114 protein-coding genes and 2 tRNA genes (2 of these 116 running past the window's edge) are annotated in these 114,177 nt (G+C 52.9%); 68 read left to right on the top strand and 48 right to left on the bottom strand.

What is annotated here, in order from left to right:
• From Q4606_RS12185 to Q4606_RS12145, 9 genes are all read left to right on the top strand, one after another.
• A protein-coding gene (locus Q4606_RS12185; RefSeq protein ID WP_303607677.1) for a DUF3488 and DUF4129 domain-containing transglutaminase family protein crosses the window boundary here: on the top strand, window positions 1-388 show its 3' portion. The gene continues 1,712 nt to the left of window position 1, outside the view; 388 of the gene's 2,100 nt are visible here — the last part of the coding sequence; its start codon lies off the left edge, out of view; it ends in the stop codon at window positions 386-388.
• A complete protein-coding gene (gene holB / locus Q4606_RS12180) occupies window positions 385-1,419 on the top strand; it encodes a DNA polymerase III subunit delta' (protein ID WP_303607676.1) in 1,035 nt (344 codons plus the stop codon). Before Q4606_RS12185 ends, holB begins: the two co-directional genes overlap by 4 nt.
• Before the next feature lie 118 nt (window positions 1,420-1,537).
• The gene (locus tag Q4606_RS12175; protein ID WP_303596057.1) at window positions 1,538-1,888 is read left to right on the top strand and encodes a PilZ domain-containing protein; all 351 of its coding nucleotides are present in this window, start codon (window positions 1,538-1,540) and stop codon (window positions 1,886-1,888) included.
• 14 nt (window positions 1,889-1,902) lie between these two features.
• On the top strand, window positions 1,903-2,817 hold the full coding sequence (locus tag Q4606_RS12170; RefSeq protein ID WP_303596056.1) for an alpha/beta fold hydrolase: 915 nt from the start codon (window positions 1,903-1,905) through the stop codon (window positions 2,815-2,817).
• Window positions 2,810-3,724, top strand: coding sequence for a DUF4892 domain-containing protein (locus Q4606_RS12165; RefSeq protein WP_303607770.1), 915 nt, complete (start codon window positions 2,810-2,812; stop codon window positions 3,722-3,724). Before Q4606_RS12170 ends, Q4606_RS12165 begins: the two co-directional genes overlap by 8 nt.
• Before the next feature lie 46 nt (window positions 3,725-3,770).
• On the top strand, window positions 3,771-4,871 hold the full coding sequence (locus Q4606_RS12160) for a patatin-like phospholipase family protein (protein WP_303596201.1): 1,101 nt from the start codon (window positions 3,771-3,773) through the stop codon (window positions 4,869-4,871).
• Window positions 4,872-4,965: 94 nt separating this feature from the next.
• Window positions 4,966-5,868: a 50S ribosomal protein L3 N(5)-glutamine methyltransferase gene (gene prmB, locus Q4606_RS12155; RefSeq protein WP_303596054.1), complete on the top strand. Its 903-nt coding sequence runs from the start codon at window positions 4,966-4,968 to the stop codon at window positions 5,866-5,868.
• A gap of 36 nt (window positions 5,869-5,904) precedes the next feature.
• Window positions 5,905-6,999, top strand: coding sequence for a chorismate synthase (gene aroC / locus Q4606_RS12150; RefSeq protein ID WP_303607675.1), 1,095 nt, complete (start codon window positions 5,905-5,907; stop codon window positions 6,997-6,999).
• A gap of 97 nt (window positions 7,000-7,096) precedes the next feature.
• Window positions 7,097-8,368, top strand: coding sequence for an MFS transporter (locus Q4606_RS12145; RefSeq protein WP_303596052.1), 1,272 nt, complete (start codon window positions 7,097-7,099; stop codon window positions 8,366-8,368).
• Here the strand turns inward: Q4606_RS12145 and Q4606_RS12140 are convergent.
• Entirely contained in the window at window positions 8,341-9,243 is a 903-nt protein-coding gene (locus Q4606_RS12140) for a LysR family transcriptional regulator (protein WP_303607674.1), read from the bottom strand. The genes Q4606_RS12145 and Q4606_RS12140 overlap by 28 nt on opposite strands.
• Before the next feature lie 156 nt (window positions 9,244-9,399).
• Here Q4606_RS12140 and leuC point away from each other — a divergent pair, with 156 nt between their 5' ends.
• The 20 genes from leuC (at window position 9,400) to cobA (ending at window position 34,382) form a co-directional block, all read left to right on the top strand.
• Window positions 9,400-10,818, top strand: coding sequence for a 3-isopropylmalate dehydratase large subunit (gene leuC, locus Q4606_RS12135; protein ID WP_303596050.1), 1,419 nt, complete (start codon window positions 9,400-9,402; stop codon window positions 10,816-10,818).
• A 21-nt stretch (window positions 10,819-10,839) separates the two neighbouring features.
• On the top strand, window positions 10,840-11,487 hold the full coding sequence (gene leuD / locus Q4606_RS12130; protein ID WP_303596049.1) for a 3-isopropylmalate dehydratase small subunit: 648 nt from the start codon (window positions 10,840-10,842) through the stop codon (window positions 11,485-11,487).
• Window positions 11,488-11,572: 85 nt separating this feature from the next.
• Window positions 11,573-12,646 (top strand): 3-isopropylmalate dehydrogenase, encoded by a 1,074-nt coding sequence (gene leuB, locus Q4606_RS12125; RefSeq protein WP_303596048.1) that lies wholly within the window; start codon window positions 11,573-11,575, stop codon window positions 12,644-12,646.
• 109 nt (window positions 12,647-12,755) lie between these two features.
• Entirely contained in the window at window positions 12,756-13,871 is a 1,116-nt protein-coding gene (gene asd, locus Q4606_RS12120; RefSeq protein ID WP_303596047.1) for an aspartate-semialdehyde dehydrogenase, read from the top strand.
• Window positions 13,872-14,186: 315 nt separating this feature from the next.
• Window positions 14,187-17,333, top strand: a complete 3,147-nt coding sequence (locus Q4606_RS12115; protein WP_303607673.1) for a FimV/HubP family polar landmark protein — start codon at window positions 14,187-14,189, stop codon at window positions 17,331-17,333.
• Window positions 17,334-17,439: 106 nt separating this feature from the next.
• Window positions 17,440-18,351: a tRNA pseudouridine(38-40) synthase TruA gene (gene truA, locus Q4606_RS12110; protein WP_303607769.1), complete on the top strand. Its 912-nt coding sequence runs from the start codon at window positions 17,440-17,442 to the stop codon at window positions 18,349-18,351.
• The gene (locus Q4606_RS12105) at window positions 18,348-18,977 is read left to right on the top strand and encodes a phosphoribosylanthranilate isomerase (protein WP_303596045.1); all 630 of its coding nucleotides are present in this window, start codon (window positions 18,348-18,350) and stop codon (window positions 18,975-18,977) included. The genes truA and Q4606_RS12105 overlap by 4 nt, the downstream gene beginning before the upstream one ends.
• Window positions 18,978-18,981: 4 nt before the next feature.
• Window positions 18,982-20,178: a tryptophan synthase subunit beta gene (gene trpB / locus Q4606_RS12100; RefSeq protein ID WP_303596199.1), complete on the top strand. Its 1,197-nt coding sequence runs from the start codon at window positions 18,982-18,984 to the stop codon at window positions 20,176-20,178.
• 19 nt (window positions 20,179-20,197) lie between these two features.
• Entirely contained in the window at window positions 20,198-21,010 is an 813-nt protein-coding gene (trpA, locus tag Q4606_RS12095; RefSeq protein WP_303596044.1) for a tryptophan synthase subunit alpha, read from the top strand.
• A 45-nt stretch (window positions 21,011-21,055) separates the two neighbouring features.
• Window positions 21,056-21,982 (top strand): acetyl-CoA carboxylase, carboxyltransferase subunit beta, encoded by a 927-nt coding sequence (gene accD, locus Q4606_RS12090; RefSeq protein ID WP_303607672.1) that lies wholly within the window; start codon window positions 21,056-21,058, stop codon window positions 21,980-21,982.
• Window positions 21,963-23,297 (top strand): bifunctional tetrahydrofolate synthase/dihydrofolate synthase, encoded by a 1,335-nt coding sequence (gene folC, locus Q4606_RS12085; protein ID WP_303607671.1) that lies wholly within the window; start codon window positions 21,963-21,965, stop codon window positions 23,295-23,297. The genes accD and folC overlap by 20 nt, the downstream gene beginning before the upstream one ends.
• 112 nt (window positions 23,298-23,409) lie before the next feature.
• Window positions 23,410-24,099, top strand: a complete 690-nt coding sequence (locus tag Q4606_RS12080) for an SPOR domain-containing protein (RefSeq protein ID WP_303596041.1) — start codon at window positions 23,410-23,412, stop codon at window positions 24,097-24,099.
• Window positions 24,100-24,190: 91 nt separating this feature from the next.
• Window positions 24,191-24,727 (top strand): CvpA family protein, encoded by a 537-nt coding sequence (locus tag Q4606_RS12075; RefSeq protein WP_303596040.1) that lies wholly within the window; start codon window positions 24,191-24,193, stop codon window positions 24,725-24,727.
• A gap of 34 nt (window positions 24,728-24,761) precedes the next feature.
• On the top strand, window positions 24,762-26,288 hold the full coding sequence (gene purF, locus Q4606_RS12070) for an amidophosphoribosyltransferase (protein WP_303596039.1): 1,527 nt from the start codon (window positions 24,762-24,764) through the stop codon (window positions 26,286-26,288).
• A gap of 26 nt (window positions 26,289-26,314) precedes the next feature.
• Window positions 26,315-27,550 carry an O-succinylhomoserine sulfhydrylase gene (locus Q4606_RS12065; RefSeq protein WP_303596038.1) on the top strand — a complete coding sequence of 412 codons (1,236 nt, stop codon included), beginning with the start codon at window positions 26,315-26,317 and terminating at the stop codon, window positions 27,548-27,550.
• 13 nt (window positions 27,551-27,563) lie between these two features.
• On the top strand, window positions 27,564-30,140 hold the full coding sequence (locus Q4606_RS12060; RefSeq protein ID WP_303607670.1) for a DNA translocase FtsK: 2,577 nt from the start codon (window positions 27,564-27,566) through the stop codon (window positions 30,138-30,140).
• Window positions 30,141-30,152: 12 nt separating this feature from the next.
• Window positions 30,153-30,812 carry an outer membrane lipoprotein chaperone LolA gene (lolA, locus tag Q4606_RS12055; protein ID WP_303607669.1) on the top strand — a complete coding sequence of 220 codons (660 nt, stop codon included), beginning with the start codon at window positions 30,153-30,155 and terminating at the stop codon, window positions 30,810-30,812.
• 1 nt (window position 30,813) lies between these two features.
• Window positions 30,814-32,151 (top strand): replication-associated recombination protein A, encoded by a 1,338-nt coding sequence (locus Q4606_RS12050; protein WP_303607668.1) that lies wholly within the window; start codon window positions 30,814-30,816, stop codon window positions 32,149-32,151.
• A gap of 102 nt (window positions 32,152-32,253) precedes the next feature.
• Window positions 32,254-33,528 (top strand): serine--tRNA ligase, encoded by a 1,275-nt coding sequence (serS, locus tag Q4606_RS12045; RefSeq protein WP_303607667.1) that lies wholly within the window; start codon window positions 32,254-32,256, stop codon window positions 33,526-33,528.
• Complete coding sequence (gene cobA, locus Q4606_RS12040) at window positions 33,525-34,382, top strand: uroporphyrinogen-III C-methyltransferase (RefSeq protein ID WP_303607666.1); 858 nt, start codon at window positions 33,525-33,527, stop codon at window positions 34,380-34,382. The genes serS and cobA overlap by 4 nt, the downstream gene beginning before the upstream one ends.
• Window positions 34,383-34,388: 6 nt before the next feature.
• Here cobA and Q4606_RS12035 read toward each other — a convergent pair whose 3' ends face one another.
• Window positions 34,389-35,465, bottom strand: coding sequence for a 3-deoxy-7-phosphoheptulonate synthase (locus tag Q4606_RS12035; protein ID WP_303607665.1), 1,077 nt, complete (start codon window positions 35,463-35,465; stop codon window positions 34,389-34,391).
• Window positions 35,466-35,591: 126 nt separating this feature from the next.
• Here Q4606_RS12035 and Q4606_RS12030 point away from each other — a divergent pair, with 126 nt between their 5' ends.
• The gene (locus Q4606_RS12030; RefSeq protein ID WP_303607664.1) at window positions 35,592-37,415 is read left to right on the top strand and encodes a DUF1631 family protein; all 1,824 of its coding nucleotides are present in this window, start codon (window positions 35,592-35,594) and stop codon (window positions 37,413-37,415) included.
• Between the two features lie 26 nt (window positions 37,416-37,441).
• Window positions 37,442-37,855 carry a PilZ domain-containing protein gene (locus Q4606_RS12025; RefSeq protein WP_303596030.1) on the top strand — a complete coding sequence of 138 codons (414 nt, stop codon included), beginning with the start codon at window positions 37,442-37,444 and terminating at the stop codon, window positions 37,853-37,855.
• Between the two features lie 85 nt (window positions 37,856-37,940).
• On the opposite strand, the gene Q4606_RS12020 is transcribed toward Q4606_RS12025, so the two are convergent.
• From Q4606_RS12020 to gloB, 7 genes are all read right to left on the bottom strand, one after another.
• Window positions 37,941-38,741, bottom strand: a complete 801-nt coding sequence (locus Q4606_RS12020; protein ID WP_303596029.1) for an enoyl-ACP reductase — start codon at window positions 38,739-38,741, stop codon at window positions 37,941-37,943.
• Between the two features lie 66 nt (window positions 38,742-38,807).
• Entirely contained in the window at window positions 38,808-40,424 is a 1,617-nt protein-coding gene (locus tag Q4606_RS12015) for an ABC transporter ATP-binding protein (protein WP_303607663.1), read from the bottom strand.
• Window positions 40,425-40,436: 12 nt separating this feature from the next.
• Entirely contained in the window at window positions 40,437-41,462 is a 1,026-nt protein-coding gene (locus Q4606_RS12010) for an ABC transporter permease (RefSeq protein WP_303596027.1), read from the bottom strand.
• Between the two features lies 1 nt (window position 41,463).
• On the bottom strand, window positions 41,464-42,549 hold the full coding sequence (locus Q4606_RS12005; protein WP_303596026.1) for a microcin C ABC transporter permease YejB: 1,086 nt from the start codon (window positions 42,547-42,549) through the stop codon (window positions 41,464-41,466).
• Window positions 42,550-42,564: 15 nt separating this feature from the next.
• On the bottom strand, window positions 42,565-44,265 hold the full coding sequence (locus Q4606_RS12000) for an extracellular solute-binding protein (RefSeq protein WP_303607768.1): 1,701 nt from the start codon (window positions 44,263-44,265) through the stop codon (window positions 42,565-42,567).
• A gap of 264 nt (window positions 44,266-44,529) precedes the next feature.
• Complete coding sequence (locus Q4606_RS11995) at window positions 44,530-46,275, bottom strand: LysM peptidoglycan-binding domain-containing protein (protein WP_303607662.1); 1,746 nt, start codon at window positions 46,273-46,275, stop codon at window positions 44,530-44,532.
• A gap of 155 nt (window positions 46,276-46,430) precedes the next feature.
• Window positions 46,431-47,225, bottom strand: a complete 795-nt coding sequence (gene gloB, locus Q4606_RS11990; RefSeq protein WP_303607661.1) for a hydroxyacylglutathione hydrolase — start codon at window positions 47,223-47,225, stop codon at window positions 46,431-46,433.
• Window positions 47,226-47,349: 124 nt separating this feature from the next.
• Here gloB and Q4606_RS11985 point away from each other — a divergent pair, with 124 nt between their 5' ends.
• The 4 genes from Q4606_RS11985 to Q4606_RS11970 all read left to right on the top strand — a co-directional run bounded on the left by Q4606_RS11985 (window position 47,350) and on the right by Q4606_RS11970 (window position 51,298).
• Complete coding sequence (locus tag Q4606_RS11985) at window positions 47,350-48,141, top strand: class I SAM-dependent methyltransferase (protein ID WP_303607660.1); 792 nt, start codon at window positions 47,350-47,352, stop codon at window positions 48,139-48,141.
• Window positions 48,142-48,187: 46 nt separating this feature from the next.
• Window positions 48,188-48,631: a ribonuclease HI gene (gene rnhA, locus Q4606_RS11980; protein ID WP_303607659.1), complete on the top strand. Its 444-nt coding sequence runs from the start codon at window positions 48,188-48,190 to the stop codon at window positions 48,629-48,631.
• A 32-nt stretch (window positions 48,632-48,663) separates the two neighbouring features.
• Window positions 48,664-49,374, top strand: coding sequence for a DNA polymerase III subunit epsilon (dnaQ, locus tag Q4606_RS11975; protein WP_303596021.1), 711 nt, complete (start codon window positions 48,664-48,666; stop codon window positions 49,372-49,374).
• A gap of 217 nt (window positions 49,375-49,591) precedes the next feature.
• Window positions 49,592-51,298, top strand: coding sequence for a chemotaxis protein (locus Q4606_RS11970; protein WP_303596020.1), 1,707 nt, complete (start codon window positions 49,592-49,594; stop codon window positions 51,296-51,298).
• A gap of 93 nt (window positions 51,299-51,391) precedes the next feature.
• Here the strand turns inward: Q4606_RS11970 and Q4606_RS11965 are convergent, their stop codons facing one another.
• A complete protein-coding gene (locus Q4606_RS11965) occupies window positions 51,392-51,706 on the bottom strand; it encodes an SCP2 sterol-binding domain-containing protein (RefSeq protein WP_303596019.1) in 315 nt (104 codons plus the stop codon).
• A gap of 228 nt (window positions 51,707-51,934) precedes the next feature.
• On the opposite strand from Q4606_RS11965, the gene sohB reads away from it, so the two are divergent.
• Window positions 51,935-52,996, top strand: a complete 1,062-nt coding sequence (gene sohB / locus Q4606_RS11960; RefSeq protein WP_303596018.1) for a protease SohB — start codon at window positions 51,935-51,937, stop codon at window positions 52,994-52,996.
• Between the two features lie 61 nt (window positions 52,997-53,057).
• Here the strand turns inward: sohB and Q4606_RS11955 are convergent, their stop codons facing one another.
• The 4 genes from Q4606_RS11955 to metH form a co-directional block, all read right to left on the bottom strand.
• A complete protein-coding gene (locus Q4606_RS11955; RefSeq protein WP_303596017.1) occupies window positions 53,058-53,564 on the bottom strand; it encodes a DUF934 domain-containing protein in 507 nt (168 codons plus the stop codon).
• Window positions 53,557-55,209, bottom strand: a complete 1,653-nt coding sequence (locus Q4606_RS11950; protein WP_303607658.1) for a nitrite/sulfite reductase — start codon at window positions 55,207-55,209, stop codon at window positions 53,557-53,559. The genes Q4606_RS11955 and Q4606_RS11950 overlap by 8 nt, the downstream gene beginning before the upstream one ends.
• Window positions 55,210-55,582: 373 nt before the next feature.
• Window positions 55,583-55,825 (bottom strand): DUF2970 domain-containing protein, encoded by a 243-nt coding sequence (locus tag Q4606_RS11945; protein WP_303607657.1) that lies wholly within the window; start codon window positions 55,823-55,825, stop codon window positions 55,583-55,585.
• Window positions 55,826-55,858: 33 nt separating this feature from the next.
• On the bottom strand, window positions 55,859-59,557 hold the full coding sequence (gene metH / locus Q4606_RS11940; protein WP_303607656.1) for a methionine synthase: 3,699 nt from the start codon (window positions 59,555-59,557) through the stop codon (window positions 55,859-55,861).
• A gap of 241 nt (window positions 59,558-59,798) precedes the next feature.
• On the opposite strand from metH, the gene nfuA reads away from it, so the two are divergent.
• From nfuA to Q4606_RS11925, 3 genes are all read left to right on the top strand, one after another.
• Window positions 59,799-60,386 carry a Fe-S biogenesis protein NfuA gene (gene nfuA, locus Q4606_RS11935; RefSeq protein WP_303596013.1) on the top strand — a complete coding sequence of 196 codons (588 nt, stop codon included), beginning with the start codon at window positions 59,799-59,801 and terminating at the stop codon, window positions 60,384-60,386.
• A gap of 179 nt (window positions 60,387-60,565) precedes the next feature.
• Complete coding sequence (locus Q4606_RS11930) at window positions 60,566-61,765, top strand: DUF445 domain-containing protein (protein WP_303596012.1); 1,200 nt, start codon at window positions 60,566-60,568, stop codon at window positions 61,763-61,765.
• A gap of 27 nt (window positions 61,766-61,792) precedes the next feature.
• Window positions 61,793-62,185 carry a hypothetical protein gene (locus tag Q4606_RS11925; RefSeq protein ID WP_303596011.1) on the top strand — a complete coding sequence of 131 codons (393 nt, stop codon included), beginning with the start codon at window positions 61,793-61,795 and terminating at the stop codon, window positions 62,183-62,185.
• Window positions 62,186-62,217: 32 nt separating this feature from the next.
• Here the strand turns inward: Q4606_RS11925 and Q4606_RS11920 are convergent, their stop codons facing one another.
• From Q4606_RS11920 to Q4606_RS11900, 5 genes are all read right to left on the bottom strand, one after another.
• Window positions 62,218-62,544 (bottom strand): TusE/DsrC/DsvC family sulfur relay protein, encoded by a 327-nt coding sequence (locus tag Q4606_RS11920; RefSeq protein ID WP_303596010.1) that lies wholly within the window; start codon window positions 62,542-62,544, stop codon window positions 62,218-62,220.
• A 3-nt stretch (window positions 62,545-62,547) separates the two neighbouring features.
• Window positions 62,548-62,832 (bottom strand): sulfurtransferase complex subunit TusB, encoded by a 285-nt coding sequence (gene tusB / locus Q4606_RS11915; protein WP_303596009.1) that lies wholly within the window; start codon window positions 62,830-62,832, stop codon window positions 62,548-62,550.
• A 37-nt stretch (window positions 62,833-62,869) separates the two neighbouring features.
• Window positions 62,870-63,220 carry a DsrE family protein gene (locus tag Q4606_RS11910; protein ID WP_303596008.1) on the bottom strand — a complete coding sequence of 117 codons (351 nt, stop codon included), beginning with the start codon at window positions 63,218-63,220 and terminating at the stop codon, window positions 62,870-62,872.
• A gap of 2 nt (window positions 63,221-63,222) precedes the next feature.
• A complete protein-coding gene (gene tusD / locus Q4606_RS11905; RefSeq protein WP_303596007.1) occupies window positions 63,223-63,639 on the bottom strand; it encodes a sulfurtransferase complex subunit TusD in 417 nt (138 codons plus the stop codon).
• A gap of 100 nt (window positions 63,640-63,739) precedes the next feature.
• A complete protein-coding gene (locus Q4606_RS11900) occupies window positions 63,740-64,459 on the bottom strand; it encodes a Bax inhibitor-1/YccA family protein (protein WP_368497446.1) in 720 nt (239 codons plus the stop codon).
• Window positions 64,460-64,720: 261 nt separating this feature from the next.
• Here Q4606_RS11900 and Q4606_RS11895 point away from each other — a divergent pair.
• Window positions 64,721-64,811, top strand: a tRNA-Ser gene (locus tag Q4606_RS11895).
• Window positions 64,812-65,002: 191 nt separating this feature from the next.
• The gene (locus Q4606_RS11890) at window positions 65,003-65,221 is read left to right on the top strand and encodes a hypothetical protein (protein WP_303596006.1); all 219 of its coding nucleotides are present in this window, start codon (window positions 65,003-65,005) and stop codon (window positions 65,219-65,221) included.
• Window positions 65,222-65,296: 75 nt separating this feature from the next.
• Here the strand turns inward: Q4606_RS11890 and hemH are convergent, their stop codons facing one another.
• The 4 genes from hemH to Q4606_RS11870 all read right to left on the bottom strand — a co-directional run bounded on the left by hemH (window position 65,297) and on the right by Q4606_RS11870 (window position 67,868).
• The gene (gene hemH, locus Q4606_RS11885; protein ID WP_303596005.1) at window positions 65,297-66,406 is read right to left on the bottom strand and encodes a ferrochelatase; all 1,110 of its coding nucleotides are present in this window, start codon (window positions 66,404-66,406) and stop codon (window positions 65,297-65,299) included.
• 42 nt (window positions 66,407-66,448) lie between these two features.
• Window positions 66,449-66,877 (bottom strand): TIGR01244 family sulfur transferase, encoded by a 429-nt coding sequence (locus Q4606_RS11880; protein ID WP_303607655.1) that lies wholly within the window; start codon window positions 66,875-66,877, stop codon window positions 66,449-66,451.
• 108 nt (window positions 66,878-66,985) lie between these two features.
• Window positions 66,986-67,426, bottom strand: coding sequence for a YeeE/YedE family protein (locus tag Q4606_RS11875; RefSeq protein WP_303607654.1), 441 nt, complete (start codon window positions 67,424-67,426; stop codon window positions 66,986-66,988).
• 4 nt (window positions 67,427-67,430) lie between these two features.
• Window positions 67,431-67,868 (bottom strand): YeeE/YedE family protein, encoded by a 438-nt coding sequence (locus Q4606_RS11870; RefSeq protein ID WP_303607653.1) that lies wholly within the window; start codon window positions 67,866-67,868, stop codon window positions 67,431-67,433.
• 393 nt (window positions 67,869-68,261) lie between these two features.
• Between Q4606_RS11870 and Q4606_RS11865 the strand changes: the two genes are divergently transcribed.
• Window positions 68,262-68,678, top strand: a complete 417-nt coding sequence (locus tag Q4606_RS11865; RefSeq protein WP_303596001.1) for a phasin family protein — start codon at window positions 68,262-68,264, stop codon at window positions 68,676-68,678.
• Between the two features lie 38 nt (window positions 68,679-68,716).
• Here the strand turns inward: Q4606_RS11865 and Q4606_RS11860 are convergent, their stop codons facing one another.
• The 10 genes from Q4606_RS11860 to Q4606_RS11815 form a co-directional block, all read right to left on the bottom strand.
• Window positions 68,717-69,346, bottom strand: a complete 630-nt coding sequence (locus Q4606_RS11860) for a TetR/AcrR family transcriptional regulator (RefSeq protein ID WP_303607652.1) — start codon at window positions 69,344-69,346, stop codon at window positions 68,717-68,719.
• Window positions 69,347-69,364: 18 nt separating this feature from the next.
• Window positions 69,365-70,177 (bottom strand): exodeoxyribonuclease III, encoded by an 813-nt coding sequence (gene xthA, locus Q4606_RS11855; protein ID WP_303607651.1) that lies wholly within the window; start codon window positions 70,175-70,177, stop codon window positions 69,365-69,367.
• An 81-nt stretch (window positions 70,178-70,258) separates the two neighbouring features.
• On the bottom strand, window positions 70,259-71,011 hold the full coding sequence (locus Q4606_RS11850; RefSeq protein WP_303607650.1) for a hypothetical protein: 753 nt from the start codon (window positions 71,009-71,011) through the stop codon (window positions 70,259-70,261).
• Window positions 71,011-71,529 (bottom strand): DUF2878 domain-containing protein, encoded by a 519-nt coding sequence (locus Q4606_RS11845; protein ID WP_303595997.1) that lies wholly within the window; start codon window positions 71,527-71,529, stop codon window positions 71,011-71,013. The genes Q4606_RS11850 and Q4606_RS11845 overlap by 1 nt, the downstream gene beginning before the upstream one ends.
• Window positions 71,526-72,800 (bottom strand): cyclopropane-fatty-acyl-phospholipid synthase family protein, encoded by a 1,275-nt coding sequence (locus Q4606_RS11840; RefSeq protein ID WP_303607649.1) that lies wholly within the window; start codon window positions 72,798-72,800, stop codon window positions 71,526-71,528. The genes Q4606_RS11845 and Q4606_RS11840 overlap by 4 nt, the downstream gene beginning before the upstream one ends.
• Entirely contained in the window at window positions 72,788-73,672 is an 885-nt protein-coding gene (locus Q4606_RS11835) for a DUF1365 domain-containing protein (protein ID WP_303607648.1), read from the bottom strand. Before Q4606_RS11835 ends, Q4606_RS11840 begins: the two co-directional genes overlap by 13 nt.
• Before the next feature lie 2 nt (window positions 73,673-73,674).
• On the bottom strand, window positions 73,675-74,940 hold the full coding sequence (locus tag Q4606_RS11830) for an NAD(P)/FAD-dependent oxidoreductase (RefSeq protein ID WP_303595994.1): 1,266 nt from the start codon (window positions 74,938-74,940) through the stop codon (window positions 73,675-73,677).
• On the bottom strand, window positions 74,937-75,737 hold the full coding sequence (locus Q4606_RS11825; protein WP_303607647.1) for an SDR family oxidoreductase: 801 nt from the start codon (window positions 75,735-75,737) through the stop codon (window positions 74,937-74,939). Before Q4606_RS11825 ends, Q4606_RS11830 begins: the two co-directional genes overlap by 4 nt.
• Entirely contained in the window at window positions 75,734-76,201 is a 468-nt protein-coding gene (locus Q4606_RS11820) for a nuclear transport factor 2 family protein (RefSeq protein ID WP_303595992.1), read from the bottom strand. Before Q4606_RS11820 ends, Q4606_RS11825 begins: the two co-directional genes overlap by 4 nt.
• Window positions 76,198-77,154: an acyl-CoA desaturase gene (locus Q4606_RS11815; RefSeq protein WP_303607646.1), complete on the bottom strand. Its 957-nt coding sequence runs from the start codon at window positions 77,152-77,154 to the stop codon at window positions 76,198-76,200. Before Q4606_RS11815 ends, Q4606_RS11820 begins: the two co-directional genes overlap by 4 nt.
• Before the next feature lie 129 nt (window positions 77,155-77,283).
• On the opposite strand from Q4606_RS11815, the gene Q4606_RS11810 reads away from it, so the two are divergent.
• Entirely contained in the window at window positions 77,284-78,327 is a 1,044-nt protein-coding gene (locus Q4606_RS11810) for an NAD(P)/FAD-dependent oxidoreductase (protein ID WP_303607645.1), read from the top strand.
• Here Q4606_RS11810 and Q4606_RS11805 read toward each other — a convergent pair.
• On the bottom strand, window positions 78,317-79,801 hold the full coding sequence (locus tag Q4606_RS11805) for an HD domain-containing protein (protein WP_303607644.1): 1,485 nt from the start codon (window positions 79,799-79,801) through the stop codon (window positions 78,317-78,319). The genes Q4606_RS11810 and Q4606_RS11805 overlap by 11 nt on opposite strands.
• Window positions 79,802-79,914: 113 nt before the next feature.
• Between Q4606_RS11805 and Q4606_RS11800 the strand changes: the two genes are divergently transcribed.
• From Q4606_RS11800 to Q4606_RS11765, 8 genes are all read left to right on the top strand, one after another.
• Window positions 79,915-81,135, top strand: coding sequence for a PP2C family protein-serine/threonine phosphatase (locus tag Q4606_RS11800; protein ID WP_303595988.1), 1,221 nt, complete (start codon window positions 79,915-79,917; stop codon window positions 81,133-81,135).
• A 16-nt stretch (window positions 81,136-81,151) separates the two neighbouring features.
• The gene (locus tag Q4606_RS11795) at window positions 81,152-81,643 is read left to right on the top strand and encodes an STAS domain-containing protein (protein WP_303595987.1); all 492 of its coding nucleotides are present in this window, start codon (window positions 81,152-81,154) and stop codon (window positions 81,641-81,643) included.
• 63 nt (window positions 81,644-81,706) lie between these two features.
• Complete coding sequence (locus Q4606_RS11790; RefSeq protein ID WP_303595986.1) at window positions 81,707-82,774, top strand: NAD(P)H-dependent glycerol-3-phosphate dehydrogenase; 1,068 nt, start codon at window positions 81,707-81,709, stop codon at window positions 82,772-82,774.
• A gap of 25 nt (window positions 82,775-82,799) precedes the next feature.
• Window positions 82,800-83,249: a histidine phosphatase family protein gene (locus Q4606_RS11785; RefSeq protein ID WP_303595985.1), complete on the top strand. Its 450-nt coding sequence runs from the start codon at window positions 82,800-82,802 to the stop codon at window positions 83,247-83,249.
• A gap of 43 nt (window positions 83,250-83,292) precedes the next feature.
• On the top strand, window positions 83,293-84,189 hold the full coding sequence (locus Q4606_RS11780; RefSeq protein WP_303607643.1) for a radical SAM protein: 897 nt from the start codon (window positions 83,293-83,295) through the stop codon (window positions 84,187-84,189).
• A 23-nt stretch (window positions 84,190-84,212) separates the two neighbouring features.
• Window positions 84,213-84,779, top strand: a complete 567-nt coding sequence (locus tag Q4606_RS11775; RefSeq protein ID WP_303595983.1) for a DUF1285 domain-containing protein — start codon at window positions 84,213-84,215, stop codon at window positions 84,777-84,779.
• 200 nt (window positions 84,780-84,979) lie between these two features.
• Window positions 84,980-85,441 carry a peptidylprolyl isomerase gene (locus tag Q4606_RS11770; RefSeq protein ID WP_303595982.1) on the top strand — a complete coding sequence of 154 codons (462 nt, stop codon included), beginning with the start codon at window positions 84,980-84,982 and terminating at the stop codon, window positions 85,439-85,441.
• Window positions 85,442-85,712: 271 nt separating this feature from the next.
• Window positions 85,713-86,726 (top strand): HAD family phosphatase, encoded by a 1,014-nt coding sequence (locus Q4606_RS11765; RefSeq protein ID WP_303607642.1) that lies wholly within the window; start codon window positions 85,713-85,715, stop codon window positions 86,724-86,726.
• A 127-nt stretch (window positions 86,727-86,853) separates the two neighbouring features.
• Here Q4606_RS11765 and Q4606_RS11760 read toward each other — a convergent pair whose 3' ends face one another.
• Window positions 86,854-88,506, bottom strand: coding sequence for an electron transfer flavoprotein-ubiquinone oxidoreductase (locus Q4606_RS11760; RefSeq protein ID WP_303595980.1), 1,653 nt, complete (start codon window positions 88,504-88,506; stop codon window positions 86,854-86,856).
• 530 nt (window positions 88,507-89,036) lie between these two features.
• Here Q4606_RS11760 and Q4606_RS11755 point away from each other — a divergent pair.
• The 3 genes from Q4606_RS11755 (at window position 89,037) to Q4606_RS11745 (ending at window position 91,679) form a co-directional block, all read left to right on the top strand.
• Entirely contained in the window at window positions 89,037-89,786 is a 750-nt protein-coding gene (locus tag Q4606_RS11755; RefSeq protein ID WP_303595979.1) for an electron transfer flavoprotein subunit beta/FixA family protein, read from the top strand.
• Window positions 89,786-90,727 (top strand): electron transfer flavoprotein subunit alpha/FixB family protein, encoded by a 942-nt coding sequence (locus tag Q4606_RS11750; RefSeq protein ID WP_303595978.1) that lies wholly within the window; start codon window positions 89,786-89,788, stop codon window positions 90,725-90,727. Before Q4606_RS11755 ends, Q4606_RS11750 begins: the two co-directional genes overlap by 1 nt.
• A gap of 106 nt (window positions 90,728-90,833) precedes the next feature.
• Window positions 90,834-91,679 (top strand): putative RNA methyltransferase, encoded by an 846-nt coding sequence (locus tag Q4606_RS11745; protein ID WP_303607641.1) that lies wholly within the window; start codon window positions 90,834-90,836, stop codon window positions 91,677-91,679.
• A 13-nt stretch (window positions 91,680-91,692) separates the two neighbouring features.
• On the opposite strand, the gene Q4606_RS11740 is transcribed toward Q4606_RS11745, so the two are convergent.
• A complete protein-coding gene (locus tag Q4606_RS11740) occupies window positions 91,693-92,172 on the bottom strand; it encodes a hypothetical protein (RefSeq protein WP_303607640.1) in 480 nt (159 codons plus the stop codon).
• 12 nt (window positions 92,173-92,184) lie between these two features.
• Window positions 92,185-92,526, bottom strand: a complete 342-nt coding sequence (locus Q4606_RS11735) for a hypothetical protein (RefSeq protein WP_303607639.1) — start codon at window positions 92,524-92,526, stop codon at window positions 92,185-92,187.
• A gap of 188 nt (window positions 92,527-92,714) precedes the next feature.
• On the opposite strand from Q4606_RS11735, the gene Q4606_RS11730 reads away from it, so the two are divergent.
• Window positions 92,715-93,956 carry a trans-acting enoyl reductase family protein gene (locus tag Q4606_RS11730; protein WP_303607638.1) on the top strand — a complete coding sequence of 414 codons (1,242 nt, stop codon included), beginning with the start codon at window positions 92,715-92,717 and terminating at the stop codon, window positions 93,954-93,956.
• A gap of 10 nt (window positions 93,957-93,966) precedes the next feature.
• On the opposite strand, the gene cydC is transcribed toward Q4606_RS11730, so the two are convergent.
• Genes cydC through Q4606_RS11710 form a run of 4 tightly spaced genes read right to left on the bottom strand, consistent with a single transcriptional unit; the run spans window position 93,967 to window position 99,726 of the window.
• Window positions 93,967-95,586, bottom strand: coding sequence for a thiol reductant ABC exporter subunit CydC (gene cydC, locus Q4606_RS11725; protein WP_303607637.1), 1,620 nt, complete (start codon window positions 95,584-95,586; stop codon window positions 93,967-93,969).
• A complete protein-coding gene (gene cydD / locus Q4606_RS11720; protein ID WP_303607636.1) occupies window positions 95,579-97,294 on the bottom strand; it encodes a thiol reductant ABC exporter subunit CydD in 1,716 nt (571 codons plus the stop codon). Before cydD ends, cydC begins: the two co-directional genes overlap by 8 nt.
• On the bottom strand, window positions 97,295-98,296 hold the full coding sequence (gene cydB, locus Q4606_RS11715) for a cytochrome d ubiquinol oxidase subunit II (protein WP_303595972.1): 1,002 nt from the start codon (window positions 98,294-98,296) through the stop codon (window positions 97,295-97,297).
• On the bottom strand, window positions 98,296-99,726 hold the full coding sequence (locus tag Q4606_RS11710) for a cytochrome ubiquinol oxidase subunit I (RefSeq protein ID WP_303595971.1): 1,431 nt from the start codon (window positions 99,724-99,726) through the stop codon (window positions 98,296-98,298). The genes cydB and Q4606_RS11710 overlap by 1 nt, the downstream gene beginning before the upstream one ends.
• Before the next feature lie 184 nt (window positions 99,727-99,910).
• On the opposite strand from Q4606_RS11710, the gene Q4606_RS11705 reads away from it, so the two are divergent.
• The 9 genes from Q4606_RS11705 (at window position 99,911) to Q4606_RS11665 (ending at window position 105,783) form a co-directional block, all read left to right on the top strand.
• Window positions 99,911-100,534, top strand: a complete 624-nt coding sequence (locus Q4606_RS11705) for a class I SAM-dependent methyltransferase (RefSeq protein ID WP_303595970.1) — start codon at window positions 99,911-99,913, stop codon at window positions 100,532-100,534.
• 51 nt (window positions 100,535-100,585) lie between these two features.
• A complete protein-coding gene (locus Q4606_RS11700; protein ID WP_303607767.1) occupies window positions 100,586-101,230 on the top strand; it encodes a cytochrome c in 645 nt (214 codons plus the stop codon).
• A 14-nt stretch (window positions 101,231-101,244) separates the two neighbouring features.
• A complete protein-coding gene (locus tag Q4606_RS11695; protein WP_303607635.1) occupies window positions 101,245-102,258 on the top strand; it encodes a c-type cytochrome in 1,014 nt (337 codons plus the stop codon).
• A gap of 96 nt (window positions 102,259-102,354) precedes the next feature.
• Window positions 102,355-102,441 (top strand) — tRNA-Leu (locus Q4606_RS11690).
• A 288-nt stretch (window positions 102,442-102,729) separates the two neighbouring features.
• Window positions 102,730-103,131, top strand: a complete 402-nt coding sequence (locus Q4606_RS11685; RefSeq protein WP_303595967.1) for a hypothetical protein — start codon at window positions 102,730-102,732, stop codon at window positions 103,129-103,131.
• Between the two features lie 111 nt (window positions 103,132-103,242).
• Window positions 103,243-103,575, top strand: a complete 333-nt coding sequence (locus Q4606_RS11680; protein WP_303607634.1) for a YnfA family protein — start codon at window positions 103,243-103,245, stop codon at window positions 103,573-103,575.
• 110 nt (window positions 103,576-103,685) lie between these two features.
• Window positions 103,686-103,961: a YrhK family protein gene (locus tag Q4606_RS11675; protein ID WP_303607633.1), complete on the top strand. Its 276-nt coding sequence runs from the start codon at window positions 103,686-103,688 to the stop codon at window positions 103,959-103,961.
• A 10-nt stretch (window positions 103,962-103,971) separates the two neighbouring features.
• Window positions 103,972-104,841 carry a CHAD domain-containing protein gene (locus tag Q4606_RS11670; RefSeq protein WP_303607632.1) on the top strand — a complete coding sequence of 290 codons (870 nt, stop codon included), beginning with the start codon at window positions 103,972-103,974 and terminating at the stop codon, window positions 104,839-104,841.
• A gap of 51 nt (window positions 104,842-104,892) precedes the next feature.
• A complete protein-coding gene (locus tag Q4606_RS11665) occupies window positions 104,893-105,783 on the top strand; it encodes an ADP-polyphosphate phosphotransferase (RefSeq protein ID WP_303607631.1) in 891 nt (296 codons plus the stop codon).
• Here the strand turns inward: Q4606_RS11665 and Q4606_RS11660 are convergent.
• Complete coding sequence (locus tag Q4606_RS11660) at window positions 105,762-105,896, bottom strand: hypothetical protein (RefSeq protein ID WP_303595962.1); 135 nt, start codon at window positions 105,894-105,896, stop codon at window positions 105,762-105,764. The two genes, Q4606_RS11665 and Q4606_RS11660, sit on opposite strands and share 22 nt — an antisense overlap.
• Window positions 105,897-106,067: 171 nt before the next feature.
• Here Q4606_RS11660 and Q4606_RS11655 point away from each other — a divergent pair, with 171 nt between their 5' ends.
• Window positions 106,068-106,850, top strand: coding sequence for an enoyl-CoA hydratase (locus Q4606_RS11655; RefSeq protein ID WP_303607630.1), 783 nt, complete (start codon window positions 106,068-106,070; stop codon window positions 106,848-106,850).
• Here the strand turns inward: Q4606_RS11655 and Q4606_RS11650 are convergent.
• From Q4606_RS11650 to Q4606_RS11640, 3 genes are read right to left on the bottom strand one after another with little or no spacing between them, the layout of a single operon-like run.
• Window positions 106,847-107,377 (bottom strand): DUF192 domain-containing protein, encoded by a 531-nt coding sequence (locus Q4606_RS11650; protein ID WP_303607629.1) that lies wholly within the window; start codon window positions 107,375-107,377, stop codon window positions 106,847-106,849. The genes Q4606_RS11655 and Q4606_RS11650 overlap by 4 nt on opposite strands.
• Window positions 107,341-108,102, bottom strand: coding sequence for an ABC transporter permease (locus tag Q4606_RS11645; protein WP_303595959.1), 762 nt, complete (start codon window positions 108,100-108,102; stop codon window positions 107,341-107,343). The genes Q4606_RS11650 and Q4606_RS11645 overlap by 37 nt, the downstream gene beginning before the upstream one ends.
• A gap of 12 nt (window positions 108,103-108,114) precedes the next feature.
• Window positions 108,115-109,047 carry an ABC transporter ATP-binding protein gene (locus Q4606_RS11640; protein WP_303595958.1) on the bottom strand — a complete coding sequence of 311 codons (933 nt, stop codon included), beginning with the start codon at window positions 109,045-109,047 and terminating at the stop codon, window positions 108,115-108,117.
• Window positions 109,048-109,181: 134 nt separating this feature from the next.
• Here Q4606_RS11640 and Q4606_RS11635 point away from each other — a divergent pair, with 134 nt between their 5' ends.
• The 3 genes from Q4606_RS11635 (at window position 109,182) to cls (ending at window position 111,502) form a co-directional block, all read left to right on the top strand.
• Window positions 109,182-109,655, top strand: coding sequence for a hypothetical protein (locus Q4606_RS11635; protein WP_303595957.1), 474 nt, complete (start codon window positions 109,182-109,184; stop codon window positions 109,653-109,655).
• A gap of 26 nt (window positions 109,656-109,681) precedes the next feature.
• Window positions 109,682-109,990 carry a hypothetical protein gene (locus Q4606_RS11630; RefSeq protein WP_303607628.1) on the top strand — a complete coding sequence of 103 codons (309 nt, stop codon included), beginning with the start codon at window positions 109,682-109,684 and terminating at the stop codon, window positions 109,988-109,990.
• A gap of 81 nt (window positions 109,991-110,071) precedes the next feature.
• Window positions 110,072-111,502, top strand: a complete 1,431-nt coding sequence (gene cls / locus Q4606_RS11625; RefSeq protein WP_303607627.1) for a cardiolipin synthase — start codon at window positions 110,072-110,074, stop codon at window positions 111,500-111,502.
• Window positions 111,503-111,529: 27 nt separating this feature from the next.
• Here cls and Q4606_RS11620 read toward each other — a convergent pair whose 3' ends face one another.
• The 3 genes in view from Q4606_RS11620 to Q4606_RS11610 are tightly spaced (at most 17 nt apart) and all read right to left on the bottom strand, a layout consistent with a single transcriptional unit that may run on beyond the window.
• On the bottom strand, window positions 111,530-112,996 hold the full coding sequence (locus Q4606_RS11620; protein WP_303607626.1) for an ABC transporter permease: 1,467 nt from the start codon (window positions 112,994-112,996) through the stop codon (window positions 111,530-111,532).
• Between the two features lie 17 nt (window positions 112,997-113,013).
• Entirely contained in the window at window positions 113,014-113,664 is a 651-nt protein-coding gene (locus Q4606_RS11615; RefSeq protein WP_303607625.1) for an ATP-binding cassette domain-containing protein, read from the bottom strand.
• Window positions 113,664-114,177, bottom strand: partial view of a putative selenate ABC transporter substrate-binding protein gene (locus tag Q4606_RS11610; RefSeq protein ID WP_303607624.1) — the 3' portion only. Its footprint extends 362 nt past the window's final position; only the last 514 of its 876 coding nucleotides appear in the window; the start codon falls outside the window, past its right edge; it ends in the stop codon at window positions 113,664-113,666. The genes Q4606_RS11615 and Q4606_RS11610 overlap by 1 nt, the downstream gene beginning before the upstream one ends.

Here is a 114,177-nt window from a genome sequence, read left to right as displayed (position 1 = left end):
GGGTATTGTGGGTGCCGGCCTTCTGGTTGCGGGTCTCATATCTGCTCTGCAGCTGCGCCGTGGTGGTCAACGGGATGGATACCAGCGTGTGTTGGAGGCCTGGCACCAGTTGTGCGGGCGGGTGGGGGTACCTGTCAGGAATGGCGAAACTCCTGCAGCACTGGCTTCTCGTCTGGCGGTTGCGGAACCCGCATTAGCCGATTCTGCGAGGCTTTTTGCCCGAATGATCAACAGCCATTACTATAGTGACCAGTCTGCCAGGGGCGCGACAGATGATCTGCAGCGATTACGGAGACTGCTAGCTACCATGAAGCGCCAGCTTCGCAGAACAGATAAAAAGACCACCCGGAATGCTCCGGCTCAAGCTTCACTCAGGAAAACACTGTGACTGATATAGCCCTAGAAATGCCTTGGCTTCAGAATGCCTGGCAGGACGTCCAGAAGCGTTTTGCCGAGGACAGGCTTCCCCATGCGCTATTACTGACGGGCGAGTGTGGTGTGGGCAAGAGGGCCTGGGCTGATGCAGTTGTTGGTCTTCTGCTGTGTGCTAGCCCCGCAGTAAACACGGTCAGTGGCAAATCGGTGGCCTGTGGGGAGTGTCGTCAGTGTCAATTGCTTGCCGCTTCGACCCACCCGGATGTGCGGGTGTACTCGCCCGAGAAATCCCGAATGATAAAAATTGATCAGATAAGATCGCTTTCGGCGTTTGCGGTTTCCTCACCTCAGGTTTCGGCTCGTAAGGTCGCCATTATTGACCGGGCCGACCAGCTCAATATCAACTCCGCAAACGCTCTGCTAAAAACACTTGAAGAGCCGGTTGCGGATTTCGTTCTGCTGCTTCTGCAGGAAAGTGGGCGGCCCGTGCTTCCGACCATTCGATCAAGGTGCCAGGTATTGTCGATACCTCTACCTTCCGGCGATCAGGCCGGTCAATGGCTTGCCAGCAAGGTGGCAGAGCTTGAGGAGGGCAAACAGCCCACTGCAGAGTTAATGGCAAAGTCGTTGATGCTGGCGGGTAATGCTCCTCGGTTAGCGTTTCAATACGCCACCGGCGAGTTCCCCGGTTTACGGGATGAGGCGTTCGATAAGTTTCGGCAGTTCATGAAGGGCCAGATCACTGTGTCTGAAGCTGCCAAGGCTTTCAAGGCGTTGGGGCTTGAAGATATGCTCTGGTTGTTTGAAGGCTGGGCTGCTGACCTGGCGCGGCTGTGCGCCGGAGGTAAAGCAAACGATCACGAAGCAGAGGAAATGATCGGCTTTTTAGCTGGCATTAATCCAGCGTGGCGCGCACATGAATTGCTGGACCTGGTTCGGGAAGCCCGGGCTGCCGGCGTATACAACGTCAACCCGGAACTTGAAGCCAGCCGGTTGTTAATCGCCTGGCGTGGCTTGATGCCGTCCAGGCGACGTGCCTCCTGAGTGCGCTTTTGCTTCGAACAACTGCTATGATTCCGGATTATCAGGGATTTTTAAGTATCCGATTATTTAGAACTGACTATTTCTATTCACACTAAACAATTTTTAAAAGGTGTCAGATATGGGGCCCGGATTTGGTGCGCGCAGCGGCATTCTCACCCTGACGATTAAAGACAAGGCGGTTTTATATGCCGCTTATATGCCTTACATCCGCGAGGGTGGGCTGTTTATACCCACCCAGAAACAGTACAGGCTTGGCGACGAAGTTTTTCTGCTGCTGAACCTCATGGATGAGCCAGAGAAAATACCGGTTGCTGGAAAGGTTATCTGGATCACGCCCAAGGGAGCTCAGGGTAATCGAGCTGCAGGCATAGGTGTGCAGTTTAATGGTGATGACCCTAGCGCCAGAAACAAGATTGAATCTTATCTCGCCGGGTCGTTAAGCTCTGACCGACCAACGCACACCATGTGAGGTGAGGCTAAGAGATGAGTGATATCGCAACACTGCCAGGCCTTCACGAAGACGAGGTTGCTGTGCACGAATCCGAATGGCGGCTGCGACATATCACTCTGGCAGGCCTGAGCTGGTCTGCGGGAAATACGTCACAAACAACCAGCCCACCGATTATTATGCTGCACGGCTGGCTGGACAACAGTCTGACGTTCACAAGAATTGCGCCGGAACTCGCGAAACATTCGTCGTTGCACGCTGTGGATATGGCCGGCCACGGTCACTCCGGGCACCGCCCGCCGGGGCAGGGCTATCTGCTGATGGATTATGTTGCAGATATAGCCGAACTTATTGAAGAGTATTTTCACGAGGGGAAGGTGGATATTGTAGGTCACTCCCTGGGCGGTATTGTAGGCGCACTCTACGCGGCTGCTTTCCCTGAGAAAGTACGAAAGTTGGTGATGATCGACAGCCTGGGTGCGCTTAGTCGCCCTGTCAGTGAGACGGTTCCTCAGCTTCGCAAGTCCATTAAAAAACGCATCGCCGGTTCTGGTCGCGCTGCAGTCTATCCCGACGTGGTTACTGCGGCAAAAGTCCGCGAGGGCGGGCTTAGTCCGCTTAGCCACGAGGCCGCACTAAGCCTCATGCCGCGCAACCTGAAGCCTGAGGGCGGAGGATACAGTTGGTGCACGGATTCCAGGTTGCGACATCCGTCCCAACTGATGATGACCGAGGAGCAGGTTGTTGCTTCGTTGGAAGCCATCCAGGCCCCGGTTCTGTTCGTACGTGCTAAAGAAGGATTGTTGGCGAACCGGAAAGGAATGGATATCCGGGCAGATGCCGTGTCGTATTTGCGAACAGTGGATGTCCCAGGCGGGCACCATTGCCATCTGGATGGAGACACTCGCCCGGTTGCCGACGCTGTCAGAAACTTTCTTGAGAATGAGTAATACTTTGCCAAAGTCTGTTGTATTTCGTTTTCTTGCTGTCGTTCTGCTTTCGACGGGCTCGGCTTTTGCCAGTGCGTCACTGCCTGAGACGCTGCCGGAGGCTTTCGCCCAGTCAACCCTGGAAACGACGGCTTCGATTGAATCTTCCGGGCACCTCGTTCTTTTCAGCCCTGTTCGCGAGATCAATAACGAGATTCGCTCAGAATCCATGGCCCGACTGCCGGTTAGCGGGAAAGGGCAGTTATATCAGATAGCCCGCGACTCAAGTCGTCGGGAAGCCAGGGAACACTATCTTGGATTGCTGCGAGACCGCGGTGCGAAAATCCTGTTCGACTGTTCCGGCATTCGCTGCGGACGAAGCAATGTGTGGGCAAACCAGGTTTTCAGCCAGTCGGTTCTCTACGGACGCGACGCTACTCAGGATTATCTGGTGGCAGGCCAGGTAGCAGATGATGGCAGTCGATGGCTGACGTCTGTATACACAGTAACTCGCGGCAATCTCAGGGAGTATGTTTGGGTTGAACATCTGAAGGTTGCTGCCGGGGCGACCGTTCCCGGTCTTGGCTCTGTCAATAACCGGATTGTTGGCCCAGTGGTAGTGCCCTGGCAAGGTGGAGTTACGTACCGGTTTGACTGGCAGGCGACAGACCGCCGGAGAATAAATGATCTGGCGCGGACGGAAGGCGCCAGAGTGGTACTTGTGGGTTACTCAGAACTGGCCGTAGATGAGTCATTCAGTGATGCGATGGGTCGAGCCCGCAAGGCTACTGAATCGCTTTCTGAGGTCTTGGCTAAAACCGGGGTTTCCCGGCAGCAGCAGGAACTCCTGATTGTTGGGCCCTCAGTACTGGTTACCGATCCGGCCCGGCAGGGCGACCGAGTCGAAGTGATGGTTATAACGAGGTAATCAGGTGGCTGAAAATAGTGTGTCCAAAATTTTGGAGAGCTCCGATATCTCGGCCGCTGAGTCTACCACCACATCCGAGGGCACAGGGCATGAGCGCAAGCGCCCAACGGTTGCTCTTACTCTGGGTAGTGGTGGGGCCCGGGGCTATGCACACATTGGTGCCATAGAAGTACTGGCCGAGCGCGGCTATAACATAGTTGCGATTTCTGGGTGCTCCATGGGCGCTTTGGTCGGCGGAATGTATGCCGCCGGAAAAATGCAGGACTACAAAGATTGGGTAACCGGTCTGGGCCAGTTTGATGTACTCAAACTGCTGGACCTTACCTTTAACGCTGTCGGCGCGATCCGGGGCGAGAAGATTTTTTCTGTGGTGCGGGAGATGTTGGGTGATACCCGTATCGAGAACCTTCCACTGCATTACACGTCGGTTGCCACTGATTTGCTTGCTCATAAGGAAATCTGGTTTCAGGAAGGACCACTTGATAGAGCCATTCGCGCTTCGGTCGCTATCCCCGGCGTTGTTACGCCTCTGGTTCTTGATGGGCGGGTTCTAATCGACGGTGCTGTGCTGAATCCGCTTCCCATTATCCCGACCATTTCGTCTCACGCAGATATTATCGTGGCGGTTAACCTCAGTGGTGAAGATGATCGCCGTCAGAGAATACCGGATGCTGCATTTGCCGGCCATGACAGTGGTGGGGGAGAAGTGGATGAGTGGATGGACGCTCTCCGTGACAAGGCATCAAGGTGGTTTGACTGGGACGCAATAAGAGCTCTGGGGCCCAAGAAGACGAGCGCCGATGACACGCCAGAAGAAAAAATCTCCAAAGAAATTCAGAAAAAAGAACAGGACAAGCCAGCCGATAAAAAATTGCTGGAAGAACATGAAACTATAGATTGGGACAAGCTCGGCATTGGTAAGTTTGATGTAATGAATCTCACGATCGAAACCATGCAGAGTGCGTTGGTCCAGTACAAGCTTGCCGGTTACCCGCCGGACCTTCTGGTGAATATCCCGAAAAATGCATCGCGCAGCTACGACTATCACAAGGCGCCTGAGCTGATTCAGCTGGGGAGGGAGCGTATGTCTGCTGCCCTGGATCGCTTCGAGGACAGCCGGAGCAGTTCCGGGCCACTGGCGATCTGAGCCGGTGCAGCCGCGGGGCGCTCACGTGGCTGCAGCAAAGCCATGAAACAGCGTATAATTCCGCGCTAAGCCGAATCTACAGGAAACAGTATTTGTGACCAGCCCGATTGACGATCTCCATACCGTTCGCGATTATCTTCGTTTCGCTTCGTCCCAGTTTTCTGCCTCCAGGGTTTTCTTTGGTCATGGCACTGACAACGTTTGGGATGAGGCGGTGCAGCTGGTAATGCGTAGCCTGCATCTTCCGTTGGAAAACAATACGCTGTTCCTGGATGCGCGCCTTACCCGTGGAGAGCGGGAGCTTGTGCTGGAGCGCATTCGCCGCCGCATCGAAGAGCGTGTTCCTATGGCTTACCTTCTCGGGGAAGCCTGGTTTATGGGTATGCCGTTCCATGTAGATGAGCGAGTACTGGTGCCGCGCTCGCCGATCGGTGAGCTGATTGAGAACGGGTTCCAGCCCTGGCTGGGGGATAAGCCGGTTGGTCGGGTTCTTGATTTGTGCACGGGAAGTGGCTGTATCGGTATAGGCGTAGCTTCGGTGTTTGAGGAAGCCCATGTGGACCTGTCTGATATTTCGCAGGACGCACTGGCAGTTGCCGCGTCAAACATTGAATTACACGAACTCAGCGATCGGGTGCGCACAATACAATCCGATGTGTTCGCGAGCATAAGCGGGAAGTACGATATTATTGTCAGTAATCCGCCCTATGTGGATGCGGAAGATCTGGCGGATATGCCGGAGGAGTTCCATCATGAACCGGCCCTCGGTCTTGCGGCTGGCAACGATGGGCTGGATATTGCCCACCGGATTATTGCCGGAGCTGCAGAGCATTTAACGCCGGGCGGTTTGCTGGTGGTTGAGGTGGGGAATAGCTGGGTAGCTCTTGATGAGGCTTACCCGGATCTTCCGTTCACCTGGCTGGAATTCAGTAATGGCGGCGATGGTGTGTTCGCTATTGCCGAACAGGATCTCCGCCAGTGGTGCAGTAATTCTTAAACCTATTTTTAAAATACCCTAACAAGATATTGAATTATGTCGGGAAATTCTTTCGGAAAACTGTTTACCGTTACTACTTTCGGCGAGAGCCATGGGGCTGCGCTGGGCTGCATTATTGACGGCTGCCCGCCCGGGCTGGAACTCTCGGAAGCTGATATGCAGGCGGACCTTGATCGTCGCAAGCCCGGTACGTCACGGCACACAACGCAGCGCCGTGAAGCGGATGAAGTCCGCATTCTTTCCGGCGTGTTTGAAGGTAAAACCACCGGTACGCCGATCGGGCTGCTTATCGAGAACACCGATCAGCGCTCCAAGGATTATTCGAAAATTTCGGAACAATTCAGGCCGGCCCACGCCGATTACACCTATATGCACAAATATGGCGTGCGCGATTACCGCGGCGGCGGGCGCTCGTCAGCTCGTGAAACGGCCATGCGGGTGGCAGCCGGGGCTGTGGCGAGGAAGTTTCTGCAGCAGCGTCTGGGTATTTGTATTCGCGGATATTTGTCTGAGTTGGGTCCTATTCGCGCCGAAAAACTGGATTGGGAGCAGGTGCATCAGAATCCGTTTTTCTGCCCGGATGCCGATAAGGTTTCGGAGATGGAAGCCTACATGGATGCCCTTCGTAAGGAAGGTGACTCTATTGGTGCACGAATCAATGTGGTGGCCGAAGGTGTGCCGCCGGGGCTGGGCGAACCGGTGTTTGACCGGTTGGATGCAGACCTTGCTCATGCGCTTATGAGTATCAATGCGGTGAAGGGCGTCGAGATTGGTGCTGGCTTTGGCTGTGTGGCCCAGAAAGGCACGGCACACCGTGATGAGCTGACTCCTGAAGGCTTTCTGTCGAACCACGCTGGCGGTGTTCTTGGGGGGATTTCTTCCGGGCAGCCGATTCTTGCCAGCATTGCGCTGAAGCCAACGTCGAGCTTGCGTTTACCGGGGCGCAGTATTGATGTGAGCGGCAACCCGGTGGAGGTTATTACCACTGGGCGTCACGATCCCTGTGTGGGTATTCGGGCCACGCCGATTGCTGAGGCGATGATGGCGATCGTATTGATGGACCATTATTTGCGCCATCGTGGTCAGAATGGGGATGTTGCTGTTTCTACGCCTGTTATTGGGCAGCTCTGATCTTCACGGTCTCTTTATCGGAGTAGCAGCTTGGGCTGGCCTGGTCGTTCAAAAAACGCCCGTGAATACGTCCGTGTAGGGCTCGGTCGCGCCATCCTTGGCGCTCCACGTTTTTGAACGACCAGGCCAGCCCAAGCTAACCGGCATTCTACGTCTACCCGCCGCGTATGCCTCTCAACTATCTGAATATGCGGGGAGAACGGGTATTTACTGGCGCCTTTCCAATCTCTACTTCTGGTTTTTCGCCCTTTTGGGCGGCCTTTTGCCTTATTGGTCTTTGTACCTCCAGGGGCAGGGATTTTCCTATCTGCAAATAGCCACCTTGATGGCGACCATTCAGCTCACGAAAATTGTGGCGCCAAGCCTCTGGGGGCATCTGGGGGATAAAACCGGCCAGAGGGTCCGGCTTGTTCGTTTAGGTGCCATAACCGGTTCGTTGTTTTTTGCCGGGGTTTTTCTGGAGCCAGGGTTTTACGGGTTGTTGCTGGTGATGATGGCCTTTACGTTTTTCTGGAACGCCATTCTTCCTCTCTATGAGGTGATAACGCTGCGCTCGCTCGGTGAGCATCGCGAACGGTATGGCAAGGTCCGGCTCTGGGGCTCGGTCGGGTTTATTGGTGCTGTGGCGGGGGTTGGCCTGATTCTGGACTGGGTCTCGATCAGCTGGTTGCCTTGGCTGTTGCTGCCGGTGTTTGTTGGAATTGTCGTGTCTGCGTTTCTTTTGCCGGCTGAGCGTGGTGAACGCAAGCCTCCGGCCCCCAAGGGCAGTTTGAAGGCAATTGTGACGCATCCTGCGGTGGTCGCGTTCTTTCTGATGAATTTCCTGCTGCAGGTTTCCCACGGCGCCTACTATACGTTTTTCAGTATTCATCTGGAGCAGCACGGCTATGGCAATCTTGCGATCGGTTTGCTTTGGTCGTTAGGGGTGGTTTCAGAAATCGGGTTGTTTTTGGTTATGCACCGCTTAACCCGTAATTTTACGGTGCGGCAGATTGCGATTGGTGCGCTTGTGCTGACAATGATCCGCTGGGTATTGATCGCGGCGTTAACAGATGTCCTGGCCGTATTGCTGTTCGCGCAACTGTTACACGCGGCGTCTTACGGCGCACTTCATGCGGTTTCGGTTCAGTATGTGCAGGGCTTTTTTGGTCAGCACCACCATGGCCAGGGACAGGCGCTCTACAGTGGGCTGACGTTTGGCGCTGGTGGTGCGCTGGGCGCCTGGATGTCGGGCTTTCTGGTCGAAGGTCTCAGCACGTCTGCCGCTTTTTGGGGCGGCGCAATTGCTATGGCAATTGCGATCGTTATAACAACCCGGTGGCTTCAGGCTCCACCTGATCCCTACTCAAGGCCGTCTTCTTCTTCCTGAACAATAGATAAGAGTGCCTTAGCGGCGTTGCCGGGTTGTCTGCCGGTAAGTCCTATAGCGCCCAGCACCCGGGAAACCCGATGCTCGGCCGCTGTTTTTTTTGCCAGTACACCATCGAGTACTTTCAGGCTCCCGTCTGCCATGCTCAGGGGAAGTACGCTCCAGCCCAGGCCGACACTGGTCATCATCTTGAGGGTTTCCAGGTAGTTGGTCGGCATTTGTGGGTGCAGGGGCAGGTTTTCTTCGAGAAACAGGCGGCTTATCACACGATAGGTCGAGGTTGTCGTGTCGGGCAGTAGAGCAGGGTGTTTTGCGAGGTCAGCCAGTCTTGGCCGATCCAGAAGAGCTACAGGATGATCCACACCTACGACGAATGCCATGGGGTCGGGCCAGTGGGCGAAAACGTCAAAACCTGGAATCATGCTGTCGCTCAGTGTGACGAAGGCGAGTTCAGCGTTGCGTTTACGCATTTGTTCATAGGCCGCGTCTGATTCCATAAACTGCAGGTTGATGGCAACTTGAGGATATTCACGCTTGAATCGGCGTAACCAGTTAGGCAGGTGGTGGAGTCCTATGTGGTGGCTGGCAATAATCTGCAATTCACCCTCAATCAAGCTTGAGTCCGGAGATAGCGCAATTCGGGCATTGTGGATTTCATCGAGAATTTTTCGGGCATGAGGCAATAGCCTGGCACCAGAGTCAGTCATGCGTAGTTGCCGATGGCTTCGATCCACCAGTGTAGTACCAAGCTGATTTTCCAGGGCAGCGAGGCGTTTGCTGATGGCGGGCTGGGTCAGATGCAGTTGCTCGGCGGCTTCCGAGAAGGAGCCCTGATCGACAATGGTAATAAAGGCTTTAAGGGCGTTGGAATCCAATGTTCGTGTTCCTGGAAGAGTTCCGGTAGGTGAAGATTAATCTATAACCATCTGGAATGCGATGAATGATAAAGATGAATTGCGGTTATTCAGGGGTGGGCGATATGATGGGCCCAGAGAATCAAAAACTGTGCCTCCAGAGAGTGAGAGAGAATCATGGCGGGTAAAACTTTATACGACAAATTGTGGGACGACCATCTGGTCAAGCAGCGGGACGATGGTTCTGCGCTGATATACATTGATCGGCAACTCCTGCACGAAGTGACATCACCTCAGGCTTTTGAGGGGCTGCGCCTTGCAAAACGCAAGCCGTGGCGCATTGATGCCAACCTGGCAACGCCAGACCACAACGTTCCGACGACTGATCGTGCGAAAGGTATTGACGGTATTGTTGATCCGGTTTCCCGTATCCAGGTGGAGACGCTTGGCAAGAACTGCGATGAGTTCGGGATTCTTGAGTTCAAGATCAAGGATCAGCGTCAGGGCATTGTGCATGTTATTGGTCCGGAACAAGGTGCAACGCTACCGGGTATGACCATTGTTTGCGGCGATTCGCATACCTCTACCCACGGTGCGTTTGGTTGTCTTGCCCACGGTATTGGTACGTCCGAGGTTGAGCATGTGCTGGCGACTCAGTGCCTGGTTCAGCAGAAAATGAAAAACATGCTGGTCAAGGTAAACGGTGAGCTGGGCAAGGGTGTGACCGGTAAGGACGTCGTACTGGCAATTATCGCCAAAATCGGTACCGCAGGCGGCACCGGCCATGCGATCGAATTTGGCGGCCAGGCCATTCAGAGCCTCAGCATGGAAGGCCGTATGACCATTTGCAACATGGCCATCGAAGCCGGTGCCCGGGTTGGTATGGTTGCCGTTGATGGAACGACCATCGATTACGTCAAGGGCCGCCCATTCGCACCCAAGGGTGAAACCTGGGACGCAGCCGTTAAATACTGGCGAACCTTGCACAGCGATATGGACGCTGTGTTTGATAAAGTGGTTGAGCTCGAAGGCGCAGATATTCTCCCGCAAGTAAGCTGGGGTACGTCTCCGGAAATGGTCACGAACGTTACCGGCAAGGTGCCGGACCCATCGAAAGAAGAAGATCCTATCAAGCGCGAAGGCATTGAGCGGGCACTGAAGTACATGGGATTGAACCCGAACCAGGCGATTACCGATATTAAGCTCGACAGGGTGTTTATCGGTTCCTGCACCAATAGCCGTATTGAAGATCTTCGTGAGGCGGCAGTTGTGGTCAAAGGCCGAAAGGTGGCTGACAGTCTAAAGCAAGCAATGGTTGTACCAGGCTCCGGACTGGTAAAAGCGCAGGCGGAAGCGGAAGGCCTCGACAAGATCTTTATCGAAGCGGGCCTCGAATGGCGTGACCCAGGTTGTTCCATGTGTCTGGCGATGAATGCAGACAAGTTGGGGCAGGGCGAACACTGTGCGTCTACGTCTAATCGCAACTTTGAGGGCCGGCAGGGCTTTGGGGGGCGAACTCATCTGGTTAGCCCGGCCATGGCAGCCGCCGCAGCAATAGCCGGCCATTTTGTTGATGTTCGCGAACTGCTGAACTGAGCCACAGGAGAGAACTGAACCATGCGCGCATTTACGCAACACCAGGGCCTTGTGGCCCCCATGGACCGTTCCAATGTGGATACGGACATGATCATTCCCAAGCAGTTTCTGAAATCTATCAAGCGCACGGGCTTCGGCCCGAACCTGTTTGATGAGCTTCGCTATCTTGACGAAGGAAAGCCTGACCAGGATTGTTCCCAGCGCCCCTTGAATCCGGATTTTGTGCTCAATCAACCTAGATACAAAAATGCCAGTGTACTTTTGGCACGCAGTAATTTTGGTTGTGGGTCCAGCCGTGAGCATGCGCCCTGGGCTCTTGATGATTACGGTTTCCGGGTTATTATTGCCCCGAGTTTCGCTGATATATTTTATAATAACTGCTTTAAGAATGGCCTGTTACCAATTGTTCTTGAAGAGAAAATTGTTGATCAGTTGTTTCAGGAGGCTGAGGCTTCGGAAGGGTATCAGCTGACGGTGGATCTGGAGGCCAGAACAGTGATCACGCCGTCTGGTGAGTCGTTCGGATTTGATGTGGATGACTTCCGTCGCCATTGCCTGCTTAACGGGCTTGATGATATTGGCGTAACACTGGAAGACGCCGAGCTGATCAAGACATACGAAGATCAGCGTCGCCAAACTGCTCCATGGTTGTTTGGCGCAGGCCAATAGGCCGCTTCGTTAACGCCCATTTCGGCGATACTTATAACTTGCCGGGTCAACCCCGACCCGGCTTACCAAGGTTTGGAAACTCATCATGTCCAGAACTGTATTACTTTTACCAGGTGACGGCATCGGCCCAGAGATTGTCGCAGAAGCCGAAAAAGTCCTGCATGCCATCAATGAGAAATTTGACCTGAAACTCAATTTTGAGTCGGGCCTGGTCGGTGGTGCCGCGCTGGACGAAACAGACAGTCCACTGCCTGAGGATACCCTCGAGAAAGCGGGTAAAGCCGATGCGATTCTTTTGGGCGCTGTAGGGGGGCCGAAATGGGACAGCTTGCCCATGGCAAAACGCCCTGAAAAAGGTTTGTTAGGTTTGCGCTCCAATCTGGAGCTGTTTGCCAACCTGCGTCCGGCAATTCTTTATCCGCAACTGGCTTCAGCTTCTTCCCTCAAGCCTGAGGTGGTTTCAGGGCTTGATATCATGATATTGCGTGAGCTCACCGGTGGTATCTATTTTGGCCAACCGCGGGGTGTGCGTGTGCTCGAGAGTGGCGAACGCCAGGGCTATAACACCTACGCTTACACTGAATCCGAAATCCGCCGTATCGGCAGGGTGGCCTTTGAAGCCGCACAGCAGCGTAGCAAAAAACTGTGCTCGGTTGATAAGGCCAATGTGCTAGAAGTTACCGTGCTTTGGCGTGAAGTAATGAACGATCTGAAGCGCGAGTATCCGGACGTGGAACTGTCCCATATGTATGTGGATAACGCCGCAATGCAGCTGGTTCGCGCACCAAAACAGTTCGACGTGATTGTGACTGGTAATATGTTTGGTGATATTCTTTCTGACGAAGCAGCCATGCTAACAGGCTCTATAGGCATGTTGCCGTCGGCATCACTGAACTCTGAAAAACAGGGCATGTATGAGCCATGCCATGGTTCGGCTCCTGATATCGCCGGCAAGGGCATAGCCAATCCGCTGGCAACTATTCTCAGTGTTGCCATGATGTTGCGTTACAGTCTTGATGAAGAAAAGGCTGCTGCTGCAATAGAAACGGCTGTTAGCAAGGTGCTGGACCAAGGGCTGCGTACGGCGGATATCATGTCGGAAGGCAGTACTCAGGTCTCTACCCGTGAAATGGGTGAAGCGGTACTGGCTGCTCTGTAATTACGATACTGCCCGACAGCAACGCGATGCGGTTGCTGCGGGATCATTCATCCCGTCCCTGCCGGCGATATAGTCAGGGGTGGGCACAAGAGAGGTTCAAAGGTCGCACATGAAGCGAGTTGGACTTGTAGGCTGGCGCGGTATGGTGGGCTCTGTCCTCATGCAGCGTATGCGCGATGAAAGTGATTTCGCTGATATCGATCCGGTATTTTTCTCCACTTCCCAGACTGGCCAGCCAGCTCCGGACGTGGGGAAAGAGGGTGTCCCGCCATTGCAGGATGCATTCGATATCGAAACTCTGAAAACTCTGGATGTGGTGCTGACCTGTCAGGGCGGTGACTACACCAATGCGGTCTATCAGAAGCTGCGTGACGCAGGCTGGGAAGGCTATTGGATTGATGCGGCATCTACGCTGCGGATGGCGGATCACTCTGTCATTGTTCTGGACCCTGTAAATCGCAATGTCATAGACGCTGCTCTGAACAGTGGCGTGAAGGATTACATTGGTGGCAACTGCACGGTCAGTTTGATGATGCTCGCTCTCGGCGGTTTGTTGGAACAGGATCTGATTGAATGGGTTTCCCCCATGACGTATCAGGCCGCCTCTGGCTCTGGTGCCCAGAATATGCGTGAGTTGCTCAATCAGATGGGAGAACTTAACCGCAGCGTTGGAGATGAGCTGGCAAGCCCCTCTTCGGCGATTCTGGAAATTGATCGGAAAGTGACTGAAACCATGCGTTCTGATGGCTTTCCTACCGAGCACTTTCAGGTACCGCTTGCTGGCAGCCTGATTCCGTTTATCGACAAGCAGCTTGATAACGGAATGAGCAAGGAAGAGTGGAAAGCGGGTGTTGAGACCAACAAGATCCTTGGTCGCTCAGAAAAACCGATTCCGATTGATGGCCTTTGCGTGCGGATTGGCGCTATGCGCTCCCACAGTCAGGCTTTGACCATCAAACTGAAGAAAGACCTGCCGGTAGCAGAGATCGAATCCATCCTGGCCAAGGCCAACGACTGGGTTAAGGTTATCCCTAATGATCGCGACGCGACCATTGAAGAACTGACACCTGCCAAGGTGACCGGGACTCTGAGTGTGCCTATCGGGCGTATTCGCAAGCTGACCATGGGGCCTGAGTATATTTCTGCATTTACCGTAGGTGATCAGCTTCTTTGGGGTGCGGCAGAACCGTTGCGCCGTATGTTGCGAATTCTGCAGGAACGTTAAGAATTGTTACACAGAGGCAATAAATGCCAACTGTGTCCGGTTTCAGAAAGCCGGTCAGGGGGCGGAGGCTGATTTCAGGCTCCGCCCCTGTTATTTTCAGCGAGACTAGGGAGTTCCGTGCAACAGGTAAATCAATGGTGCAACGATTGCCGCTGATTGATTGATAAAATAGGCTTTATCAACAATACTTGCCGGACTGAAAATTAAAAACACGTCATATCGAACGAGAATTCTGCAGGCGGAAGTTTAAGAGCCAAAGCAGATCCTGTTTGAAAAAAATCAGTCACGAGTAACGGGGACTGGAAAGGAAAAAGCATGAAGGTACGCAAGCTTGCGGTTGCACTGGCTCTGGCTGGAGGACTCGGATCCGGCGTCGCTCAAGCCCTCGGGCTGGGTGAAATTGAACTTCAGTCTTATCTGAATGAGCCAATGGATGCGGAAATTGTTCTGCCACAAAGCCAGGGGGTGGACCCCGGTGATGTGTTCGTGAACATAGCTCCGGAGAGGGCTTATCAACGCCTTGGTCTGCAGCGGAATCAGTTTCTTGGGAAACTTCGTTTCGATGTGGCGACCCGTTCTGATGGTAGCCTCGTTGTTAATGTCTCATCCAGAGAGCCTCTGCGAGAGCCGTACCTTAACTTTCTACTCGAGCTGACCTGGCCTAATGGCCGGCTGATGCGTGAGTATGCCGTTCTTGTAGATCCTCCGGTTTATGCCGAAGAGTCCGGTGTATCCGAGCAGGTTCGTGCGCCCTCAAGTGCCCCGGCAGCCCAGTCCGGAACATCTACGCGCAGCGCCGAATCGGTTCGTCGCCAGGCAAGGGTTGAGCAGTCACGTGCCTCAAGCGCTGGCTATGGTGCTGATACGTTCGGACCTACGGGCGCATCTGACACCTTATGGACAATCGCGGCAGAAGTGCGGCCGGATAATAGTCTGTCGATGCAGCAAGTTATGTTGGCTCTGCAGGACCTGAATCCGAACGCATTCATTGGCAATAACATCAACAGATTGAAGCGTGGCGAGGTGCTGCGTGTTCCTTCTGCGGATCAGATTCGCAGCCGTACACGAGCTGAGGCCACGCGCGCCGTTGCGCAACAGAACGAGGAATTCCAGCAGCCCAGACGCACAGTCGATGCGACGGTTGCTCCGCAGCCTGCAGACGGTGCTGGCGCTGAGGTGGCCTCATCAGGGGGTGACGAACTCAAACTTCTTGTTGCTGATGATGAGGGCGCTCGGAGCGAGACTGAAGGCGGTTCCGCTGGTGGAGACGGTCAGCTTCCAGGAGGCGAGGATGCCGGTACTGCCGTTGCCATGGAAGAACTTGAAAGTGCCCGCAGGGAAAACGACGAGCTTAACACCCGTGTTGATGATCTTCAGGATCAGGTACAAACCCTGCAGCGCTTGTTGGAGCTCAAAAACAGCCAATTAGCAGAGATTCAGCAGACAACCGTTGCAAATGATGCCGCTGACGCGGCTGAGACAGCCGACACGGCTGAGACTGCTGACTTGGCCGAGACTGCCGACACGGCTGAGACTGCTGACATGGCCGAGACTGCTGATGCCGCAGATGACACGGCTTTGGTTTCCGGTGAAGAGGGAGTAGCGCCCGAACAGTCGGAAGAGATGGCAGGCGATGATGAGTCCATTCTTGAGCCCGGCCAGGAAAATTCTGGCGAGCCTGCAGCTGCAGTTGGCGAGATGGATGCTTCTGAATCTGACGTTGAGCAGGAATCTGTCAGCCCATCCGATGAAGCTGCGGATATGGAGCCTGGAGAAGGTGATGCGGAGGGTACGGCGACAGGGGTCGAAGAGGATGCGACCAGTAATGATCTGGTCCCTGCGTCAGGTGATCAGCCTGCACAATCAGAACCGGTAGAAAAGGCGGAGGCTGAGGTTCAGCCCAAGCCGGAACCTGTAGTCGCTGACAAAGGTTTCCCGGGCAACGTGATTGATGCCATTACCGGCAACACCTTGTATCAGATCGCCCTCGGTGGCGGCCTGATAATCCTGCTGCTCATTCTTCTGCTTCTAGCTCGGCGTAATGCCAAACGTGAGAAAGCATTTTACGAGCAACTCAATAACGAGCCAGATGGCGCCGAAGATTCTTTCGACCTGAGTCTGGATGAAGAGGAATCGGAGCAGGGCGCCACCGGCAATCCCCTGGAGGAAGCCGACGCCTATGTAGCTTATGGTCGATATGATCAGGCGGCGCAGACTCTGGAAACGGCTATTTCGCGGGAGCCAAGCCGTACCGACTTGCGTCTCAAATTGCTGGGTGTCTACGCAGACAATCAGGACCGCGAATCGTTCGAGAAGCAGTTTAGCGAAATTCAGATCCTGGAAGACGATGAAGCAACAGCTCAGGCAAACGAGCTTCGCTCACGTCTTGAAGAAGCAGAGTCGATGCCTAGCATTGATGATCTTGAATCTCAGCTTCGCTCCGGATCCTTGGGTGGAGAGTCAACTGCTTCAGAGCCGTTCAATGCCTCTGAAAATTTTGAAAACGCCGATACATCCTTGTCGGATGAGCTCCTTGCGGATCAGTACGACTCAAGCCGTGAAGAACAGGTTGAGAACGAGTTCGGTGATTTCGATTCTGATCTGGCTGATTTCGACCTCGATACACTTGAAGAGTCAGAGAAGTCTGCTGATGCACAAGACAACGAGGCGGAGAAGAGTAGCAGCGACGATCTGATCGAATATGATCTGACGGGATTAGAGCTTTCAAAGGCGAAAGATGGTGCTGATGCAGATCAACCTGAAGAGGAAAGTGATTTCTCCTCTCTCGAAATAGATCTCGATGAACCTGAAGAACCGAAAGAACCTCTGGCTGACCTGGCCCCCGAAAAAGCCCCGGAAACTGCGCCTGAAACAGAAAGCGCGGCGATTGATTCGCTTGATGAATCTTTCCTTGATGAGCTGGATGCTGAACTGGACAAGGTCGCCAATGAAGAAGACGAGCTTGGTGAATTGGAGATGGAAGAGTCCACGCTTGATGATCTTGAGCTGGATGTGTCTGATGAGGATCTTGCCTTGATGGGAGAATTCTCGGATTCTGCAGATTCTGCCAACGCGAGCTTTGAGGACGATGAGCTGTCCCTGGAAGACGAACTCTCCCTGGATGACGCGCTCAGCGAAGACGACCTGGCAAACGAAGATGGCGCACCTGAGGAATTGACCGAAGAGCCGTCCGACGAAGATCTGCCGGTGGCTTCCGACGAAGTTCAGGACGCCGTTACGAAATCACCTGTTGCTGAGATTGATGAAAATGATCTGGGTGACGACGATGATTTCGATTTCCTCGCAGGAACTGACGAAGCAGCGACCAAGCTGGATCTCGCAAGAGCCTACATTGAAATGGGTGACAGCGATGGGGCTCGGGACATTCTCGAAGAGGTTGCTCTTGAAGGGGACGACGAGCAAAAAGCTGAAGCTCAGGATTTGCTTAAAAATCTGTCCTGATCCGCTATAATCAGACTATTGAGTCAGCAAGCGCCGGCCGCCGGGAATTGTCCCGGCATTCAGCCGGCGTTTTGTGTTTTCAGCAACATACTTCCCGGATGTACATTTGTTTCTCTACCCGCAGGAACTTACAACGGATAACGCTATCGGCGGCGGACGGGTCGCGTTGGCTTTCGAGTATGACGGCCGCAATTTCCATGGTTGGCAGCTTCAGAAATCGGGAGTTCGTTCGGTTGAGGCCGAGCTCACCAAGGCTGTAACGAAAGTCGCTGACCATCCAGTAGATCTTGTATGCGCCGGGCGCACTGATGCCCGTGTGCATGCTAGCTATCAGGTTGTGCATTTCGAAACATCTGCTATCCGCAACCTTCGCTCATGGGTTATGGGTATCAATACCTCTCTGCCATTCGACATTGCTGTTCACTGGGCAGGAAATGGCGGTGCCGATTTCCATGCGCGTTTCTCTGCGGTGTACCGGCGTTATCGCTACGTTATCTACAATAGCCCGGTGCGGCCTGGTATTCAGCGCGGACAGGTGAGCTGGACATTTCGTGAGCTGGATGCGGAGCGCATGCATATTGCAGCCCAGGCCCTTGTCGGAGAGCATGATTTTTCGTCGTTTCGTGCTGCTGGCTGTCAATCCCGGACACCTGTTCGGTTTCTTGAACAGATAAAGGTAACCCGGAAAGGGAATTTCGTCGTAATTGATGTGCAGGCCAATGCTTTTCTGCATCACATGGTTCGGAATATTGCCGGAGCACTCATGGCTGTAGGTACTGGAAATCAGCCGGAGAACTGGATTCGTGACATACTGCTTGCAAAAGATCGCACGCTTGCAGGTGTAACGGCTCCGCCATATGGCTTGTATCTGGTCGATGTAGGATATCCCGATGATTTTTCAATACCTGCTGCAGAGTGTGGCCCGGGGTTTCTCCGGCCCTGGTTCAGCCGGGCAGAAAATAGTCCGGTGCATCCGACGCACATCCACCCGAAACAACAACCGGTAACAGTGCTATGAATACACGCGTCAAAATTTGTGGTCTGACTCGTGTTCAAGATGTGAAAGCTGCGGTAGAGAGCGGGGCTGATGCCTTGGGGTTCGTGTTCTACGAGCCTAGCTCACGCGCGGTTACGGTTGCTGATGCCGAGGTGCTCGTCAGACAGGTACCTGCATTTGTGTCAGTTGTTGGATTGTTCGTGAACCCATCAGCAGAGCAGGTCAGGGAAGTCCTGGATCGAATTCCGCTGGACTTGCTTCAGTTTCATGGCGATGAGACGGCAGATTTTTGCAGTCAGTTCGGTCGCCGTTGGATCAAGGCTGTGCGTGTTCAGAGTGCGGAGCAGATTGAACAGGCGTTCACAGAATACCAGTCATCAGCGGGTCTTTTGGTGGACGCATGGGACCCTGACCATTATGGCGGTACCGGTCGATCATTCAATTGGGACCTGGTCCCGCTAGAACGTCCCTTGCCACTTATATTGGCCGGTGGATTGTCATCTGATAACGTATTCAAGGCGGTAGAGCAGGTGAAACCCTGGGCTGTAGATGTCAGCGGCGGCGTTGAGAAAAGCAAAGGCATTAAAGACATCGAAAAAATTTCTGACTTTATTAAAGAGGTCCACCGTGTCTGTAAAATTGACTGAAGAAATGCTTACTGCACTACCTGATAACAGAGGGCATTTCGGTGCCTTTGGAGGTCGGTTCGTATCCGAGACTCTGATGGACTCCCTGATGATTCTGGAAAAGGAGTACCTTCGACTCAAGAAGGATCCGGAATTCCAGGCAAAGTTTGACAAGGATCTCGCAGATTACGTCGGTCGCCCCAGCCCACTGTACTTTGCCGAGCGCCTTACCCGCGAAACCGGAGGCGCGCAGATCTGGCTCAAGCGCGAAGATCTCAACCATACCGGTGCGCACAAGGTTAACAACACGATTGGCCAGGCCCTGCTGGCCAGCTTTCTGGGCAAAAAGCGAATTATCGCTGAAACGGGTGCCGGACAGCATGGTGTTGCGACTGCAACCGTGTGTGCCCGCCTGGGACTGGAATGCCACGTATTTATGGGCGCAGAAGATGTGCAGCGTCAGTCGCTTAACGTCTATCGTATGAAGCTTCTGGGGGCACAGGTGCATGCGGTTGAGAGCGGAACCCGCACACTCAAAGATGCAATGAACGATGCTATGCGCGACTGGGTTACTTATGTTGATGAGACATTCTATATCATCGGCACTGTTGCCGGGCCACATCCATACCCCTTGCTGGTTCGGGATTTCCAGTCAGTGATCGGACGTGAAACCCGCAGTCAGTCCCTCGAAAAGACAGGAAAACTCCCGGATGCGCTGGTCGCTTGTGTTGGTGGTGGATCCAACGCCATTGGCATGTTTTACCCGTTCCTGACGGATGAATCTGTGCAACTCTACGGCGTTGAAGCCGGTGGGCTTGGCATTGAAACCGGACAGCACGCAGCGCCGCTCTGTGCCGGGCGCCCTGGTGTACTCCATGGCAACCGTACATATCTTATGGAAGATGAGAACGGGCAGATTGCAGGCACCCATTCGGTCAGTGCAGGTCTGGATTACCCAGGCGTTGGGCCAGAGCATAGCTGGTTGAAAGATATTGGGCGCGCAAACTACGTTTCCGTTACGGACGACGAAGCGCTGGAAGCTTTTCGTATGCTGACCCTGGTTGAGGGCATCATGCCAGCACTGGAAACTGCCCACGCAGTGGCTTATGCAGTCAAACTTGCGGCTACGATGGATAAAGACCAAATGGTTGTCATTAACATATCCGGACGCGGCGACAAAGATATTCATACCGTTGCGCAGTTGGATGGTATCGAACTCTGATGAATCGACAGGAGCAGGCATGAGCCGAATTGAAGGGGTTCTAAAGACCCTCAAAGGACAAGGACGCAAGGCACTAATTCCATTTATCACTGCCGGTGACCCGCATCCGGATGAGACAGTTGGTTTGATGCACACTATGGTTGATGCGGGTGTGGATATTATTGAATTGGGCGTGCCTTTTTCTGATCCGATGGCCGATGGTCCGGTTATTCAGCTGGCCTGTGAGCGCGCGCTCAAACACGGCACATCTTTGCGTCGGGTCCTGGCGATCGTGCGAGAGTTCCGAGAAACCAATGACACAACCCCTGTTGTGCTGATGGGTTACCTTAACCCCATTGAGGCCATGGGTTATGAAACCTTTGCCGACGCGGCCGTGGAGGCTGGCGTAGACGGAGTTCTTACGGTGGATCTGCCGCCGGAGGAAGCCGATGATGTTGCGCCTCTGTTTTCCCAGAGGGGGCTGGACCCGGTTTTCCTGCTGGCGCCAACGACGACTGATGAAAGAATTCGTGCTATTGCCGATCACTCTTCGGGATATGTGTACTATGTTTCATTCAATGGCGTGACCGGAGCTGCCAGGATAAACGTAGACGAAGTCGCCGCAAAAGTAGCTCATATTCACGAATTAACGGCTTTGCCTGTAGGTGTTGGCTTTGGGATTCGCGATGCGGAAACAGCGGCTGCCGTGGGACGGGTATCCGATGGTGTAATTGTTGGCAGTGTGCTGGTAGATACAATAGCCAAGAATCAGGCAGACATCGAAGCTCTGAAACGGGCACTGACCGATCTGCTCAACCCGATGCGCGAAGCACTGGACAGCCTGGCTTCCTGACCCTACAGGTGAGGGTGAGTCAGAATCAAAGGACAGGATATAACCATGAGTAACTGGCTGGACAAGATAATGCCGGGCAAAATTCGCTCGGAATCCAATCGCAGAACAGGTGTTCCGGAAGGTCTCTGGAAAAAGTGCCCGAAATGCGGCGCCTTTCTATACAAGCCGGAACTGGAGAAGAACCTGGATGTTTGCCCCAAGTGTAACCATCACCTGAGAGTCGATGCTCGCCGGCGCCTCGATATTTTTCTTGATGCCGAAGGGCGTGAAGAAATCGGAGCCAGTCTTGAGCCTTGGGATCGGCTGAAGTTCAAGGACTCCAAGCGTTACAAGGATCGCCTGGTACAAGCTCAAAAAGCTACGGGTGAGAAAGATGCGCTTGTCGCGATGAAAGGCAAAACGCTGAATGTCCCTTTGGTCGCTTGTTCCTTCGAGTTCAATTTCATGGGCGGCTCCATGGGGCAGGTTGTTGGTGAAAAGTTTGTCCAGGCTGCCAACGTAGCACTGGCTGAGCGTATCCCCCTGGTCTGTTTTTCCGCGAGCGGCGGCGCTCGTATGCAGGAAGCCATTCTTTCCCTGATGCAGATGTCAAAAACGGCTGCCGTGCTTGAACGTATGAAACAGGAAGGTATTCCGTACATCTCCGTCATGACCGACCCTGTTTTTGGTGGTGTGTCCGCAAGCCTTGCCATGCTGGGTGACCTTAATATTGCAGAACCCAATGCACTGATCGGATTTGCCGGCCCGCGGGTTATCGAGCAGACGGTCCGGGAAAAGCTGCCCGAAGGTTTCCAGCGCAGTGAATTCCTGTTGGAGCATGGTGCAATTGATATGATTCTGCATCGCCACCAGATGCGTGAGCGCATTGCACATGTCCTGGCCAAGTTCACCGGGCAAGAACGGCCCGATACGGAAGACCCCATAGAATTTGAAATATCGGAAAAGCCAGACATTGAGCCAGCCGCAGAATAAACAGAAATCCCGCCCTCCTGAAGCACCGGGGGGCGGGGCGACAGTTGATCAGTGGCTGTCCTGGCTTGAACTGATACACCCTACCGAAATAGACCTGGGGCTTGACCGGGTTCTGGTGGTACTTCGTCGCCTGTTCCGCAAGAAGCCTGCGGTACGGGTCGTTACCGTCGCCGGTACCAACGGGAAGGGCAGCACGGTTGCGACGCTCGAAGCACTTCTTCAGGCAGCCGGGCGGCGAACCGGCGCCTACACATCTCCCCATCTACAGAAATATAACGAACGCATACGTATCGACGGCCAGGACATTGATGATGCGGGTCTGGTCTCTGCGTTCGAAAAAGTGGAAGCTGCTCGTGGCTCAGTAACACTGACTTATTTTGAATTTGGCACACTGGCGGCTTTTGTTGCGCTGGCCGAAGCTGGTGTGCAGGACTGGATTCTTGAGGTTGGCCTTGGCGGCCGCCTTGATGCGGTTAATGTTTTAGATGCCAGCCTGGCGATTATAACGTCCATCGACATTGATCACGTGGCGTTTCTTGGAGATAACCGTGAGGTTATCGGTTTTGAGAAAGCCGGGATTCTTCGCCCTGGGATACCCGCGGTCGTTGCCGATGTTGATGCTCCGCGCTCCGTTATTCAGCAGGCAGAGGCTCAGAAGGTAGCGCTCATTCTTGGGGGGCGGGACTATACCATCCAGGAGGCCAGAGAGGATTCCGGCGACATCACCACAAGGCTTCATGTACAGGAGGCCAGGTTCAGATTGCCGTCTGGGCCTCTTCCAGTTCAGAGTGTCGCTGCGGCAGTGGTAGCAGTGCGTGTACTCGAGCCTGGTCTCGAAAAAGACGTGATCGAGACAGCTCTGTTTGGTGTCAAGGTGCCAGGACGGTTCGAGCGCCTGGGACGCAATCCGGATCTGTATGTGGATGTAGGCCATAATCCTCACGCTGCTGGCTGGCTTTGCAAAAGGCTCCAGGCATTGAAGGGTGAAGATCAGAAGGTTTTCGCGGTTTATGCCGCTCTTGCCGATAAAGACGTGGAGGGCGTGGCCAGCGCTATGGCTCCGGTTGTTGATGACTGGTATCTGGCAGGACTTGATGTTCCCAGAGGTTTGGATTCCGTCGCTTTGTGGCAAAGACTGGAGTCCGGGTCGCTGTTTGGTAAGCTGCACGACGGGAGTAGCAGCCCCCAGGTCAAAGCCTGTAGTTCTGTGGCCGCAGCAATTTCCGAGGCAAAGGCTAACGCAGGAGAAAAGGACATCATCATTGTATTTGGTTCTTTTTTTACTGTCGCAGAAGCACGCACTTTGCTCCTTTGAGCGAGTGAACCCGGGCGCCTTAAACTTTGTCCATAGCGGTTCCCGGGGCTTTGAGTTATGGCATGCAGGCGGTTAGTATGTGCTGGGTCAACCAGGCGGGGAGTCAAATAACGTGGATGGATTGAAACAAAGAATAATCGGTGCGCTGGTCCTGGTTTCACTGGCCGTCATCTTTGTGCCCATGGTGTTCGATGAACCTCACTCTGAGCGAACGTCTACTACGATCAATATTCCCGAAGAACCGCCTTTCCCGGAAGTTGAAGCTCCCGTTTCGGATGTGGCACCTCCGCCTCCTTACCAGCAAGATGAGCCTGCAACAGCAGACTCGGGCGTCCAAGACTACCGAATTCTTGAAAGTGATGAATCGGCGCTTCAGCCTGTACCTGATAGCACTGCAAACCCTGAGCCTCAGGCGACGGAATCGGTACAAACTGAGCCTGCTCCCTCTCCGTCTGTCTCTCCAACTACCGCTGCAGCTCCGCAAGAAAAGCCAAGCGCACCCGCACAAACTGAGCCGTCTGCACAGACCGAACAAGAAAGTGCCGAGTTTACCCGTTCCCTGGAAGGTGCATGGGTTGTGCAGTTAGGCAGCTTTGGTAACGGCGACAACGCTCGTCGTCTCAGGGACAAGGTGCGCGAGAAGGGCTACAATTCCCACCTTCAGGAGGTCGTTCGGGGCGACAGCACGCTTACGCGGGTCTTCAGTGGACCATTTGCCGAGAAAACCGAGGCAGAATCAGCAAAACGTGCACTGGATAAGGCGTTTAGCTTGAACAGTCTTGTCACATCTGGCGATAAATAACCTTTTCACACTGCTTTATGTGGTTCCGGCGGTTTGGCGAACCGGCGTTTCCTGATAGAATTCGCGCTTCCTTTTCTCCACCGGGATTTCCATGGAAGCGCTGATCTGGATTGACTGGGTTATAATTGCCCTGATTTCAGTTTCCACTCTCATCAGTTTGAAGCGGGGCTTCGTGAAAGAAGCGCTGTCTCTTGTGACGTGGGTGGGTGCATTTATTCTTGCGCGAACCTTTCATCCCCAGATGCAGGCCCTGCTTGAGGGCACAGTTGAAACGCCGTTGGTGCGTCTTATTGCTGCCTTTGCCATTCTCTTTTTTGGTACGCTCATCGTTGGCGCTATCATAAACAACATGATCGGACACCTCGTTCGTGCAACGGGTCTCTCTGCGACGGACAGGGTATTGGGCATGGGGTTTGGCCTTCTGCGGGGAATTGTTGTAGTGATCGTTGCGATCGCATTTATTCGTTACACCCCTTTGGCTCAGGATACCTGGTGGAGGACGTCAATCATGATCGACCGCCTGGCAGTAGTCGAAGATTGGTCCAGGCGAACGTTTGGTGACGAATTCGCCCGTTTCCTGGAGCCGGAACCTCAAAAGGCCGTGGAACCCACGTCCGCATCCCGCTAACATTCAGAATTAACACTCGGAGATTACCTTATCCATGTGTGGCATTGTCGGCATCGTCAGTACTTCTCACGTAAATCAGTCGCTCTATGATGCGCTGACTGTACTTCAGCACCGGGGCCAGGATGCAGCGGGCATTGTTACCTTCCAGGATGAACGCTTTTATCTGCGCAAGGACAATGGCCTGGTTCGCGATGTATTCCATACTCGCCATATGCAGCGTTTGGTCGGCAATGTCGGAATAGGTCATGTGCGGTATCCGACTGCGGGCAGCTCCAGTTCTTCTGAGTCGCAGCCCTTTTATGTGAACAGCCCGTACGGCATTACCTTGGCTCACAACGGTAACCTCACCAACGCCGATGAATTGAGCCAGGATCTGTTCCGTACAGACCTTCGCCATATCAATACCAATTCGGATTCAGAAGTGCTGCTGAACGTTTTTGCGCACGAGCTGCAAAAGCTGCGCAAGCTTGATCCGACCAAGGAAGAAGTATTCTCGGCAGTCAGAGCGGTTCACCAGCGTTGCCGCGGTGCCTACGCGGTTATTGCGATGATTACCGGGTACGGCATCGTCGGCTTCCGCGATCCAAATGGTATCCGTCCGGCCTGTTACGGTGAACGTACTTCCGAGAGCGGCCGGAAGGAATACATGATTGCTTCCGAGAGCGTTGCGCTAAGCGCAGCCGGGTACACACTGGTAAGAGACATAGCACCAGGCGAGGCCGTTTACATCGAAACTGATGGCACTCTTTACACTCAGCAGTGTGCACACGAACCCCGCCTGTACCCGTGTATTTTCGAGCATGTTTATTTTGCAAGGCCGGATTCCATCATGGATGGCGTCTCCGTGTACAAGGCGAGGCTACGGATGGGTGAAACTCTGGCAGATAAGATTCTGCGAGAATGCCCGGACCATGACATAGATGTCGTAATGCCCATTCCTGATACCAGCCGGACCTCGGCAATGCAGATGGCGCACCGGCTGGGCGTGAAATTCCGCGAAGGCTTTATCAAAAACCGGTATATCGGCCGCACTTTCATTATGCCTGGCCAGACCATGCGTAAAAAATCTGTGCGTCAGAAGCTGAACCCCATTGATCTGGAGTTCAAAGGCAAAAACGTCATGCTGGTTGATGATTCCATTGTCCGCGGCACCACCTGCAAAGAGATTGTGCAGATGGCCAGAGACGCCGGCGCACGAAAGGTTTACTTCGCATCTGCTGCGCCACCGGTTCGATACCCCAATGTATACGGCATAGATATGCCGTCGGCCAGTGAGTTGATTGCTCACGAAAGAAGTGTTGAGGAGATTCGCGATCTGATCGGAGCCGATTGGCTGCTGTATCAGGATCTGGAGGATCTGGTGACTTGTGTCAGCGATGTAAACGAGAGCATAGAAGGGTGGGAGTGTTCTGTGTTCACCGGGGACTATATAACCGGTGATATTGATGAGGCCTATCTCAATCGCCTTGATGAGTCCCGTAATGATGTCACCCGTTCAGGGGATGTTAACACCGGGTCAGCTGATAACGGCATCATCGACCTCTACAACGACGAAGACTGAACAGCAAGCCTTGTCAGGAGACGCTAATGACTTTTTACCGCGAAGAAACCGCCCAGATTCCTGAATCGGATCTGGACGGAATGTCTCTGGATACATTGGCGGTGAGGGCAGGGCAGCTCCGAACTGGCCAGCTTGAACACAGTGATGCAATTTTTCCGACCTCGAGTTTTGTCTACAATAGTGCGGCTCAGGCAGCAGCGCGTTTCGGGGGAGATGAGCCGGGCAATATATACTCCCGATTCACCAATCCGACGGTTCAGGCTTTCGAGGGGCGCATCGCGGCGATGGAAGGCGGAGAGCGTGCTGTAGCGACAGCATCGGGTATGGCCGCCATTCTCAGCACCTGCATGGCGCTGCTGAAGAGCGGTGACCATGTTATCTGTTCTCGTGGCGTTTTCGGAACGACCAACGTGTTGTTTCAGAAATACATGGCCAGGTTTGGCGTAGAAACAACCTTTGTAAGTCTTACTGATACGCAAGAGTGGACCGCCGCGATACGACCAGCCACGCGTATGCTGTTTATCGAGACCCCGTCGAACCCGCTTTGTGAAGTTGCCGATATGGAGGCACTGGCGAAGCTTGCCCACGATAATGACGCACTGTTCGTGGTGGATAACTGTTTTTGTACGCCCGTGCTACAGCGCCCTCTGGAACATGGTGCGGACATAGTTGTTCATTCTGCAACCAAGTATCTGGATGGACAGGGCCGTTGTGTAGGCGGTGTCGTTGTTGGCGCAACAAAGCTCATGGAAGAAGTCTACGGTTTTCTCAGATCTGCCGGACCCACTATGAGCCCCTTTAACGCCTGGGTTTTCCATAAGGGGCTGGAAACCTTACCAATCCGTATGCGAGCCCACTGCGACAATGCGTTAGAGTTGGCCGTATGGCTCGAGCAGCAACCGGAAGTCGAACACGTTTATTACGCCGGACTGGAAAGCCACCCGCAGCATGCACTTGCCAAAAAGCAGCAAAAAGGTTTTGGTGGCGTGCTGGCGTTTTGCCTCAAAGGTGGTCGGGAGGAAGCCTGGGAATTCATCGATGCAACACGGATGATTTCAATTACAGCTAACCTTGGTGACGTGAAAACGACGATTACCCATCCGGCGACCACGACACACGGGCGGCTCTCTCCCGAAGACAAATCCAGAGCTGGCATTACAGAAAACCTTCTGAGACTCTCGGTTGGTATCGAAGCAGTCGAAGACCTGAAAGCAGATTTGTACAGAGGCTTTCAGGCGCTTCAGAACGCAAGCAACACTTAACGTTTGAGCATTCATGGCCGAATCTGCAAAAGCGAAGAAATCACCACAGCAACTGACAGAGAAACAGCTCCGCTTTCGCCGCCTTGCAGCGCAGGGCGCGCGCGAAGGTGCAGTGATCGGCCTGGTAGCGCTGTGTATTTATCTGGCCATGGCTCTGGTTACTTTTAACCCCGCAGACCCTGGCTGGGCCAGCATTGGCCATGATACCAGCGTACTTAATTCAGCCGGCCGCTCGGGAGCTTGGCTTGCTAGCCTGCTGAGAGATTTTTTCGGCCACGTAGCCTACCTGTTCCCCGTGATGGTCGCAGGGTACGCTATCATGTTGTTCCGCTGCAGAAACGAACCGCTGGATCTACATTGGCCGTTGTTTTTAATGAGGTTCGGCGGCTTCCTTCTCATTTTGTTATCAGCGACCAGCCTTTTGTCCCTTTATTCGGTATTTGGACTGGGGGCCACGTCGGGCGGTGTGCTTGGAACCACAGTCGCGGACGCCATGGTCCGTTTCTTTAATCTTCCGGCAACAACACTACTGCTTATTGCTATATTTCTCTTCGCATTGACGGTTACCCTCAGCCTTTCATGGTTCTGGCTGATGGATCAACTGGGCGGCCTTGCTATTCGTCTGGGTCAGGCGCTGAAGAAACTGGCGACGCCGGATAAATCCAGGCCGGCGTCCGAGAAACCTGCAATACCTGAAAAAACAGCACATAGCCCTGAACCTGAACCCGAGCAAGAAAAGGCACGCGGGCGTTGGTGGCACAAAATCCCTGGCTTTGGCCCGAACAAGAAAGCCAGATCGGAAAAACCAACGAAGGGGCGCCTGGAGCCAGCGTTTGAAGGTTTCTCTGCTGACGAGGAAGCAGAGCCAGCACGCCTGGAAAGCTTCAGTTCCAGAGATGAAGCACCCTCGAAAAGAAATGCACAGCCGAGTGCGTCTGTTAAAGAGAAGGCGCCTTCTGCTAAAGAAAAAGCACCTTCCGGGAGCGGCCGCTCCCTGAAAATCTCGCCGTTCAAAAAAGATGAACAGACACCGCATGCCGGCAACGCTAAAAACTCGCAACCTTCGTTGCTTGAGGACATAGAGAGCCCGATCCCTCCTGTCTCACTGCTTGACCCGCCAGAGGAACACAAAGAAAGCGGCTATTCCGAGGAGGCGCTGGAGCATATGTCGCGCCTGCTTGAGGAAAAGCTGGCCGACTTCGGCGTGTCGGTTGAGGTTGTTGAAGTTAACCCGGGACCGGTGATTACCCGGTTTGAGATAAAGCCGGCTGCGGGGGTTAAAGTCAGTAAAATTTCCAACCTGGCAAAGGATCTTGCGCGGTCCCTGGCTGTGCTCAGCGTTCGGGTTGTGGAGGTAATCCCGGGTAAATCCGTCGTCGGTATCGAAATCCCCAATGAGAAGCGTGAGATTGTTCGCCTTAGTGAGGTTTTGAGCGCAAGAGTGTTCACCGAGTCCAGCTCGGCACTGACAATGGCACTGGGTAATGACATAGGTGGGAATCCTATGGTGGCAAATCTGGCCAAAATGCCCCATTTGCTGGTTGCCGGTACTACCGGGTCTGGTAAGTCGGTGGGGGTCAATGCCATGTTGCTGAGTATGTTGCTCAAGGCTGGTCCGGAAGACGTACGTTTCATCATGGTCGACCCCAAGATGCTGGAGCTAAGCATCTACGACGGAATTCCCCATCTGTTGGCCCCGGTCGTTACAGATATGAAAGAAGCCGCAAATGCGCTGCGCTGGTGTGTGGCTGAAATGGAACGAAGATACCGTTTAATGGCGGCTCTGGGTGTCCGAAACCTGGCTGGCTACAACAGGAAGCTGAAAGACGCGGCAGCGGCTGGCGAACCTCTTCTCGATCCACTCTGGAAGCCGGATGAGTATCTGGCCAATGACGAGCAGGAACGCCCGGAACTGGATCATTTGCCTTTTATTGTGGTGGTTATCGACGAATTTGCCGACATGATGATGATTGTTGGTAAAAAGGTTGAAGAGTTAATCGCCCGGATTGCCCAGAAAGCGAGGGCGGCAGGTATCCATCTGATACTTGCAACCCAGCGGCCATCAGTGGATGTCATCACCGGCCTGATCAAGGCCAACATTCCAACGAGAATGTCGTTCCAGGTCTCTTCAAAGATCGACTCACGCACTGTGCTGGATCAGGGTGGTGCCGAGCAGCTTCTTGGGCATGGTGACATGCTTTACCTGCCGCCGGGCTCCGGGCTACCTGTCCGCGTCCACGGGGCCTTTGTAGACGATGATGAGGTTCACCGTGTAGTGAGCGCCTGGAAGGCCAGGGGTGAACCCGTGTATGTGGATGATGTTCTCAACGGCGCTGAGGGTGAAAGTCTGCCCGGTGTGCCCACATTATCTGACGGTGGCGATAGCGAGGGTGATGCACTGTTTGATGAAGCCGTCGCTTTTGTGACAGAGGGGCGCCGGGTGTCGATATCCTCCGTGCAGAGAAAGTTCAAGATAGGTTACAACAGGGCGGCCAATCTGGTTGAGGCCATGGAAGCGTCGGGAGTGGTCAGTTCGGCGGGCCATAATGGCGCCCGTGAGGTTCTGGCGCCGCCCCCACCAAGAGATTAGGAGTCGTATACTATGCAACAGATTTTTCTGAAACCCCTGGCGACTGTCTCGGCAGCGTTGATTATGGCTCTTGTGTTCAGTAGTTCACTGATGGCTGCAGACACAGAAGGTACAGCGGCTGAGCTCGCCTCTTTGTTAAAAAGCTACGAAACGTATCAGGCCGATTTCATTCAGATCGTGGTCAATGAAAACGGCAGTAAGGTGCAGGAATCCCGTGGTTCACTGAAAGCCAAAAGGCCAGGTCTGTTTTACTGGGAAACTCAGGCACCTCTATCCCAGTACATTGTCAGTAACGGCCAAAGCGTGGAAGTGTTCGACCCCGACCTTGAGCAGGTAACCGTGCACAACCTGGACGACCGTGTTCAGACCACACCTGCGCTGTTGCTCAGCGGAGAAGTTGATAACCTCGAAGACACCTATCGGGTTTCCGGTCGTCAGGTCGGTGATGACACGAGGGAATTCACTCTTGAGCCCAAAAGTGAAGACTCCCTTTTTGTATCCTTGAGGCTGACGTTCTTCAAGAACGAACTGCAAGAAATGCGCATGCAGGATTCTCTGTCTCAGCTTAGCGTGCTCAGCTTTAATGACATTAAGCTTAACGAAAGCGTCGACGACAGCGCTTTTACGCTTGAGTATCCGGAGGACGTTGACGTAATCCGGGACGAAGGCTGAGATGCAGGATAGCCTGTTCACCGAGCAGGTCGGTTTTCGGCCTCTTGCGGCGCGCATGCGTCCGGAAAGTCTTGATGATTACGTGGGGCAGATGCACCTCGTCGGGCTTGGGAAACCGCTCCGCAGAGCAGTAGAGCAGGGCCAACTCCATTCCATGATTCTCTGGGGGCCACCAGGGGTTGGAAAAACAACTTTTGCCCGGCTTCTGGCTAGCGTGGGTGAATTGAGCTTTGAAACGGTTTCCGCGGTTCTCAGCGGCGTCAAGGACATCCGGGCAATTGTCGAGCGAGCGCGCAACCGCAAGCTCTCTCAGGGCCAGGACACACTTCTGTTTGTGGACGAAGTTCACCGATTCAACAAAAGTCAGCAGGATGCTTTCCTGCCACATATTGAAGATGGCACCTTCATCTTTGTGGGTGCTACCACGGAAAATCCTTCGTTCGAGCTGAACAGTGCGCTGCTTTCCCGCACCCGCGTCTATGTGCTCAAAAACCTGGAAGATTCGGATATCCTCAAGCTGCTGACCCGCGCTCTTGATTCAGCAGAGGGTTTTAATGGTGAGCTAGCGGTGTCGAGCGATGTGTTGAATTTGATGGCTTCGGCATCCGGTGGGGATGCCAGGCGCGCGCTCAATATTCTTGAGATTTCGGCTGATCTGGCAGAGCCGGACACTGAAGGGAAAAACCGGATAAGCGAAAAGCATCTCGAACAGGTAATGCAAACAAGCCTGCGCCGATTTGATAAAGGCGGAGACGTTTTCTACGATCAGATATCCGCTTTGCACAAATCCGTGAGGGGTTCAGACCCCGACGGCTCGTTGTACTGGTTATGCCGGATGCTCGATGGTGGTTGTGATCCTCTCTATGTGGCCCGTCGATTGGTGCGAATTGCAAGCGAGGATATCGGCAATGCCGACCCCAGAGCCTTGCAGCTGAGTATGGAAGCGTGGGACGCCCAGGAACGTTTGGGCAGCCCGGAAGGTGAGCTGGCTCTTGCGCAGGCGGTCACCTACCTGGCTCTCGCACCCAAAAGTAACGCAGTCTATAAAGCGTTTAATCGTTGCATGGCAGACATTCGTGAGGACCCGGATTACGAGGTGCCGGTGCACTTGCGCAATGCGCCGACTAAGCTTCTCAAGAGCATGGGCCACGGTGACTCCTATCGTTATGCTCACGACGAAGAATACGGGTTCGCAGCAGGAGAATCCTATTTGCCGGATGCGATTCACCAGCGCAGGTACTATGAGCCAGTGGATCGGGGCCTGGAAATAAAGCTCTCAGAGAAACGCCAGAGGCTCGACGCTCTCAACGAAAAAAGTCCCAGGCAGCGCCACACCTGATTCACCTGTAACCTTGGATGTCAGCGGTAGCCACAAGTGCCGGCACGGGTATAATGGTGAGCTGATCTACATACATCGCAAACCGGAAAATCCAGGATAATCATGCTCGATCCCAAACTCGTCCGTAACCAGACTGAAGAGATCGCCCGTCGGCTGGCCATCAAGAACTTTGCTTTTGACGTAGCAGCTTTTGAGCAGCTTGAAGAGCGTCGTCGCGGCCTTCAGGTGCGCACTGAAACCTTGCAGGGTGAGCAGAACAAAAAGTCGAAGTCGATTGGTAAAGCAAAGGCTGCCGGGGAAGACATTCAGCCTCTACTGGATGAAGTAGAGAGTTTGAAGTCAAGCAGGTCGGAAGCTGAAGAAGAACTGCGTAAGCTTCAGGAAGAGCTTAACGGGTTTCTGGCAGGTCTCCCTAACCTCCCGGATGAGGGTGTACCGACGGGAGATAGCGAGGACGACAACGTCGAAATTCGTACCTGGGGTACGCCGAGAAAGTTCGATTTCGAACCCAAAGACCACGTTGCTCTGGGAGAGAGCCTCGGTGGCCTGGATTTCGAGACGGCAACAAGACTTGCTCACTCACGATTTGCGGTGATGCGCAGCCAAGTGGCTCGTCTGCACAGGGCGCTTGCCCAGTTCATGCTGAACCTGCATACCGGTGAACATGGCTATTCCGAAACTTATGTGCCGTATCTGGTAAACGCAGAGACGCTTTATGGCACAGGACAATTACCGAAGTTTGAGGAAGATCTGTTCAAAATTGATGGGGATCATCCGCTTTATCTTATTCCTACCGCGGAAGTTCCGGTTACCAATCTTGTGGCAGATTCCATTCTTGATGCGGCAGATCTGCCCTTGAAAATGGTTTGTCATACTCCGTGTTTCCGCAGTGAAGCCGGCTCCTATGGCCGCGACACTCGTGGCATGATCCGCCAGCACCAGTTCGATAAGGTTGAGCTTGTGCAGGTGGTTCGCCCGGAAGACTCCGATGCGGCACTGGAAGCACTGAGTGGTCACGCTGAAAAGGTGCTGCAGCTGCTTGAGCTTCCTTACCGGGTGGTCGCCCTGTGTGGCGGCGATATGGGCTTTTCTGCTGCGAAGACATACGACTTTGAAGTCTGGCTACCAGGGCAGAATAAGTACCGGGAAATCTCGTCTTGCTCAAATACTCGCGACTTCCAGGCCCGGCGCATGGGTGCACGCTGGCGCAATCCGGAGACGGGCAAGCCCGAGCCAGTGCATACATTGAACGGATCCGGCCTTGCGGTAGGCCGTGCTCTGGTGGCGGTTATGGAAAACTACCAGCAGGAAGACGGCAGTATTATTGTTCCCGAAGTGCTCAAACCCTACATGGGCGGCGTTGAGCGTATCCAATGATGGACAAGCCCGAAAAAGACGTAGGAGCGGGGGTTGGCGCAACGCCAGCGCCCGTACGTTACAGAACAAACCCTGTTACCTTGAACCCGAACAGCTCTGCCGGGGAGGTTGCTCTTGTGGGCGCCGGCCCCGGAGATCCGGAACTGCTCACACTTAAAGCCTGGCGCCTCATTACGTCTGCACAGGTCGTACTCTACGACCGACTGGTGTCTCCGGAAATTCTTGCCCTGATTCCAGATACGGCTGAAATGATCCATGTGGGTAAGCAACGCTCCAACCATACCTTGCCGCAGGACCAGATCAACCAGCGGTTGGTCGATCTTGCGAAGGAAGGTTACCGGGTTGTGCGTCTCAAGGGCGGAGATCCATTTATTTTTGGCCGTGGTGGAGAGGAAATCGAAACCCTGGCCAGCGCAGGCATCCGTTTTCAGGTTGTTCCGGGCATTACGGCGGCCTCCGGGTGTGCCGCTTACGCGGGTATTCCTCTGACCCATCGTGACCACGCTCAGTCCGTGCGCTTTGTTACGGGGCACCTGAAAAATAATACCTGCGATTTACCCTGGAAGGACTTCGTGCAGAACAGCCAGACGCTTGTCTTCTATATGGGTCTGGTTGGGCTGCCGATTATCTGTGAGCAATTGATACTGCACGGAATGGCGGCGGATACGCCAATAGCTCTGGTTTCCAAAGGAACTACTCGGGACCAGCAGGTTGTTACGGGCAATCTGGAGACGATTGTACAGCGAGTAAACGAAGAGAAGGTCCAGGCGCCTACACTTGTTATTGTTGGCCATGTGGTCGCGCTGAGGGACAGGCTGGACTGGGTCGGCGGCTTACCAACCCAGTCTGCCTGAGCAGTTTCAGGCGGGCTTACGGCCCGGCAGAACGTCCTTTAGCTTAGCGTGCATCTCGCGGATGGCCTTTTCTGTTGTTGGCCAGTCGATACAAGCATCGGTCACCGATACGCCGTATTCCAGATCTTCCAGATTATCCGGGATAGACTGGTTACCCCAGTTGATGTTGCTTTCAATCATCAGGCTCTGGATTGAGGTGTTGCCTTCCAGGATCTGATGGCTGACATCCTGCATGACAAGCGGCTGAATCGCCGGATCTTTACTGGAGTTGGCGTGGCTACAGTCCACCATGATGGATTTGCGCAAGCCTGCTTTATCAAGAGCCTGCTCGCACAGCGTCACGCTGACCGAATCGTAATTGGGCTTTCCGCCGCCCCCGCGCAGAACAACATGCCCGTACTTGTTGCCCTTGGTGCGAATAATGGCCACTTGCCCTTGCTGGTCAATTCCCAGAAAGCTGTGCGGGTAAGAAACCGACTTCATGGCGTTTACAGCAACATCGAGGTTGCCGTCAGTGCCATTTTTAAAACCGATCGCCATCGAAAGGCCGCTGCTCATCTCGCGGTGAGTCTGGGATTCTGTGGTGCGAGCGCCAATCGCTGACCAGGCAATTGTGTCCTGCAGGTACTGCGGCGAGATCGGGTCCAGTGCTTCTGTAGCTACCGGTAGCCCAAGTTCGTTGATATCAAGCAGAAGACGCCGGCCGAGCTTGAGGCCATGTTCAATGTCAAAAGTATCGTTCAGGTGCGGGTCGTTAATCAGACCTTTCCAGCCAACCGTCGTTCTCGGCTTCTCAAAATAAACACGCATGACGATAAGCAGGGTGTCGCTGACTTCATCGGCAAGTTTCTTGAGGCGGGCGGCATAATCACGCGCTGCATCCACATCGTGAATGGAGCAGGGGCCCACAACCAGGAAAAGACGGTGGTCTTTGCCATCGATAATGTCATAAATCGCCTGGCGGCCTTCAGTAACCGTCTTGGCTGCGTCGCCCGAGAGAGGCATCTTCTGTTTTAGCGTTTCAGGGGTAATCAGTGTTTCCTGGCTCGCCACATTCAGATCTTCTAGTTTATTGCCGGACATTTTCTGCTGTTTCCCCAATTCTTATCGTTACAATAGCGCCGGACCCGGTTGTGGCCAACCCCGGCGAGTTCGTTATACTGCTTTATTTACTGGGCCTTTTCAACGCTTCTTGAGCACGGGGAATGGATGTCACAAAACAGGCCGAAGTCGCACCAGGTGGCCTTACGGAAGGCGGTTGCCAAGCAAATTGACGATGTGCTTGCCGGTATTCGGGTCCCCGACCTGCCTTATCCCGCAGGGAAACTCGCGCCAGAAAGCGTAAGTGACTGGCAACCCCTGCTATTTTCATGCTGGAAGGAACAACGAAACGAGCGCGTAACCCATGTCCTGCGCTCTGTGCAGCGTGACTGGTCCGTGCGCCAGATTAATGCAGCCTATGTGGCGGACCGCATCATGGATGTGTTCCTGAAAACCAGCGGGCTCCACTCTCAGATCATCCAGCGTATCGCGCGCTTAAGATTCTATCTTGCGTGGCGTATGAATCTGGACGGCAATTACGCCTTCAGTGACACACTGCTGAACTGGCTGGACAGCCTCCAGGAATGGCGGGGCTGGAGTGATTCTGGTGGCCGGTCATCGAAGGCTTTGCTTGATCAACTGGATGCGTTGGTTGTCGCTGTCTCTGCCGCGTTTGAAACTGGCACCACCGATACTGTCAGTGCTTTCTGCCAGCAATGGCAGGAGGACTCGCTCAGGCGTAATGCACAGGCAGGCAAACTACGCCAGAGATTGCTGGTAACAGAGCAGGGCGCGGCGCGCCAAAGACGGGCAGATCAGACCTCCAGAGCCCTTATCGGGAGGGCCTTACAAGGGCGGAAATTGCCTCAGCCCGTGCTCCATTTTATTTTTGATCACTGGCAAAAGTTGCTGAAACAGGCGGTATGGGATTCCGGTGTTAACGGTGAGACCTGCAGGCATGGCAGCAAGCTACTCGAATGGCTGGTATGGGTGGGCGATCCCTCTCTCTCTGACAAAGACAGAAACCGGCTCTACCACGTAGGTGAACAGATAGGCGATCGACTTCTTGATGTGTGGAGCCGCGTATTCGATCACCCCCTCACACCGAATGCCCTTGCCGGCATCGGAACCGTGATGATGTCCAGGTTGCGCGGTGAATCACCTGAGTTGGTGGAGGCGTTGTCTGATCAGACAAGTTTCTCATGGAGTGGCTCCTGGCTTAGTTTCGAGGTGCCCAAGCAGGCCGATTTTCAAGCCTTGGAGAACAGCTGGTTTGTAGAGGGTGAAGGGGCAACGGAGCAGCGTCGTTACTTTTGTGCACTGCTCGAAGACACGGCAGAGATCCTCTGGACAAACGGTACCGGGGTGAAACTTGGACTACAGCCCTGGGATGCATTCTGCGAGGCCAAAACAGCTGGCAGTATTCGTCCACTGCCTGCTCAGACCCCGTTTGGTGAGGTTCTCGCAGGGACCGTCGAACTGCTGGCCAGAGCGTTTGAAAAACAGCGCAAACAGCGTGAGCAGGCTGCAGAGGCGGCCAGAGCCCGTGCCGATGAGCTCCGTAGAGAGAGAGAAGCCCAGGCGTTGAAACGCAGGGAGGCGGAGGCCGCGCGACAAGAAATTCTGGATCGGGAACGGCAAGAAACCGAAAGCAAGCGTCTTGCAGATGAACAGGCTGAACAGGATCGCCTGTACAGAGAAAAGACAGCTCTTGCGCAAAAGCACGTGGATAACATCAATCTGGGTGGTTGGATATTGGAAGTTTCGGACCAACCGGAGACAGAGGGCACCAGGCTCAAGCTGGCTGTTCGTACAAATGCATCCCGCAAGCTGATTTTCGTTGATCGCCTGGGCCTGAATCGGCGCGAGTTTCAGGAAGAAGATCTGGTTCTCGCAATCGTTGAAGAGCGCATACGTGTTCTTGGTAGTGCTGCGGAATTTGATGACACCTTGAGCAGGGTGGTGGGCCGTATACGTGTCGGGCGGAAGTAACGGAATGAAAAAAGCCAGGAATAATAATGAAAGACGCTGACTATACGTTTGGAACTCGGGACGACCCGCCTGATGGGCAGGATAACCGGTTGTATTACCGCCTGACTGCGCGTGCCAGGATTTCGCTGGAACTGGAGGCCTCCTGTCCGAAACCCCAAGGGCTGCCAATTGCGTCCAACAGAGAACTTGCATGTGGCGTTCGCGACCTGTCGGCAAGCGGGCTACGATTGCTCTCACACGAAAAGCTTGTGGTGGGTGCTTTGCTTTCAGCTTCTGTTTTGCTGGATAGTCAGACGGAACCCTTCGCACTGATTGTGGAGGTGATCTGGTGCCGCTCTCATGGGACGGACTACTTGGTGGGGTTAAGAATTATCGAATCGGAACAGACTGCTTACGTTGAATGGACAGAGGCAGTCGCGAAAGTTATGGAAGCGCCCTGAGTGCAAAGCTGTCCCGCTTCGTGTTTGGCAAAGCCGTGAACGCTGAGCAGGGAGTCAGCGCCTGGCTGCCTCCCTGCGTCAGAGCTTAATCTTCAGATGTTTCTTCTTCCAGTTCGCCCATGCCAGTGATGTTAAAGCCGGCATCTACGTACATGATCTCACCGGTAATACCGCTGGCCATATCCGAGCCCAGAAAAGCCGCAGCGTTGCCCACTTCGTCTGTGGTTACATTCCGGCGTAGCGGAGCGCGCCTGGCGTTTTCCGCAAGCATCTTGCGGAAGCTCTTAATGCCGGAGGCTGCCAGTGTCCTGATGGGCCCTGCAGAAATGCCGTTTACCCGGATTCCGTCACGGCCGAGGCTCGCAGCCATATAGCGTACGTTTGCTTCCAGTGATGCCTTGGCAAGCCCCATCACGTTGTAGTTCTGCAAAACCTTTTCGGCGCCCAGATAACTCAGAGTCAGCAGGGAGCTGCCCTCGTGCATCATGGAGCGTGCACCCTTGGCCAGAGCGACAAAGCTATAAGAGCTGATGTCGTGGGCTATTTTGAAGCCTTCCCTGGTGGTTACGTCAACGTAGTTGCCATCAAGTTCGTGCCCCGGTGCAAAGCCAACGGCGTGGACAATGATGTCGATGTTATCCCAATGCTTGTTCAGTTCTTTGAACACATTTTCAATTTCTTCATCGCTGGCGACATCGCAAGGGAATATGAGGTTGCTTCCCCATCCCTCAGCAAACTTCTCTACCCGCGGCTTGAGCTTTTCGTTCTGATATGTGAAGGCCAGTTCTGCACCTTCGCGGGCAAAGGCATCTGCGATACCGTATGCAATGGACAGCTTGCTGGCTACGCCAACAATCAGCGCTTTTTTGCCGTTCAGTATTCCCATGGGTGGTTCTCCCTGTGTTCCTGATTTTGATGCATTATCCCCGAAGTATCCCGTCAGGAGTAACGCTCAAATAGTCGTAGTGGAGTCGGCATTTTTCTGGTTGTAGAAAAGCGCCGCGTTAAGCAACTCTTGTGTGTACTGTTCTTCGGGTGCGTGGAAAATGTCGCTGGCATTCCCGTATTCCACAATCGCTCCCTGTCGGAGGACCAGCAACTGGTGGCTGAGTGCCCTGACAACGGCCAGATCATGGCTGATAAAGATATAGCTTAGACCATAGCGCGCCTGAATATCCCGTAGCAGTTCGATAACCTGCTTTTGAACCGTTCTGTCGAGAGCGGAGGTGGGTTCATCGAGAATGATCAGGTCTGGCTGCAACACCAGTGCACGGGCAATGGCGATGCGCTGGCGCTGGCCCCCGGAAAACTCATGGGGATACCGGTGGCGGGCCTCTGGATCGAGGCCCACGTCCGTCAACGCCGTAATGACTTTCTGTTCGTGTGTTTGGGCGTTTTCAGAATCGTGTATTTCCAACCCTTCCCGCACTATCTCGGCAACAGACATGCGGGGGCTGAGGCTGCCAAAAGGATCCTGAAAAACAATCTGAATCCTGCGCCGCCAGGGGCGGAATGCGCTTTGGTCGAGCCCGGCGAGCTCTTGCCCGTTTAACTTTATGCTGCCTGTGCTGGAAGTAAGCTTGAGAAGCGCATGGCCAATGGTTGTTTTCCCGCTACCACTTTCACCCACAATGCCGAGTGTCTGGCCCTGTTCGAGGGAGAAGCCGACGCTTTTAACCGCGTGAAAGTACTCTTTTACCTTGCCAAATAATCCTCTACGCACAGGAAACCGCACATCAAGGTTACCTACTTCAAGCAGAGGTTTTCCGCTCCCGGCTCGAGCCAGGGGGGCCTCCGGAGGCTCGGCATCGAGAAGTTTACGCGTGTAGGGATGGCTGGGTGACGCAAACAAAGCGGCGGTTTTTCCTTCCTCGACCAGCTTGCCGTGTTCCAGCACTGCAACCCGGCTGGCATAACGGCGCACTATCGTCAGGTCATGGGTAATCAGCAGAATCGCCATGCCAAGCTTCTCCTGCAATCCCTGCAGCAGTTCCAGAACCTGCTTCTGAACCGTCACGTCCAGAGCAGTGGTTGGCTCGTCGGCGATGAGCAAATCGGGCTCATTGGCCAGAGCCATGGCGATCATAATGCGCTGCTTTTGGCCTCCAGAAAGCTGATGCGGGTAAGCACCCAGCCGGCTCTCCGGGTTGTCTATGCCTACCAGCTGTAACAACTCCAGGCAACGCTCCCTGGCTTGCAGGCCACGCATGCCTTTATGCAGCTCCAAGGTTTCGCTGATCTGCTTCTCAACGCTGTGCAGAGGATTAAGGGAGGTCATGGGCTCCTGGAAGATCATGCTGATTTCCCGCCCACGAACCTGGCGCAAGCGTTTCTCCGGCGCTTGCAGCAGGTTTTCGCCACGGTAGCGGATCTCACCACCGGGATAGTTCGCATGCCGTTCATCGAGCAGCCGGAGAATGGATAATGCGGTGATCGACTTGCCGGAACCGCTTTCGCCAACCAGAGCCAGAGTTTCACCCTGTTGTAGGCTGAGCGACACAGAATCCACGGCCTTCGGGCCCTGGTCAAAGCAGATCGAGAGATTGGTTATCTCTAGCAGCTCGCTCATATCGGTTCGCTCTTATGCGTTTTTTCGGGGGTCAAAGGCATCACGCACGGCTTCACCCACGAAAACCAGTAGCGTGAGCATCAGTGACAGGGAAACAAATGCCGAAATGCCAAGCCAGGGAGCGTGAAGGTTTGCCTTGCCCTGGGCAATCAGTTCACCCAGCGATGGTGAGCCAGAGGGCAAGCCGAAACCCAGGAAATCAAGAGATGTCAGACCGGTAATGGCACCGGTCAGGATGAATGGTAAAAACGTTAATGTTGCAACCATGGCGTTTGGAAGAATATGGCGAAACATGATTTTACGGTTACCCAGCCCGAGTGCTCTCGCTGCTTTAACGTATTCAAAATTGCGGGCTCTGAGGAATTCAGCGCGAACCACATCAACCAGACCCATCCAGCTGAACATCAACATGATGCCGAGCAGCCACCAGAAGTTCGGCTGCACAATTCCGGAGAGGATAATCAGGAGGTAGAGTACTGGCAAGCCGGACCAGATTTCGATAAAGCGTTGGCCCACCAGATCAATCTTGCCGCCGTAAAAACCCTGTATAGCGCCGACTATGACGCCAACAATGCAGCTGGCAATGGTTAGAGTCAGCCCAAACAGAACAGATATACGAAAGCCATAAATTACGCGCGCGGCCACGTCTCGTCCCTGGTCGTCTGTTCCCAGCCAGTTTTCAGTGCTCGGTGGTGCAGGTGAGGGCACATCCAGATCGTAGTTTATGGTGTCGTAGCTGAAACGGATTGGTGGCCAGAGCATCCAGCCGTTGGCGAGTATTTCGTCAGCAATGAAAGGGTCCCGGTAATCAGCATCTGTGGGCAGAAAACCACCAAAGGTCTCTTCCGGCACGGATTCAACTACCGGAAAATACAGAGTGTTCTGATAGGACACGACGAGGGGTCTGTCGTTTGCTATCAGCTCTGCAACGAGCGTCAGCCCGAAAATGGCCAGAAATACCCAAAGAGACCAGAAGCCCCGGCGGTTATTGCGAAAGTTGCGTAGACGTCGCTGTTGAATCGGAGTCAGCGCCTTCATGTTACGCGCCCTCCCGACTTTCAAAGTCGATGCGTGGGTCTACCAGCACGTAGGTAATGTCGCTGATCAACTTAAGTACCAGCCCCATCAGGGTAAATATAAACAGAGTGCCAAAGATAACCGGATAGTCCCGGTTAAGTGCGGCTTCAAAACCCAGCAGGCCGAGGCCATCCAGAGAGAAAATAACTTCAATCAATAGCGAACCGGTAAAGAACAGAGACACGAGCACACCGGGAAGGCTGGCAATTACAATCAGCATGGCATTTCGGAATACGTGCCCATAAAGTACCTGCTTCTCGTCCAGGCCTTTGGCTCTGGCGGTTACAACGTAGTGCTTGCCGATCTCATCAAGGAACGAGTTCTTGGTGAGCAGGGTCAATGTCGCAAATCCACCGATAACGTTGGCAGTTACTGGTAGCGCAAGATGCCAGAAGTAATCTCCGACTTTTTGATACCAGTTGAGTTGGTCGAAGTCAGAGGAGGTGAGCCCGCGCAGGGGGAACCAGTCGAAGTAGCTGCCGCCGGCAAACAGAACAATCAGCAGAATGGCGAACAGGAAACCGGGGATGGCATAGCCAATCACAATGGCTGAACTGCTCCAGACATCAAACCGGGAGCCGTCTGAGACCGCTTTACGGATGCCCAGAGGGATAGATATGAAGTAGATAATCAGGGTAGACCAGAGCCCCAGTGAGATAGAGACGGGCATTTTGTCCAGTATCAGCTCGGTAACGCTTTTTTCCCGGAAGAAGGAGTCGCCGAAATTAAACGTGGCGTAGTCCTTTAGCATTTTGAGAAAACGTTCATGCGCCGGTTTATCGAAGCCGTACATCACTTCAATTTCTTTCAGCATTTCATCGGGAATGCCACGGGAGCCACGGCGATCTCCTGACGCGTTGGCCACTTCTCCGCCTGTGTCGCCGCCAGTCGCCCTTGCAAGCGCGCTGCCGCCATGGCCCTCCATTTCTGCAATCAGTTGCTCAACCGGACCGCCAGGGGCGGCCTGTACGATCACAAAGTTGAGAAGCAGAATCCCAATCAGGGTAGGGATAATCAGCGCCAGGCGCCGGAGTATATAGATGCCCATTTAGCGGCAGCTTCCTCAGGGCTCAGCCCACCAGTTGTCGAGGTCAGTACCATTCTTGGGTGTCTGTTCCGGATGCTTCAGGTGGCTCCAGTAGGCAACACGATCTTTCGCCAGGTGCCAGTGCGGCACGACGTAATGCCCGCTAAGCAGAACCCGATCCAGGGCCCGGGTACGCTGTATCAACTCTTCTCTGTCCGGCGCCTGTATAACCAGGCTCACAAGCTCATCAACAACAGGGTCGCTCACGCCGGCATAATTACGGGAGCCGTTAGCGTCTACCGTCGAGGAGTGCCAATACTCCCGCTGTTCATTGCCCGGAGAGTCTGACTGACCGATGGCCTGGGTGATCATGTCATAATCGAACTCCCTTACACGCTGAACGTATTGGTTGCTATCGACCAGGCGTACAGACATCTCAATGCCGAGCTTTGCGAGGTTGTTTTTGAAGGGCAGAACAACTCTTTCGAAGGTTTTCTGAAACAACAGAATCTCAAACGCCAGAGGCTCGCCGGTTTCGGTATTCACCATTTTTCCTTCACGAACTTCGTAACCGGCCGAGCGCAAAAGCTCCAGGGCCACTCTCAGGTTCTGCCTGAGACCTTGCTTGCCATCGGTCGACGGCGCGGCGAAGGGTTTGGTAAAGATGTCTTCTCCCAGTTGCGACCGGTACTGTTCAAGAATTTCCAGTTCCCTGCCGGAGGGTAGGCCGGTTGCGGCCAGTTCACTGTTTTCGAAATAACTGTTGGTGCGGGCGTACTGACCGTAGAACAGGTTTTTGTTGGTCCACTCAAAATCAAAACCGTAGGTCAGCGCCTCCCTGACCCTGGGGTCGCTGAAGACGTCTTTGCGGGTGTTGAACACGAAGCCCTGCATACCGGTGGGGCGGTGGTGTTCAATGGCTTCTTTTTTGATCGTGCCGTTATCAAACCTCTCGCCGGTGTAGGCAGTTGCCCAGTTCTTGGCTGAGGTTTCCACTCTGAAATCAAAGCTGCCGGCTTTGAAGGCCTCCAGGGCCACGGTGTCATCGGTATAGTAGTCATAGCGAATGCGGTCGAAATTAAACCGACCCTTGCGAACGGCGAGGTCCTTAGCCCAGTAATCGTCGAGCCGCTCGTAAATAATAGAGCGGCCAGCTTCAAATGCACCAATCTTATAGGGGCCACTGCCAACGGGTGGGGTGAGACCGTTCTTGCCAAACTCCCGGTCTTCCCAGTAATGCGCGGGCATAATCGGCATCTGTCCAAGAATCAGAGGCAGCTCACGATTACTGGTTTCCTGGAAATCGAAACGAATCCGATGCGGGGTCTCAACCGTTACCTTGCTCACATCTGCGTAGTAATTCCGGTAAAACGGATGGCCCTCTGTGGTCAGGGTTTCAAAGGAAAACTTTACATCTTCGGCGGTAATGGGTTCGCCATCCTGAAACCTGGCTTCCGGCCTGAGGTTATATACTACATAGCTTCTGTCCTCAGGAGTTTCCAGTGACTCTGCGATGAGTCCATACATGGAAAAAGCTTCGTCTGCCGAATACTCAAGAAGTGTGTCGTAAATATAACCGCTGATTCCGGCGGCTGCGACACCACGAATAACGAATGGATTGAAGGAGTCAAAACCGTTCGCCACTACTGCCATTTTCAGAGTGCCGCCCTTCGGAGCATCGGGGTTCAGGTAGTCGAAGTGTGTGAACCCCTCCGGATACCTGGGTTCGCCGTGCATTGCCAAACCGTGAATTGGCTGGATTTGCTGCTCTGAAGCCTCAAGGGTGGTGTCACTGGCATAAAGAAAACCGGGGGAGGCCAGCAAGGTCAGGACTGTAAAAAGCGATCTAGGGCGTAAGGCGGATAGGAATCTTGTCATGGGTCTCGCACATTCTGGAGGTTTCAGGTCGGCGCACCGGGCATCCCGCCCAGTGCTCTTGTCCGCTGAATTTTTATGATTCTTATAGATACTGAAAGTTCCGGGCCCGAGAATCTGTATTCTTTACGGGCTGTTCCGGACGTCGACGTAGAGTACCAGACTTTGCCCCGGTTGAAGATAACGGGAGGTGTTCAAGTCGTTCCAGCTTGCGATATCCCGTACATTCACAGAAAAACGGTTGGCGATGAGTGCGAGTGAGTCGCCCTTGCGCACGCTATAACCGACTTTGCGAACCATGGCGTTACCGCGGGCGCCGCTGGCTGACGCCAGGGTAGGCTGGGCTGTATTGGACCAGATAACCAGTTCTTTACCCGGAATGAGAGGATCGCCCGGAGCCATCCCGTTCCAGGCTGCGAGCTGGCGTACAGAGACTCGATGTTCCCGGGCAATGTCCCAGAAGGTATCTCCACGACGGACTGTATGCCGCAATTTACTGCCATCGCGTTTCTTGTCTTGTTTGCGCTCAAGCCGGTTGGATGCACTTAACGCATAGCTATCAGAGTTCTTGGACGCAGAGGGAATCATCAAGCGCTGGCCGATCCGGATCAGGTCGCTATTAAGGCTGTTTACCTGTTGCAGCACTGCCGGCGTTGTTGAGAACTTTCGGGATATCGTATTCAGGCTGTCTCCCGATTTAACCACATAATTACGCCAGGAAACGCGCTTACCAGGGGGGATTTCCTTTAGAGCGATGCGGAAGGGTTCCGCGTTCTGATGGGGTACCAGTAGCCGGTGCGGGCCGTCTGGTGACGTTGCCCAACGATTGTAAGATGGGTTGAGCAGGTAGATTTCATCAATATCAACGCCCGAAAGCTCGGCGGCCTGGGCCAGATCCAGCTGTCCACCGGTCTCGACAACGTCGAAATAGGGCTCGTCCAAGAGATCAGGTAGCTCAACACCGTAGGCGGCCGGATCATCGAAAATTTTCGCAAGAGCGATCAGTTTAGGGACGTAATGACGGGTTTCCCTTGGCAGTTGCAGCGACCAGAAATCTTCCGGTTTGTTGCTGTTACGGTTGCGGCGCATTGCGCTGGAAACCGTGCCGCCGCCACTGTTATAGGCCGCAAGAGCTAATGTGTAATCACCGCCAAACCGGTTTGATAGGCGGTCAAGATAAGTCAGTGCCGCATCCGTAGCCGCGATGACATCTCTGCGCTCATCATGCCACCAGCTTTGGGTCAGGCCAAAGTATTTGCCGGTCGATGGGATAAATTGCCAGAGACCTGCAGCGCGACCGTGGGAATATGCGAAAGGGTCAAATGCACTTTCGACGATGGGCAGCAACGCAAATTCAGTAGGTAGGCCGCGCTTTTCAGTTTCATTGACGATGTAATAAAGGTAGCGGCTTCCACGTTCAACCACGCGATTGATGTAGTTGGGGTGTTTTGCATACCACTTCAGTTGATCCTGAACGCGTTTGTTGTCGACATCATGGTCAAGTTCAAAGCCTGCTCGCAGGCGATCCCATAATACTGCCTGCCCGGGCTCCTGGTCTGCGCTCTTGTCAGAGCCACTTTTTGCACCAGTTTCCAAAGCAGTTTGCTGAGGATTCTCAAGCTTTTCCCGGGCTTCGCGTGCTGCCGCCTTGAGTTCTGGGGCCATGGCATCATCAAGTGGCTCATTGCGAACAGCATCGCTGTTTTTCCCGGATTCGACCGACTCCTTTAGGCCTTCGTCTCCGGCTGCAACACTTACTTTGTCCGAATCAAGCGGGTTTCCCTGGGCCTTGTCTGTTGACGTATAAAGCGAACTGCAGCCACCTGCCAGGGCGCCAAAAAAAACTAGCAGGGGCAAATGTTTGACCGACATAGGCAATTTCCAGGTCTGGGTTATTGCCGGGTCTCCTGTCTGAAAACCCGGCATATTTAGTAAGTTACAAGCAAAATGTTAAATGATTCTATGGGAGCCTGTTTCTAGCGGTCAAGAAGCCTCTCGTTACGACGTTGAAAGGATTTGTTAACCGCTCAGAAATTATCCTTACCGTGCCTTATGGCTGCAAAAATGGCAGTGTCTGAATCTGCCGGCAAACCTTGGTCGGTGCAATATCTATTGGCTGCGCCTACAACAACCGGGTCATCCCAGCGCAGGAACGGATTGAGTCGTTTTTCATTCTCAAGTATTGAGGGCACAGTAGGCTTACCGGCTTCCCTGAGTTCCTTGCACTGTTGCTCGAAGGCTTCGAGTTCATGGTCGTCCGGCAACCAGCTGCGAGCGAAGCGAAGATTGGCCAGGGTATACTCGTGGGCGCAATATACGGCGGTGGTGCCGGGAAGCTCGCGGAGGGACTTCAAGGATTCAAGCATTTGTGCGGCAGTGCCTTCAAACAATCGGCCGCAGCCACAAACGAAAAGGGTGTCGCCACAAAACAGTGCAGGGCGGCCGCTGATCTCGACATCGGTAAAAAAGGCTATGTGATCCAGCGTGTGTCCCGGAACACTCATCACCTGGAATGTGACATCTTCCCAGACGACCTCGTCACCGGGGTGTACGTTATTGGTGTTGCCTTTGAATGGGGATTCGGCTGGTCCGGTTACCCGACAGTCCGGATATTCCTTTACCAGATCCCTGATTCCGCCAACATGGTCGGGGTGGTGGTGAGTAACCAGTATGGTATCCAGATTGAGGCCATTTTCTGCGAGGTGACGCTGTACTGGCGCGGCCTGGCCGGGGTCCACAATCAGAGCTTTCCCCGTGTCAGTGTCGGCAAGACACCAGATGTAGTTGTCACTAAAGGCCGGGATGGCAGAGATGGTGAGCATCAGATGTCCCCGTATATGCTTGGCAAGTGTGCCTGATATGATAGAGCATTAAGTTGATAGCCCCAAGAACCGCTGAACCAGTGGCTTGTCCAAAGGCTATCTTCCATGAAGGAGTGCAGGCAGTGTGAAAAGCAAAAAGGTCCTTGATTATCCCTCCCGGCATGAGAGCTTTGAACACTGGTTCCAGACGCCTCTCGGGCGCTCGATGCTGGCGGACCAGCGGCGTTTTCTGGATCACAAACTCGCCCCGCTAACGGGTGCGCGGCAGCTTCACGTAAGCGTTAGTCACCGGATACCGCTGATCAATGGTACCGATTTCTCCCACAAAATAATGACGACACCAAAATGGTTTCCCAGTATTCCAGATGGGGTTGTTGTATGTGACGCAAATGAGTTGCCGTTTCCAGGCGACTCCATGGATCTGGTTGTGCTTCACCATACAGCCGACTTCTCACTGTACCCTCATCAGGCGCTCCGGGAAGCGGGCCGGGTTTTAAGGGGCGAGGGAACGATTGCTCTTATTGGCTTCAACCCGGTAAGCATTTGGGGGCTGCGCAGGTTTATGTCACGTCATCACGCTGGCCCATGGGGAGGCCGCTTTCTTATGCGCAGGCGCATGGATGACTGGCTTCATCTCCTGGGCTTTCATGTTGACGTTTCGGTTACCCGTTTTTTTCGCCTGCCCCTCCAGCGTAGCGGCCGCAAGAGCTCGGGCCGGCTCGGGGAGCGATTGACGGGCAACGGGCTCCTGCCAGTCGGGGCTTATTACTGTATTCTTGCCAAAAAAAGGGTGAACGCTCGCATTCCCAGGCGACACGCATGGCGACAGAACAACGTCATCGGGATCCCGGGAACCGGAACTGTGGGCGCATCCAGGGGCTGTCCACCGCAGAACCTGAACCACCCCGACGACTGACCGGCCACTAAGGGCCGCCAACAACTATATATACGCAGGAGTTTTAATGTCCGCAAAGGTGATTCTTTATACCGATGGAGCTTGTAAGGGCAATCCGGGGCCCGGTGGCTGGGGTGCGGTGCTCCGTTATGGCGATGCACGCAAAACGATGCACGGAGGCGAGCCCCATACCACCAATAACCGAATGGAGCTGATGGCTGCCATTCAGGGGCTTAAGGCTCTTAAGCGAGGCTGTGAAGTAGAGCTTTATACCGATTCCCAGTATGTGCGCAAAGGCATCACCGAATGGCTTTCAGGCTGGAAACGTAATGGCTGGAAAACATCGGCGAAAAAGCCGGTGAAAAACGATGACCTATGGCGTGAGCTCGACTTGGAAACGGCAAATCATAAAGTTAACTGGCATTGGGTTAAAGGTCATGCCGGTGTGCCCGATAACGAGCTGGCAGACGAACTTGCCAACAAGGGCGTTGAAGAATTGGCTCGCAACTGAAAACTCTCCAATCCTGAATCGATGTGGACGTTATGAGACAAATTGTACTGGATACAGAAACAACAGGTATTGACCCGGCGGAAGGGCACAGGATCATCGAGATCGGCTGTGTTGAAATGATGGAGCGTAAGCTTACCGGCCGCAACTACCACGTCTATATTAACCCGGAGCGGGAAGTTGAAGCGGAAGCGATCACCATCCACGGGATTACCAACGAATTTCTGGTTGATAAGCCGAAATTCGCAGAAGTTGCTGATGAGTTCTTCGAGTTTATAAAGGGCGCGGAGCTTGTCATTCACAACGCCGCGTTCGACGTTGGATTCATGGACTCCGAGTTTGGCCGGATTAAGCCGGTGCGAAAAACGGCTGATCATTGCGGGATTGTGGACTCCCTTGCAATTGCCCGGGCGAAGCATCCGGGCCAGAAGAACAACCTGGACGCTCTCTGCAAACGTTATGGCGTTGATAACAGTAACCGGGAGCTTCATGGCGCCCTGCTGGATGCGGAGATTCTGGCGGATGTGTACCTGCTGCTCACGGGCGGGCAAACCGCTTTGTCTCTCGACGCCGGGTCAGAGAACGGGGGTGTCTCCGGTGGGGTGCGAAGGTTGAGTCCGGAAAGGCCGGCGTTGGCTGTCATCAAACCGTCCGAAGCCGAGTCTGACGCCCACCAGGCGTTTATGTCCGCACTCGAAAAGAAAGCAGGAGGAAGCGTTTGGAGCAAACTGGAAGGCTCAGAATGAGAACTGTGTCTGCCTGTACCAATTGTTACATTCCTGCCTTGTTGAAGTGCTTGAATTTTATGTTATAAGTAGTGATAAGTACGCTATTTTTGAGATCGCATACTTTGGCCGGAAGGATTACAACGGCTACTAATAACAAAGGTCTGGCACGGATCGTTGCCAGGCCGTATTTCACTTGGACGGCGCGGAAGTTTCCGCAGATTAACAGGAAGCGTTTATGGTTCAATCGTCTCTGGCGACGAAATCGCAGTCGTTTGATCTGGTCAAAAGTGAAATAGAACAGACCATCAAGCAGGCCGAATCGAGTCTCGAACGCTTTCAGGAAAACCGCGAAAGCGGTGAAGATCTTCAGAACTGTCTGGATTTTTTGAATCAGCTTCGCGGCATTTTCATTCTGGTGGAACTTCGTGGCGGAACCTTGTTGTGCCAGGAAGCGGTAACCATGGCAAATGACGTTCCGGTAGGGGCGAACGACGACAAAAATATCCTGCTGACCACCTTGAGCAACGCGTTGTTTATCCTGCGACGCTATGTTGAGTACTACCATCAGCAGCGAGAAGACCACCCTGAGTTGCTGCTCCCGGTCATCAATGATCTGCGCGAAGCTCGTAGAGAAAAACCTTACCCCGAATCGCGTTTTTTCGAAGTCGACGTAAAAGACCGACCGGATTTTTGTAAGGGTCTTCCGGCTCCGGCTTTCGACGGTAATGAGTCCGAATACGAGATTGTTGCCCGGCGTATGCGCCTGACTTTTCAGGTAGCGCTTCTGGGTTTGCTCCGGGATCGCAACCCGGTGGTCAGCCAGAAACTCATAGGCCGCTCAGCCCGTGGTTTTGTTCGTCTGTGCCAAGGGGCACCGATGGGGCAGATGTGGTGTCTCGTAGCCATAGCCGCGGATACCATGCTGGATCGCGCGATGCCTTTTACCAAAGCCCGCAAGCGTATGTTCATGCGAATCGAAAAGTATGCGCGTGAAGTGGTGTACGTGGGCAAGGTGGCAACAGCTAAAGATGCACCAGACTCCCTCGTTCGTGATCTTATTTATCTTTTGTACCGCAGCGGCTCCGGAAATCCGGAAGTTACTGCCGTGCTCTCAGACTTTCAGCTGACACCTGCAGAATTTCCCGATTCTATTCTGGAAGCCCATTCGCGCCGACTTTATGGGCCGGGCGCTGATGTACTCAAGTCGCTCTCTGAGGCTTTGCAGGATGAGCTGAACCAGCTCAAAGACAAACTCGACATTATCGAACGTGGCATTGAGCCAGACCTGGCAGAACTGTCGTCGATTGCCGAAACCCTTGAGCGTCTCGGCAACACTCTGGTAATGCTCGACCTCAGTCGCTTGGCGACCATCGCCCGCGATGAAGCTGTCAAGCTGCGGACCTGGGAAAGCGAATCCCGATTGCCCGGCGAAGAAGAACTCTTCCGCCTCGCGGATTCAGTACTGGGTATTGAAGATGCCGTTATGCAGATAGTCAGTCGCGGCATTACGTCGGAAACCGATGCGTTGGCGGGAAGTGAGCACAGCCATGAAGAATCGGTTTATCTTCAAGAGGCCGTTTACGTAGTGGCCGACGAAGCACGAAGCGCACTGACGCTGGCCAAACGTGCGATTACTGCGTTTGTTGAATCGGACTATGACAAGCTTCATCTCGCTAATCTGCCGGCAACGTTGCACAGCATTTGGGGTGGGCTGCAGATGGTTAACGATCCTGGAGCCGCGCATGTACTCGAGAGGGTTTCAGCGTCGATACAAGAGCGTTTACTGGATGCCAACGACGTACCTGAAACTCAGGTCCTGGAAGCGCTGGCGGACGCTCTGACATCCCTTGAGTACTATATAGAAAGCATCGGCAAGCCGGAGGAAAGTAACCTGGATCTGCTCAGACTTGCAGAAACGTCTATGGACGACGTGGGTCTTTGATGACGGTTTGATCCAGTATTCCAGGCAACAAAAAACCCGCGTTTGGCGCGGGTTTTTTTATGAGCTCAACTCTTGATGCCTCAATAGAGACCATCAGCCCATATTGAACAGCTCGCCCAGTTTGGTGGCCAACATCATGTCGCCTTCGGCGCGCAGCTGGCCTGCCATAAAGGCCTGCATGCCGTCGGTTTCGCCGGAAACAATACCCTGCAGGGTTTCAGAGTTCATGATAAGCGTTACTGAAGGGTCTTCGTGAGGGCCTTCATGCAGTGTGCATGTTCCGTCTTTGATGACCAGATGATGGATTTTGTCATCTTCGATATCAAACTGGAATACAAGATCCAGGCCCTGAGCTGCGTCTGCGTTGAAGTTCTGCTCGAGTTTCTGAAAGATTTGATCTACAGACATTATTTTACCCTTTTTGATGGTTGTCTTGTCATGATAACGGCTTTGGGTGCCTGGCTTTGCAAGCCTCGGCGGCAGCCGGGTAGAGCCGACTTCGCCATTCGACTTTATGGTGAGATTTAATCACTGTCAAGCTCGATCGAACGCTTGTTTTAATTTTTTTGCTCTGCTTATCACCAGAGTTTCGGTAAGTTACACTCTCGTGCTTGCTTAACTGGCTGGAGAAGCGATTTGGAGTTCCTGACTGAATACGGTTTGTTTTTGGCAAAGGTGGTCACTTTTGTTATTGCAGCAATAGTGGTCGTGTCCATTATTGTCTCGGCAACCCATAAAGAGAGGGGGGACCACGACGAGGGTGAGCTGCAAATCCGCAAGCTCAACGATAAATATCGAAAGTTGCGTGAGTCTATTCAGGCTCGATTGATGTCTGATTACGAACGTAAAGCCTGGAGTAAGGCCAAAAAGAAAAAAGACAAGGCAGAAAAAAAAGCGGATAAAGCCAAGAAGTCCGATGCCGATTCTCCTGAGGCTGCTCCTGCACGCATCTACGTTCTGGATTTTGATGGTGACATTAAAGCCAGTGAAACCGATACACTCCGCCGTGCTATTTCTGCGGTACTGAGTGTTGCAGAGCCTGGTAAAGATGAAGTGGTTATCCGGTTGGAAAGTGGCGGTGGACTGGTGCATTCCTATGGCCTGGCGGCAGCACAACTCGACAGGATCCGTAGCAAGGGCATCCACCTCACAGCTTGTGTAGATAAAGTGGCTGCAAGCGGTGGTTACATGATGGCCTGTGTGGCGGACCGGATTATCGCCTCGCCGTTTGCTGTACTCGGTTCGATTGGGGTGGTTGCCCAACTGCCTAACTTTAACCGGCTACTCAAGAAAAATAACGTGGATTTTGAAGTGCTGACAGCTGGTGAGCACAAGCGGACCATGACCATTTTCGGTGAAAATACAGAGAAGGGCCGGCAAAAATTCCTGGAAGACCTGGAAGATACGCACGTTCTGTTCAAGGAATATGTAAGCGAACGTCGCCCGGAACTCGATATTGCGGCTGTAGCTACGGGCGATATCTGGTTCGGGAAGCGTGCTCTGGAAGTGAAGCTTGTTGACGAGATCAAAACCTCTGATGAATATCTTATCGAAGCTTGCGACAGGGCAGACGTAGTTTCCGTTTCATTCGAACGTAAGCGAACCCTGCCCGAAAAACTCGGATTGGCAACCAGTGCGGCACTTGAACACTCTGTATGGAAGGTTCTCAGCGCGCTTCGTAACCAGAAAATTCAATAGTACTTCGAACATTCAGGGGCGGCCGGCCTGCCGCCCCTGAATGTGTGCCCCGGCATTTAGGCTAAGACGCTCTGCGTCGAAACAGCGGCAAATCTGTGTCCGTCGCTGCCTGGTAGCCCTGACTGAAGAAGTTCAGAGATTGTGCCGCTTTGCGGATATCTTTATCAGGCCGAAGCTCATAAGTATCAAAGCCGCAACGTTTCATAAACTGAAGTTGATCCAGTAGCACATCGCCAATCGCCCGCAGTTCGTTTTTATAGCCAAACCGTTCTCTCAACAAGCGGCCTATGCTGTAACCCCGCCCATCACTGAACTTTGGGAAATTCACGGCAATCAACGGCAGTTCATGAACATAGTCTGCCAGAATCTCCGGCTCATCATGGCTGTCGAACCACACCCCGATATCATCTCTTCCGGCGAAATGTTGGCGACCCTCAAGCCAAACCTCGGCCGGTATCAGCGCGCTTTTATTATCAGGAATATCCAATGCATCCCCGGCTTCTGAGCGGGGAACCACAACCCACCCGTTCTGACGGACACTGCCGTCCTGAAAAATGATGTCAGGCATAAACCCGCTCCTTGAAAGGTCCGATTCCAACACGACGATAAGTATCCAGGAAAGATTCCTCTTCCGTGCGTTTGGTTACGTAAACATCGACAATCTTGCTGATTACCTCGGGCATCTCATCCCGCGCGAAAGAAGGGCCCAGAATTTTACCGATTGAAGCATCATGCTGTGATGACCCACCCAGGCTGACCTGGTAGAACTCCTGACCCTTTTTGTCGACCCCCAGAACACCGATAGTGCCGACATGGTGGTGGCCACAAGCATTCATGCAACCCGAAATGTTCAAGTCGATTTCGCCTAGGTCATACAAAAAGTCGAGGTTGTCGAAACGGCGCTGAATCGATTCGGCTACCGGAATGGACTTGGCATTTGCCAAGGCACAGAAATCACCACCAGGACAGCAGATAATATCTGTCAAGGTATTCAGGTTGGCTGTTCCGAACCCCATAGGAACAATCTGCTGCCAAAGCTCCAGCAGGCGATCCTGACGAACATCTGCCAGCACCACGTTCTGTTGATGAGTTACCCGCACTTCACCGAAACTGAATTCATCTGCAAGGTCTGCAATCTGTTCCAGCTGCCGGTCGGTCACATCGCCTGGTGGTGTGCCGGTTTTCTTCATGGTTAAAGAAACGATGGCGTACCCGGTTTTTTTATGGGTATCCACGTTGTGCTTCACCCACTGATCAAACTCACGGTTTTCGAACCGTTGCTGCGCCAGCAGGTCAGCTCGGCTGTTCAGGGCAGCATATGCAGGCTCGGTGAAGTAGCCCTGAACCCGCTCAATCGCCTCAGGGGTCAGGCGGCTTGGTGAATCCTTGATGTGCGCCCATTCAGCTTCAACTTTCTCGGTAAAACCCTCTGGCGTCAAAGCCTTTACCAGGATCTTGATGCGTGCCTTGAACTTGTTGTCGCGGCGACCATAGCGGTTGTAGACCCTCAGAACGGCTTCCAGATAGGTAAGCAAGTCTAGCTCCGGTAGAAACTCACGGATAACCGGGGCAACCATTGGCGTGCGCCCCAGGCCACCACCTACATGAACCCGAAAACCAATCTCTCCCGCTTCATTGCGCACAATTTGAAGCCCTATATCGTGCACCCGGATAGCAGCTCTGTCAGTTTTCTCTGAGGCATTGACGGCAACCTTGAATTTTCTTGGCAGAAACGCAAATTCCGGATGAAAGGTCGACCACTGACGAATAATTTCGCAGTAGGGCCGGGGGTCTACCAGTTCATCTGACTGTACAGCCGCAAATTGGTCTGTCGTGGTATTCCTTATGCAGTTTCCGCTGGTCTGGTTGGCATGCATCTCCACTTCCGCCAGTTCAGCCAGAATGTCAGGCACGTCTTCCACTGCCGGCCAGTTAAGCTGGACATTTTGTCGTGTCGTGAAGTGTGCGTAACCTTTATCGTAATCTCGTGTAATCCGTGCCAGACGGCGCAGTTGAACAGAGCGCAACATACCGTAAGGCACACAGATGCGCAGCATGGGTGCAAGCCGCTGAACGTAGAGACCGTTCTGAAGGCGCAAAGGGAGAAATTCGTCCTCTGCCAACTCTCCGGCCAGCGCCCGCGTGGTCTGATCCCGGAATTGTGCAACCCGCTCGGCCATCATTTGCCGATCGTGTTCATCGTATACGTACATAAAGGAAAGTCCTGGATAAAATGTCGTAACGGCTTGCGCCGGACAGATTCAGTTTATGAATTGCCAAGTGCGCCCGAAATCGGGGCCTTATATCTGAAACGAAGGATAACAGCGGCTTTTTATTCTAGAAACGATTATTTCAAGATATGTTTATCGATTCAGGTGATAAGGAGAGAGGCGGCAAGCTGGACGAATGTCAATTTGCTGCTTTAATGAGGGAAGAATAACAATTTGCCGTCTTACCGAGAACAAAGGAGCACACGATGAAAAAACTCATGCGATCAGACAGCTACGCTGATGCCATAGCTTCAGTGGCACTTGTGGCGCTTGTAGTTGTGTTCGCCGTGGTTTGGGTTTCAGGGCAGTAGACCTACTACTGCCCGGATAGAACTACCCGCACGACAAGAACGAGTGTGCCAATGAAAAGTGTTGTGAACAGCAGGCCACCAATAATGTATGGCCAGGGGCTATGGCTCGCAAAATCTTCTTCATGGCGCTTGTTGGACTGAACACCCAGAGCGCCGGCTGCGACGCTCTGCATTACTTTAAAAACGCTGGGGCCGGTGCCTCTGGCTTTTTTATTATTGGTTTTTTCTGTATCCGGCGCATTTGTCATAAAGCTCATCCTGTCTGAGTGTGAGACTGATCTTTATTCGGCCGGATCGTATGCCAGGCTGGGTGCCAGCCAGCGCTCCGCTTCCGCCTTGGAAAGACCTTTACGCTCAGCATAGTCCTCAACTTGATCCACGCCAATTTTACCCACTGCAAAAAACTTTGAGTCCGGATGTGAAAAATACCAGCCTGAAACAGCTGCCGTTGGGAACATCGCAAAGTGTTCCGTCAGCTCTATGCCGGTTTTTTCTGTTGCATCCAGCAGTTGGAATAGCGTCTCTTTCTCGGTGTGATCCGGGCATGCCGGATATCCCGGGGCAGGGCGAATACCACGATAGCGTTCTTTGATCAGGTCTTCGTTCGCCAGTTGCTCTACTGAGTCATAGCCCCAGAACTCTTTGCGCACCCGTTCGTGCATGCGCTCGGCAAAGGCCTCCGCCAGACGGTCGGCCAGGGCTTTTACCATGATGGCGTTATAGTCATCGTGAGCATCTTTATACTCTAGTGACATCTCTTCGGCGCCAATGCCGGTGGTTACCGCGAAACCACCAACATAGTCGCAGTGGTCTGAGCCTTCTTCTGCAACAAAGTCCGAGAGGGCCATCATCGCCTTGCCCGGGGCTTTTTCATCTTGCTGGCGCAAATGGTGCAGGGTGGTCAGCTCTTCGGTACGGCTTTCGTCCGTGTAAACGACAATGTCGTCCCCGCGACGGTTAGCTGGCCAAAATCCGATTATACCTGAAGCAGTTACACGTTTTTCCTCAACCATTTTGTGAAGGATGACCTGGGCATCGTCAAACAGGTTGCGAGCCGCTTCGCCGCGCTTGGGGTCATCAAATACCTGCGGGTACTTGCCGGCGATATCCCAGGAGATGAAAAACGGCGTCCAGTCTATATAGGGCACCAACTCATTGAGATCATACTCTTTGAACACCCGGGTGCCGGTGAAGGCAGGCTTGGGCGGCACATAATTCTCGAACGTGATTTCTGGCGCGCGCGCGCGGGCCTCTTTCAGGCTGACCAGTTTGGTACGGTCACCCCGGTTCTTACGGCGCTCCCGGATTTCATCGTATTCTTTACGCGCGGCGTCCACGACTTCCGGTTTAGCCGTTTTGCTTAGCAGTTGCGAGGCGACATTAACGCATCGTGATGCGTCTGAAACGTACAGGGCAATGTCATTCTTATAGTGAGGTTCGATTTTTACAGCGGTATGTGCCTTGGAGGTAGTGGCACCGCCAATCATCAGTGGAAGTTGGAAATCCAGGCGCTGCATCTCCCGGGCCACATGAACCATTTCATCCAGTGACGGTGTGATCAGACCGCTCAGGCCAATAATGTCCACATTGTGTTCTTTGGCTGCTGCCAGAATCTTGTCACAGGGAACCATTACGCCCAGATCAATAACCTCGTAGTTATTACATTGCAGCACCACGCCAACGATGTTCTTGCCGATGTCGTGAACATCGCCTTTTACTGTGGCCATCAGTATCTTGCCTTTGGCCTGCTGGTCTTCGGACTTCTCTGCTTCGATGTACGGGATAAGGTGGGCCACAGCCTGCTTCATTACGCGGGCACTTTTGACAACCTGGGGCAGAAACATCTTCCCGTCGCCGAACAGGTCGCCGACAACGTTCATGCCATCCATCAACGGGCCTTCGATGACGTGAATCGGGCGCTCGGCCTGTTGGCGACACTCTTCTGTGTCTTCAATAATAAAATTGGTAATGCCTTTTACCAGGGAGTGTTCCAGGCGTTTGATCACCGGCCACTCGCGCCAGGCAAGATCTTCCTCCTGGGTTTTCCCGCCTTTACCTTTGAAACGCTCTGCTATTTCCAGTAGGCGATCCGTGGCATCTTCGCGTCGGTTGAGTACAACATCTTCAACCAGCTCTTTAAGCTCCGGTTCAATCTCGTCGTAAATCACCAGCTGGCCCGGGTTCACGATGCCCATGTTCATGCCGGCTTTGATCGCGTGATAGAGGAACACAGAGTGAATGGCCTCACGCACTACATCGTTTCCCCGGAAGGAAAAAGATACGTTGCTCACGCCGCCGGAAATGGACGCGTGGGGCAGATTCTTACGAATCCAGCGGCTGGCGTTTATGAAATCCACCGCGTAGTTGTTGTGTTCTTCGATGCCTGTGGCAATGGCGAAAACGTTCGGATCGAAGATAATGTCGCCGGGGTTGAAACCCATGCCAACAAGGATGTCGTAGGACCGCTTGCAGATCTCGGTTTTGCGCTCATAGGTATCGGCCTGGCCCTGCTCATCAAAGGCCATAACAACCACCGCAGCGCCGTAACGCATGCAGTCGCGAGCACGTTTGATAAAGGCTTCCTCGCCTTCCTTGAGGCTGATGGAATTCACTACGGCTTTACCCTGAATGCAGCGCAGACCAGCTTCGATGACTTCCCACTTGGAGGAGTCAATCATGATGGGTACTCGGGAGATATCCGGCTCTGAAGCAACCAGATTCAGGAAGGTAACCATTACCTCCTTTGAGTCCAGCATGCCTTCATCCATGTTGATATCGATGATCTGGGCACCGTTTTCAACCTGGTCCCGAGCCACGCTAAGCGCTTCTTCGTACTGTTCTTCTTTGATGAGACGCAGGAATCGCTTGGAGCCGGTAACGTTGGTCCGCTCACCCACATTAATAAACAGAGTGTTCTCGTCCCCGGTAAACGGCTCCAGACCGGAAAGGCGCAACGCTTCGGGCCGTGTCGGAATCTTTCGGGGTGGGTATTTGGCTACAGCCAAAGCGATTGCTTCAATATGCTCTGGGCGAGAGCCACAGCAACCGCCAATAATATTAAGGAAGCCGTCCCGCGCGAAGCCTTCAATGATGTCTGCCATCTCTTCCGGCGTTTGATCGTATTCTCCGAACTCGTTTGGCAGGCCAGCGTTCGGATGTGCGCTAACATAGGTAGTTGCCTTGGCTGACAGTTCTTCTACGTATGGCCGCAGGGCGTCAGCACCGAGAGCGCAGTTAAGGCCTACAGAAATGGGCCGCGAATGTGCAACGGAGTTCCAGAACGCCTCCGTGGTCTGCCCGGAAAGCGTGCGACCGGAAGCATCGGTTATGGTGCCCGAAATCATGATCGGGAGTTCTACGCCGCTGTCTTCAAAATACTGCTGGGTCGCGTAGATTGCGGCTTTCGCGTTCAGAGTATCGAAAATGGTTTCAATAAGAATAAGGTCGCAGCCGCCTTCAACCAAGCCTGCGACCGATTCGTAGTAGTTGTCTACCAGAGTCTGGAAATCAACGTTTCGGAAGCCCGGGTTGTTTACGTCCGGCGATAAAGATGCAGTACGCGAGGTAGGACCTACAGCGCCGGCAACAAACCGGGGCTTTTGCGGGTTCTTTTCGGTAAATTCATCGGCTACTTGCCGAGCCAGCTTTGCCGCGGCGACGTTAAGCTCTTTAGAAATTTCTTCAAGACCGTAGTCCGCCTGAGATACCCGGGTAGAATTAAAGGTATTGGTTTCAATGATATCTGCGCCGGCATCCAGGTACTCGGCGTGAATATTCCTCAGCAGAGCCGGCTGGGTGAGATTCAGCAGGTCATTGTTGCCTTGCACCTCCCGGTCGTTGTCGGCGAACCGATCGCCACGGAACGCTTGCTCGTCCAGTTTCTGATTCTGGATCATGGTTCCCATGCCGCCATCAAGAATCACAATGCGTTCTTGCAGGGCTTTGTGAAGTTGTTTCAGGCGAGTAATGCGATCGGTCATAGTCAGTTCCGGATGTCGGTATAAACAGCGTATTTGTGTCTTTGGCGCGCGATCATAGCAAAATGGCGGTGCCAGTCGTAGTTTCGTGCATGGTTATTCTTTACCTACGTCAAGCTCCGGGCATCGGGTATATGATACGGGTAAGTCATTACCCGGCAAAAGACCAACTAATTTACTTGGTCTTTCATGTTGCAGCGAACTGCCTTAAAATGAATACAAACTTACCAACGGGTTTACAAACATGGCATTGGTTACTGTGACAGATCCCGCACGGGATTATCTTGCACAACTTATCGAAAAGCAGGATGTGGAAGGCATGGGTGTGCGAATATTCGTAACTCAGCCAGGCACCAAAAATGCTGAAACCTGCTTGGCGTATTGCCCGCCTAACGAGATTGTACCTACAGATGAGCAGGTAGATCTCGAAAAGTTCACTTTGTACCTGGATCACAACTCCGTACCTTTTCTTGAAGAGGCCTTCGTTGACTACTCCAAAGATCAAATGGGTGGCCAGCTCACTATCAAGGCACCGAATGCGAAGGTGCCGAACGTTGACGATGATGCACCACTGCCTGATCGTGTGAATTATGTACTGGCTTCAGAGATAAACCCCAATCTTGCTGCCCACGGCGGTGATGTGTCACTGGTGGAGATTGTGGACGAGTCCGTCGCTGTACTTCGCTTTGGTGGTGGTTGCCAGGGCTGCTCCGCGGTCAGTCTTACCCTGAAGCAAGGCGTTGAATCGACCCTCAAGGAGCGAGTACCTGAAATTACCGCCGTTCGGGATGTAACGGATCATACGCAAACCGAAAACGCCTACTACCAGTAATGTACAGTGCGGGCGTTCTTGCGCCTGCACTTATTCTTTCGCGGTGGCGGTTCGGCCAATGCCCTTGGTGCCGAGCTATAGCATTATCTACTCCATAAACAGAGGCAGTAAATTCTGCCTCGGCCTGCGGGGAAACGAGATACTCTACAGGCCAGACTTCTGCTTTTATGGGGTACCGCTTGATCGACGCTGCACTTCTTTCCGTGCCCATTATGGCCGCCTTTACGGGCTGGTTTACGAACTGGCTTGCAATACAAATGTCGTTCTATCCGGTTCACTTTATGGGGATCGGGCTAATAGGGTGGCAAGGCGTTATTCCCCGCAAATCAGAAAAGATGGCGCACATCTGTATCGACCGGACCCTCAGGCAGTTTGGTGATCTGAACGCCGTTTATCAGAAACTTGAACCCCAGCGCATAATCGAACAGGTAATTTCCCAGGTAACACCAAGATTGGATGAGTACATCGACGAGGTGATGTATGAAATCCAACCGGTGCTCTGGGACAATCTGCCTTTATTCTTGCGTCGGCGGATATATCAGTGGGCTCGAGAGCAGTTGCCTGACAGGGTGGGGGATCTTGTTGATGATTTTGGTGATGACCTTGGGGAATTGGTCGACCTTAAAGCCTTGCTGAGCACTGAGCTGAAACACCACCCGGATCTCATGAATCGCATATTCCAGAAGGCGGGCGCAATTGAGCTTCGTTCCGTCGTTAACCGTGGGGCTGTTATTGGTGGTCTTTTGGGGTGTGTTCTTGCGCCAGTCTGGTCATCTTATCCAGTGCCATGGCTGCTGCCTGTTGGCGGCTTTGTTATTGGTTTCACCACGAACTGGATTGCCATCAATCTGATTTTTGCCCCGTTGAAGCCCCGACGATTTCTGTTCTGGAAAATTCAGGGTTTGTTCTTGCGACGCCAGCCGGAAATCAGCGAGATCTGGGCCAGGCTCGTTGCAGAGGAACTGATAACCGTCGAGAAGGTCGCTGACGCCATGATTAACGGTAGCCAGGGCGACCGTACCCGGGCGATCATCCAGAAGCACCTCAGGCCTCTGCTGGACAATTCCTTGTTGATGAAATTGGGTGCTCAGGTAACTGTAGGCATGAGCGGATATACCGAGCTGAAAAAAGCCATGAATCAGCAGGCACTACTTGCCACCCATGACGTGTTCAGCGACCCCGAGTTCAATAAAGAACGAGCGCCCATTGTTGCGAGCGTATTGTCCGGGCAAATGAAAGCGCTGCGACCTGCGGAATTCCAGGACATTCTCCGGCCCGCATTTCGTGAGGAGGAGGTTAAGCTCATGTTTGTCGGTGGCGTGTTAGGCGCCGTTGCTGGCGCAATTCAGCTTTATGCGTTGGCGCATTTTGCATTGTGACGTCCGGAATCTCGAAAGGAGAGAGCCATGCCTGAATGGACATTGATTGTTACACAGTTTTTGATAACCGCTGCTGCTGTTTTTGTTGTCCTCTACGGCTTTTGGGTACTCATCATTCGGCCCCATCTGGATCGCAAGGTCGCGGAGCTGATTGCAGCAGCAGAGGGTATTGAACCCCGTGTGGTTCGCGGCGTAAAAGCGGGTGTTTCCGAATCGCTTCGGGAGCTGCCTGAAAGTGCCTGGGACGGGACTGTAAAAGAGTCTACCCGGCAGTTTCTCAAGTTCGGGTCCGGACTGTTCGAGAACGGTTTAAGCAGTTTCCTGGGCGGTGCAGCGGATTTGGAGCGCAAGAGGCAGCAGGAGCAGGCCTCAGCTTCGCCGGAGGCCGAACAGAAACCTGAAAAGCCCACAGAAAACTAACCGCTGCGGCGTCGGCACTCGTCAAATATGGTCTACAGGCAGTTAGTTGGACGCGGCAAGCCGGCTATTCGGCAGGCTGTTTTCGCAGGTGTACCAGGGAACAGTTGCATGAGGTAGATACTGTTGCCCCTATCCTCGCCCAAAGCCTCTTTCACTGCTTTTACGAATAGCCTGTTTGAAGGCGGCGACATTTCATGTTTGCTGTAAAATATACGCAGGAACTCAATGATCTCCCAGTGTTTTTCACCGAGTGATATCTGGTCAGCCTCAGCGATCATGCTGGCAACTTCTGGAGTCCATTCGTGTGCATTTTCCAGAAAACCCTCATTATTTCTGGCTGGCGTTTCGAGGTCTGCCATAGGTCACCAGCTGATTATGTTTTGAGCCTGGGCTGTGAGATCAACCATGGCTGGGAAGTCCACCAGATGTGTCTCTGATGCGCAATCATCAAGACCCCGCGCCAGTACGTCTGCCTTCAGCGCATACACGGTAGTGTTGGGGTCATGAACGTCTGTTGTGGCGATAGCCAATACCGCACTCTCGGTGAGAAGCAAAGCGTCTCCAGCTCTGAGGGAGCGCATGCACTCAACAGAGCGTGAGTGCTCTGGAGCCTTGTTCAGGATGTGAAGGGTAGCAATGGGTTTCATAATGTTTTCCAGCTATCTACGTGAGGGTGCCTTGGGATCAACCTGAAAAAGCCGTGTGGGAATATTGATGTAGCAGGTTGGAGCTGTTTTCAGCTATGGCTACACCTGCCAACATGTTTTCGATTGTAAGCCCATATCGGGCGCAGGCTGAAGCCTCTGCGAACATTGCTTTCACGCCGAAAATGGGCGCCGCGGAAAGGTTCTTTTCTATGGACTTTTGTTCTATCCCGTCTGTTTTCTGGGATTTTCTTAGCCAGTTAACACCTGCCCCCGTGAACAGCAGCGAAACGCTTTGATCAAACGCTGCCAGGGAAAACGCCATATCGAGCGCCTCACGGCCAGCCCATGTTCCATAAGGTGGCTGGTCAATCACTATCAATGTGCTCACGCTCAGCCTCCCGCATGAAAATAGATAATCCGTGACGATGTCATGGTGCTTTCTACCCACTCCCCAAGCCCGGCAATAATAAAAGGCTCAAGGAGGTTGCTTGCTACCAGTTCGTGCCGCTTTTGCTCGGCATCGTCTACCAGGCCACGCCTTAAAGCAGATGCAATACAGACTACACCCGGGATACCGCTTTCTTTCAGGAACCCGGCCCATTCGCCTGGCCAATGAGTTTCATCTGAAGGCGGCGAAGAAAGCGCGGAAGCAAGATGAACTCCGTCGCCGTACAGAAATATCCTGTCTACTCTATGGCCCTTGGCAAGCGTAGCCCGAGCGAATGCCAAAGCCGTCTGCGGGGCCTGAGAAGAGTAGGGGGCCCCGGTAATTACCAGCGTATAGTTTTGCAGTTGGATAGCCGCCATGGTTTCGGTTTCTGCCTGAGGTAGTTCCAGTGTACCAATAGCAAAAACCCCGGCAAAGGCCGGGGTTATGCAAACTTACTGGCGCGAAGAGCGCCGGATATTAATCGTTGCCTGAGAAAGCACCGATGAGGTGGAGCAGGCTCACGAACAGGTTGTAAATGTTCAGGTACAGACCGGTTGTCGCCATGATGTAGTTGGTCTCACCGCCGTTCACAATACGGCTGGTGTCATACAGGATGAAGCCTGACATCAGGAACACAATCGCTGCACTGAGGGCCAGACTGATCGCTGTAACCTCAACACCAAACATGCCTGCTACCATGGTGCCCAAAGCGGCAACCAGTACCACGACCAAACCAGCAACCAGCATGCCACGCATGAAGCTGAAGTCTTTCTTGGTAGTCAGCACATAGCCGGAAAGGGCAAAGAATACCAGACCAGTTCCACCCAGGGCTTGCATGATAATCTGGCCGCCGTTGGAAAACTGCAGGTAATACATCAGGATCGGGCCTAGAGAAAGGCCAAGCAGCCCTGTAAAGGCGAACACAACGGCAATGCCGGCAGAGCTGTTAGCAGTGCGTGGCAGCACCAGCCAGATCAATGCAAGCGCCCCAAGGCTGCAAACAAGGCTCGCGCCCCGGCTCAAACCGATAGACATAGACACACCTGCCATGACTGCACTGAATAGCAGTGTCATCGCAAGCAGGGTGTATGTGTTACGCAAAACCTTGGTCGCTGAAGCACTGATCGGTGCAGTCGCGGACCCGCGGGCAATCATGCCCTTGCTGTCCTGCTGAACGTTGTACTGTCTGTTTTGCATTCTGATCTCCGGTTTGTTCCGCTTGTTTGATTACTTGTTTGCGCCCAGCCTCATGGCCTGATGGACGCCAATCACCCGTAATTACACTTCATAATAATGTCGAATTCTGAACTTTCAATCATTTACGACACGAAAGTGCTCTCCAGATTCCATTAAAAGCAGTTAATGTCGAAATATACGTCGGGTTTCACTCAGGGCGTTGACAGCACAGGCAATTCCGGTATCATGCACACCGCTGTCGACAGGCAGCAATGGAAAACCGGTGGGCTGGCAGAGTGGCTTAATGCAGCGGTCTTGAAAACCGCCGTACGTTAGTAGCGTACCCGGGGTTCGAATCCCTGGCCCACCGCCATTTTCCTTTCTTTCAGTGTGTTACCCTTCCTCAGACAATCCCTGAATATGCAAGTTCCATAATTCTCTCGCAGAATTGTCCATAGCCACAGCGATCTTTAAAGCACCAGACTTTAAACTTCAGGCAAACTACCCCATCTTCTCGTATATCGGCATTAATTGAACCTATACACAGGCAATCGGGAGAAGGTTATGTCAGAGAACAAATCAGCCACCGACCCAGATACGGATACTGGCGATCGCCGTGATCGCAAATTTTCTGTTTCCACCAATCGGGGCAAGGCAAGCCATCGCGTTCGCTATGTCGAGGCGGGTGGAGCGGCTGTAGATATTGATGAGTGTACTTTTTGCGAGTCGACGCCAGATCTATCCGAAACGTCGCAGTCGCCAAAGGGAAAAGAGGAAGATTAGGTTTGTCACGAAGGTTGCCGAGGCTGTGAGACGTGGCTCAGAGGCGGTCTGAAAGAGCGCGTCTGAGCCTTTTAATCAAAGATTGCGACCCGGGTAAACCAAGTCCTTTTGTTCGTCAGCGAGCTTCTGGCGGGTGGCCAGCTTATCAGGGTGGTTGTCCGTAGGTTGCCAGCCTTGCAGGTTTTCTTCTATCAGCTGTACCAGAGCATTGATGTGCCCGGGTGTGGCATTCAGGGCGGTTATGTAGCTGAAACCCTCACCGCCGGCTTCCATAAAGTAGCCACGGTTTTCTTCGTCAATTTCTTCAATGGTTTCGAGGCAATCCGATGAAAAGCCGGGGCAAAATACATCGATCGACTTAACACCTTGCCCCGGGAGCGCTTTCAGCGTCTCGTCAGTGTAAGGCTTGAGCCACTCTTCTTTGCCAAACCGCGACTGGAAGGTAGTGATGTACTCATCTTTCGATAGTCCCAGCCGCTCAGCCAGAAGCCTTGAGGTCTTGTGACACTCACAGTGGTAGGGGTCGCCCTTGGTCAGGTACTTTAGCGGAACTCCATGGTATGAAAGCACCAGTTTCTGGTGCCGACCATGGTTGGCCCAGTGTTCTTTGATATGGCTGGCCATGGCTTCGATGTAAGGCGGGTAGTCCGGATAATGGGAGATAAACCGCAAATCCGGTAACCAGCGGCGCTTGGAGAAATTTTTAGCGATCGCATCGAACGTGGATGCAGATGTGGACGCCGAGTACTGGGGGTAAAGCGGCAAAACCACCAACTTTCTAACGCCCTGGTCCTGCATTTCATCCAGTACTCTCGGTACCGACGGATTGCCGTAACGCATGGCAAAGCCAACCACCACGTCGGGACCATATTTCTTTTTCAGGATCTCTCGAATACCCTCGGCCTGCTTTGCGGTATGGATCAGCAATGGGGAGCCTTCGGGCTGCCACACGCTTGCATAGGCCGCTGCACTGCGCTTTGGGCGGATACGGAGGATAACGCCATGCAATATAAGCCACCACAGGGGGCGGGGTAGTTCGACAACTCGCGGATCGGAGAGAAACTCCGCCAGGTAACGTCGCAACGCTGAAGGGGTCGGGGCGTCTGGCGTACCAAGATTGGTGACCAGCACGCCAATTCTATCCGGCTGGTTATGCTGGAAATTCTCTGAACCTTTGTATTGCATGGGAAGGTGAATCCTGAGCGTTGAGCGTTCTAAGCGAAGCGGTTACTGATTTTCGGACTGCTGCGCCATGCGCGGAGCAAGACCACTCATGTCGTAGCCAGCACTACTGGCTTTGGTAAAAATTTCCTGGGCCGGCGTCGTCCGGGCAGCGTTCAGTGCCCAAAGTACCGTGCAGCGGGTTCCTGTCCTGCAAAAAGCCAATACGGGCTTTTCGGCATCACGGATCATTGCCCCGAAACGATCAACATCGGCATCCGTAACATTTCCGGATTGAACGGGCATGTATACCCATTCCATCCCGTTTTCCCGAGCCGCAGCTTCAATGTCTGCCATTGCAGGCTGACCGAACTCTTCCTGATCCGGGCGATTGGCAACCAGAGTTTTGAAGCCGAGTCTGGCCGCCTCTGCCACATCTGCGTAGGCAATCTGGGGAGCGACAGAAATTGTGTCATCGATCTTTCTGATATCCATGGGGTTTATTCTCCGGATTCGGTAAAAATAGCTACGCCATCATCGCATAGGTGGTGGCACATGTCAGAATGAAACTCTGTAAAACAGCATACTTACGGGCGTTTTGTATCAGTGTTCAGCGAAACGAAAAGCAGCTTTTCGTCGTTCAAGGATTTCAAATATTCCCATTCCAGCAACCATGGATGCCACGAAGACCATAGCTTTAACTTCACCAGCCCCTAAAGCCACGAGGCCAGGCCCCGGACAGAAACCAGCGATGCCCCAGCCAATGCCGAACAACAGGCCTCCAACGATCAGGCGTTTATCTATGTGTGTGTGCCCCGGTACCTTCATGTCGAAACCAAGAAAGGAAAGGGTTCTCTTGCGGGCGAAGGTAAAAGTTACAAGGCCTACGATAACAGCACCGCCCATCACGAAGGCGAGTGAGGGGTCCCAAAGGCCGGCAATATCGAGGAATCCAAGCACCTTTTCGGGGTTTGCCATACCGGAAATAATAAGACCAAAACCAAACAGTAATCCCGCAAACAACGATGCAACAGCAGATTTCATGGAATTATACTCCCAGCACATGGCGGATAATGAAGACGGTTACAAACCCTGCAAACATAAAACTCAGAGTGGCTGCGAATGATCTGGGTGACAAGCGTGACAGACCACAGACACCATGACCGCTGGTACAGCCCGAGCCGTAGCGAGTTCCAATGCCGACAAGCAAACCGGCGATAATAAGTGCAGGGTATCCCGCCTCTATTTCGATGGGCGGTAATTTTGCGGCCAGAGCCCACAGGGCTGGCGCTCCGATAAGTCCGGCAAGAAAGGCAATTCGCCAACCTATGTCACCGGCAGAGGGGGTCAACAAACCGCCCAAGATGCCGCTAATTCCGGCAATTCGTCCATTCAGCAATAGAAAGCTCGCTGCGGCGAGGCCAACAAGCACGCCGCCAGCCAGCGCCGTCCAGGGAGTAAAACTACTCCAGGCAATATCAATCATTCAGAAACTCCTCGGTGCACGGTCTTGGAACAAAAATTTGGTATTACCGCCGATTTTACCCGAATCCAAAAGCTATTTTTGGAATAACCTTATAAGTAGATGCAATAATACCAAAAAAAAGCCCGGCTGGAATGCCGGGCAGAGGCGTGCGAGTAGTATCCATGAAAGACTTCCAGACAAACCGGCGTCAGCAGAGACTCCGGTATGCATAAGTATTGTCTATATTTTGAACACTTCAAGCGCCGAGGTGTTACGTCTGAAAACATTTTTTCATATGGAATCAATCTTTATATCGGAGCCTTTGATTCTGCGGCGTACAGGCCGACTGAAATCAATGGCAACCTGTAATATAATGCGATTTCGAGAGCATTTTTCTATCCCAGAGGTTGTTACATGTCTGACGAGAACGACAACAAGCCCGAAAATGATCCGCAGCTGGCTGCAAAAATAAAGGGTTCGGCCCGTCAGATATGGCTTGCGGGCCTGGGAGCCTACACAAAGGCGGAAGAAGATACCGGCAAGTTTTTTGAGCGTTTGGTACAGGAAGGCGAGCAGCTGGAGAACAGAACACGCGGAGTGGTAGAAAAACAGATTCGCTCTGTGGAAGACCGGGTTGAGGGTGTGCGTGAGCGGGCGACGGGTACCTGGGACAAGCTTGAACATCTGTTTGATGAGAGGGTGTCCGGAGCGTTGCGCCGGCTTGGCATTCATCGCCGTGAAGATATCGAGGGACTCGAAAAGAGAATTGAAGTACTTGAAGCGGAATTGGCAGAACTGCGCAAGAACAACCGTAGCGATGAAGAAGAATAGTTCGAAACGCCGGTAAGTACCGTATATCCGGGTCAGGTCTATAGATAGTCCTGGCTGGCCAATTTAGCGTGCTCTCGCTCATCCGGTGCGAAATACGGCAGCATAAGGTGCATCATCTGGTACACCCCCCGGCCAGGATCCACAGAATCACGATCATCAAGGTGTGAAAGAGTATCAAAAGCGCTCCAGTAACACGCCGTAAGGGTTAGCTGTTTGCAAAGCGAATCCAGCTCCTCCTGCCCAATCTGCATCATGTTCTGGCGCCGCAGGCTTTCGCAGATACTCCTGAAAGCTTGGGTCTTCTTCTTCAAAATACGTCGAAAGCGAACCTGCAAGCGTTCATAACGAGATAGTACGTTAACCAGATCCTGATACAAAAACCGATAACGGGCCACGGCTTCAAAGAGCAGGTGAAGGAAAAAGCTCTGTTGATCCAGGCTGACATCGACGTCCTCTGGCACTGCCAGCAAGTCCAGCATTTCGGCTTCAAACGCTTCAAACAGCTCTTCGACGATATCGCCCTTGCTTCTGAAATGGTAATACAGATTGCCGGGGCTGATATCCAGCTCATCGGAAATCAACAGGGTCGTCACGTTGGGCTCGCCCAGATTATTGAACAGCGACAGGCTGGTGCTGAGGATGCGATCGCGGGTTTTTATTTTTGTCATATCACCCCCGATTAGCGTTTAAAGCTCAAATTTTGCCCACACAGGGCAGTGATCAGATGGCCGTTCCATACCGCGGAAATCGATAGAAACACCCGCTTCGTATGCCTTCGGCAACAAGCTATCGCTGGCCATGATCAGATCAATGCGTAAACCGCGCTTGGGCTCCCTTTCAAAACCTTTGCTGCGGTAATCAAACCAACTGAATGTCTGTGCATCATCTGGGTGAAGGTAGCGAAATACATCGGTGAAGCCGCGACTCTCGACCTGGCCGAGCCATTCCCGTTCTTCCGGAAGAAATGAGCATTTCCCTGTGCGTAACCAGCGCTTGGCGTTATCCGGGCCTATTCCTATGTCTTTATCGGTTGGTGAGATGTTCATGTCCCCCATGATAATTACATGGCCGTCTTGTTTGTTAAGCTCATCCAGGTAGGCCATCAGGTCGGCGTAAAATTTTTCTTTTGCTGGAAATTTGACCGGATGGCTGCGGCTTTCACCCTGCGGAAAGTAACCGTTAATAACTGTCAGCTTTTGACCATTAACGGTGAATTGGCCGGTAATAAGGCGACGCTGAGATTCTTCATGATCACTGGTGTAACCTTTGATTACTTGATCTGGCTCTATGCGGGAGAGCAGGGCAACGCCGTAATGGGTTTTCTGACCATGGAAATGCACGTGATAACCAAGTTCACGAATGGCCTCGACCGGAAACTCTTCATCTCTTACCTTGGTTTCCTGCAATCCGATAACATCCGGGTTATGGCTCTCGATCAGCGCTTCAAGCTGATGCAGGCGGGTACGGATACTGTTGACGTTAAAAGATACAAACATCATGACTGAATACTCTCCGGCATTGGTTGCGGGAGGAGTTTAACACATTGAATCCGGTGCGCTGCCTTCCGTGAGGCGCAGCATTCAACGGGTCAGTTCACATTCCGGATAGCGGCTTACTGTATAACGGATGGCTGCGGTGTAGTTCCGGTCAGCATTCTCTCGCACGTTGGTGAGGCCGGAATAGGCTGTTAGCGCGCCCTTGCTGTTGTAGCCGAGAATGATAGGGTCGACGAGAAATTTAAGTACAAGGTTGACCGGGCGGATTTGCACCACATGATCAGCATCGATTGCCTCGCTCTGTGCTGGTTCAAGAATAAAAGCGTAATCCGTTCCCCGAGTAGGCGCGAGAAAGCGGAATTTTACTGAATTCTTGCTGACAACCTTCTCCCAGTTCTCGCGCACAAGATTGTCAAAACCTGCATCTACCACCAGGTTATCGGAAACCTTCACGCTGGAGCGCTCAATGTCACCCCCAGGCTTTTGCCAGGCAACTGCCACAGATCCGGAATTCGGATAGGTGATTTTCAGTGACTCCTTAAAATCCGGCTGCCGGAAATTCACCCCTGGCCGTATAGAAGATGGGGTGTAATCGAGCATTTTATTCGCGAAAGCTTTTTCACCAGCTTCAGCTCGGCGAATATAGGTCACCTGGTGTTCAAGTGGCTGGAATATGCCGCTTTCACAGAAACCCTCAACCCGATGTTGCTCATCATAAAGTGGTGTTCCATCTGCACGTTCAGCAGAACCCGTAAACTGGAATAGATCGGCCGCGACGGGCATTGCAAGGGCTGCCATGACCGCGGATGCCGGCCATAGCCGGAGGTGGCGGCTCATCACGTCAACTCCGGATAGAGTGATTTACGGGCAAACAGCAGCAAGGGGAAGACCAACAGCCAGCCAAGAGCCAGAGCGATGAGTGATGGAACCAGTTCAGGCAGTTCCACCACACCTATTTTTGTTGCTGACCAATAGGTAAACGGACCGGCGATTGGTGCAAAAACAAAAGCCAGCCAGACCTTTCGACTGATCCAGTTCAGGGAATGGCTGAGGGTGGTCATGAAAATAGCCCAGATCGCGACAAGCCAGGGCGGAGTAATAAGCACGGCTCCAGTGCCGTCATCCAGTACGCCGAGCCGAAACCACAACCCGTCGAGGGTAGCGCCCACAACGGTTCCGAGCCCGATGAATTGAAGCTCAGTAAAACGATTCTGACTGACAAAAATAAAATGAAGGATCAGAAGTGCCAGAACCAATAGCGGGCCAAACAGCTCAGGGTAGACCACACAGGAAAACCAACCGATCTGGAACAGCGTGAAATTCAATATATTACGGGTGGTCTCTGAAGTGATCATACACTTAATATGTTTTGCCGCTTGTTGCCTGGCTTTGCAAATACCAACTGTGAAACCCCGATGGCCCGCTCACTGAAGCCCGCTTCGCAATAAGCGAAGTAAAAGTGCCATAGCCTGCGAAACGCCTGGTCATACCCTAAGGATTCGAGTTGCTCCCGGTTGGCCATAAAACGATTAAACCAGTCGCGGAGGGTGCGGGCATAATGAAAGCCTGTGTCCTCTGAATGGGTCAATACCAGGTTTGACTGGTTACGTACGGATTCGAGAATCGCTCCAAACGATGGAATGAAACTGCCGGGGAAAATAAATCGCTGGATAAAATCCACATTTTTAAGTGCGCGCTGATAACGTTGCTCGGGCATGTTAATAGCCTGAACAAGGGCAAGGCCGTCTGGTTTCAGAAGCGCGTTTATCTGGCTGAAGTAACTATCCAGAAATTGTGGCCCCACCGCTTCGATCATTTCGATGGAAACGAGCTTGTCGAACTGGCCGGCCAGATCGCGGTAGTCATCAAATAACAAAGTAATCCTGTCTTCCAGACCTTCACTGCGAACCCTTTCTTGCGCAAGTTCCAGCTGTTCTTTAGAAATAGTGGTGGTGGTTACGTGGCAGCCATAATGCTTGGCCGCGTGAATGGCAAAACCGCCCCAGCCGGTTCCTATCTCGATTACCCGATCGCCTGGGTGCAAGTCCAGTTTCTGGCAAATGGTATCGAGCTTGTGCACGGCGGCTTCTTCAAGCGAAGATTCCTCGCTGGGGTAAATCGCTGAGGAATACATCATGGTTGGGTCGAGGAATGTCTCAAACAGATCGTTGCCAAGATCGTAATGGGCGCTGATGTTCTTTCTCGAACCGTCTTTAGTGTTCCTGTTGAGCCAGTGCAAGCCTTTGAGGGCAGGCTTGGTAACCCAGCTGAAGCGATCCTCAAACTCGTTCATGCGATCGATGTTGCGGGTAAAGAACCGCAGCAGAGCGACCAGGTCAGGGCTAGACCAATCTTCCGCCACATAGGCTTCTGCAGCGCCAACACTGCCGCCGGTGAGCAAATCACGCCAGGTACTCTCATCATTAACGATAAGTTCTGCGGGTGGATGTTTGGTGTTGCCGTCGCCAAAAACCAGATCATCCATTCCGGCCTGTCGTATGGTCAGAACACCTTCGCCCAGCTGACGGAGTTGCTGAACCACCAGACTCTTGGCAACCTGGCTGACGAGGGAGCTTTTTTTATGTGAGCTGGCAAGCGAGTTTGCCGATGTGTTCATGTTCTCCATGAGCTTACCTTTCCTCGAATCTTTTTGGTGTCGTCTGCACTGGTTACGTCCAGGCCCTGGTCACTGTTTCCCAGCCGGTAAGCAGGGTCGGTCCCTGCAAGCTTGTCCGGGTGGGTATAGAAGGGCGCGCCCTTGAGTTTCAGTTTCAGGGCATGCCAGTAGATACCGGCAGCAACCTTGAGCGCTTCCACAGGGAATTGGCGCAGGCTTCTATGGAGAGTTTTACGTGTAAGCGGGGTTCTCTGGACTACCAGAGTGGCATCAAAATGTTTTTTTCCCTCTTCAAGCACATTCATATGAACTCTCAGGTCCGGCCCCCGAAAGCTGAATGTCCATTCGTAGTGCTGTGCCATAGCGTTGAATGGAGAGACATGAAAGCGCTTGGTGAATCCGAATTGCTCAGTGCGCCAGCCGGCAGCATTAGGTTTACTGCCTGTGGTTTCCAGGCAATAAACGTGGCGTTCATGCCAGGGCGTATTGGTTATTTGCGCAACAATCACGGCAGGTACGTCACCATTGGCACCGCTTTCACCAGCGCGGTAACAAAAGTAAAAGCTCACGGGGTTAAACACGTAGCCGGTGTACCGCGGGTGCGTGATCAGTTCTACTGGCCCGTCTGGGAACCAATCGGTTGCGGTTTCAACCTGTTCCCGTACCGCTTCTGAAAGCAGGCCGGCCTCGGGCCTGAAATAGTCCTTGCGCTTTAATGACATCCAGTTAAAGCGTTCAAGGGAAAAGAACGGGCTCACGTTGGCGACCTGGTTCCATTCATCCGTATCCAGAGCCAACATGCCTGTGTGGTACTCAAACTCGTGCCGGACAGGATACAGGCGACGATGGCGAATTGAGCCTTGCAACCATTGGCTACTCATTTTCAGAGCTCCACCCCGAAATCACCGGTTACCCTTAGAGCACTGCGTACTCCATCCTCGTGGAACCCATTGAACCAGTAAGCGCCGCAAAAGTGCGTTCGGTTCTTGTTGCCAATTTCCTCGTAACGCTCCTGAGCCTGGACTGCATCCAGAGTAAACACCGGATGGGAGTAGTTGAACTGCTTTATTACCTTCTCCGGAGCTATGTCATGGCTTCGGTTCAAAGTAACGCAGAAGGTTTCCGGCGCGCTGTGGAAATTCTGCAAGATGTTCATGTTGTAGGTTACCGATACAGGCTCGGTGCTGTGTTTCGGGATAAAGTAGTTCCAGGCGGCCCAGGCTCTCTGGTTTTCTGGTAGCACACTGCTGTCAGTGTGCAGCACTACATCGTTGTCCTGATAAGGAATGGCGCCCAGAATTTCGCGCTCCTTATCGCTGGGATCACTAATCATCGCCAATGCCTGATCACTGTGGCAGGCAAATATAACTTGATCGAACTGGCGGGGCTGACCTTGGGTGCTCACGGTAACGCTGCTTTCGTCCCGGCTGACGGCTTGTACTGGAGAATTCAAATGAATGCGATCTCCAAGGCGTTCCATCATCGCCTTCACGTATTGTGCGGAACCACCGGAAATAACCCGCCAGGTGGGGCGGTCATCTACCGAAAGCATGCCGTGATTATTAAAAAACTGCAGAAAAAAACGTATCGGAAACTGTTCCAGCACGATTTCCGGTGCTGACCAAATAGCCGCGCCCATGGGGACAATATAGTAGTTCCGAAAATACCGGGAATAGCCGTTGCGGTTAAGGTACTCGCCCAAGGTTTCCGTGCTCTGGATTTTGCCAGCAGCCATATCTGCCCGGGTCTCTTTATTGAACCTCAGAATCTCGCGAACCATATTCAGAAAGCGCAGGTTCAATATATTTTTACGCTGGGCGAAAAGTGTATTCAGGCTGGTTCCGTTGTACTGCAGACCGGTGGTGCTGCTATCTACACTAAAACTCATATCACTGACTTCTGAGGGCACACCCAGGCGTTCCATCAAACGCATGAAATTAGGGTAGGTCCAGTCATTGAAAACGATAAAGCCTGTATTCACCGGCCAGGTACGTCCACCTGCCTCGACGTATTCCGTGTTGGTATGACCACCGGCGTAATCACCAGCTTCGAAAACTTCCACATCATGTTTTTCAGCGAGGAGCCATGCCGCCGTAAGGCCGGATACACCGGCACCGATAACGGCAATACGCTGACGTTCATTATTCATTCCTTTGCTTCCTGTTCGCTGGAGCTTTTTCGGGCCATCGAGGCGGCCATCCGATCAATCAAAGACTGGGGAAGGGCGCCCAGAGTTTTAAGAATCCATGTGAAACGCTTTGGGAAGGCAACGTCGTTGTGACCTTTAACAATACCGCTAATGATTCGTTCGGCTGCGTCTTCAGCAGTGACCAGAAAGGGCATAGGGAAATCGTTACGATCGGTCAGAGGGGTTTTCACAAAGCCTGGGGAAACCAGAACAACATCAATGCCCTCAGCCGAAAGATCTGCCCTAAGGCTTTGGGCAAAATAGGAGAGAGCAGCTTTAGAGGCTCCGTAGCCTTCCGCGCGGGCGAATGGGAACCACCAGGCAGATGAACCCACAATAACAAGAGTGGCCGGTAAACCCTTCGCGCGGGTGCGACGCAATGCAGGCAGGGCGATGTCTAAGCAACGGGCTGTGCCGATAACGTTGGTTGTTATGTTTTTTTCAATTACATCGCTGTTGTAATCTTCGGCATCCAGATATTCACAGGTTCCGGCGTTAAGGATTGCCATATCCAGATCGCCGTGGGATTCCAGCGTTGCCGCAATCGCTTGCAACTCATCTTTGCTTGTCGTATCCGCAGCGGCAGGAGTAATCCGCTCCGGTGCAAGCAATTTCAATTGCTCCAGTGGTTCGGCCCGACGCCCGGTGATAACGAGCTTGTGTCCGTCACGAACCAGAACGTGTGTTATGGATTCACCTATTCCGGAACTGGCGCCGGTAATCCAGATATTGGAGGAGGTTTCGAGACGAGCACTCATCCTGCGTACCCCTTGACCCAGCGGATGACGCCGCCAACTACCGGGAGATTTTCATAGAGGAGTTGGCCGGCGTCGAAATAGTCTCGGTGATAACAGATTTTTCCGTTTCTGACCTCCAGGTGGCTGATCCCGGCAACCTGTATCTCACGCCCACTGCGTATCCGTTTGTGCCGTAGATGCATCACCCAGGGAATCGTGGCGAAGCGGTCCTGAACAACCTCCGGCTCGAAGGCGAAGTGACACGAAATAACGTTCGCGTAGGAATTTGCGAAGTACTGAGTCAATGCGTCCAGCCCTTCGACAGCGCCAAGTGGATCCTGAAACCGGATATCTTCGCTGTATACCGAGGGTAACTTGTGAAGGTTGCCTTTATCGAGTTCGTTAAAAAGAAACCTGAAATGCTCCAGTGTCGCCGGTACGGCAGAATTCTGATGGCCTACTTCAATAGTTGCGACAGGTTTCATTTATTCGCCCTCCTCATTTGGTCAAGCTGGCGGGTTTCTTCCTGAATATGTTTTGGGATCGGGTTCAGCTCCCAGATGATGCCCAGTTTTGACAACGCCCACAGTCCATACCAGGTAATGTCGACCTCATACCAACGAAAGCCCTGTCGGACCGACTGGGGCCAACGGTGATGATTGTTGTGCCAGCCTTCTCCGAGGGTCAGTAATGCAAGCCAGAAGTTGTTACGGCTGCTGTCTGACGTTTCAAATCGGCGTTTCCCCCAGACATGGGACAACGAGTTAATGGAGACCGTGGCGTGGAATAGAGCAACAGTGGAGATAAAAAAGCCCCATACGAGCATTTGCAGGCCATTGGTTCCCAAGCCTGGCGCCCATACAGCAAGGCCTTCACCAAGGCTGTAAATCAAAACAGCTGCGATGGCGGGTACCAGCGCGTCAAAGCGGTTAATCAGTTTAAGTTCGGGGAATTTGAGCCAGTCTCGTATACGCCGTTCGTCAGTAGCGAAACCCGCATCGCATGTAAACCAGCCCATATGGGACCACCAGAAGCCACCTTGATGGGGGGAGTGAAGGTCCTGTTCCCGATCCGAGTGCTGATGATGGTGACGGTGATGGGCTGCCCACCAAAGCGGGCCACGCTGAGCAGCACTGGCCCCAAGCAGTGCAAACACGAACTGGGCAGGGCGGCTGGTTTTGAAGGTCTTATGTGCAAAGTACCGGTGGTAAAATCCGGTAATCGCAAACATCCTCACAATGAAAAAAGCAAAGGCAAACCCGGCGGCAAAAGCGCTGACGCCGGTATAGAATGCAAGCAGACAGGCCAGGTGAAGCGCCAAAAAAGGAATGACGCGTACGAGATTGAAGGATCGGGAGGTTACGTCCAGGTGATCCGAACCGGCGTCGGAATCGAACCACCTCATAATGTTAATAAACCAGTTTTGCACTCGGGTCATACTGTGAAAGCCCTTTTTCTCTGAGTTGAAGCTGAACAGCGAGGTTTTGGCGAAACTTTCAAAAAGCCCGGGCCCTGTCGCTTAACGGTTTGTACGCTCTCAACACAATACTTGGATTCACCAATTACCATGTTTAATGAGACATTTCATAAAAATCATATACGCCGTATCGCGATTGTTGGTTCAGGTCTTGCCGGTCTGACTGCAGCTATTAAATTGCAGCGGCAGGGCCACAAGGTGACTATCTTTGAAAAAAGTCGAGGCCCCGGCGGCAGGCTTTCAGCAAAACGGGTAGACGGCGGCTCCGTCGATATGGGCGCTCAGTACTTTACCTCTCGCAATCCTGATTTCCTGCCTTTTCTCGCGGAGTTTGCCGGAAAGGACAGCTTTGCTACCTGGAATGGACAGCTTGGCTTTCAGAGTAAAGATGGCAGTTGGCAGGCGTTTCCGGAGGAGCCCCGGTATGTTGGTACGCCAAGAATGACCGCACTGTCGCGCGCGCTCTCCGTTCATGTAAATGTGATTGCAGAAACCCGAATTGAACGTATGTTGCGGACAGAGAAATGCTGGATTTTGTACGATATTACTGGGGAACCTATGGGGCAGTTCGATCAGGTTATCATTACTACGCCACCAGCCCAGGCCCGAGACCTGCTTGCCCAGAGTGAATTGCCGCAACTGGCGGCACAGCTTGATGATGCGGTAAGCCGAGTGTTGCCATGCTGGGCAGTAGCCGTGCAATTTAGTGAAAACCCCTGGCCCAGGCATAGTGGAATGAGGTGTGACCACCCGGCGCTATTCTGGGTAGCTAACAACTCCAGCAAGCCCGGCCGTGACAGTAACAGCCCCGATCAAAAGGGCACTTGGTGGGTGCTCCATGCAACCCCTGAGTGGACTAACCAAAACGTAGACACCCCAGCAGACCGGGTGACAGCAGAGTTAATCGCAGCATTCAGGGAGCTAACGGGTACTGCGGTTGATGTTACAGATGCCATTGCACACAGATGGCTGTATGCCCGTTCCGAAGGCGGCGCCCAACCGGGCCATCTGTGGTTTGAGGAACAGGCTATTGGTGTTGCGGGAGACTGGCTTGGCGGTGGCCGGGTTGAAGGCGCTTTTGACAGCGCCTGTAGCCTGGTGTCGGCATCTGCTGAGCCACCTGTTAGCCGTTAACGACTGGCCCGGAATTATTCGTGAAATCCGGGCAGTTATAGAAGTGCGTAATGGTTCCATCGCTAAACTTGCTGAAAAAAGCACTTACGTCGGTGATTTTTTTCAGAGAGCGTGTGCGATTGACCGGATCACGGATTAACACCTTGATACCATTAAAATTGTCCTGAATATTGGAAAAACGCGCCCGCATGGAGCAGGTAACAACGTGTGCCGGGTTGAGCTCCATGGCCTCGGCCAGCCAGGCACTGTGGCTCGCAATCCCGCTGACAGAGAGGTCTTCTCGGGTGTCGAGGTGGTTCAGTTTTACCCTGTTCACGATGCAGAAAGCGAAGCTTTCAGGACGCTGGCGCGCAACTTTACGGAAGGCTTCCCAGAAAAAGTTGTCAGTGAGCTCGGCAAAATAGCGCATGTTGCTCAGGCAAGTGTCTATCCACTCAAAGCTCTCCGGGTCTTCCAGTACTTCGTTAATGGCCTCGCGAAGTAGCCAGTCAAACCCCAGCGCTGTTTTGTGGGCGTATACCTTGCGGTACATCTGGTAGCGGCTATAAACAAAGTCTTCCAGTGCCCCCAGGCCTTTTTGCGTAATGGCCAGCCCCAGCCAGGGTTCGGACTCATCCCAGCCAAAACGCAGGTTGCTGAGAAGGTGGTCGAGATTGAATCCGCCAATAGTGACAGACGAGTGGAACCCATCCCGCAGCATATAATCTGCGCGATCGGCGTCGATTTCCCCCGATACGATCGACGAAAGCAGATCCAGCACCAGGCGCGGAATGTTTTCGCTAATCAGTGATTCCGCTTCTGCGTCCTCTCCGGCAATAAACCCCCAGAAAGTGCGGGCATGGCGGCAAAAGGTTTCGCTGGGCGTAACGTCTGTGGTTTCCATAATGCCGATGACATCCCGCGCGTGCAGTCCAGCGCTTTCGAGATCAATGGCGGACAGCACATCATGGGCGACCCTTACCGAGTAGTGCTCGTGCTCGAGTTCATCGGGTTCCGTACTGTGATATGCGGAATAATCCACTCCTTCCCAAAGATCCGCGAACCGGCCGGATCGGGACATAAGCTCACGAATCCGCTGTGCCTGGGTAAACTGATGAGAGAAGCTGGAATGGCCGCTGTCGTGCAAAAGACAGCCAAGGCGAATGGTCTTTGCAAGATAATCTATGGCGTCGAGTTGGCTGAGGCTCAGATCGGTTTGCTCGCTGAGCTGACGCTCCCGGAGATAAGCATCAATCATTGAACGGAACATGCGTGTGCCGACATGCATTACGCCAATACTGTGAAGAAAGCGGGAGTGGGTTGCGCCGGGAAATACCAGACTGAGAATATCATTCTGGCAAATATTGCGCAGGCGCTGAAACAGAGGGTGGTCAATGACCTGAACTTCATGCCGATATAATGGAATTGCGCCGTGAACCGGATCCATGATCAGCTTGTCATAGGCACCTAACAGGTCATTTACCGCTCGTCTCATTCGCAGGAATCTCCGGATTTCACCAAACTGGCCTTGTTATATAATGGGGGCGTGCCAGAATAGCCTTTGACACGCCATTTTTCGTTTATCGCTGGTAGTTTAGGGCAGCAGCCATGACCTCGCGCACCGGGCGCCTTTTAGTTCGTATATTGATCATTGATGCAGACGAGAAGGCTCGCGCTGATCTTGCGCGCTTTCTGGAAACCAGAGGGTTTTACGTCTCTGGTTACCACGACGTCGCTTCTGCCAGCGAGATGATTGACGATAACATGCCCGACGTTATCTTTGCAGATCTCCCGCCTCCGGAAATAGAAGGGCTTGCTGATCGTCTGGAAGAATCAGAGTCACTTACGCCAATCGTGGCCTGCTCAGTTACCCAATCCAGTAAAGATGTTGTCGATACCCTTCGGGCAGGTGCATCCGACTTTGTCCTCAAACCTTTCGGTAAAGATAAAAAAGCTATCGCTGACGTTATTCGCAAGCTCCTTGACCGGGTTCGGGTAGGGCGTCTTAACCAGTTGTACCGGCAGGAACTTGAAGATGCCAACCGGGACCTGAGAGACGGAATTGCCGAGTTGCGAGCGGATCAGCGGGCAGGGCGTAAAGTCCAGTTGAGAATGTTGCCGGAAAAAGAGCGTTTCACGGGTGGCCTTTATGTTGACCACCTGATCAAACCCTCCTTATACCTCAGTGGCGACTTCCTTGATTATTTTCCACTCACGGAAGACAAAACGCTGGTTTACATTGCTGACGTGTCCGGGCACGGAGCCAGCTCTGCGTTCGTAACCGTGCTACTTAAAAACCTCAGCAACCGCCTGCAACGCAATCTGCGCCGTGGATCTACTGACGATATTCTCTATCCCGACCGTTTTCTTGAACGGGTTAACTCGGAGCTGCTCGATACCGGGCTTGGTAAGCACGTAACAATTTTCGTTGGTGTTATTTCCTTGAGCGAACGTACGTTAAAGTATGCGGTGGGGGCACATTTCCCGATGCCAGTGCTGTCTTTTGAAGGCGGTGAGACTGCCTTTCTGGAGGGGAATGGCCTGCCTGTCGGACTTTTCGAGTCCCCGGAGTGGGAGGTTTACGAAGTTGCTTTGGAGAAGCCTTTCCATCTGATTCTGTTTTCAGACGGGATTCTTGAAGTCATCAGGCAGAAAAGTCTTGATGAAAAGGAGCAGAGACTACTTGAACTCGTATCTGGAGGCCGTCACACTGTCGCATCTCTTAGTGAGGCTCTCAATCTCGACGAGATCACAGAGTTACCGGATGATATCGGTATTGTGACGGTTACTGATACGATGACAGTGTCAGAAAACACATCGTTGAAATAACGGCAGTGTGAGAGGCATGGCTGGTTACAAAATCCTACAGGCTGAAAAGCAGGGCATTTATGTCCTTAAGTTTATTGGAGAAATCCGGCTGAATCTTTGCTGTACGCTGGATAATCTAGTGGACTCCATCACCCTTGACCCTCAGTTCAAGACCGTGGTGATTGATCTCACTGAAACCGAAGTTATTGATAGCACCACTCTTGGGCTTATCGCTAAAATAGCGATGGCAGCCCAAAAGCAAAGCAATTTTTTGCCTACGCTGATCACCACCAATCCCGACATTACCCGTATTGTCACCTCCATGGGTTTCGACAAAATCTTCATTATTGTCCGTGAGCCTGCCTCCCGTATTGAAGAGCTGGAAGAAATACCCGTGTTGAGGGCAAGCGAGCAAGACGTTCGTGACAGGGTGCTGGCCGCCCACAAAGTTCTTATGGGGCTGAATAAACAGAATCGGGAAGAGTTCAAAAATCTCGTGCGCGCCCTGGAATGCGAAGAGCCCGGCTGAAGTACCGCATTGACCAGCCTGGCTTGTGTGGTTCAGACCTGATTCAAAACAAACGGAACAACTATGCCTGAGAAAAATGAGCCCCTCACGAACGGGGCCAAAGAACCAGTACATGATGTAGCGGTTCTCGGGGGAGGCAGCTTCGGTTCTGCCATGGCGAAAGTTCTCGGTGAGAACGGTCACCGGGTTCATTTCTGGATGCGTGACGAGTCTCAAGTCGAAGAAATTCGCACAACAGGCGTCAATAGCCGTTACATGCCCGGGGTAGAGATTAAAGGAAAGATCCAACCGACTACCGACCTGGCAGATGCGGTAGATAAAGCTGAAATCGTATTTGTTGCCATTCCGAGCAAAGCCTTCCGGGCAGTTATCCATGCAAACCGCGACAAATTCAAAGATGGCCAGATTGTTGTCAGCCTGACCAAGGGTATTGAAGCTCATGGTTTCAAACTCATGAGTGAAATTCTTCAGGAAGAGATTCCCCGCTGTCGTATTGGTGTGTTGAGCGGCCCAAATCTGGCGAGCGAAATTGTGAGTCGCGATCTCACCGCAACTGTCATTGCGGCCAAAGATCCGGACGTGCGTCGCACCGTTCAGGATCTGCTTGGCTGCGAATATTTCCGGGTCTACGCCAACGTGGACATATACGGCGTTGAACTCGCGGGCGCACTTAAGAACATCTATGCCATCGTCGCAGGCTTGGCTTCTGCCCTGAAGATGGGCGAAAACGCCAAAGCGATGCTGATAACCCGAGGGCTCGCTGAAATGAGCCGTTTTGCTGTCAGCCTGGGCGCTAACCCCATGACCTTTATGGGCCTTGCGGGCGTCGGGGACCTGATTGTTACCTGTACCTCCTCCAAAAGCCGTAATTTCAGGGTTGGCTATGCCGTTGGCCAGGGGCAGAAGCTGGATGATGCAGTGGCTGAGCTGGGTCAGGTGGCAGAGGGTATCTACACTCTGGAACTGGTGAAAGAGAAAGCGGAGGCAATCGGCATTTATATGCCTCTTGTTCGTGGTCTGTATGAGATTCTGTACGGAAATGCGTCCATCAGCGCAGTGATCAATAGCCTGATGATGTCTGTGCAAAATTCCGATGTGGAGTTCATCCTGCCGCGGACTATCACACAGTAACGAGGTTTAGCACCGGAGGTATGCTGTGTTATTGCTCATCATGCGTCATGGCGAAGCTGGCTGGCACTCTCTCGATCAAGAGAGGACTCTCACTGAAACTGGCCGCCATCAGGTTGCCGGGTGCGCTGCACAGATTGCGGCTTCGCCCTGGAGACCGGCGCAGATATGGGTCAGCCCCTACGTGCGCGCACGGCAGACTGCGGCTATTGTTTCGGAGATACTGAACTGTCCAGTTGAAGAAAAGAGCTTTATTACCCCTGAAGACGACCCCGGCTTGTGCCTGAATGCGCTCCTTGAAAACCCTCATCCGCGCCTTATGCTGGTCTCCCATATGCCTCTTGTCGGCAGCCTTTCAACTTTATTGATTGATGGTCATCGGCGCGGCATCCCCTTTATGACCAGTCAGACTGTGGTGCTTGATATGCCCGTGGTCGGCCCAGGCTGTGCAGACTTGAAAACCCAGTTTCTGCCCTGATTGAGTTTTGATCAGGGTCACATCTATAAATTGAGTGCAGCATATGTACAGCTTTCCTATTGATTACGTTGAACCGGTATTTCGTCCACCCAGTGAGGCGAAATCTCTGATTCTGCCTGTTACCAATGGTTGTTCCTGGAATAAATGCACCTTCTGCGAAATGTACACCCAGCCTCAGAAAAAATTTCGGGCTCGAAAGCCAGAGGATGTGCGTCAGGACATTGCGAATGCGGCAAAAAGCCTGGGCGGAGTAAAGAGGGTATTTTTGGCCGATGGCGACGCCATGGTATTGCCTACGCGCCGCCTGTTGGAAATCCTGAGTGAGCTCAAGGCTGCATTTCCGGAGCTTCAGCGGGTATCCAGTTACTGCCTGCCAAGAAACCTTGCCAGAAAAACCGTAGAGGAACTCACACAGCTGCGTGAAGCGGGGCTCAAGATTCTCTATGTAGGAATGGAATCCGGGGACGATGAGGTGCTGGAGCGGATCAACAAAGGGGAAACCTGGGAGTCAACGCGGTCAGCACTGGTCAAGATCCGGGAAGCCGGGCTTACCAGTTCCGTTATGGTGCTTAACGGTCTTGGCGGTTCAACGCTGTCACGCCAACATGCAGTAAATACCGCAACCCTGTGCAACGAAACCCAGCCGGATTACCTGTCCACCCTTGTGGTGAGTTTTCCTCAGGGCGAACAGCGCTTCCGAGAGGGATTCGGCCCGGATTTCGAGCCTCTGTCTCAGCAAGGGTTATTTGAAGAAATCCGGACTTTTCTCGAGCACCTCCAACTGGAGCGCACGGTGTTCCGGAGCGATCATGCGTCGAATTATCTAGTGCTGAAAGGCAACCTGGGCCGTGATAAGCAAAAACTGTTGGATCAGGTCAACCTTGCCATCACGAATCCGGGCGCGGTGCCACTTCGTACTGAATGGCAGCGTGGACTGTAAATCATGGCTTACGGAGCAAAGATATGAGCCAGAACCCGGAAGATCTCGCCAAACAGGTTCAGCAAGCAGCAAACAACCTTAACCAGCCACCACTCGATAAATGGCGGCCGGAGTTGTCCGGAGACATGGACCTGCGGATAAGCCGTGATGGGCAGTGGATTCATAAGGGGCAGCCACTGGGGCGGGAGGCTATCGTCCAGCTGTTTTCGACGATTCTTCGGCGCGAGGAAGACGGGCAGTACTATCTGGTCACACCGGTAGAAAAATGGCGAATTCAGGTAGAAGACACTCCATTGCTGGCTCATTCCCTAACGGTTGAAGGTAGCGGTGAGCAACAGATTATAAAGCTAACCACCAACGTGGGTGAAACCCTGGAGGTTGGCAAGGAGCATCCTCTGGAAGTTGGTAGCTATGAGGATACGAAGCAGCCCCGGCCAGTAATAGGTGTACGCCATGGTGTCGTTGCCCGCTTGGTAACCGCTGCGTACTATGATCTGGCGGAGCATGTTGTGGAGCAAACCATGGGTGGAGAGCCAGTGCTCGGTGTATACAGCCATGGAAATTTCTACAAAATCGGGAAAGGTGGTTGAAAAGATTGGGGCCGCCCCCAGAAACGATTGTAGAAAACGCACTATTTCACTTGTTAAACTGTGTTTTCATACTTGTTACGAGCCTGGCTCTCAAACGAGGCCCGGTGGTCGTTAGTCCCTCTGTTCAGTCTGGCTGTTCATGATTACTTTCGATTGCCCTTAATCAATCAAACAGTCATTGCGACACTCAAGGAGATCACATGGCCCAACCTCGCGTTGTTACCATCCACTACACGCTCACCAACAACCAGGGAGAAGAGCTGGACTCCTCCCGCGTAGAAGGTCGTGAGCCTCTGTCGTATCTTGAAGGTGCACAGAACATCATCGGTGGACTGGAAAGTGCACTGAACGAAAAGAGCGCAGGCGACCAGGTTAAAGTTTCTGTCGAGCCGGCTGAAGGCTACGGCGAAGTTAACGAAGAGCTGGTTCAGCCAGTTCCGCGCACCGCCTTTGAAGGCGTTGACACCATCGAGCCGGGCATGCAGTTCCAGGCACAGACTCCGGGCGGCCCCCAGGTTGTTCGTGTTGTCGAAGTAAACGAAGAAACCGTTACCATCGACGCGAACCATCCTTTGGCGGGTGAAACTCTGCACTTTGATGTAGAAGTTATCGAAGCTCGCGATGCGACTGATGAAGAGCAAGAACACGGCCACGCTCACTAAGAGTGTCGGACCGGTTGTTGAAGAGGGGCTCCTGCGGGGGCCCTTTTTTGTTTCTGTAACACTTATTCCGACCAGATTTGCACAAATTAATGTATTTCCCTATTTAGCAAAGCTTAAAAAACTCGCTTAAACTCAGAGCAGGTGCAGGAACGCCGTCCCCTCACTGGAGCTGTAAATAGAGTATCCACCACACCAGCTGGAAATGGATGCTTTTCTGGGGCGATAACTCTCACTCAATATCCATCCTTCATAGTCATACCCGGAGATAGTTATGCGCGTCAAGAAACTCCTTTTTATGGCAACTTTGTTTGCATTAGTCTTCCCAGTTGCTGCGTTGGAGAAAAACGACCCTCTTCCTTCCTGGAGAGACAGCGACGCAAGGGCCGCAATCATCACATTCGTTGAGACGGTTACCGACGCATCAAGCGAGGACTATGTTCAGCCAGAAGACAGAGTCGCCACTTTCGATAATGACGGGACACTCTGGACTGAGCACCCGGTTTATACCCAGCTGGCCTATGCCCTAAGCCGCGTGAAGGAGCTGGCGCCTGATCATCCGGAATGGAGAAGCAAGCAACCTTTCAAAGCCGTTCTGGACGGTGATATGAAGGCGCTTGGTTCAGCAGGAGAAGAGGGCCTTGTTGAATTGATGATGGCCTCCCACGCAGGGATGAGCACCGCTGAATTTGAGTCGATCGTCGTCAGTTGGTTCCAGACCGAGAGGCACCCCCGATTTAACCGGCCTTATACGGAACTCACCTACAAGCCCATGGTGGAGCTGCTTGAGTACCTGCGTGGGAATGAGTTCAGCACCTACATCGTCTCGGGAGGAGGGATAGAGTTCATGCGGCCGATGACAATGGAGGCCTATGGTATCCCGTCACAGCAGGTGATTGGCTCGTCGATCAAGACTGAATACAAGGTTGTGAATGGCACGCCGACGTTAGTACGCCTGCCCGAGATCAACTTCAATAACGATAAAGGTGGCAAGCCTGTCGCTATCAACCAGTTTATCGGAAAACGGCCGATTGCCGCCTTTGGTAACTCTGGCGGGGATCAGCAAATGTTGGAGTGGACAGGAGCGGGTGATGGGGCGCGCTTGATGATGTTGGTGTTCCACGACGATGCCGAGAGAGAATACGCCTATGGTCCCGCAAATGGCGAGATTGACACACATTTCGGAAAGTTTCCGCAATCATTGATGGTGAAAGCAAAGGAGCAGGGCTGGCATGTTATCAGCATGAAAAATGATTGGGCCAGTATCTTTAAACCAGTAGCTGAATGATCTTTTCACTTACCGCAAAATAAACAAAGTAGTCGTCTCGACTCAATAAAAAAGCGGAGGAGCAGTCAAACCCGCCCCTCCGCTTTAAAAGCACCAGATTAACCGGCGCCTTGAGCTATCAACCAAATCACATGTTAGGGTAGTTTGGACCACCGCCACCTTCTGGCGTTACCCAGGTAATATTCTGGGAGGGATCTTTAATGTCACACGTCTTACAGTGAACACAGTTCTGAGCATTTATCTGGAACTTCTTACCGCTGCCATCATCCTTCTCAACCACTTCGTAAACCCCTGCAGGGCAGTAACGCTGAGCAGGCTCATCGTATTTTGGCAGGTTTACCTCAATAGGAATATCGGGATCCGTGAGCTTGAGATGAATCGGCTGGTCTTCGGCATGGTTGGTGTTGGAAACAAACACCGATGTAAGGCGGTCGAAAGTCAGCTTATTATCCGGCTTCGGGTAGTTCACTTTCTTACACTCAGACGCGGGCTTCATGGTCGCGTAGTCTGGCGTTGTATCGCGGAAGGTGAAAGGAAGGCTTCCACGCAGGATGTTCTGCTCGAAGAATGCAATAGCGCCGCCAATATAGTTGCCAAACTTGTGCATTGCCGGGCCGAAGTTGCGCTCGTCGTAAAGCTCTTTATAGAGCCAGCTGTTCTTGAAGCGATCACCGAAGCTGGTGATTTCTTCACCCGACTGTCCGCTCTTCAGTGCTTCGAATACCGCTTCTGCGCCCAGCAAACCAGACTTCATTGCAGTGTGGGAGCCTTTGATCTTGGAACCGTTCAAGGTACCTGCATCACAGCCCAGTAACAGGCCGCCCGGGAAACTCATTTTGGGCAGGGCATTGTAACCACCTTTGGTGATGGCGCGGGCACCATAGGACACTCGCTTGCCGCCTTCCAGATACTTTTTCACTTCCGGGTGCAGTTTCAGGCGCTGAAACTCTTCAAACGGGCTCATGTGAGGGTTGCTGTAGGAAAGATCTGAAATCAGACCCACGTAAACCTGGCCGTTTTCGAGGTGGTACAGGAACGAACCGCCGGTAGAGCCACTTTCCTTCAACGGCCAGCCTGTTGTGTGCACAACCAGACCTGGCTCGTGTTTCGCAGGGTCAATGTCCCACAATTCCTTGATGCCAATACCGTAATGCTGGGGATCTTTACCTTCGTCCAGGTTGAATTCGCTGATCAGGCGCTTGCCCAGGTGGCCGCGGCAGCCCTCTGAAAACAGAGTGTATTTTGCGCGCAGTTCCATACCGGGCATGTAACCGTCTTTCTCTGATCCGTCACGTGCCACGCCCATATCACCGGTAAGAATGCCTTTTACCTGGCCGTCTTCGATAATGGTCTCAGCCGCGGCAAAGCCCGGGTATACTTCTACGCCCAGCGCTTCAGCCTGTTCTGCCAACCAGCGACACAGATTGCCGAGGCTAATAATGTAGTTGCCATGGTTGTGCATGTTTTTGGGAACAAAGGCATTGGGGACCTTGGTCGCTTTGTTCTGATCTTTCAGCAGAAAAATATCGTCACGGGTCACCGGAGTGTTCAGCGGAGCGCCTTTCTCTTTCCAGTCAGGGAAGAGTTCGTTCAGAGCGGTCGGCTCAAATACAGTACCGGCCAGAATATGAGCACCGATTTCCGAACCTTTTTCCACTACACACACGGTCAGTTCTTCGCCGGCTTCCTGCGCCAATTGCATAACTCGGCAGGCTGCTGACAAGCCGGCAGGGCCGCCGCCGACGATAAGAACATCAAATTCCATCGATTCGCGTTCCACGTTGGTCTCCTCAAACATCTTGAATGGATCTTATATGCCCGCAGGCTTGAATTCTGGAGCGTCATCATACCGGTAAAACTACTCATAGACGACTACCCAGAGCCAAATACTCCTGTTTTACAGGCTCAAAGGATAACGTATTTAAAAAATCAAACAAACGTTTGTTTGAAATATGAACAAAGCTTTGGCATTGTAGTTTTGTACAGTAATTCAATGCGCTGCACTGGTTAGCAGGTATGCAGATGCCTTGAATTATACAAGATGCAAGGGCGGGTTGGCATAGGGAAGGGGCACGACCGGTTTAATCGGACTATTGACCCACTTTATCTTTGCCTTCAGTATAAGTCCGCCGTGACGGATGGCCCCAGTGCGAGGCCGCTGTTTGTAACGTTCGGCACGAATACCCATAATCCCGGTATCTTGCCGAGACGAAGCAATCAGGAATACTCTGCAAACCCGCCCAAACCGGGCCGGCCTGAGAGCAATTCTGATTGAGAGTCATTAACCCATCGTAGAAGAACGAGGAATCTATGAAGGTTCTGGTCGCTGTAAAACGAGTAATCGACTACAACGTAAAGGTACGTGTCAAGCCGGATAACACTGGTGTTGATCTCGCCAACGTCAAAATGGCAATGAACCCATTCTGCGAAATCGCTGTTGAAGAAGCGGTTCGCCTGAAAGAAAAGGGTGTTGCAAGCGAAATCGTAGTGGTTTCCATTGGTCCCAAGGCCTGTCAGGAGCAGATTCGTACTGCGCTGGCGCTGGGTGCTGACCGTGGCATTCACATTGAAGCTGATGAAGAAGTCCAGTCTCTTGATGCGGCCAAGTTGCTTAAAGCCGTTGTTGAGAAGGAAGAGCCCAAACTGGTCATTCTCGGCAAGCAGTCCATCGATTCTGATAACAACCAGACTGGCCAGATGCTGGCTGCGCTGACGGGTATGGGGCAGGGCACCTTTGCTTCAGAAGTGGTTGTTGATGGCGAAAAAGTGAACGTTACCCGTGAGGTAGACGGTGGTCTGATGACCCTTTCCCTGAACCTCCCTGCGGTCGTAACCACAGACCTGCGTTTGAATGAGCCGCGCTATGCGTCTCTGCCAAACATTATGAAAGCCAAGAAAAAGCCGCTCGATACCATGAGCCCGGCTGATCTGGGTGTTGAAATTGCATCGCGCCTGTCCACGCTGAAAGTTGAAGCGCCGGCTGCCCGTTCGGCAGGTGTTAAAGTGGCCGACGTTGCAGAGCTGGTCGATAAACTGAAGAACGAAGCGAAGGTGATCTGATGAGCATCCTTGTAATTGCTGAACACGACAACAGCAGCCTGAAACAGGCGACCCTGAGTGTTGTAGCGGCTGCCAAAGCCATCGGCGGCGATATTGATGTGCTGGTTGCCGGTGAAAACGTTGGCGCCGTTGCCGAAGCTGCCGCTAAAGCGGACGGTGTTGCAAAGGTACTGGTTGCAGACAATGCAGCCTACGGCCACTTCCTGGGTGAGAACCTGGGTGATCTGGTTGCTGAGCTGGGTAAAGGTTACAGCCATATTCTGGCTGCTGCCGGTACAACTGGTAAGGACTTCATGCCGCGCGTTGCTGCGCTGCTGGACGTTGCTCAGGTTTCCGACATCATCCGTGTTGAATCCGAAGACACTTTTGTTCGCCCAATCTACGCCGGCAATGCTATTGCAACGGTAAAGGCGAGCGACAGCATCAAGGTTGTAACCGTACGCCCGACTGGTTTTGATCCGGTAGCAGCTGAAGGTGGTTCTGCCTCCGTTGAGCAGCTGGACATTGTTAAAGATGCAGGTCTGTCTTCTTTCGTGAGCGAACAGAAAGCTGAATCTGACCGTCCTGATCTGGCAAGTGCCGGCATCGTTATTTCTGGTGGCCGTGGCATGCAGAACGGTGAGAACTTCAAGATGCTCGAGCAGGTTGCTGATCTGCTGGGCGCTGGCATGGGTGCTTCACGTGCTGCAGTCGACGCAGGCTTTGTGCCGAATGACATGCAGGTTGGCCAGACCGGTAAAATTGTTGCCCCGCAGCTGTATATCGCAGTTGGCATCTCCGGTGCCATCCAGCACTTGGCTGGCATGTCTGATTCCAAGGTGATCGTTGCGATCAACAAGGATGAAGAAGCGCCAATCTTCCAGGTTGCTGATTACGGCCTGGTAGCGGATCTGTTTGAAGCAGTACCGCAACTTGAAGAAGAGCTGAAGAAAGTTCTGTAACTTTCTTTCAGGCTTAAAAAAAGGCACCTTCGGGTGTCTTTTTTATTGCAGTTCCATAAACTATAAGCACGTCCCTGTAACCCGCCTGAAACCCCGGATACCGCGCATGATCATCAGACCGTTTGAAGCTCTTGCCTGCCCAATTGACGGTTCTGCATTGCAACGGAACGAGAGAAGCTGGCAATGCGGTGCCGGCCACAGTTTTGATATTGCCCGGCAGGGTTATATCAACCTTCTCCCTGTACAGAACAAACGCTCTAAAGATCCAGGCGATAACAAGGAAATGGTTGCAGCTCGCCAAAGGTTTTTGAACTCAGGGTTCTATCAGCCAATAGCAGAAGCTGTGGGTAACGCCGTGTTCCATGAAACTGGCAGCAGTGAATCTTCCTTAAGCTGTCTCGATGCCGGGTGCGGAGAGGGATACTACATGCGGTATCTCGCTGAAAAGGCGCCGGAAACCGCAACTCTCTCTCTTATCGGGCTGGATATCTCCAAGTGGGCAGTCCTGTCCGCCGCCAAACAGGACAAAACACCAGCCTGGGTTGTTGGAAGCAATGCCAATCTGCCGGTGTTACCTGAAACGCTCGATCGAATCTTGTGCCTGTTCGGTTTTCCCGTTTATCAGGAATTTGCCCGAGTATTGAGGCCGGGCGGCGAGATAGTCCAGGTAGATGCAGGGTCGGATCATCTGATTGAGCTGCGAAGCATTATATACCCGGAGCTGAAAGAGGCCAGAAAGCAGCCGGAAATTGCACCGAATGGCTATACAACGGTGGAGACGTCCTCCGTTCGCTATAGCCTCACGCTCCCCGACAAAGGTGCCATAGCTGACCTGTTAGCCATGACACCACACCTGTATCGGGCGAGTGCAGAAGGCCTGTCCCGCGCGGCGGAAATCGAATCGTTAAACGTCACAGTAGATGCCACCATAAAACGTATCAGAAAAATCTGACCAGCATTCCAGCCTAATGGTCGTTTTTCGGCGCCTCTGTGGGGGGAGCCTTACGTAACAGGGCCCGCTTTTCCGCTTTCGTTATAAAGAGAGTGTCGGCGAGAATGTGTATGGCTTTGTTTGTCGTGCGCACCGCGCGGTAGACCTGTTTGCTGGCCTCATCGTGGGTCTTTCGGGCTTTTTGTGCGCCTTGCCGGAACTCATCATCTTTTGAAAAATGGTCAACCAGGCTGAACGTGGTATTGGAAATGACTCTGTGCACCTTTTCGACTGCCCTGGCACCGCCGGATACAGTGTCTTCCAGAATTTTGGCTCGGTTGCGAACCTCGTAGATATCCATGCGGCGTTTCTGAACAGCGCTGTTGGTCGCGATATGGTATGAGTTCAGCCTGCGTATCAGCATTCTGGAGCGATGATGCTGCCAGAACCCGTAGCAAAGGGTGCCGGATGCGAGCGCCAGAAAAAGTATTGCCAAAGCTAACTGAAACGTCAAAGTGGGGTTCTCCTAGCGATACTCAATATTCATTTCTACGTCGATGTTTCTTTGGATCATTTCTTCTTCCAGCTCTTTCATTACACCCTGATAGACCATTTTACGGACCATCACCGGGAGCTTGTCTGCTAGCAGCCGCGCAGAACGAGACTCACGTTTGGCCACATCAATCGGATTGAGTACTTTCAGCGTAAGGATCAACTCTGGCTCTTTCTCCATACCCGGGGCAGTGTCCTTCTCGTCAATTCCGGCCATCATGCTTGTTATGATCTTGCGCTGCTCTATAACGTGCAAGCAAAGCACGCCGCTGAAAATGGCTAGAAGCAAACTGAGTATCAGGAGGAAAGTGGCCAATTCGTATCTCCGGGTATTTATAAAAACGATATTCAGCAGTGTGCCTTATACAACGGGCTGTGCGATTGGCCGTGACGACGCCTCCACGGCTGTAAATGTGAAGTTAGATCACAGGCTCAAAACTGTTAACATCGAATCAATACGACATTCAGTAGATAATGCGCGTAAAACGCATAAAAGGACGGGCAATGAGCAAATCAACAGGAACCACTTACGACCTGGTTATATTCGGTGCTACAAGCTTCGTTGGACAGATTCTTACGCAATATCTGTTCGAGTCATACGGTATTACCGGGGAGGTCCGGTGGGCGATTGCCGGCCGTTCCGAATCTAAACTCAGTTCGCTCAAGTCTGATTTAGGAACCGGTGCCGCTGAACTGCCGGTGATCATCGCAGATGCGACTGACGATAAAGCGCTGACGTCCATGTGCGAACAAACCCGCGTGGTGATCTCAACGGTTGGCCCTTATGCGTTGTACGGAGAGCCTTTGGTTAAGGCCTGCGTGGAAACAGGCACTGACTATTGCGACCTGACTGGTGAAGTTCAGTGGATTCGCCGCATGGTGGAGCGCTATGAGGACCAGGCCAAAAAATCTGGGGCGCGGATCGTTCATTGCTGCGGTTTTGATTCCATTCCTTCGGATATGGGCGTGTACTTCTTGCAGCAACAGTCCGAAAAGACCTTTGGTGAAACTTGCCAGGACGTACGTATGCGGGTGAAGGTCGCAAAAGGCGGGCTTTCCGGTGGCACCGTTGCCTCGATGATCAATATAGCCAAAGAGGCTGCCGCGGATCCGAAACTTCGCAAGGAACTGGCTAACCCGTTCTCTATCTGCCCGCCTGAACACCGCTCGAAGGTTCGCCAACCGAGTTTAAAGGGAGCGGAGTTCGATAAGACATTCAACGCATGGCTGGCACCGTTTGTTATGGGGGCTATCAATACCCGCATAGTTCACCGCTCAAACGCCATGCAAAATGCCAGGTACGGTAAGGAATTCACATACGATGAGGCCATGATGACCGGCCGTGGCACCAAGGGTCGTCTGGCGGCTTACGGTATAACAGCTGGACTGGCAGGCTTTTTTACCGCATCTGCAATAAAGCCCACTCGCTGGCTGGTGGAGAAATTTGTACCTCAGCCCGGTGAAGGGCCGACTCCTGAGGATCAGAAAGCTGGATTCTACGACATTCGCTTTGTGGGGCGCACCCAGGACGGAAAAACCATGATCACCAAGGTAACTGGCGATGCTGACCCGGGTTATGGTTCTACCAGTAAAATGCTGGGCGAAGCCGGTATGTGTCTGGCATTCGATATCCCTGCGGAACAGCCGGGCGGTTTCTGGACACCGGCATCAGCGCTAAGCGACAAATTGCTTGAGCGCTTGACCAGCAAAGCTGGCCTTACCTTTGAGGTGCTTGAGACCCGTTAAGCTTGCCGAATCAAACTCCCAGGTAAAGCACACGGTCGGTGCCCGGCAGGGCGTCCGGCCCGTGTGCCAGACTAATCACCGTTCTACCTTCCAGCCAGGCATCAATTAAAGGGGTTATTCTTTCCCGTGTAGCTGCATCAACGCCGGTAAATGGCTCATCCAGAATTACCAGAGGCTCAGGACTCAAAAGCACCCGCGCAAGGGCTACACGGCGCGCTTCACCGCCTGAAAGCCGGCTACCTGAACTCCCTAACCAGGTATCCAGCTGGTCCTTCTCCGTCTGGAAGCGGTCTGCCAGGTCAACCAGTTCCAGAACACGCCAGAGCTGTGCGTCACTTGCTTCAGGATCTCCTAAAAGCAGATTTGCCCGTAGCGTATCCTCAAACAACACGGTTTTCTGTGTGAGGTAAGCACAGGGCAGGCTGCTGCAAAAACCGTTAGAAGGCGTCAGAAGCCCAGCAAAAACATCCCCAAGCGATGACTTCCCGCTACCAGAATGTCCAAGAATACCGACTCGTTCACCTGCTTGGATCTGGAGGTCAAAATGTGTAAATAGCGGCGCATGATCAGGGTACTTTACCGCAAGATTCTTCACTAGCAGGGCGGTGTTCACCGGCAGGGCTATCACCTCGCCAGCAGCTGGTACGCTATCCGCTTGCCGGCAGTCACGGTTTAGTCGCGCAGCAGAGGCTTGCGTGGCTCCCAGCTTCCCAAATGCTTCAGGTAGCATGCTGTAAACTTCTGCAAGCCCGAGCAGAGCAATAGGTAGTAAAACCAGAACTGGCCCGGAAACCTCCTCTGAACGAAACAGCCCAAAACCAGCCCAGAGCGCAAAAACCGACGACAGATTAATCAACAGATTCGAACCGGCCTGGTGCCAGCCAATACGTGAATGCGCCTTAACCTGCTCCGACGACGATTGGTGCGCTTGCCGCATGAGCCAGGCACCATGTTTGCCTGTGCGCCCGGCGGCAGTGAGTTCGGCGAAACCTTCCAGGTGTTCAACAACCGCAGTTCTCAGAGATTCCTGCTGATCACTCTGGCGAGACGAAATCTTCACTGTACGCGAATATGTAGCGAGGGTTGCGATGCCGAAAGCTGCTACGAGTATAAGGCCGATTCCGGCGGCAATCCGGATATTAAAAAGCACCGATGCCAGTACCACGACCAGCAAGGTAACCAAAGCCGCAAGAGCGGCCGGAGCTATCAGGCGCAGGTATAGAGTATCCAGTGCATCCACATCGCTGGTCAGTCGCGAAAGCCACTGAGCACCTGTTAGCTCTCGTCGCTGGCCTCGGCCAACAGAAGACAGTTTGCGAAACAGAGCCACACGAATATCCGTTAACAGCCTCAATACCGTGTCGTGGTTGTAGAGCCGCTCCAAATAACGGGAAACCGTGCGTGATACCGCAAAAAACCTGATCCCGCCACCGGGAACATACAAGTTGATCGTGGCGGGCAAGCTGGCAGCCAAAAGAATACCGACCAGGGCGGTTTCCGTTATAAACCAGCCCGAGAGCGCCAGCAGGCCGAGACCTGAGAGCAGGGCGGCCAGCATCAACAGGGCACCGATAAAAAGTCTTGTAGGACGTGCACCGATCAGCTTTAACCAGGGTTTGAGCTCAAACATCTCTGACCTCTCCGCCTGAAACCAGCAGCACTCGATTGGCGAGCGCCAGCAGTGCATGGTGATGGGTGGAAAAAATCAGTGTCTTGCCGGCCAGAGCAAGCTTGCGCAGAGCTTCGAGAACAAATATTTCAGTGTCGCTATCGAGGCCGGCAGTGGGCTCATCAAGAAGAATCAAATCATAGTCAGCAACGAAAATTCTGGCCAGACTGAGACGCCGGGCCTGGCCCCCGGAAAGCCCTTGGCCGTCTTCCGAAACCTTGCTGTGGATACCTTGATCCCGGCTCTCAAGCAAAGGACCAAGACCAACGTTGCTCAGAGCGGTTTCAATGGCCACATCGGATACATTCGGGCTGGTTAGCCGCAGGTTGTCTGCCCAGGTGCCGTGAACCAGAAAACCGGTCTGGCCGAGCCAACCGAAGGCAAAGCTTCCCGCTGGCTTTCCAAATACCTTGATATCGCCACTGTCGGGTGCAAGAAATCCTGCCAGAAGATGCAAGAGTGTGGATTTACCGCTGCCGGAAGGGCCGGTAAGGGCGATCACATCACCTTTCGCAAGAGTCAGTCCAATATTCGAAAGGACAGGGTGGTCCGCACGGAATGCCAGTGACACGTCGCTCAGCTGAATCGACCTGCTATCAACAGCAGGCGTAACGAATGAAAGGTCGTTATCGGATTCTTCAACGTCGTGATCTGCAGCAGGCGAAGCGGTTTGTTCATCACCCAGTCGTGCCAGAATCTCAGCGCCAGCGCCAAGAGCTGCTGCGCGGTCATGATAGTACTGAGAAAGCGTGCGTAAGGGCTGGAAGAACTCTGGTGCGAGCAGCAAAATCAAAAGGCCAGAGAAAAGTGTCAAATCCTGGGATGGTCCATAAGTGATATAACCCAGAAGGCCAAAACCGATATAGATAGCAATCACTGCAATGGCGACAGAAGCAAAAAACTCCAGAACTGCTGAAGAAAGAAATGCGATACGAAGAGTTTTCAGCGTAACCCTGCGATAGTGATCTGATCTTTGTTGGATCACTTCTGCGGCGCTTTCTGTTTGTCCGAACAACTGCAGCGTGGTCAGCCCACGAACCTTATCAAGAAACTGGCCAGACAGCCGGCTGATGACTTCAAAATGCTGTTGGTTAAGCTTTTCCGCACCCATACCCACAAGTGCCATAAAAAGAGGGATCAGCGGGGCGGAAAGGAGCAGGAAAATTCCCGCGAGCCAGTCCAGATAGAAGACAAGCAGCAGAATTATCAAAGGCACAATGAGGGATAACGTCATCTGCGGAAGGAAGCGGGCAAAATAGCCGTGCAGAGCATCAACGTGGTCGATCCATTCCCGCGCCAGACTACCTGCAGACGTTTGCCCCAGCGCGAGAGGGCCGCTATTACGCCAATACCTGTGGATCTGGCGGCGGGCGGTTCGTCGGACCTGCTCGCTACATCTTGCTGCAAGATGGGTCTGCACACCCTGAGCAATAGCCCGTAGAGTTATTGCCAGCACCAGGCCCGCAAAAAGAGGCGCCAGCATGGAAGCTGACGCATTTTCAATCACACCAAGGTGAACAATCCTGGCCAGAAACACCATTTGGATAATAGTGGCGAAACCAGCCAGTGTGCCGGCAGCAACCGAGCCCTGGATCCAGCGCCGGTTCCCTTTGGCGAGATCCGAGAGCCAGCGCCGGACAGCACTGCTCTCGACCTGCGTTTCAGTCACTTAGTGATAACCCTCGCCAGCCCGTACCTTGCCCCGGAATACCCAATAGGTCCATGCGGTGTAAACCAGCACAAATGGAATCACAATCAGCAAGCCTAACAGCAGGAACAGCTGCGAGTTGTAGGCGGAAGCTGCATCCCAAACAGTGTAATCAGGCGGGATAAGATAAGGCCAACGACTGACGATAAGCCCCAGGTAGGTCGTTATAAATAACCCCATAGTTGCTACGAACGGCATACCTTCCAACCGATTACGCACTGAGCGGAAAATCTGGATAGCACACAAAAGAGTCAGTACCGGCAGCACCCAGATTATACTGAGATTGCTAAACCAGCGCTCACGCACCATATCGTCAATGAAGGGCGTCCACACGCTGATAATACCGAAGATTACCAGTATCGCTCCAAGCAAGGGCAGGGTGATCTTGTAAGCCCATTCCTGCAGCCGTCCTTCTGTCTTCATGATCAGCCAGGTAGAGCCGAGCAGAGCATAGCCTGCAACCAGACCGAGACCTGTCAGTACAGTAAACGGCGTGAGCCAATCAAGGGCGCCGCCTACATATACGCCGTTTGCAGTCTCGTAACCCTGAATGTAGGTGCCTACAACCACACCCTGAGCAAACGCGGCAATCGTGGAACCTCCGGCAAAGGCCCAGTTCCACAGATAGCGCGAAGTACGTGCTTTGAAGCGGAACTCAAACGCAATGCCACGGAAAATCAGGCCAGCGAGCATCAGGAAAACACCGATGTACAGTGCCGGTAACAAAACACTGTATACCAGGGGAAATGCACCCAGAAGGCCAGCGCCCCCGAGTACCAGCCAGGTTTCGTTGCCGTCCCATACAGGCGCAACCGTGTTCATCATGGTGTCGCGATCCTGTTCCGATGGAGCAAAGGGAAAAAGAATACCCACACCCAGATCGAAGCCATCCATCAACACATACATGATGACGCCAAAACCGATAATAAACGCCCAGATTAATGCGAGGTCAAACAGTTCCATTATAAAAGCCCTCCCTGTTTGGCTGACTGCTCGTTTTGGTCGTGAAGCTCAAACGTAGTATGGGCTGCCGAGAACGGCCGTTTGGGTCGTTCACTCTGAGTGTCCGGCTCATGAGGATTGTTTTCCATGCCCTCATACAGGACACGCATCAGGTAATAGACACCAGCAGAGAACACGAGCGAATAGACCACCACGTAGCCAATCAATGTGAACAAAGCCATACCACCAGTCAGCGACGGGGTGACCGCTTCGGCCTGGGTCATCTGGCCGTAGACGAGCCAGGGAGCACGCCCCACTTCAGTGACGAACCAACCCGTGAGAACCGCGATGAACGGCGCTACGCTCATGAAGCGCAGTCCTTGTAGAAACCAGCGTGCGCGCCAGAGTCGACCACCGGGCCGCAGCGCCAACCCTGTAAATGCAAACAAGATCATCAGCATTCCGAGACCAACCATAATCCGGAACGACCAGAAAACGATTGCAACCGGTGGCTGCTCTTCAACCGGGACCTCCTTAAGGCCGGGAATTACCCCATCCATGTCATGGGTGAGAATAAGGCTGGCCAGCCCCGGAACCCCGATTTCGAAGAGGTTAGTCTGGTTTTCCTGATCTGGAATCGCGAATAGCAGCAAGGGAACATTGTCTGAGGTTTCCCAGTTTCCTTCCATTGCAGCCACTTTCATCGGTTGGTGTTCAAGGGTGTTAAGCCCGTGAAAATCACCGACAACCAGTTGTGTCGGGGCGAGAATTAACAGCATCCAGAGGCACATAGACAGCGCTTTGCGGTTAGCCTCCACTTCACGACCCTTGAGCAGATACCACGCACTGACACCAGCTACAACAAAACCACCGGTCAGGAAAGACGCAATCACTTTATGGGCAAAACGGTACTGGAATGATGGGTTGAAGATCGCCTCGCTCCAGGAAGTTACGTGAAAAACGCCGTCCCGAAGTTCCGTGCCCGCAGGGGTTTGCATCCAACTGTTGGCAGAGAGAATCCAGAAAGAAGAAATGAACGTGCCTGTAGCAACCATAATCGCAGCGAACAAATGCACGCCCGGAGGCACGCGATCCCTACCAAAAAGCAACACGCCAAGGAATGCGGCTTCGAGGAAGAAGGCCGTAATTACCTCATAACTCAGCATGGGCCCGAGGAAGTTGGCCGAAGCCTGAGAGAAATTACTCCAGTTGGTGCCAAACTGGAAAGACATAACTATGCCAGACACGACACCCATGCCAAACACAACGGCAAAAACGGTCGTCCAGAAAGACGACAATTTTGCCCATACCGGATTCTTCGTTTTGAACGAAAGCCCCTCGAGCACGGCAATATAGGATGCCAGACCGATGGTGAACACCGGAAAAATCGCATGAAACGATACGACAAACGCGAACTGAATTCGCGACAGGATAAGAGGATCTAGTTCCACAGGAACACCTCGGTAATGTTAATGTAACAACAAACGAGCGCAGCATACCCGCTCAGCCGCTGCCTTAGCATTAATTGTTATATTGTTATTACCGGCAGATGGCTGTCATGCTACTCGATATGTTAGCAAAATGGATAGGGCAGATTGTCGCACTCGTTGACTAAAAACAACTATGGTAAAAAACATGAGTTTTTACGAAGAGCGAATTCTCCCTCACATCATAGACCGGGCCTGCTCGATGGGCCAGCTCATGAAGCTGCGGAGCCAGCTGGTGCCGCTCGCCAAAGGTCGTGTTCTGGAAGTGGGAATGGGTTCGGGCGTTAACCTGGAATTCTATAACCCCGACAAGGTTGAAATGATCTACGGCCTTGAACCCTCTGAGGGCATGCGACGTAAAGCACTTCCAAATCTGAAGCGCTCTCCGATACATGTTGAGTGGCTGGGCCTTCCGGGAGAGCAGATCCCACTGGCCGATAACAGCATAGACACCATTCTCCTTACGTTTACGCTTTGCACCATACCCGATTGGAATGCGGCGCTTCTTCAGATGAAGCGGGTGCTGAAACCAGGAGGCGAACTCCTGTTTCTTGAGCATGGCGAATCCCCCCACGAGCATACCCGGAAGTGGCAACACAGAATTACACCCGGCTGGAAGAAACTGGCCGGTGGTTGCCATCTAAACCGACATATTGCAGATCTCATCCGCCACGCTGGATTTGAATTGATTGAACTGCAAAACCTCTATATTCCCAAGGCTCCGAAAATAGCCGGCTATATTTATAAAGGCATCGCCCGGAAATCGACTTAAGGACGGCAGAAGTTCTTTACTGAAAAAGAAAAAGGAGTAACGAAAGTGGGCATGAAAAGCCAAGTAATTACAGCCTTTACAATCCTGACTTTCAGCTTGACGGCAGCGCATGCAGTTGAAGGCGATCCTGTGGCAGGGAAGCAAGCGGTAGCCGTGTGCCAGTCTTGCCACCAGCCCGATGGTTCGGGCATGAATATCCCCGGCGGCGAATCATGGCCGAAATTAGCGGGGCTGAATGCCGGTTATCTGTACAAGCAACTGCTAGATATAAAAGAGGGCACGCGCAAAAGCCCTACAATGAATCCATTCGTCGATATGCTGAATGAACAGCAGCTTAAGGACGTCGCCGTATATTACAGCCAGCTTCCGCCGAACGAAGGCAAAGGCGGGGAGAAGGCTACCGACGAGCAACTGGCGCGTGGCGAAAAGCTTGCGACTGATGGCGACTGGAACCGTTACATCGTTCCATGTAGCAGCTGCCATGGCTCCGATAACCAGGGAGCAGGCGATCATTTTCCGGGCATTGCCGGTCAACATGCGGGCTATATTGCTGACCAGTTACGCGCCTGGAAAAGTGGTAAGCGGGACAATGACCCACAGCACCTTATGCTAGCCATTGCTGAGCGCCTTGATGATGAAGACATCGTTGCAGTTTCAGCCTGGTTGTCGCGTCAGCCTGCCAAGCCAGCAAAGTAAGGGAGGACATACTAATGGACGGCCTATTCACAAAGAGCAGCCTGTCATTGGCGGTTGCAGCCGGAGTGCTCAGCTTTACTCTTCAAGCAGCAAACACCGAACATCGAGTGCCCACCAATATCCCTCAACCTCAAGAAGGGCAGTTCGTGCATGTGCCGCCAACCATGGACGATCTGGAGAAAAGCAACCTGCACCCGGAGTTGAAGGGCGTTATCAGGCGTGGACACGACTTGTTCGTTAACACCCAGCAATTGCGGGGCAAGAACGTGTTTAACAGCATGAACTGTAGCAGCTGCCATCTGGGGGAAGGGCGTCAGCCGTTCTCTGCGCCAGTCTGGCCGGCAGCTGTCGTTTTACCGAACTATCGTACGAAAAACGATCACGTAAATAGCCTTGAGGAGCGGATTGTTGGCTGTTTCTCATTTTCGATGAATGGCAAACCGCCAGAGTATGGCAGTGACAATATGCTTGCGCTCGCTGCGTATCATCAGTGGCTCGCTAAAGGGGTGCCAATGTATCAAAGCGGCAAATCCATGTATGGCCGTGGCTTTCCAAAACTCCCGGAACCTGAAAAAGGTATGAGCTTTGAGCGTGGCAAGCAGATTTATGAGGCAAACTGCAGCATCTGCCATGCCGCAGATGGCAGCGGCCTTGTGCAGAATGGAGAAGTGGTCTTCCCGCCGTTATGGGGCGATGCCTCTTACAACTGGGGTGCCGGAATCTCACGCAACTTCACCTTGTCTTCATTCATAAAGCACAATATGCCACTGGGCCAGCCTAACAGCCTGACTGGCCAGGAGTCCTGGGATGTTGCCTACTACATCAACAGCCACGAGCGGCCGCAGGACCCCCGCTATACCGGCAATGTGAAGGAGACCCGGGAAAAATACCTCGACACTTTTCATAAATACACAAACTACGGGTTAGAGGTTAACGGTAGACTGCTCGGAGACCACGATAATCTTGGCGGTGAAAAAGACTTCTTGAAGCCAGACGCGTTGCGGCCACGCACTTTTAGCGCTGAATAGCCTTCACACACCGTTAGTGTCATCGCTGGCGGTGTTTTGAATTGCGTTATCGCCCAAGGCCTTATACAATTCTGGCGCTCAAAACCTCCCCCGATTGCTCCGGTGGTGAAATTGGTAGACACAAGAGACTTAAAATCTCTCGACCTCACGGTCGTGCCGGTTCGATTCCGGCCCGGAGCACCATTAAAACCACCCATCCCACAAAGCCTCAATTCCAAACCAGTTTCCTTCAGCTCTATCCTGTTTACAGCCGTATTCCCGTTTGCTTTCGAACAACAGCTTTCCAGAGATGCTCTTTTGAGGAAGTAACTCGATGACGTGGTGATACCAGGTGGAGTGAGCTAAGCTTCTGTTAAAATGAAAGATTAAGGCTCCGTGGTAGAAAGCAGAATGCGTCATTCTGTTGAACATACTCTTCTGCACTACCGCGGAACGCGGTCTAATCACCGTTAGACGCTATAGGAGCAATCGATGCTTACGGCAGTCGCTTCAAAGGCATTGGTGATTTGGGCCAGCATCCTTGTTTTAGCAATTGCCAATGGAGTACTGCGTGAATTCGTACTTATACCGTTCCTCGGAACTCCGGCAGCTCTTGTGCTAAGCGGGTTGTTGCTTTCAACCTTGATCATCGGTGTCGCGTACTTGTCGCTTCCTTGGCTGCAAGTTCGTCGCCCCGTTCAGCTCTGGGCCATTGGGTTGGGCTGGCTCGCACTCACACTCATTTTTGAGATTTCGTTTGGGCTCTGGCAAGGCAAATCGTGGCCCGAGCTGCTTGCGGCTTATACGTTCAAAGGTGGCAACGTCTGGCCAGTTGTTCTCGTCGCAACGGCCGTCGGGCCGTACATTGCCGCTCAGTTGAGGGGGAGTGCGTAGTGCGCCAAACCTGCCAATTAAGTTCGTTCCAGCCTGCGGCCTACACCGGATGCCCCTGTCGGGGCGCCGCTTTGCTCAGGGTTATGTGTTACTGCCAACAGGGGAATTTCGTTGCCTGAGCTGAAAACAGTCGGCCTTTTTCTTGTCACCGCATTGGCAGAGATCGTTGGTTGCTATTTGCCTTACCTCTGGCTTCGTGAGGGCAAAACCATCTGGCTTTTGGTGCCAGGTGCGTTGAGCCTTGCAGCATTTGCGTGGTTACTGTCGCTCCATCCAACCGCTGCTGGCAGGGTCTATGCTGCGTATGGCGGTGTGTATATTTTTATGGCGATTATGTGGCTTTGGGCTGTTGATGGGATTCGCCCAACGGTTTGGGATTTGGTTGGGTCTTTCGTTGCGTTGGTGGGTATGGCTATTATTATGTTTGGCCCGCGTACCGCATAACCAACAGCTTTAGTCCGCTGTCCTACATGAACCCTGCTAAACACGGGCCTTACGCATCAATAGAAGTGCATCAAACGTTACGCTGCCGTCTGAAAGGAGACCTTGACCGAATGGATGAAGACCGCACCGACAACCCACTTACCCTGAAGTTTGGGAACGAAGAGCTGGTCATTCGTCGCCGTTACGAATTAATCAGTATCATCAATGACTTCTTTATCGCTATCTGGTTTCTGGTTGGCAGTATTCTGTTTCTGTTTCCCGAGCACGAGAAGGCGGCTGTCTGGCTGTTTATTATTGGTAGCTTTCAGTTTCTGGTTCGCCCGACCATCCGGCTCATCAGCCACATTCATATACAGCGAATTCCTGCCAGCAACTGGGAGAGTTAGAGGAGGAGGTATGCGATATCGTCTCAGTTCTGATGGAAGCTTGAACAAGCACCTTTGCAAGCTGCTTCAGTCTATCAATGATGATATTGCACTCGCTCTGTTACGGGCCGTCCGCGACCCGGAAACCGGGATCCATGAGGCACGCAAAGGCTGCAAGGAGATACGTGGGATACTGAGATTGCTGCGGCCTCAATTGGGGGAGCGTGAATTCAGCTATTGGCAGGATTTCTATCGCTCACTTTCTGGCAAACTCTCGGGCCATCGCGACCACCTGGTTCGGGAGCAGACCTGGCAAAATCTTGTAAGTGAGACCCCGCGTCTTCAACGTAAAGCATTCGTGAGCCTAGCCAGGTTTCTTTCATTGTCGCCCGAACCGGCTATTCCTGATAACAAGAGCAGGGATACATTTCTGGAACTTGCTCTGGATGTGGTTGAAAAGAGTGATATGTTTGGGGGGCGGGACCTTGCGAAATCTCTGGCCGAGCTGCTCCCAAACCTTAAAACTATCTACCAGAAAACACGCGATGCAGAGCAAATCGCCAATGGATCGGATGACATCGAAAGCTTTCACCGATTCCGAAAACGTTCCAAGGACCTGTTTTATTGTCTGAGGGTTCTTAAGCCGGTGTTTGGTAAAAGCATCAAGCCCATAGTTGCTAATCTCCAGAAGTTGACTGAGGTCCAGGGGTTGGCCAATGACCAGGCCGTCTTGCTGGAGTTCCTGACTGAACATCGGGACGCCCTGGATATTGATGATTCACATTGGGAGCTGGTAGAGAGTCTTATAACTAAAAGGCTTTTGGGGTTTCAAAAACAATCCCACAAAATGGCGAAAAAGCTCCTGTCAGAATCGCCTGGAGCTTTCATTAAATTTCTATAGACGTCAGTCAGAGATGGTTACTAATCACTGAGGATCGGGAGCGCACTATCAATGAAGGTCAAGTTCGATACGAATCGATTCCGCGTCAAAGAAGAAGAGGTTGTAGAGCTTGGTCAGTGGCCCACCAAGGTGAAACCTTTTTACAAATCCAAAAAAGATTATAAAGAGCTTCTCGAAAGTCAGGTGTCTGAGTTGAGTGAGCTGCAAAAAAAACACTATGCCTCTAACCGTCATGCGGTGCTGTTTATTTTTCAAGCGATGGATGCAGCCGGCAAAGATGGGGCTATCAGGCACGTGATGTCTGGCGTCAACCCCCAGGGCTGCCAGGTTTCCAGCGTCCAACACCCCAGCGCCAAGGAGCTCGACCACGACTTTCTCTGGCGCACAAATAAAGCACTGCCGGAACGTGGCCATATTGGTATTTTTAACCGTTCCTATTACGAAGAAGTGCTGATCGTGCGGGTGCACCACGATATCCTCCATAGCCAGAACCTGCCCGATGGATTACTCGACGAATGCACTATCTGGGAGGGCCGGTACCAATCTATCAGCGACATGGAAGCTCATTTACATCGCAACGGGACGCATATCTGCAAGTTTTTCCTGCACCTCTCGAAAGACGAGCAGCGGAAGCGCTTTATTGATCGCATTGATAACCCGGATAAAAACTGGAAGCTCAGCATGGCCGATATTGAAGAGCGGAAATACTGGGATGACTATATGCGGGCCTATGAACATTGCCTGAGCAATACCAGTACCGACGAGTCGCCATGGTATGTGATACCCGCCGATGACAAGAAAAACGCTCGACTAATGATCGCTCAGATCATTATTAACACGTTCAAGAGTCTCCCGATTGCCTATCCAAAGGTTTCTCCGGCGCGCCGGCGTGAGCTCAAGCAAATACGCAAAACGCTAACTCAAGGCTCTGGGGCGGTCTGAATCCTATTGATATCGCCCGTTGGTACCGCTGGTTCATCAATCATGAGCACGTAAATGCCGCCACCAATAATGGCCGCTGTGAGAATGGCTTTGAGTAAATTGGAGTTGAACATTGGCTCCTCCATTTTTGAATTCGTTGCTACAGGTACAGACCTATGGGCGCTTTTGGATGTTAACAACCCTTTGATTTGCATTCTACAAAGGTCGCTTCGACAGCCAGCGCACGCTGTCCGATACTGGATGGCTCTATAGCTCTGGCTTCCAACAAAAAGAGGTAGTGAATCGTGACGGACCTGCTGCTAAAGCATACTGACGAAAATGGCATAACCACTCTCACATTGAACCAGCCTGACCGACGAAACAGTCTTTCCATGGCGATGTTGGGAGCGCTCTCTGATGCGCTTAAGGTCTTGGCAACTGACGACACGACACGTGTGGTGGTTATTGCGGCCGCGGGCAAGGTTTTTTGTGCCGGGCACGATCTAAAGGAAATCCGTGAGGAGCTGGACAGCAATGAGTTCCAATTGGCGCTATTCAGGCGGTGCAGTGCGGTCATGCAGCAGGTTGTCAATTTGCCGAAACCGGTCATTGCGAGAGTAGCGGGTGTGGCAACGGCGGCGGGGTGTCAGTTGGTAGCCAGCTGTGATCTGGCTGTTGCGGCGGATTCCGCGCGTTTTGCTACGCCGGGTGTAAACATCGGGCTGTTCTGTTCAACACCTATGGTGGCCTTGTCCCGCAATGTTTCCCGCAAGCATGCCATGGAGATGCTCCTTACCGGGGAGCTGATAAGTGCTGCGCGCGCGGAGCAGCTTGGGCTGGTTAACCGTATTGTTGATGAAACACTGCTGGATGAAACGGTTTACACGATGGCTCGTACAATTGCAGAAAAATCCGGGCATACACTGAAGATAGGTAAGGGCGCTTTCTACCGGCAACTGGAGATGTCGCTGTCCGATGCTTATGACTATACGGCTGAGGTAATGGCTGAAAATATGCGTGCCGATGATGCTCGAGAGGGCATATGTGCGTTTCTGGATAAACGCAAGCCAGACTGGAAGGACTGCTAGCGAGGCTTGCAGTCCTGTTTTTCCAGTTTGAGGGTGTCTCCCAAACCGATGCCATTTGCCTCAAAAAATCCCGCGTTCATTTCTACTGCGGAAATGAACGCAACGCCAGATGGATAGCTGGGGCATCGGGAGCCATCCCTGGAGGTGCAGGGCACCATCTGCCTGATACTTCCGATTGAACCCTTCTCGTCGAGGTAAGCAATATCCAGCGGGATGAGGGTTTGGTACATCCAGAAGCCATGATCCGGGCTCTGGCTTTGCTGATACTCAAACAGCATGCCTGAGCTGGCTCCCAGGGACTCTCTCCCCATCAAGCCCTTGCGTCGCTCTTGCGGTGTTGCAACAAGTTCAAGGCTGACATTGATTGTGCGAGTATCGGTGACGAAACAGCCTTTCAAAACCGGCAGGTCTGCCGTGGGCTCCGCATCGGTGCTGGCGGAACATCCCGCCAGAACAAGGGCAAGAAAGAGGAGGGTGCACCGGTAATTCATCAGGAACGAAGCCGGTAGCCGGTTTTGAATATCCACCAGATGCCCCCCATACAAGCCGCCAGGAATAGCAGGGTCATGCCTACGCTAATACCCACGTGTACATCCGAAACACCATAAAACGCCCAGCGAAAACCGCTGATAAGGTAGACCACCGGATTGAACAGGCTGATGGTCTGCCAGATTTCAGGCAGCATATCGATGGAGTAAAAAGTGCCGCCAAGGAAGGTCAGCGGGGTCACAATCATCATGGGAACAATCTGAAGCTTTTCGAAGCCGTCGGCCCAGATACCAATGATAAAGCCGAACAGGCTGAACGTTACTGCCGTCAGTATAAGGAAGGAGAACATCCAGAACGGGTGCAGTACGCTGTAGTCTACAAACAGCTTGGCCGTGGCAAGGATTATCAACCCCAGAATCACTGATTTAGTGGCGGCTGCACCCACGTAGCCCAGCACGACTTCAACATAGGATACAGGGGCAGAAAGTACCTCGTAGATCGTGCCCGAGAATTTCGGCATATAGATACCGAAAGAGGCGTTGGAGATGCTCTGCATCAACAGAGACAGCATAACCAGCCCCGGAATGATGTATGCACCGTAATCGATGTTATCGATCTCACCCATGCGAGACCCAATAGCCGAGCCAAAGACAACAAAATACAGACAGGTAGAGATGACCGGCGAAAGTACGCTTTGCATCAGGGTGCGCCGCATGCGGGACATTTCAAAGTTATAGATGGCTTTAACACCGTAAAAATTCATGCCTTTCTCCAGTTAGCCTGCGGTTTTTTCATGCACCAGGCCGACAAAAATCTCTTCCAGGGAGCTCTCCCGGGTACGCAGATCGCGGTACTCAATGCCTATGTCGCCAAGGGTGCGCAGCAAACGCGCCACGCCAGCTTGTTCCTGTTGCGAATCAAAGGTGTAAATCAATTCATAGCCATCCTCTGACAATTCCACCGGTTCCAGGGTGAGCTCGCCGGGCACTTTGTCGAGCTTGTGCTGAAGTTGGAGGCGGAGTTCTTTCTTACCAAGTTTGCTCATCAGCAGGCTTTTGTCTTCCACGAGGATGATTTCGCCCTGCCGAATAACCCCGATACGGTCTGCCATTTCTTCCGCTTCTTCGATGTAATGAGTCGTGAGAATGATGGTTACGCCGTCTTCCCGAAGCTTGCGGACCATCTCCCACATATCACGGCGTAGTTCAACGTCTACACCCGCTGTGGGTTCATCCAGGAATAGTATCCGCGGCTCGTGAGAGAGGGCCTTTGCGATCATCAGCCGGCGTTTCATGCCGCCGGAGAGGGTCATAATGCGACTGTTGCGCTTGTCCCACAGCGAAAGATCCCTTAGCACCTTTTCAATATGGGCAGGATTGGGCGCTTTGCCGAACAGGCCACGGCTGAAAGACACCGCATTCCAGACAGTTTCAAAGGAATCGGTATTGAGCTCCTGTGGCACCAGGCCGATGGTTTCGCGGGCTTTGCGGTATTGCTTTACGATGTCATGACCTCCGGCTTTGACCTCGCCGGACGACAGGTTGGTGATGCCACAGATGATACTGATCATCGTGGTTTTGCCCGCACCATTGGGGCCGAGCAGAGCAAAAATCTCGCCGCGGTTTATTTCCAGGTTGATATTCTTGAGGGCCTGAAAACCGCTCTCGTAAACCTTGTTGAGGTTCTTAACAGAAATATCCGGCTGCACGGGTGTATCCTGTTCCAGAAGATGGGTCGTAAATGAAAGCGCAGCATTTTCTCATGTCTGGCGCCGGTTTAGAAATTTTTGAATTGAGGCAGATAGTGTCCATAATGCCTCAACTGTTTTAACTGGGTGTGGGTATGTTACGAGCGATTGTGGTTGTAGGTTTCATCTTGGGTCTGATTTCAGTCATTGTATTTGGCCCCACCTGGATGCAGACCACAGAAAACAAAGCCACTGATACCGACTTGCCCGCTTGCGACCTCCTTTCAGGGCCCTGTGATTGGGAGGCTGAATCTGGCCAATGGCAGGTGGAACTGAAAACTATAGGCGATAAGGGGCAGGGCACAGAATATGAGCTAAGGGTTATCGCCCCAGCAGCACCGGATCGGTTCCTTGCAGTATTACGCGGCGAATCCATGTACATGGGAGAGTATCCGGTTCCGCTGCGGAGTGAGAAAGATGGTAGTTATTCCGCTCACTTTACCGCACCTTTCTGCACCATAGACTCCGAAATGGTGTGGCGCATTGACTTGCAAGCAGGCCAGAATGCACTCTCGGAACCAACCCCATTGAAATTGACATTCCAGGCTCAACATAACCCACGCCCTTAAATTGATTCAAACTTTGAGAAAACGTGATGGATTACGGTGAAAGTGTACAAAAAGTGTTGATGCGAAAGATCCGCAAAGCCGAACAGGATCTGATGCAACTGAAGCTGGACTACTGCCGCTTTGTCTTCGGGCTGGCACAAAGAGCCAGAGTTGTTTCAGGGGGCGTCACTTATCTGGTTCTTTCTGTTGATGTAGATTCTATGGTTTCTACGGAGGAGGGTGCATTTACCCGCCCGGCCTTGGCGGGAGTTCCTGTGGACAAGCCAGATCAGGCGGAGAGCGTTCAGCTGGGGAATGACTGGGCACTGGAGCACTGCAACAAACAATCGAAGTAGCTTATATCAGTGCGTTTACAGTAAAAGCGGCGTGGAGGCTGATCAAGTCACGATGGGTTTTGTATCCTTAAAAGGAGTCCGATGACCATTATTCTGGTGCTCCACACACTTCTGGTAATAACGTTTACTGTCCGAATTCTGCTGCGTGATGACCTTTCGCCTCCGGGACGGCTGGCTTGGTTTATCGTTTTGAATGTGTTGCCTTATTTTGGCAGCGCCATTTACTTTCTGTTCGGCGAAATTGATCTTGGCCATCGCGCGGACAGACGTCATAAAGAAATCTTTGAGGAAATCCGGTCGAAAGCCTCCTGGTTTATGGGTGAGGCCGCGAACACGGAACAACTGATTGAGCCGGTCTATCGGCCGGCCTTTCGCTACGCAGGTTCAATCAACAGGTTCTACCCTTCGGCGGGCAACGCCGTTGAACTCATGGCTGACGGAGAAGAGACGCTCACGCGAATGGTTTCGGATATTGATGCAGCCACAGATCATGTGCATGTGCTGTATTACATCTGGCTCGATGATAATACCGGCCACACCATAGCCGAAGCGCTGATCCGTGCAGCGCGAAGGGGGGTTACTTGCAGGGCTATGGCTGACGGCCTTGGGTCGCGGGCAATGATCAATTCCCTGCTGTGGAAACGCATGAGAGACGCTGGCGTTCATCTTGCTGTTGCACTATCACTTAAGCATCCTATCCGCACAATTCTCACCAGCCGACTGGATCTTCGCAATCACCGGAAAATCACAGTAATCGATTCGCGGATAACCTACTGTGGTAGCCGCAACTCGGCTGACCCCGAGTTTCTGATCAAATCAAAGTACGCGCCCTGGGTTGATATCATGCTGCGGTTCACCGGGCCCGTTGTTGCACAGAACCAGTTGTTGTTTGCGAGTGACTGGATGCAAGCTACCAACCAATCCCTGGATTGTATTTCGTTATCTTCCGCACCAGCGACAGGTGGTTTCCCGGCACAGGTAATGGGCGTGGGGCCAACCGAGCGTCACGGCGCCACGCCACAGCTCTTCGCCAATTTGATAGCCTGTGCCCAAACCGAAATGACACTCTCCACACCTTACTTTGTTCCGGATGCGACGGTTCTGGAGGCTCTATGCGCGGCTGCACATCGCGGTGTCGCGGTTTCACTGATCTTTCCCAAGGTAAACGACAGTTGGATCGTGGCGGCTGCAAGCCGAAGCTATTACCATCGTCTGCTGGATGCAGGGTGTGTTATTCATGAATTCAAGGGGGGCCTTCTTCATGCAAAAACCCTCACAATCGACAGCAAGGTCAGCCTGATTGGATCTTCAAATCTGGATTTACGCAGCTTCGATCTGAATTACGAAAACAACATCCTTCTTCAGGATGAAGAGATTACTCTTGCGATCAAAGAACGCCAACAGACCTATATAAGCCGCTCTGAAGTCGTCGATTTGCCTGGGGTTCTGGGCTGGCATTATTACCAAAGAATTTGGCACAACGTGATCGCAACTATAGGCCCGGTTCTATAGAGCCAGGACAGATCGCTAATCAGTGAATCAGCAGTTAGGCAGGGTTTGCAGAGCCAGTTTGCGGCGAATATAACGCCCAAGAGCATCCACGCCGATGTTGAGCAGGGCGGTTACCAGGATCAGTACCATCGCTCGGTCAAACCGGATGTTCTGAATGGCACTGTCGACATAAAACCCGAGCGTATAAATGCCAAGAATCCCGAGGATGGCTGTTTCCCGCATGATGATTTCCCACCGGTAGAAAAGAAATGCCAGGAATGAACGGTACACCCGGGGCACCAGCTCCCAGGTGTACCGGTTAAAGCCGGTTGGCGCATCCGGGCGGAGCTTGAGGGAATTGGTCTGCCTTCCGATCAGGTGCCCGATGATTCCGCCATTGTGGAGTGCCAGAGCAACCACCGCTGGCAGCATCGAGGGCCCCCAGAGTTGCAGTAGAATGTAGGCCAGAATGTACTCAGGCGTCGAGCGTACAATAACCAGAGCTACATGGCCGGCGCTACGCCTCATAGGCCCGCCGAAATGATTGGAGATCATAGGGAATGCAAGCAGCGAAAGAATACCTGTAGCGACCAGCGCAATCTGCGTTAGCACAACAGTATTCCAGATGCCGGGCATAGCTTCATTGATCATCAGGTCGTTCAGCCAGGGCGTAAGCCCTGCCAGGCCTTCACCATTACGCAATGGTGCTGGAACTATATCTTCGGTGAAGAACCTAAGTACGTTACCCCAGACAATGGGCAACCCCTCACCGAGAAAGAAAGGGGCCCCAAGAAGATAGATGGGAAGCAGCTTTGGACGCACCCAAAGGGGCATGGTGGCAATCAGTACATAGAACAGAATCAGCATTGCGCCGGCGTCTGAATACAGGCCCTGTGAAAATGACGCCTCAAGATAGAAACCTAGTGTAGGCAGGCCAACAAAGCCGAGAATGGCACTGGAACGCAGGCCGCATTCCAGTCGGTAGGCTGTATAGGTTCGCATCTTCACCCAGCAGTCCGGAATTCGGGTATAGAGGAAGGCAACAATATTCCCCGTGCCCGGCGGCAGGGCTCGTCCAGGCTCTGGATCAGCCTCTTCGAGTATTTCGGAATATACCTTGGCAAAAATCCCGGCATAGGGGATAGCGATGGCCAAAACGCCGGTGAGTGGATGAAAGCCAAAAAACTGAAGGAAGATCAATGCCCAGAAAAGTTCGTGAATGGCACGGATAAACGCACAGAAGATACGCACGGGCAGAGACTGATAAACCAGCGCCAACAAGAAGCCAAAAAAACTGCCAAGTGCAACACCAACGAATGCGAAAGCGACGGTTCGCAGTAGTGCTGTCAGTAACCCTTCACTACTGAAAAAATTGGGAGTGACAATTCCCAGAAAGAAGTTGCCCAAATCCCGCCATGGGTTGGATGCGGTGATGGCAATATCCGCAAAAAGCAATCCGACCAGGGCGATGGCCAGGAAAATGAAGCTGATACGAACCGTTGGGGAAGCGAACATGAAACGGCCCGTGTTACCTAGTAGAGAGACATTATGTCTGTAGCGGCAAGATTCTCGGTTGGTTGATCCAGAGCAATCTGGCCACTTTCTATACCAACAATCCGGTTGCAATAATGTAGCGCGAGATCCACATCGTGAAGCGCGATGACGCTGGTTGAGAACCGGCCCCGGAGGTGTGTCATTACCGAGTTAGCCATGGGGCCATCGAGAGCGGACACAGGTTCGTCTGCCAACAGAACGGCCGCGTTGCGGTAAAGCGCACGGGCAATGGCTACACGCTGCCGCTGGCCGCCAGAAAGAGAGGCAGCAGGTGTCCAGAGTTTGTCACCCATGCTCAGGGATTCCAGCAGGCTCAGCACTTCTGCCTTGTCTTTGGCGAAGGGCCGGGCAAGCGTTAGAGTGCTGTACCAGGTTGCATGCTTGTCCAGTTGCCCCATGAATACGTTATGAAAAACCGAAAGGGCGTTAACCAGGCCGAGGTCCTGGGGAACGAGGGAGGAATTCCGGTTAATCCGTTCGTGAATCAAGCGAATCAGCGTGGACTTGCCCGCGCCGCTTTTTCCTACCAGAGCGATTTTGTCACCAGGATTAACCTTTAGCGAAAGCGGGCCAATGACCCGCTTACCGCTAAATGATGCCGTCAGGCCAGAAAGATCAAAACCCGACATCAATCGAGGATTCCGATCTCTTCGGCTGTTTTACGAATCGGCTCATAATCGTCGTTAGAGGCGGGAATGAATCCTGAACGTGGAAAGCTTTCCAGAAGCTCCGGGTTATCGAGATTCAAAAGCGCCTCTGTAACGCGTTGCTTGAAACCTTCCCCAAAACGCTCGTTTACATCACCACGAATCGTCCATTGATAGTCCGGGTAAGCCGGTGTTTTCCAGATCACCTGAACCGCAACGGTATCAATGTTTCCGTCGCTCAGCTCTTTCTCCCAAACCTGAAAGTTGAGCGCACCTACTTCGTAGGTGCCTGCTTCAACAAGTCGAAGAGTGCGTGTGTGGTTACCACTGAAGCCGACACGTGAGAAAAAGTCCTCAGGCTTTGAGCCAAAAGTGTCGCGCACATAGAACTCTGGCATCAGCCTGCCAGACGTCGAGCCCTTGGAACCGAAGGTAAAGGTTTTACCCTGTAGCTCATCTTTCAGATCTGAAAGTTCATCAGCTGGCGCAATACCT

Source organism: Marinobacter sp. 1_MG-2023 (assembly GCF_030549045.1).
GTDB lineage: Bacteria > Pseudomonadota > Gammaproteobacteria > Pseudomonadales > Oleiphilaceae > Marinobacter.
The sequence above is the reverse complement of the archived record's forward strand: the minus strand, read 5'-3'. Positions and strand labels throughout refer to the sequence as shown.

What these genes read in the sequence shown, in the direction of transcription:
- Q4606_RS12175 (WP_303596057.1), top strand. Translation starts at nt 1,538, where the DNA reads ATGGGGCCCGGATTTGGTGCGCGCAGCGGCATTCTCACCCTGACGATT.
- Q4606_RS12170 (WP_303596056.1), top strand. Translation starts at nt 1,903, where the DNA reads ATGAGTGATATCGCAACACTGCCAGGCCTTCACGAAGACGAGGTTGCT.
- Q4606_RS12165 (WP_303607770.1), top strand. Translation starts at nt 2,810, where the DNA reads ATGAGTAATACTTTGCCAAAGTCTGTTGTATTTCGTTTTCTTGCTGTC.
- aroC (WP_303607675.1), top strand. Translation starts at nt 5,905, where the DNA reads ATGTCGGGAAATTCTTTCGGAAAACTGTTTACCGTTACTACTTTCGGC.
- leuC (WP_303596050.1), top strand. Translation starts at nt 9,400, where the DNA reads ATGGCGGGTAAAACTTTATACGACAAATTGTGGGACGACCATCTGGTC.
- leuD (WP_303596049.1), top strand. Translation starts at nt 10,840, where the DNA reads ATGCGCGCATTTACGCAACACCAGGGCCTTGTGGCCCCCATGGACCGT.
- leuB (WP_303596048.1), top strand. Translation starts at nt 11,573, where the DNA reads ATGTCCAGAACTGTATTACTTTTACCAGGTGACGGCATCGGCCCAGAG.
- asd (WP_303596047.1), top strand. Translation starts at nt 12,756, where the DNA reads ATGAAGCGAGTTGGACTTGTAGGCTGGCGCGGTATGGTGGGCTCTGTC.
- Q4606_RS12115 (WP_303607673.1), top strand. Translation starts at nt 14,187, where the DNA reads ATGAAGGTACGCAAGCTTGCGGTTGCACTGGCTCTGGCTGGAGGACTC.
- Q4606_RS12105 (WP_303596045.1), top strand. Translation starts at nt 18,348, where the DNA reads ATGAATACACGCGTCAAAATTTGTGGTCTGACTCGTGTTCAAGATGTG.
- trpB (WP_303596199.1), top strand. Translation starts at nt 18,982, where the DNA reads ATGCTTACTGCACTACCTGATAACAGAGGGCATTTCGGTGCCTTTGGA.
- trpA (WP_303596044.1), top strand. Translation starts at nt 20,198, where the DNA reads ATGAGCCGAATTGAAGGGGTTCTAAAGACCCTCAAAGGACAAGGACGC.
- accD (WP_303607672.1), top strand. Translation starts at nt 21,056, where the DNA reads ATGAGTAACTGGCTGGACAAGATAATGCCGGGCAAAATTCGCTCGGAA.
- Q4606_RS12075 (WP_303596040.1), top strand. Translation starts at nt 24,191, where the DNA reads ATGGAAGCGCTGATCTGGATTGACTGGGTTATAATTGCCCTGATTTCA.
- purF (WP_303596039.1), top strand. Translation starts at nt 24,762, where the DNA reads ATGTGTGGCATTGTCGGCATCGTCAGTACTTCTCACGTAAATCAGTCG.
- Q4606_RS12065 (WP_303596038.1), top strand. Translation starts at nt 26,315, where the DNA reads ATGACTTTTTACCGCGAAGAAACCGCCCAGATTCCTGAATCGGATCTG.
- Q4606_RS12060 (WP_303607670.1), top strand. Translation starts at nt 27,564, where the DNA reads ATGGCCGAATCTGCAAAAGCGAAGAAATCACCACAGCAACTGACAGAG.
- lolA (WP_303607669.1), top strand. Translation starts at nt 30,153, where the DNA reads ATGCAACAGATTTTTCTGAAACCCCTGGCGACTGTCTCGGCAGCGTTG.
- Q4606_RS12050 (WP_303607668.1), top strand. Translation starts at nt 30,814, where the DNA reads ATGCAGGATAGCCTGTTCACCGAGCAGGTCGGTTTTCGGCCTCTTGCG.
- serS (WP_303607667.1), top strand. Translation starts at nt 32,254, where the DNA reads ATGCTCGATCCCAAACTCGTCCGTAACCAGACTGAAGAGATCGCCCGT.
- cobA (WP_303607666.1), top strand. Translation starts at nt 33,525, where the DNA reads ATGATGGACAAGCCCGAAAAAGACGTAGGAGCGGGGGTTGGCGCAACG.
- Q4606_RS12035 (WP_303607665.1), bottom strand. Translation starts at nt 35,465, where the DNA reads ATGTCCGGCAATAAACTAGAAGATCTGAATGTGGCGAGCCAGGAAACA.
- Q4606_RS12030 (WP_303607664.1), top strand. Translation starts at nt 35,592, where the DNA reads ATGTCACAAAACAGGCCGAAGTCGCACCAGGTGGCCTTACGGAAGGCG.
- Q4606_RS12025 (WP_303596030.1), top strand. Translation starts at nt 37,442, where the DNA reads ATGAAAGACGCTGACTATACGTTTGGAACTCGGGACGACCCGCCTGAT.
- Q4606_RS12020 (WP_303596029.1), bottom strand. Translation starts at nt 38,741, where the DNA reads ATGGGAATACTGAACGGCAAAAAAGCGCTGATTGTTGGCGTAGCCAGC.
- Q4606_RS12015 (WP_303607663.1), bottom strand. Translation starts at nt 40,424, where the DNA reads ATGAGCGAGCTGCTAGAGATAACCAATCTCTCGATCTGCTTTGACCAG.
- Q4606_RS12010 (WP_303596027.1), bottom strand. Translation starts at nt 41,462, where the DNA reads ATGAAGGCGCTGACTCCGATTCAACAGCGACGTCTACGCAACTTTCGC.
- Q4606_RS12005 (WP_303596026.1), bottom strand. Translation starts at nt 42,549, where the DNA reads ATGGGCATCTATATACTCCGGCGCCTGGCGCTGATTATCCCTACCCTG.
- Q4606_RS12000 (WP_303607768.1), bottom strand. Translation starts at nt 44,265, where the DNA reads ATGCACGGCGAACCCAGGTATCCGGAGGGGTTCACACACTTCGACTAC.
- Q4606_RS11995 (WP_303607662.1), bottom strand. Translation starts at nt 46,275, where the DNA reads ATGTCGGTCAAACATTTGCCCCTGCTAGTTTTTTTTGGCGCCCTGGCA.
- gloB (WP_303607661.1), bottom strand. Translation starts at nt 47,225, where the DNA reads ATGCTCACCATCTCTGCCATCCCGGCCTTTAGTGACAACTACATCTGG.
- rnhA (WP_303607659.1), top strand. Translation starts at nt 48,188, where the DNA reads ATGTCCGCAAAGGTGATTCTTTATACCGATGGAGCTTGTAAGGGCAAT.
- dnaQ (WP_303596021.1), top strand. Translation starts at nt 48,664, where the DNA reads ATGAGACAAATTGTACTGGATACAGAAACAACAGGTATTGACCCGGCG.
- Q4606_RS11970 (WP_303596020.1), top strand. Translation starts at nt 49,592, where the DNA reads ATGGTTCAATCGTCTCTGGCGACGAAATCGCAGTCGTTTGATCTGGTC.
- Q4606_RS11965 (WP_303596019.1), bottom strand. Translation starts at nt 51,706, where the DNA reads ATGTCTGTAGATCAAATCTTTCAGAAACTCGAGCAGAACTTCAACGCA.
- Q4606_RS11955 (WP_303596017.1), bottom strand. Translation starts at nt 53,564, where the DNA reads ATGCCTGACATCATTTTTCAGGACGGCAGTGTCCGTCAGAACGGGTGG.
- Q4606_RS11950 (WP_303607658.1), bottom strand. Translation starts at nt 55,209, where the DNA reads ATGTACGTATACGATGAACACGATCGGCAAATGATGGCCGAGCGGGTT.
- Q4606_RS11945 (WP_303607657.1), bottom strand. Translation starts at nt 55,825, where the DNA reads ATGACAAATGCGCCGGATACAGAAAAAACCAATAATAAAAAAGCCAGA.
- metH (WP_303607656.1), bottom strand. Translation starts at nt 59,557, where the DNA reads ATGACCGATCGCATTACTCGCCTGAAACAACTTCACAAAGCCCTGCAA.
- nfuA (WP_303596013.1), top strand. Translation starts at nt 59,799, where the DNA reads ATGGCATTGGTTACTGTGACAGATCCCGCACGGGATTATCTTGCACAA.
- Q4606_RS11925 (WP_303596011.1), top strand. Translation starts at nt 61,793, where the DNA reads ATGCCTGAATGGACATTGATTGTTACACAGTTTTTGATAACCGCTGCT.
- Q4606_RS11920 (WP_303596010.1), bottom strand. Translation starts at nt 62,544, where the DNA reads ATGGCAGACCTCGAAACGCCAGCCAGAAATAATGAGGGTTTTCTGGAA.
- tusB (WP_303596009.1), bottom strand. Translation starts at nt 62,832, where the DNA reads ATGAAACCCATTGCTACCCTTCACATCCTGAACAAGGCTCCAGAGCAC.
- tusD (WP_303596007.1), bottom strand. Translation starts at nt 63,639, where the DNA reads ATGGCGGCTATCCAACTGCAAAACTATACGCTGGTAATTACCGGGGCC.
- Q4606_RS11900 (WP_368497446.1), bottom strand. Translation starts at nt 64,459, where the DNA reads ATGCAAAACAGACAGTACAACGTTCAGCAGGACAGCAAGGGCATGATT.
- Q4606_RS11890 (WP_303596006.1), top strand. Translation starts at nt 65,003, where the DNA reads ATGTCAGAGAACAAATCAGCCACCGACCCAGATACGGATACTGGCGAT.
- hemH (WP_303596005.1), bottom strand. Translation starts at nt 66,406, where the DNA reads ATGCAATACAAAGGTTCAGAGAATTTCCAGCATAACCAGCCGGATAGA.
- Q4606_RS11880 (WP_303607655.1), bottom strand. Translation starts at nt 66,877, where the DNA reads ATGGATATCAGAAAGATCGATGACACAATTTCTGTCGCTCCCCAGATT.
- Q4606_RS11875 (WP_303607654.1), bottom strand. Translation starts at nt 67,426, where the DNA reads ATGAAATCTGCTGTTGCATCGTTGTTTGCGGGATTACTGTTTGGTTTT.
- Q4606_RS11870 (WP_303607653.1), bottom strand. Translation starts at nt 67,868, where the DNA reads ATGATTGATATTGCCTGGAGTAGTTTTACTCCCTGGACGGCGCTGGCT.
- Q4606_RS11865 (WP_303596001.1), top strand. Translation starts at nt 68,262, where the DNA reads ATGTCTGACGAGAACGACAACAAGCCCGAAAATGATCCGCAGCTGGCT.
- Q4606_RS11860 (WP_303607652.1), bottom strand. Translation starts at nt 69,346, where the DNA reads ATGACAAAAATAAAAACCCGCGATCGCATCCTCAGCACCAGCCTGTCG.
- xthA (WP_303607651.1), bottom strand. Translation starts at nt 70,177, where the DNA reads ATGATGTTTGTATCTTTTAACGTCAACAGTATCCGTACCCGCCTGCAT.
- Q4606_RS11850 (WP_303607650.1), bottom strand. Translation starts at nt 71,011, where the DNA reads ATGAGCCGCCACCTCCGGCTATGGCCGGCATCCGCGGTCATGGCAGCC.
- Q4606_RS11845 (WP_303595997.1), bottom strand. Translation starts at nt 71,529, where the DNA reads ATGATCACTTCAGAGACCACCCGTAATATATTGAATTTCACGCTGTTC.
- Q4606_RS11840 (WP_303607649.1), bottom strand. Translation starts at nt 72,800, where the DNA reads ATGGAGAACATGAACACATCGGCAAACTCGCTTGCCAGCTCACATAAA.
- Q4606_RS11835 (WP_303607648.1), bottom strand. Translation starts at nt 73,672, where the DNA reads ATGAGTAGCCAATGGTTGCAAGGCTCAATTCGCCATCGTCGCCTGTAT.
- Q4606_RS11830 (WP_303595994.1), bottom strand. Translation starts at nt 74,940, where the DNA reads ATGAATAATGAACGTCAGCGTATTGCCGTTATCGGTGCCGGTGTATCC.
- Q4606_RS11825 (WP_303607647.1), bottom strand. Translation starts at nt 75,737, where the DNA reads ATGAGTGCTCGTCTCGAAACCTCCTCCAATATCTGGATTACCGGCGCC.
- Q4606_RS11820 (WP_303595992.1), bottom strand. Translation starts at nt 76,201, where the DNA reads ATGAAACCTGTCGCAACTATTGAAGTAGGCCATCAGAATTCTGCCGTA.
- Q4606_RS11815 (WP_303607646.1), bottom strand. Translation starts at nt 77,154, where the DNA reads ATGACCCGAGTGCAAAACTGGTTTATTAACATTATGAGGTGGTTCGAT.
- Q4606_RS11810 (WP_303607645.1), top strand. Translation starts at nt 77,284, where the DNA reads ATGTTTAATGAGACATTTCATAAAAATCATATACGCCGTATCGCGATT.
- Q4606_RS11805 (WP_303607644.1), bottom strand. Translation starts at nt 79,801, where the DNA reads ATGAGACGAGCGGTAAATGACCTGTTAGGTGCCTATGACAAGCTGATC.
- Q4606_RS11800 (WP_303595988.1), top strand. Translation starts at nt 79,915, where the DNA reads ATGACCTCGCGCACCGGGCGCCTTTTAGTTCGTATATTGATCATTGAT.
- Q4606_RS11795 (WP_303595987.1), top strand. Translation starts at nt 81,152, where the DNA reads ATGGCTGGTTACAAAATCCTACAGGCTGAAAAGCAGGGCATTTATGTC.
- Q4606_RS11790 (WP_303595986.1), top strand. Translation starts at nt 81,707, where the DNA reads ATGCCTGAGAAAAATGAGCCCCTCACGAACGGGGCCAAAGAACCAGTA.
- Q4606_RS11780 (WP_303607643.1), top strand. Translation starts at nt 83,293, where the DNA reads ATGTACAGCTTTCCTATTGATTACGTTGAACCGGTATTTCGTCCACCC.
- Q4606_RS11775 (WP_303595983.1), top strand. Translation starts at nt 84,213, where the DNA reads ATGAGCCAGAACCCGGAAGATCTCGCCAAACAGGTTCAGCAAGCAGCA.
- Q4606_RS11770 (WP_303595982.1), top strand. Translation starts at nt 84,980, where the DNA reads ATGGCCCAACCTCGCGTTGTTACCATCCACTACACGCTCACCAACAAC.
- Q4606_RS11765 (WP_303607642.1), top strand. Translation starts at nt 85,713, where the DNA reads ATGCGCGTCAAGAAACTCCTTTTTATGGCAACTTTGTTTGCATTAGTC.
- Q4606_RS11755 (WP_303595979.1), top strand. Translation starts at nt 89,037, where the DNA reads ATGAAGGTTCTGGTCGCTGTAAAACGAGTAATCGACTACAACGTAAAG.
- Q4606_RS11750 (WP_303595978.1), top strand. Translation starts at nt 89,786, where the DNA reads ATGAGCATCCTTGTAATTGCTGAACACGACAACAGCAGCCTGAAACAG.
- Q4606_RS11745 (WP_303607641.1), top strand. Translation starts at nt 90,834, where the DNA reads ATGATCATCAGACCGTTTGAAGCTCTTGCCTGCCCAATTGACGGTTCT.
- Q4606_RS11730 (WP_303607638.1), top strand. Translation starts at nt 92,715, where the DNA reads ATGAGCAAATCAACAGGAACCACTTACGACCTGGTTATATTCGGTGCT.
- cydC (WP_303607637.1), bottom strand. Translation starts at nt 95,586, where the DNA reads ATGTTTGAGCTCAAACCCTGGTTAAAGCTGATCGGTGCACGTCCTACA.
- cydB (WP_303595972.1), bottom strand. Translation starts at nt 98,296, where the DNA reads ATGGAACTGTTTGACCTCGCATTAATCTGGGCGTTTATTATCGGTTTT.
- Q4606_RS11705 (WP_303595970.1), top strand. Translation starts at nt 99,911, where the DNA reads ATGAGTTTTTACGAAGAGCGAATTCTCCCTCACATCATAGACCGGGCC.
- Q4606_RS11700 (WP_303607767.1), top strand. Translation starts at nt 100,586, where the DNA reads ATGAAAAGCCAAGTAATTACAGCCTTTACAATCCTGACTTTCAGCTTG.
- Q4606_RS11695 (WP_303607635.1), top strand. Translation starts at nt 101,245, where the DNA reads ATGGACGGCCTATTCACAAAGAGCAGCCTGTCATTGGCGGTTGCAGCC.
- Q4606_RS11685 (WP_303595967.1), top strand. Translation starts at nt 102,730, where the DNA reads ATGCTTACGGCAGTCGCTTCAAAGGCATTGGTGATTTGGGCCAGCATC.
- Q4606_RS11675 (WP_303607633.1), top strand. Translation starts at nt 103,686, where the DNA reads ATGGATGAAGACCGCACCGACAACCCACTTACCCTGAAGTTTGGGAAC.
- Q4606_RS11670 (WP_303607632.1), top strand. Translation starts at nt 103,972, where the DNA reads ATGCGATATCGTCTCAGTTCTGATGGAAGCTTGAACAAGCACCTTTGC.
- Q4606_RS11665 (WP_303607631.1), top strand. Translation starts at nt 104,893, where the DNA reads ATGAAGGTCAAGTTCGATACGAATCGATTCCGCGTCAAAGAAGAAGAG.
- Q4606_RS11660 (WP_303595962.1), bottom strand. Translation starts at nt 105,896, where the DNA reads ATGTTCAACTCCAATTTACTCAAAGCCATTCTCACAGCGGCCATTATT.
- Q4606_RS11645 (WP_303595959.1), bottom strand. Translation starts at nt 108,102, where the DNA reads ATGAATTTTTACGGTGTTAAAGCCATCTATAACTTTGAAATGTCCCGC.
- Q4606_RS11635 (WP_303595957.1), top strand. Translation starts at nt 109,182, where the DNA reads ATGTTACGAGCGATTGTGGTTGTAGGTTTCATCTTGGGTCTGATTTCA.
- Q4606_RS11630 (WP_303607628.1), top strand. Translation starts at nt 109,682, where the DNA reads ATGGATTACGGTGAAAGTGTACAAAAAGTGTTGATGCGAAAGATCCGC.
- cls (WP_303607627.1), top strand. Translation starts at nt 110,072, where the DNA reads ATGACCATTATTCTGGTGCTCCACACACTTCTGGTAATAACGTTTACT.
- Q4606_RS11620 (WP_303607626.1), bottom strand. Translation starts at nt 112,996, where the DNA reads ATGTTCGCTTCCCCAACGGTTCGTATCAGCTTCATTTTCCTGGCCATC.
- Q4606_RS11615 (WP_303607625.1), bottom strand. Translation starts at nt 113,664, where the DNA reads ATGTCGGGTTTTGATCTTTCTGGCCTGACGGCATCATTTAGCGGTAAG.